The following is a 107,242-nucleotide window of genomic DNA, read 5'->3' as shown; positions in this document are numbered from 1 at the left end:
CGTTCGCGCACCCCCATCATCATTCGCGGCCCCCACCGCGAGTGGACGGTGCCCGGTTCTTCCCGCCGTCCCGGGTCATCATTGTCCACAGGTTTTCCACAACCTGTGTATCAACGAGTCATGTCCCGTGGACGGATCGTCCTGATTCCCCCTCGTCCCGTGCTGACCGTGCGGTGATCAGCGCGTACGCAGAGGTCATGCAGGTCGGGCGCGTGTCTGCCCCCCTCGCAGAACGCCCGTCGAATCCCGGAAAGTCCAGTTGTGTCCCGTCGCCGGAGTCGCGGTGTCTACCGGCAACCGGGCACGTTAACAGCGTTGTCCACAACCACTCAACCTTTGTCCACAACGAGCCTGTGGATTTCGGCCTCTACCAGGCATTTCTTTGTTCACACCCCGGCTCGTCGCGTGATCGTTGACGGTCCGTGAGGCGGCGCGTACCCTGTTTCGGTTGGAGGACCGCTGCCTGGTAAACTCCAAAACACTGATCGACATCCCGTGGGCGCCTCCTCCGCGTCCCGCCAGTCACGAAGACGGAGCCCCGACGTGAGCAAGCGCACCTTCCAGCCGAACAACCGCCGGCGCGCGAAGACCCACGGTTTCCGGCTGCGCATGCGCACCCGTGCCGGCCGCGCGATCCTGTCTGCGCGCCGCGCCAAGGGGCGCGACCGCCTCTCGGCCTAGTTGTCAGTTCGAAGCCGTTTCTTCGACCGGGCCTTCCGGGAGGCAGCGTGCTGGCGGCCGCTCAGCGACTGCGGCGGCGGGAAGACTTCGCCGCCACCATTCGCAACGGCCGTCGCGCCGGCCGGGGGGCCGTGGTCGTGCATTTCCTGAACCCCGGGCCGTCGCGGCCCGGGGTTTCCGGCGTTTCGGATCCTTCTGACTTGTCGCCTTCGGCCGGGTTCGTGGTCTCCAAAGCGGTGGGCAACGCCGTCGTGCGCAACACGGTGAAGCGGCGGCTGCGGCACCTCGTGCGCCCGCGCCTCGCCGACCTGCCCGCCGGCTCCGTGATCGTGGTGCGCGCGCTGCCCGAGGCGGCGACCCGGCCCTACGACCTTCTGCAACAGGACCTGGACTCGGCGCTGGAGGCCGCGCGCCGACCGAAGAACCGAGGTGTCCGTCGATGAACGCCGGAGCCCGGATCGTGGCAGCTCCCATCGTCGCGTACCGTCGTTGGATAAGCCCGGCGTTGCCGGCGCGTTGTCGGTTCTACCCGTCGTGCAGCGCTTATGCCCTGGAGGCGGTCGGCACGCACGGCGCGGTGAAGGGAATCGGCCTCGCGATCTGGCGGCTGCTGCGCTGCCACCCATTCCACCCCGGTGGGTTCGACCCGGTGCCACCGCGCCGGGGACACTCGCCCGAGCCCGAGTCGACGTGACTGGAGCGGTGTCGTGATTAGCAAGCTGATGGCCGGGATCTACTGGCTGATCTCGAAGGTGATGCTGTTCTGGCACACCGTCTGGGATTCGATCCTGCCGGACCACCGGGTGCTGAGCACCAACTGGCAATGGGTCCTGGCGATCGTCTTCCTGGTGATCACCGTCCGGGTCGTGCTGTTCCCCATCTTCGTCAAGCAGATCAAGTCGCAGCGCGCGATGCAGGCGATCCAGCCGAAGATGAAGGAGCTGCAGGAGAAGCACAAGGGCGACCGGGAGACCCTCCAGAAGGAGGTCATGAAGCTCTACCAGGAAGAGAAGGTCAACCCGCTCATGGGCTGCCTTCCGATGTTCCTGCAGATCCCGGTCTTCATCGGCCTCCTGCACGTGCTGCGTCACCTCCGGCCGGGCATGTCCGACCACAGCATGGAGCTCTACGGCTGGACCAAGTCGGAGTTCCTCAGCGCCGTCGACGCCCGCCTCTTCGACGCCCCGATCGTCGCCAAGTTCAGCAGCAGCACCGCCGAGCTGCTGAAGATCGACGCGAGCTCGACCACGGTGAAGATCGTCGCCGCCATCCTGGTCGCGCTGATGATCACCACCACCTACCTGACGCAGCGTCAGATGATCAAGAAGACGGGCTGGAACACCGACCCGCAGCAGCGCATGATCCAGAAGTTCATGCTCTACGGCATCCCGTTCTTCACCCTGACGTCCGGCTGGTACTTCCCCATCGGCGTCATCATCTACTGGGTCACGAACAACGCCATCACGCTGGCCCAGCAGTACTGGGTGCTGCACAAGTACCCGCCGCCGGCGAGCGCGTCGACCAACAACGTGCCCTTCAAGAACGGCGCCAAGAAGGCCGCCGACACCAAGCAGCCGAGCGGGCTCGGCGCGCTGTTCGCCAAGGCCCGCGAGGACGCCGCGGCGCAGCAGCGGGCCAACGGCAAGGGCGCCGCGAAGGCGACCGGCGCCAAGGCCAACGGCACGGCCCCCGAGGCCACCGGGCCGTCCCGGGCTCCGAAGCCCGGCGCCAAGCCGATCAACCCGAAGAAGGGTGGCGCCGCGAAGCGGCAGTCGGGTTGATGCGACCCCGCTGGGCCACCCCTCAACGGGCCCAGCGCGGGGCGCTCCCTGCAAGCAACCCACCCCTCACCGACGACCTGTGACGGCGCCTCGGCGCCCCAAACAAGCGGAGATGAGTTTCGTGACCGACACCACCAGTGATCTCGGCGCCGAGGACTTGGACGAGCAGACGGCTGCCGCGTCCACCGAGTCCGAGCCCGAAGGCGACGAGGAGTCCTCGGCCTCGGCCAACGGCTCCGGCCGCTCGAGCGCGGACCTGTTCCGCGAGAGCGAGATCGCGGCCGATTACGTCGAGGGCCTGCTCGACATCCTCGACTACGACGGCGACATCGACGAGCTCGTCGTGAGCGGCCGGCCGGTCGTCGAGGTCGTCGAGGGCGGGGACGGCTCGGGCAAGCGGCTGCAGGCCCTCGTGGGCCAGCGGGGCGCGACCCTTGAGGCGCTGCAGGAGCTGAGCCGGCTGGCCGTGTTCCGGCAGACGGGTTCGCCGAGCCGGCTGCTGCTCGACGTGGGCGGCTACCGGGCGCTGCGGCGCAAGGAGCTCGGGGCGATCGCGAAGAACGCGGCCGAGAAGGTGAAGGAGTACGGCGAGGCCGTGCGGCTGGAGCCGATGAGCGCGTTCGAGCGCAAGTGCGTGCACGACGTGATCAACGCCCTGCCCGGGGTGGAGAGCGAGTCGGAGGGCGTGGAGCCGTCCCGCCGGATCGTGGTTCGCCCGACCGCTTGATTCTTGCTCTTCCTGGACCGCCCCGGCACGCGCCCGGGGCGGTTCTTTTTTGCCCTCAGGTTCTCGGGTTGATCTGCCCTTTGCGGCCTCGTGCTTGAGCCTCCTTCGTTCCGGCGCTCCCACTTGGCCGGTCCTGTTCCGGCGCGGGCATACTGGTTGGTGACGCGACTGGCGGCATCGAGGATGGGCAACCATCGGGAAGCCTCGTCGTGGGAGTCGACCGCCTGGGCTCTCACGCGTGACGAGGAGCCGTATGCCTAACTCACCCGCTTCCGCTTCCCATCTCTCCGATTCCACTTTCGCGGCGGCCCCTGGTTCTGCGGCCGGTTCTCCTGCGGCATCTGGCTCCGCTCGCCTCCTGCCGGGCGCGCCGGTGGCGGAGCGCATCCTGGCGGACGTGGCCACGCGTGTGGCGGCCCTCCGCGATCGAGGCATCACCCCGTCGTTGGCCACGATCCTGGTGGGCGACGACGACGCCAGTGCCGGCTACATCCGGATCAAGCAACGCCAGGCCGCCGAGCTCGGCTTCGACTCCCCGCACCGCCACCTCCCGGCGGACGCGACCCAGGCCGACCTCCACGCCGCGATCGACGACTTCAACGCCGCCCCGGACGTGCATGCCCTCCTGATCCAGTACCCGACGCCGAAGCACCTCGACTACGACGCCGCCCTCATGCGAGTCGACCCGGACAAGGACGTCGACGGGATGCACCCGCTGAACCTGGGTCGCCTGGCGGCCGGCATTCCCGGACCGCTCCCCTGCACCCCGGCGGGCATCGAGGCGCTGCTGGCCCACTACGAGATCCCCGTCAGCGGCCGCGAGGTAGTGATCCTCGGCCGCGGCGCGACGCTCGGCCGCCCCTTGGCGATGCTGCTGGCCCAGAAGCGACCCACGGCGAATGCGGCCGTGACCGTTGTGCACACCGGGGTGCCGGACTGGACCCGGTACACGCAGCGCGCCGACATCCTGGTCGCCGCCGCCGGCGTGCCGGGCATCATTCAGCCGGAGCACGTGAAGCCGGGCGCGGTCGTGGTCGGCGGCGGCGTGCGGTACGCCGGCCGCCGCCTCCTCCCGGACGTGGACGAGTCCTGCGAAACGGTCGCGGGCGCGATCACGCCGCGGGTGGGCGGCGTCGGCCCGACTACGGTGGCCATGCTTTTCCGCAACGCCATCGAGGCCGCGGAGCGCCGTTTCACGTGAAACGTGGTTCGGGCTCGTGGTGGTTCGGGCTCGTGGTGGTTCGGGCTCGTGGTGGTTCGGGCTCGTGGTGGTTCGGGCTCGTGGTGGTTCGGGCTCGTGGTGGTTCGGGCTCGTGGTGGTTCGGGCTCGTGGTGGTTCGGGCTCGTGGTGGTTCGGGCTCGTGGTGGTTCGGGCTCGTGGTGGTTCGGGCTCGTGGTGGTTCGGGCTCGTGGTGGTTCGGGCTCGTGGTGGTTCGGGCTCGTGGTGGTTCGGGCTCGTGGTGGTTCGGGCTCGTGGTGGTTCGGGCTCGTGGTGGTTCGGGCTCGTGGTGGTTCGGGCTCGTGGTGGTTCGGGCTCGTGGTGGTTCGGGCTCGTGGTGGTTCGGGCTCGTGGTGGTTCGGGCTCGTGGTGGTTCGGGCTCGTGGTGGTTCGGGCTCGTGGTGGTTCGGGCTCGTGGTGGTTCGGGCTCGTGGTGGTTCGGGCTCGTGGTGGTTCGGGCTCGTGGTGGTTCGGGCTCGTCGCGCTTTTTTCGGCCGCGTGCCGCGTGCCGCGTGCCGCGTGCCGCGTGCCGCGTGCCGCGTGCCGCGTGCCGCGTGCCGCGTGCCGCGTGCCGCGTGCCGCGTGCCGCGTGCCGCGTGCCGCGTGCCGCGTGCCGCGTGCCGCGTGCCGCGTGCCGCGTGCCGCGTGCCGCGTGCCGCGTGCCGCGTGCCGCGTGCCGCGTGCCGCGTGCCGCGTGCCGCGTGCCGCGTGCCGCGTGCCGCGTGCCGCGTGCCGCGTGCCGCGTGCCGCGTGCCGCGTGCCGCGTGCCGCGTGCCGCGTGCCGCGTGCCGCGTGCCGCGTGCCGCGTGCCGCGTGCCGCGTGCCGCGTGCCGCGTGCCGCGTGCCGCGTGCCGCGTGCCGCGTGCCGCGTGCCGCGTGCCGCGTGCCGCGTGCCGCGTGGTGTTGTCGAGGAGGTTCGGGGCCTGGCCGTCGAGGGCGACCGAGAACTCGGCCCGTGTGGGTGCCTCCTGGGGCTGGGTTCATCCAGTGGCTTTGCTCGGCGGGGCGGGGGACGCGCGGCCGAGGTTGGCTGGCCCGTCGATGAGGACCCGGCGTCTGCTTGTGAGCCGTGGCCGTTGCGCCGTCCGCCGCTTGCCCGCCGGGTCCGGTCGAGCTTGCCCACCGGCGTCCGGTGCGGAACGCCGCCGCGGCGAACCAGAGCCCCAGCCCCGGCGTCGGTGTGGTGGGCGACGACGATGCGCACCGCACGGGGTCGTTCTGCGGACGAGGGATGGAGCAGTCTCCCGTCTGCCATGCGGCTCTAGCATCAGTCGAGGCGAGCTGGCCGTCGGCCCGACCGGATCACACCGAGGTATCGACGCGTCGTCGTTCCTCACGGATGGCGCCAGGCAGGCTCACCCGGCCGACCGGCCTGGACCGCGAAGTGGTGACTCCCGGGGTCGGCCGGCTCTCCGTCGTCCGAACGCGACGGGGTGAGGGCGCCCGCCCCACGGACGGACTCGGCCCCAGCCGACTGCCGCTCCGTGCCTCGTCGATTGCTCAGTGGCCCGTACTACCTTCTCGAGCCCGATGCGTTCGCCCTTCAGCGCTGTCCAGGCCGTGCTTCTCGGGTCGCGTAGAACTTGCCCTCGGTGGTCGCCTGAACCAAGCCCACCGGTCTGCTGCGAGTCGCGCCTCCCGGTCCGTCCGGGCCGTCGGCCGCGTCGAGGGCTCGCGGTCCGAAATACCGCCGCTCGCCTTCCCCGCGTTCGAGCGCACCACTGACCACGTCCGACTCCGCGCCTACCCCAGCCCCGCCGTGCATCAGCCCCCTCTCCCGCACCACGGCCCCAATCGGCCCGCGCCACCCACCACCCGATGCGCACCGATCGCGCCGTCCACGTTTCACGTGAAACACGCCCAGCGGGGCTCCCCGCGTCCGGGGGTGGCGAGCGGTACGTGGTTTGCTTGACCCCATGGACGGTGCAGTGCCCAGCGAGATTCTCCCCGTGGCCGAGAAGGTCTTCGGCGATCGGCTCCCCGCCGCGATCCGCTTTGCGGAGTTGCTCGTAACGGATGGAGTTCTCCGCGGGCTCATCGGGCCGCGCGAAGCGCCACGCATCTGGGAGCGGCACCTTCTGAACTGTGCTGTGGTCGCGGACCTCATTCCGTCGGGTGCCTCCGTGGTCGACGTCGGGTCTGGAGCCGGTCTCCCCGGTATGGTGCTGGCAGTGGCTCGTCCCGACCTGTCCGTCACCCTGGTCGAGCCGCTCGCACGACGTACCGCATTCCTTTCCGAAGCGGTGACGGCCCTCGGCCTCGAGCGGACCACCGTGGTCCGTGCCCGGGCCGAGGAGTGCGTCGGCAAGCTTGCGCTCGCCGACGTCGTCACCGCCCGAGCCGTCGCTCCGCTCGACCGGCTCGCCGGCTGGTGTCTCCCCCTCACCGCCATCGGCGGCCACCTGCTCGCGATGAAGGGCGCCTCCGCGGCGGCCGAGGTCGCCGAGCACGCGGAGGCCCTGACGAAGCTCGGTGCCGGTACGGCCGCGGTGCGCACGTGCGGGGACGCCATCCTCGCCGAGCCCACCACCGTGGTCGACGTCGTGCGGGAGCGAGAAGGCGTGCGCGTCCGCAAGGCCGGGGCCGCGCGCGAGCGGGAAGCCGCGCGTACCCGAGACGCGGGAGACGCGCGGCAGCGGGAAGGCGCGCGTCCCCGGAAGTCCGGAGGGCGCCGCGGCCGATAGCCGGGGGCGTGTTCGCGACCCCCGGGCAACGGGGGAACGGGGACCACGCATGGCGGACGGCAGGGCGGTGGGCATCGGATGGCCGATGTCGCCGATACAGCGACTCGGCGGCCTGCTCCGGCGAGTTGACGGATTTCTGGTCTTTTGGCGGCCGAGTTGGGGTGAGAAGGCCAACGACGCGCCGGTGAGTCATAGCTCCGCCCGGCGAAGCGCCGTAGGCTGGCCCCGCGCCACTCTTCTGTCCGACGGAACGGCACCCGATGGGGCCGGCCTGGACGGAACGGGTCCGGACGGCGAGCGCCCCTCAGGGGCGGACGGCTCCGGAGCCGGTACCGCCGGGACGACCCCCAGGGCGGCGGACTCCGGCCCCCGGGCGGCCCCCGGCGAACCCTCCATCGATGCGACCGACGGACTCGACACCGTCGACCACGCGGCGGGAGTTCCCGAGGACCACGGGCCGGCGGACGAGGTGGCCGAGGGTGCACACCTTTCCGAGCGGGACGGGACTGACATGGTGCGCGATAGCGATGATGGTCCGGGCTACGGCGATGCAGACGGTCATGTTTCACGTGAAACGGGGATAGAGGGCTGGGGCGTACGCCCGACCGGCCGACCGGTGCCACAGCCCCGAGCAGAGTACGGCGACTCCTCCCGGCCGGTCGAGCCGGTGCGATTCGAGGCCCCCGGTTCGCCCTCCGCTACGCCGGCGCCGGTCTCGCCGACCGTTCCTCATGCGGTACCGCCGCGAAATCCCGTGTCCGCTCCGCCGCACGGCTCGCCGACTCGCTCGGACGCGGAGTCGACACGCGGGGGCACGGTGGATTTTCAGGTGGCGGCCCCGAACGACCGCGGCGCAACCGGTACCCTTTACGGCCGGGGAGTATCGCCAACAGTCGACGCTTCTCAGGCCGAGGTGCGGCCCGAACGACGGAACCCACCATCCCCCCGGCCTCACCCGTCCGTCGTCACCGCGGATACCGAGGGCGCCATGACTGACGCGTATGTTTCACGTGAAACCGAAGACCCCCCGCTCGCACAGGAGGCAAAGCGCGCCGTGGAGATTCTCAACCCGAGCGGGGAGATCACCATGCCCCGCCCACCACGGCGCCGCACGATGTGTGTGGCCAACCAGAAGGGCGGCGTCGGGAAGACCACCACCGCGGTGAACATCGCCGTAGCCCTCGCGCTCCACGGCAACCGCGTGCTGGTGATCGACCTCGACCCCCAGGGCAACGCCTCGACCGGACTCAACGTGCCCCACCACTCGGGCGTGCCGGACGTGTACGACTGCCTCATCGACGGCGCTCCGCTGGACGCGGTGACCCAGCAGGTCGAGGGGATCCCGAACCTATGGGCGGTACCGGCGACGATCGACCTCGCCGGAGCGGAGATCGAGCTCGTCTCGGTCGTCGCCCGCGAGTCGCGACTCAAGCGCGCGATCGAGGCCGGCGGCGACAACTACGACTACATCTTCATCGACTGCCCGCCCTCGCTCGGCCTCCTCACGGTCAACGCGCTCGTCGCGGCCGAGGAGGTCCTGATCCCGATCCAGTGCGAGTACTACGCGCTGGAGGGTGTGCAGGCGCTCACGAACAACATCGAGCTCGTCCGGTCGCACCTCAACCCGCACCTCGACATCACGACGGTGCTCCTGACGATGTACGACCGGCGCACGCGCCTGGCCGACCTCGTGGAGCAGGACGTGCGGAACCACTTCGGCGAGAAGTGCCTGAACGCGGTGATCCCCCGCAACGTGCGGGTATCGGAGGCGCCGAGCTACAGCCAGTCGGTCATGACGTACGACCCCGGCTCGCGGGGTGCGGTCAGCTATTTCGAAGCGGCGCAGGAAATCGCGCTGCGCGGCGCGCAAGGCGCGCAGGTGGGAGGGGTCGCATGAAGTCCAACCGACGTGGGGGTCTCGGGCGGGGGCTCGGCGCTCTCATCCCAACCGCCGCCGCGCCGGCCGAGGGCGCGACCGGCACGGCGACTGCGCTCGCCACTCCCCCGAACGTCACGAACGGCACCCCGGCGGAGACCCCGGCCCCGGCCCCGGCTCAGGCCTCGGCGGCCGACGCGCTCGCCCCGGTGCCGGGCGCGCGGTTCGCCGAGATCCCGGTCGGCGCCATCACGCCAAACCCGAAGCAGCCGCGGCAGGTGTTCGACGACGAGGCGATCGAGGAGCTGAAGACCTCGATCCAGGAGGTCGGCTTCCTCCAGCCCATCGTCGTGCGCGAGCTGCGCGAGGCGGAGGGTGAGAAGCAGTATGAGCTCGTCATGGGTGAGCGCCGCTGGCGCGCCGCCCAGGCGCTGGGCAAGGAGGCCATCCCGGCGATCGTCCGCGAGACGCGCGACGACGCGATGCTGCGGGACGCGCTCCTGGAGAACATCCACCGGGCGAACCTGAACCCGCTCGAAGAGGCGGCGGCGTACCAGCAGCTGCTCGAGGAGTTCGGCGCGACGCACGAGGAGCTCGCCAAGCGGATCGGCCGGAGCCGCCCGCAGATCTCGAACACGATCCGGCTCCTGAACCTGCCGGCCCCGGTCCAGCGCCGCGTCGCGGCGGGTGTCCTCTCGGCCGGGCACGCGCGGGCGCTGCTCGGTCTCGAGGACTCGGACGAGCAGGAGTCGCTGGCGACGCGGATCGTCGCGGAGGGTCTGTCGGTGCGCGCCACCGAGGAGCTCGTCCAGCTGGCGGTGTCGGAGAACGCGCCGAAGAAGTCGGCCCCGGCCCAGCGCCGCGCCAAGCCGCACGCGCCCGCACTGTCCGATCTGGCCGACCGTCTCTCGGACCGCTTCGACACGCGGGTGAAGGTCGACATCGGCCGCCGCAAGGGACGCATCACGATCGAGTTCGCGACGGTCGACGACCTGGAGCGGATCGTGGGCATCATCGGCGTGCCGGAGGAGCAGTCGGCGACCCAGCCCGAACAGTAGTAGCGAGCGGTAGCGCCTTCGGACAAACAGCAGCGCCTCCGCATAGAGCAGCAGCGCATCCGCACAGAGCGAGGGCCGATCCCGAACTAACCGGGGTCGGCCCTCGTGCCGTTTCAGAAATCCATGGCTCGGGTCCGCGCCACTATCTGACCGTTGCTCCCGCCAGACAAATGGGCGGGCCCGAGGGCCTTCGGCCGGAGGGGCCCGCCCAGCCAGGTCCGCGGTGGCAAAAACAGGTCGCCGACCCCGAGATGGGCCGAAAAGCGCCATTCCGAACCCCGGGAGCCGAAAAAGTCGGTGGGAGGAAATCTTGAGAGAACGGCTCTGAGCGAATCTTGTCCACAGGGGTTATCCACAGGCTCACCCGTTTCACGTGAAACCGAGCGCGAAATCGGGCGCGGCCCTGTGGATGAACATTGCCACACGTAGGACGACCTCGATTGCGTCATCCACAGCGCAATCCACCGAACCTGTGGATAACTCGCTCGCTGTCCACAGGGTGCGGACAGCGGCCTTCCGTTCGGCTAGGGTCGGCTTCGTGCCCGAGTCGCCACAGCAACCGCCACAGCTCCCCGCGTTCACCTACTGGCCCACCTTCCCGTTCGAGGGCGACATCCGCGTCAAACGCCTCCTCGACCCGGTGCCGATCGAGCCCCCGCGCCACGGCGACAACCCGGCCGAGTGCCGGGCGTGCTCGGCGCCGGACGAGGCGTACATCTGGGTGAGCGACCGCTGGCGAGTCCGCGCGCTCGATCGCCCGACGGGCCTGCCGGCCGTGCTGATCCTCGAGTCCCGGTCGCACCTCGACCTGGGCGACCTGCCGAACATGCTCGCGGCCGAGCTCGGCGTGATGACCGTCCGCCTGGAGCGCGCGATCCGCTCGCTGGACGGCGTGGCCCGGGTTCACGTGAACCGCTGGGGCGACGGCGCGGCGCACCTGCATGTGTGGTTCCTCGCCCGCCCCTACGGACGGCTCCAGCTCCAGGGCACCTTCCTCGCGCTGTGGGACGACATCCTGCCCCCGATCCCCGAGGACCGCTGGCGCGAGAACCTGGCGATGGTCGCCGCCTGGCTGGCCGAGTTCGGCGGCCGCCCGCTGGCCGAGCCGCCGCGCATCAACTGGACCGCCCCCACGAGCCTGGCCGAGCGCGAGGCCCAGTCGCAGCCCGACGACGCCCTGGAGCCGGCGGCCGCCGCGGCCGAGAACGACGACGTGACGGTCCCGGAGCCGGCCGCGGGCAACGACGACACACCGGACGACCCGGCGTCGCAACAGCCTTCGGCCCCGGCCCGCTGACCCGACCACGGGAGCGAAGGGGGCAGCGGTGCCCGCGTCGGACAGCTCTCAAGACGCAGGCGGGCGGGCACCGGGCCTGCTCGTGCTGACCGTCCTGTCCGGAGACCGCCGCGATCAGGCCCGGCGCGGGGCATTCACTCGCCATCGGGCCGACCCCGCCGCCCACCTTTGGTAGCCGTCCGGCCACGACGATCCACCCGAACGGGCGCCGGGGGTGAGCAGGGATAAGGAACTTGTCCGCGGATGGGTCCCACGGCGTGTCGCGAATGCGTACCATCAGGACGAGCTAATCCCGGGTGCGGTGGAGATGGGCCAATGTCGCGACGTCTCGTCAGTTTGACGCTGGACACCCTCGAGGACCTTCCTCGATCGTGCCGTGACTGCGTGTTCTGGGAGCTCGACCCCGTCGCCGCCGATCGGGCGTGTGCCAACGGCGACCCGGGCCTCGAGAAGGAGGCCTGGGTCTCGCAGACGCTGCTCGAGTGGGGCTCGTGCGGCAAGCTCGTGTACGTCGACGGCATGCCGGCCGGATTCGTGATGTTCGCGCCGCCCGCGTACGTGCCGCGGAGCATGGCCTTCCCGACCTCCCCGGTCTCGCCCGACGCCGTGCTGCTCATGACCGCGCACGTCGTGCAGCCGTTCGCCGACGGCGGGCTCGGCCGCATGCTCGTCCAGGGCGTCGCGCGCGACCTCACCAAGCGCGGCGTGAAGGCGATCGAGGCGTTCGGCGACGCGAAGTTCGGCGAGGTCGACGAGGCGGGGCGCAACGAGCGCGGCTGCGTGGCGCCGGCGGACTTCTTTCTGTCGATCGGCTTCAAGACCGTACGACCGCATCCGCGCTATCCCCGTCTGCGTCTCGAACTCCGGACCGCCCTGTCGTGGAAGTCGGACGTCGAGTACGCCCTGGAGAAGCTGCTCGGCTCGATGAGCCCGGAGTCGCTGCTCCGCCCGGTGCTCCCGGTTCGCCCGGCGACTCGAGAGATGACCTCCGGCTGAGCCGACCGAGCCCGAAAAGGCTCCCAAATTCGGGCAAATTCTCACGCCACACCCGAGCGTGGGGGCCTCGGTTCGGTCCAGGCATCCGGCGGCCCGGCGAGCAGGTCCGGGGCTGAGACTCCGGTTGGGCGCGGCCAGGGGGCATTCGCGAAGACGGTCCGCTGTGTTGTGCGTTCGAGCCGAGCCCTTACCCGCAGTGCCGATCGCGGCACCGACCGGAGCGCAGCCGGCAACGGCACGAGAACTGTGCTCAGCCAAGCGCCGACGGCCCGGAAGCCGCACGGCCCCGGGCCAGGTGGCGGGTGAGCGCTACGCGGTCGGGGCGGTCGAGCCGGTCAAGGCCCGAAGCAGACTCACGTCGATCGAGCCGGTCGGGACGTCCGCCTCGACGGGGAGGTACATCCGCTGGACCGCGGCCATGATGGCCTCCACGACCCGGTCGCGGAACGCGGGGTCGATCAGCTGCCGCCGGTCGCCCGGCGACGTCAGGTAGCCCACGTCGACCCGGACGGCGGGCATCTTGGTGAGCCGGAGCAGCTCCCAGGTCTTCGCGTGGGTGTGGCAGTCACGCAGCCCGGTGCGGACCACGATCTCGCGCTGCACGAGGCCGGCCAGCCGCTCCCCCACGACGGAGGTGGGGCCGGAGACGGAGCCGTAGTGGTAGGTGGCGACGCCGTCCGCGAGGGGCGTGGCGTGGCCGTCGAGGTGGATCGAGATGAGGAGGTCGGCGCCGAGCTCGTTCGCGAGCTGCACCCGGTCACGGTCGCCCAGAGCGTTCGCGGGCTGCGGACCCCTGGTGAGGTTCACCCGCATACCCGCGGCCGCCAGACGGCCCTCCAGACGGGCCGCAAGGTCGTACACGAGGTCCGCCTCCACCCACCGCAGCGGCCCGTCCGGCACCACGTGCCCGGTGTCGGGTCCGCCGTGGCCGGGGTCGATCACGATGCGCTTGCCCAGCAGCGTCGGGCCCGAGGCGCGGAAGGCCTCGGCCTCGCGCAGGAGCTGGGGCCGGCCGCCGATGACCTTGCGGCCGAGCCGGCGCAGGGCACCGATCGTGGCCGGGCCGCACTCGCCGTCGGGGCGCAGGCCGACCTCGCGCTGGAACTGGGCCACGGCGTGCGCGGTGCGGCTGCCGTAGATGCTGTCGGCGCGGCCGGGGTTGTACCCCATCTCGAGCAGCCGCTCCTGGAGCTGCCGGACGTCGTCGCCGACGTAGGGGTCGCCGACGGTGTGGAACAGGGCGCGCTGGCCGAGCCGCCAGCGGGCCGCGTCCAGGGCGCGCCAGGTCTCGTCGCCCACCTCGCCGTCGACGGTGAGGCCCCGGCTCTGCTGGAAGGCGCGCACGGCCCGCTCGACGTCGGCGTCGTATTCGGGATCACCCCACGACGGATCCGACGGCAGGAGATCCTCCAGCAGCTCCAGCACGACCAGAATGCCGCGGATCTCGGCAACCGCCGCGCCCCGCGCCCCGCGCCGGATAGCCCGCATATGGTCCTCCTGAAGTGCCTGTGCCCCGCGTCGGAATCGTACGTGCCCGCCTGAGCGCGCCGTTATGGGGCGATTCACCCATGCTGAGCCGCGTCCGCGAGGCAGCGTACTCCCACCACCCCGGTAGCGCGCCCCACCGGGCACCGCACCATAGAGAAAAAGCGCCGCGCCGGGCGCAGCGTTACACCGGATCCGAAATGCCCCGCCTCCGCGTCGGCGGAGACGGGGCATCGGAGAGACTCGCGCGGAGCGCGAGCTGGGATCAGGCCGGGTCGAGCGCCGACTCGATCAGCCGGACCAGCGCGCTCTTCGGGTTGGCGCCCACGACCGAGCGGAACGGCTCGCCGTCCTTGAACACGGTCAGGGTGGGCACCGAGAGGACCTGGTAGGCCCGCGCGGTCTCCGGGTTGCTGTCGATGTCGACCTTCACGATCTTGACCTTGTCGGCGAGCTCACCGGCGGCGATCTCGTTCAGCATGGTCTCGATCTTGCGGCACGGCTGGCACCATTCCGCCCAGAAGTCCACCAGAACCGGAATATCCGATTTGAGGACGTCGACCTCGAAGGTCTTGTCGCTGACGGGCTGGATGGCTCCCATGCGCTCTCCTTCTCTCCAAGCTCTCTTGCTCGCTCTACAGGGCCGCGATGTACCGCTCGGCGTCAAGGGCCGCGGCGCAGCCGGTGCCCGAGGCGGTGATGGCCTGCCGGTAGGTGTGGTCGACGACGTCGCCGGCGGCGAACACGCCCTCGATGTTGGTGCGGGTGCTCGGCGCGGCCACCTTCACGTAGCCCTCGTCGTCGAGCTCGACCTGGCCGCGGAACAGCTCGCTGCGCGGGTCGTGACCGATCGCGACGAACACGCCGGCCACCGGCAGGTCCTGCTCTTCGCCGCTCACGGTGTTCTTGACGCGCACCGCGCCGACGCGGCCGCCGCCGTCGACGACCTCCGTCACGACGCTGTTCCAGAGGACCTCGATCTTCTCGTTGGCCAGGGCGCGTTCGGCCATGATCTTGCTGGCGCGGAACGAGTCGCGGCGGTGGATGATCGTGACCTTGGCGGCGAAGCGGGTGAGGAAGGTCGCCTCCTCCATCGCCGAGTCGCCGCCGCCCACGACGACGATGTTCTCGTTGCGGAAGAAGAAGCCGTCACACGTGGCACAGGACGACACGCCCCGGCCGAGCAGCTCCTGCTCGCCCGGCACGCCGAGCGGGCGCCAGGCGGAGCCGGTGGCCAGGATGACGGCCTTGCCCTGGTATTCCGTCTCGCCGACCCACACGCTCTTCACCGGGCCGTCGAGCGCGACCCGGGTCGCGTCGTCGGTGATGAACTCGGCCCCGAAGCGTTCGGCCTGCTTGCGCATGTTGTCCATGAGCTCGGGCCCGTTGATGCCGTCCGGGAAGCCGGGGAAGTTCTCCACCTCGGTGGTGGTCACCAGCGCGCCACCGGAAGTAACACCCTCGATCACCAGGGGCTTGAGGTTGGCCCGGGCCGCGTAGACGGCAGCCGTGTACCCGGCGGGACCGGACCCCACGATGATCAGGTTGCGGACCTCGTCCACGGTCGACTCCTCGAATTCAGCCTGTGCCAGCAAAACGCCATCCTACGAACCGGCCATTCCCGGTGAACGGTGACTCGTGTGCCACATCACCACTACGGGGCGGTGGTTCGGTACCGTTCGTCGGCGATCGCCCCGCCGAGGCCGCAGTCCGGTCCGACGACGATCACGAGACGCCTGCCCACCGCGGTCCGCGAACCGTCGACGACCACGACCAGCGCCGCCTGCCCCTCGAACGCGGCGTAGTCGACCAGCGCCACCTGACCACCGTATTCCCTCGTAATCGCCGTGATGCACGCGGCCCGCGCGGCCGGCTCGGCGAGGCGCGCGAGGGGGCTCGGCACGGCCGCCGGGGCCTTGGCGCTGTTGTCGAACGCGCTCGCGCCGCCGTCGCCCTGCACGTTGTTGTGGGACTGCGCCTTCGGCACCGTCTCGGCGACGCCGCCGACCGTGCCCCGGGCGTAGTCGCGGCCGCTGGAGATGATCGGCGAGTCCCCCGAGAACGGCAGGAACCCCGACGATCCGGGCCCGGCGTCGCCCTGGGCGCCGGTGGCGGAGCCGCGCTCGGGCCCGCCCGCGGCCACGTTGGGCACGGCGGACGCGGGCCGGTCGGACTTGGTGGCCCCGGACTCGCGCAGCACCTGCACGCCCACGCCGCCGCACACGAGCACCGCGGCGGCCGCGGCCAACCCGGCGGTCCAGCGCGTCCGGCGCCGTTTGCGCGCTTCGCGCGCACGGTTCAGGTCGACCACGGGGGCGTCCGCGGGGGGCGCGGTGACGGCCGAGGCCAGGGCCGCGTCCAGGCGTTGTTGCACATCCAGCGGTACCGGGAGTGCCTCCGCCCCCAGCGCGTGCAGCTCGTCACGCATGGCCGCGTCGGCCGACACGAGCATCGCGTAGGCCTCGGCCCAGCTCTCCTCGGTGCTGACCAGGTGGCGCACGTCGTCCGCGGCCGGGGTGCCGTCCAGCGCCCCGCCGACGAAATCGGCGAGCCGGTCGAGGTCGGCTTCGGTGAAGGCCGTCACGCGCCACCCTCCTTTCCGGACGCGGATGGGACGTCTGACGCGAGCCCGGTGGGGCGGTTGTCGGTCGTCGGCCCGGCTCGGTCGTCGGCCCGGGCGTCGTGCGGGACGCCGGACCGGCCGCCGGGCAGGGCGTCGGTCGGTGCGGCGGCTCGGGCGTTCGCGGGCGCGCCGGCCCGGGCCGCATCAGATGGGACGCGGCCACCGTCGACGGGGTTCCGCAGGTGGCCGAGGAGCAGCGCGAGCCGGGCCCGGCCGCGCGCGCACCTGCTCTTGATGGTGCCCTCCGCGACGCCGAGCATCACGGCGGCCTCGGCGACGGCGTAGCCCTGCACGTCCACGAGCACGAGCGCGGCCCGCTGCTCCATGGGCAGTTGCTGCAGCGCCTGGCGCACGTCCAGGGCCGTGTCGCGGTCGGTCGCCGGGGCCGGTGTGATGTCCGTCTCGGGCAGCGGGACCGTGGGGCGGGCCTGACGACGGCGCACCCGGTCGAGGCACGCGTTCACCACGATCCGGTGCAGCCAGGTGGTGACGGCCGAGTCGCCGCGGAAGTTGCCGGCCGCGCGGAACGCCGAGAGCAGGGCGTCCTGGAGCGCGTCGGCGGCCTCCTCGCGGTCGCCCAGCGTGCGCAGCGCGACCGCCCAGAGGCGGTCGCGGTGGCGCTGGACGAGCTCGCTGAAGGCGTGAGGGTCGCCGCCGGAGTGGGCACGCAGCAGCCACGCGTCGTCGCGCATGTCCCGCGCGCCCGGCTCCGCAGCGTCCACGGCTCGCACCCTATCGATCGCGGCCGGTCCGTGGGGTCACTGCACCCGGACGGTTATCTCTCCGATAGCCACGCGGTATCCGCTGTTGCTCTCCTTGGGCAGCTTGGTGATCCACACGAGCAGGTAGCGCGTCTTCTGCTCCGGCCCGTTGAAGATCGTCGTGCTGCCCATGTTCTGCCGCGGCGTGCCGGCCACGGTGCCGTACTGCTGCACCGTCGCCTGGTCCTGGGACTGACCGCTGCCGAGGTCCTGGCTGCCGGCCCGCAGCTCGCCGTCCGCGCCCGGGGTCTGGAAGTCGACCTGCACGGAGACGACCTGCTTCTCCTCGCCGAGGTCGAGCCACACGCCCATGCCGGCCTTCTTGCCGCCGAAGTCGGCCTTCGGGTAGCGCTCGGTCTTCCACACCGTGTTGGCGTCGCCGTCGACGGTCTTGTCGGCGTCCTTGACCTCGGAGCGGGTGCCCTGCGGGTCGATGATGCGGACCTTGGAGGGATCGATCTTGAGCACGACCGGCTGCCCGGCCGGCTTGGCCTGCTGCGACGCGGTCGTGCCGACCGGCCCGTTCCCCGGCGATTGCGTCTCCGGCGTGGCCGGGTCGCCCAGCACGCGGGCCGCGGCCAGCGTGCCGGCCAGGGCGAGCACGAGCAGGCCGACGACGCCCACGGCGAGCTTGCGTCCGGCGGGCTTCGGCGGGGCGGTGGACTGCGCGGCGGAGTCGAACGCGGCGAAGTCGACGCGCCCGCCCTCCTCGGCCGCCTCCTCCTCGTCGAGGCTGCCGAACGAGGCGAGCTCGCCGGCGAGCGACTCGGCCGAGGGCAGCGGGAGGTCGGGGTTGAGCAGGTCGGCGACGAGCGAGTCGAGGGCGGCGGGCACGCCGGCGCGCACCTGGCGCGGGGTCTGCAGCGCGCCGTTCCCGTCGCGGACGCCGTCGGGCACCGAGTAGGTGCCGGCCTCGGCGTGCGGCCAGTAGCCGGTCAGCGCGCAGTACAGCACGGCGCCGATCGCGCGGATGTCCGTCTCCGGCGTGGCGCCGTCGTCGGCCCGCGCGTCCGTGAGCACCACGCGGCCGTCGTGCGCGACGAGCACCGTGCCGGGGTGCACGTTTCCGTGCGCCATGCCGGTGCCGTGCATCGCCGCGACGGCGTCGGTGACGGCCCACGCGATCGCGATCGAGCGCCCAGCGTCGAGCGGGCCCTGCGCCACGATGTCGCGCAGCGCGATGCCGTCGACCCACTCGCGCACCACGTAGGCGCGCTCGCCCTCGTCGATCGCGTCGTAGACGCCGACGAGGTGGGGGTGCACGATGCGGCTCATGGCGACCGCCGCGGCCAGCATCTCCTTCGCGCTCTCCCCACCGGGGTAGCGCGTGACCACCGCTACCGGGCGACGCAGGATGACGTCGATGCCGCGATAGAGCTGGCGACCCAGCGAGTCGTTGCCGATGTGCTCTTCGAGCTGGTAGCGCTCGGCAAGGATTTCACCGACGGATGGGGTGCCGAAGGTCAGAACCTGGGGAGCGCCCCCAGCCTCCAGCCCTTCGTCGAGCTCAGCCACCCGTCCTCCCTTCCGATCCGTGTGCCAACCTGTGGCGTCTGTCGTAACGCGAGTCGCAGTCACTAAGCCTAAGCGCTTCGGCAGGGCGCCGGGGTTGACCTTACCTGTCGGCTCTTAGGTCTCCGACACGTCATCATCTCCGGACCACCCCGCGTGAGGCCAATTGATCACCCATGTCAGGACACGGCGGTCATTTCCCCTTCATGCACTTTTCACCGAATAGTCGCTGACCGCCACGCTGCCCGGCGCCGCCGCGGAGCGTCATATCGGACATTGGGCCGCAAATCTGACGAACCGCAGGACGGAGTGTGTGTCACGCGCCCGGAGGCCCGGGAGTCACAGCGCCCACATCGGTCTCACGAGCGCAGCCCCGTTCGGGTTCACCCTCGCCACCCACTGAGACGACGATCTCTGTCGAATCGCCACAAGCCACCCGTAAACGTCAATCTCGGCAAATATCGCTCACGGCTGCTCTGCGCTGTCGTGAACACCATCAGCGGCCGAGGCGGCGCCGGATCATCGAGGCGAACTGGTTGACCTCGGGCACCTTCAGGAACATGGCGCCGGCGGCGTAGACGGCGAGCAGGACTGCGCTGCCGAGGATCAGCTGCACCACGCCCTGGACCTTGCCGGGGTCGATCATCAGGCCGACCAGCCACGTCACGCCCAGGGCCAGCAGGCCACCGGCCGCGGCGGCGACGCCGAGCCGGATCAGCGTGTCCAGCAGCTTGCGCAGGCCGAGCCGGCCGAGGCGCTTGCGGAGCAGGACGTAGCCGACGACGAGGGCCACGACGTAGGACAGCGCCGTGCCGACCATGAGCGAGGTCGTGACGACCGCGACCGGCAGGACGAAGTAGAAGCCGACGTCGAGGATCAGGCGCACCGCGACGCCGCCGATGTTGACCAGCGCCGGGGTCTTCGTGTCGCGCATCGCGTAGAAGACGCTCGTCTGCATCTGGCTCAGCGCGAACGGCACCAGGCCGAGGCCGGCCGCGGCGACCACCGACCCGGTGGCCAGCGACTGGTCGTAGCTGTAGCTGCCCCAGTTGAACAGCGTGACCGCGAGCGGGCGGCCGAGCACGAGGTACACGGCCCCGGCCGGGATCAGGATCACCGACGCCAGGCGGCTGGCCTGGGCGAGCTGCTCGGTGACGTCGGAGAAGCGCCCGTCCGCGGCGGCGGCGGAGATGCGCGGCATGATCGCCGTGATGACCGAGACCGCGACGATGCCGTGAGCCATCATGAAGATCAGGAAGGCGTTGTTGAACACGGCCGGGCCCTCGCCGCCGCGGAGCTGGTTGTTCTTGGCCAGCGCCATGACGACGGTGATGCCCAGCTGGTACACCCCGACGTAGAGCAGCATCCAGGCGCCCAGCTTCGCCAGCTCGCGCAGGTGCAGCTTGCGGAAGTCGAAGCGCCACTTCCAGCGGAACCCGGTCTTGCGCATGGCGGGCCACAGGCCGGCCGCCTGCACGACGATGCCGAGCGTGGTGCCCAGGCCGAGGACCAGCACCTGGGGCAGCGTGATCGTCTCCGGCGTCGGCAGCCCGCCGCCGCGCACCATCATGAACACGCCGGCGGTGACGATGATGACGACGTTGTTGAGGATCGGCGTCCACATCGGCGCCGCGAAGTGCCCGCGCACGTTGAGGATCGCGGCCGAGATGCCCGCGAGGCCGTAGAAGAAGATCTCGGGCAGCAGCAGGTACGCCAGCAGCGTGATCAGGTCGCGGTCGCTGCTCGTGACCTTGTCGTTGCCGAGGGTGTAAATGGCGGTGATGAGCGGCGCGGCGACGACCACGATCAGCGTGGCGATGCCGAGCGCGACGACGGCCAGGGTGAGCAGGCGCTGGGCGTGCGCCTCGCCGCGGTCGGGGTCCTCCTTGCGGGCCCGCACCAGCGTGGGGATGAGCACGCTGGCCAGGACGCCGCCGAGCAGCAGCTCGTACACCTGGTTGGGCAGGTTGTTCGCCAGCGTGTAGTCGTCGCCGACCACCGCACCGCCGATGGCCGCCGCGATGGCCGCGGCCCGGATGAACCCCGTGGCCCGGCTGACCAGGCTCAGGATGGCCATCGTGCTGCTGTTGCGCACGACGGTGCCGGTGCTGTCGTCGTCGGCCGCGGACGGCGGCGCGGTCTCCTCCACGACCGGCGCGTCGGCCACCACCTGCGGCCGCGGGACGACGAGCGGCATCGCGACGGTGGGCGCGTTGGCGGGGTCGAGGGGCATGTCCGCGGGGCGGCGGCCGACCTCGAGCCGGACGGTCTGCCCGGGGTCGAGAGGTCCGGCCGGGGGCCGGAGCAGCTGCGTGGGCCCGGACAGGAACTCGCCCCCGCGATCCTCCGGCGCGCCCGTCGCCGCGAGCGACCCAGGCTCACGCGGCGGCGTGTGCCCCGGCCGCGGCGCGGCGTGCGCGTGCGGCGGCGCGGCGTGCGCGTGCGGCCGCGGCGGCGCGGCGTGCGGCGGCGCGGCGTGCGGCGGTGCGGGCGGCACGATCTGTGTCGGCTCGGCGGGCGAGGACTCGGCCCACGGGGAAGGCCGCTCGGAAGACCCGTGCGCGGGCGGCACGATCTGCGTCGGCTCGGCGGGCGAGGCTGCGGCCCACGAAGGCGTCGCAGGCGCCGGATGCGCGCTCTCGGCGGGTCCCGCGGGTGCGGCGGGCGTCCAAGCCGGCGACTCCGTGGCCCAGGCGGGCAGTCCCGAGGACCCCTGCGCGGGCGGCGCGGATGAAGGCGGCGCGAACGATGGTGGCGCGGATGAAGGCGGCGCGAACGATGGTGGCGCGGATGAAGGCGTGGGCGGCACGATCTGCGTGGCAGCGGCGGGGCCCGGGTCGGCCCACGACGGCGGCTCGGCGGCGGGACCGGCCCACGAAGGCGTCGCGGCCGTCGACGGCCCCGAAGCCGGCGGCGCGGAAGAAGGCGTGGGCGGCACGATCTGCGTAGCAGCGGCGGGGCCTAGGCCGGCCCACGACGGCGGCTCAGCGGGCGGCACGACCTGCGTCGGCTCGTCGTGCGCCCGGTGCGCGCCCCGACGACGCCGCGGCGGCTCGCCAAGAGGGTCCGGCCAGCCGTCCTCGTCCACGAGCTGCGCGTCCGAGTCCGGTCGCATCGACGCGGTCGGGTCATCGCTCCAGCGCCCGCGCTGTGCCGGGTCCTGCCCCGGATCCATTCGCCACATCCCAACTCGCCCGTACGTTCACGCTCGCAGCACCGACCATAGTGGCACCCCCCGACACTTCCGAGGGGTCGCCGATTTTCAGGCGACCCGGCGCACATCCGGCGGCTACCCTCGGTGCCTGCTTTCCCCGTCGCGATAGGCTGGCCGACCGATGCCCGAGACCACACGCGCCCTCAACGAAGCCCAGCGCCGCGCCGTGCACGAGCTGCTGCGCGTTTCCCCCGTCGCCGACGAGCTCGGCCGACGCTTCGGCCGGGCCGGCAAGGAGTTGCACCTGGTCGGCGGCTCGGTGCGTGACGCGCTGCTCGGGCGCCTCGGCGACGACCTCGACTTCACCACCGACGCGCGGCCCGAGGAGACGCTGCGCATCATCGGCGGCTGGGCCGAGTCGGTGTGGACCACCGGCCAGGAGTTCGGCACGATCGGCCTGGCCCGGCGAGGGTTGCGCATCGAGGTCACCACGTTCCGCGCGGACGCGTATGACCGCGTGAGCCGCAACCCGATCGTCCAGTACGGCGACAACCTGGCCGACGACCTGCGCCGGCGCGACTTCACCGTCAACGCGATGGCGGTCTCGGTGCCGGGCCACGAGTTCACCGACCCGTACGGTGGCCTGAACGACCTGGCCGAGGGGGTTCTGCGCACCCCGGGCCGGCCGGAGGACTCCTTCGCCGACGACCCGCTGCGGATGCTGCGCGCGGCCCGGTTCGTGAGCAAGCTCGGCTTCGCCGTCGCGCCCGAGGTGCTGGCCGCGATCACCGAGATGGCGCCCGACCTGGCCCGAATCACGGCCGAGCGGGTGCGGGACGAGTTCGTGAAGCTCATGTGCGGCCAGGACCCGGTCGCCGGCCTGCGGCTGCTGGTCGAGACCGGCCTCGCCGAGCAGTTCCTGCCGGAGCTGTCCGGCCTCAAGCTGGAGATCGACGAGCACGCCCAGCACAAGGACGTGTACGAGCACACGCTGATCGTCGTACGCAACGCGATCGGCCACGAGCGCAACGGCGCCGACTTCACCCTGCGCATGGCGGCGCTCATGCACGACATCGGCAAGCCGGCGACGAAGGCGGTCGGTTCGGACGGCGGCGTGAGCTTCCACCACCACGAGATCGTCGGCGCGCGGCTGACCAAGCAGCGGATGAAGGCGCTGAAGTTCCCGAAGGACGTGATCTCCGACGTCGCCGAGCTGGTCGCGCTGCACCTGCGCTTCTACGGCTACGGCCGCGGCGAGTGGACCGACTCGGCCGTGCGCCGCTACGTCACCGACGCCGGCCCGCTGCTCGACCGGCTGCACGCGCTCACGCGCTCGGACGTGACCACCCGCAACCGGCGCAAGGCGGCCCAGCTCGCGTCCGACTACGACGCGCTGGAGAAGCGGATCGCGCGCATCGCCGCCGAGGAGGACCTGGCCCGGGTCCGGCCCGACCTCGACGGCAACGCGATCATGGAGCTGCTCGGGGTGCCGCCCGGCCCGATCGTGGGCCGCGCCTGGCGCTACCTCAAGGAGCTGCGGCTCGAGCGTGGCCCCCTCGAGCACGAGGAGGCCATCATCGAGCTGCGCAAGTGGGCCGAGGCCGAGGGCGTCACGCCACCCGGATCTCGGTGATCTGCACGGCGAGCTTGGGCGGGCCGTCCGGTCCGCCCGTCGTGGTGCCGGCGGCGGCGATCCGGTCGAGCAGGTCCATCCCGCTGGTCACGGTGCCGAAGACGGTGTAGTCGGGCGGGATGTCGCTGTCCTTGTAGACTACGAAGAACTGCGACCCGTTGGTTCCCGGGCCCGCGTTGGCCATCGCGAGCGTGCCCCGCGGATACGGCGGCACGGTCGTGGGCAGGTTCTCCTCGCCGAACTGGTAGCCGGGCGTCCCGGTTCCGGTGCCGCTCGGATCGCCGCACTGCAGGACGTACAACCCGTCCGTGGTGAGCCGGTGACACGGCGTGTCGCTGTAGAAGTCGTCGCGGGAGAGGTGCACGAAGGAGTTGACGGTGCAGGGCGCGCGGTCGGCGTACAGCTGAATGCCGATGGGTCCCAGGTTCGTCTGGATCGTCGCGGCCACCCGCCCGGTCAGCGTGGACTTGGGTGCGGGGGTGGCGATCAGGCGCGAGTCGCCCTCGCCGCGGTCGGCCGACGCGTAGGCGCACGGAACCCCGGCCGGGGCTTGGGTGCGGGCGCCGGTCGGCCCGACGGTGGCCCCGTCCGGCGGCGGGTTGCTCTGCGCGCCGGTGGTGATCGGGCCGCCGACCTGGGGCGCCGGTCCGCGGCCGGAGGCGACGGCCGAGACCGGGCCGCCGATGGACTCGGCCGACTCGCGGCCGGGCGCCAGCACGAGGTACGCCACGACCGCCACGACCGCGAGCGCCAGCACGGCCCCGCCGGCCAGCGGGACGAGCCGGCGCGCCGGGGACGCGGGCGGCGGTGGCTCGGCGGGCGGGGCGACCGGCAGCGCCCTGGCCTCGGCACCGGCTCCACCATTGGTCGGCGGCGGGAACTGGGGATCTTCTTTCGACCGCGGCGACGAGTCCCGCAGCGATTCGGGCCGGACCGCTCCGGGCACACCGGGAACGGGTGCGGACGGCGGCAGCGGCTCGGCGAGCTCGGGCGGCCGGGGGTCGCCAGGCTCCGGTGGTGTTGACATTTCGTAATCTTACGACTACTTAAAGCGACAATCCCGGAGCCTGTTGCTTGAGATCGTCAGGTTGTCGGAACCCCGACCACCGTAGCGTCGTGCATGTGGCGATTCGGCCGCTTCTGCGTGTAGACCGGGTCCGCTACCGTCGCTAGCACGCAACCCCCCCTGAACCTGGAGGCAGACATGCAGCCGTGTCCAACGTGCGGCGGCATGGGCATTGATGCGAACGGCTACTGCACGCAGTGCCGCACCTATCGAGGCGTCCCGCAGGCGCCCCAGCAGCCGACGAGCGGCACGCCGTACAGTGGCGGACCGTACGGCGGACAGCAGCCCTATGCCGGATACCCCACCAGCTCCGGACCGCAATATTCGGCTCCACCCTCATACAACGACCCGATCTCCGCTCCGCCCACCGCCTACGGCGCGACCTACGGCGGCGGCTCGTCGCCGTCGGGCGGCGGCCGGAACAAGTTCCTCATGCCCGTCCTGGCGTTGTCGGGCGTGCTGGTGATCCTGGTCGTGGCGATCGTGGTGGTCGCGGCGCTCAAGGGCGGCGACGACAACAAGACCAACCCGCAGGCGAACAGCACGACCGGCGGGCCGGCCGCGACCGGGACCGGCAAGGCGACCGAGAAGGCCGCGATCGACGAGTGCCTGGTCGGCACCTGGACCACCAAGACCTTCACGCAGCAGGTCCCGATGGACGGCGTCGGCAACGTGCCGATCAACCTGACCAAGAACGGCTCGACGCTGAAGTTCACCGCGGACGGGAAGCTGACCGAGACGTACAAGGACACGACCCTCACGGGCAACCCGACCATCTCGGGCTCGGCGACCCCGATCACGCTGACGGTCAACGCGACGGTCACCTCGAACGTGTCGACCACGAGCGGGACCATCGCCTACCAGAACGTGCAGGCGACGGGCACCATCAACACGAAGGCGCCGTCGATCAACTACGACGAGACCGAGCCGTTCCAGACGGACGACAACCCGGCGAAGTACACGTGCAAGGGCAACGACCTGACGCTGAGCGGCTCGACGTTCACCAGCACCGCGACCAAGACGTCGTAGCGCTACTGACGCGCACGGCGTAGTGCCCCGCCGGGGCCGGCGATGTCGTCGCCGACCCGGCGGGCCCAGCGGCCGCCCAGAGCCGCGTACCCGGCCGCGGCCAGCATGTATCCGGCGGCCACGACACACAGCACCGGCACCGAGCGCCCGGTCTCGGGCAGCGTGAGCGCGCCCAGGTACATCCCGGCGACGAGCGTCAGGTTGAAGGTCGTGTCGTTGATGCTGAAAACGCGGCCACGGTACTCGTCCGCGCACTCGTGCTGCAGCGAGGTATCGGTCACGATCTTGATGCCCTGTGCGGCCAGGTTCGTCACGAACACGGCCCCGAGCAGCAGCACCGGGTCGAACGGCAGCCCGAAGCCCAGGATCGCGGCGCCGGTGCCGGCCAGCACGATCACCACCCAGCGCCAGCCGCCGATCCGGCGCGCGACCGGGGGCGTCGCGAACGAGGCGATGATCATGCCGACCCCGCCGGCCAGGAACGCGTTGGCGATGGTGCCGAACGAGCCGGTGACGTCGCCGCCGTGGTTGAACCCGGTGCGGAACAGCAGCAGGGACGCGAGCAGGACGACGCCGTACAGCAACCGGAACGTCGCCTGCGCGAGCACCAGATAGGCCGCGCCGCGCTTGGCCGCCAGGTGCCGGATCCCGGCGACCGTGCCGCGGCTGGTCTGCACGAGCGCGGTCAGGATCGAGCCGCCCCTCCGGTTCGCCGCGTCCGGCCCGAGATCGTCGGGGCCGAAGCTCGCCCGGCCGATGAGCGCGGAGACGAGATAGAAGGCCGCGGCCAGGGCGGCGACGAGCGCGTACCCGTGAAACGACGTGGCCAGCACGGTCTTGATGAGCGCGGCGCCCGCCCCGATGCCCAGCGAGTAGCACAGCGACCCCACCGTGCCGGCGAACGAGTTCGCGGTGACCAGCGTCGTGTCCGACACCACGTGCGGGGTGGCCGCGGAGAGCCCGGCGAGGAAGAACCGGTTCAGCCCGATGACCACGAGGGCGAGCAGGAACGGCACCGGCGACTTCTCGCCGGTCCAGACGAACGCCGCGATCGGCAGCACCAGCAGCGCGCGCACGAGGTTGGCGACGACCACGATGGACAGGCGCCGCCAGCGGTCCAGGAACACGCCGACGTACGGACCGACCAGCGAATACGGCAGCAGGAGGATCGCGAAGCCGGCCGCGATCGCCATGCCGCCGGCCCGCTGCTGCGGATTGAACAGCACGCTGCCGGCCAGCGCGCCCTGGAACAGCCCGTCACCGACCTGGGCGACCGCCCGGACCGCGACCAGCCGCCGGAAGCCCCGCTGACGGAGCACGGCGCGCACGAAGTGTCTGGACTGGCGGGGGGCGATGGTGCTGGCGGACACGGCCCAAAGCCTACGGCGAACCACGCCCGTGTGACCCCGCACGAACAGAGTGGGGGCCCTCACCGAATGATGAGGACCCCACTCCGAAAGGTCACGAGGCTACGACTTGGGCGCCTCGACGGCGGGCCGGCCGTTCACCGGCTCGACGACGTCGTCGCCCGCGAGACCGCCGAGCTTGCTCAGCAGCTTCTGCAGGTCGATGCCGGTGAGGTCGGTGCCGAGCTGGAGGCCCTGGGCGACGTTGTTCGCCACCGACTTGGTCAGCGACGAGGCGCCGTCGGTCGAGATCACCGTCATCCGGTCGATGTTGCCCATCGGGTCGCTGGCCGCCTTGACCACATCCGGCATCACGCGCACCAGCAGGTCGAGGATCGCGGCCTCGCCGTAGGTGGCGAACGCGTCGGCCTTGAGCTTCATGGCCTCGGCCTCGGCCTGGCCGCGGGCCAGGATGGCGGACGCCTCGGCCGCGCCCTCGCGCTCGAGCGCCTCGGCGATGGCGACACGGCGCCGCTGCTCCGCCTCGCCTTCCTTGGCGCCCTCGATCGCGTTGGCCTCGGCCAGCGCGGCACGGCGGGACCGCTCGCCCTCACCGGTGAGGCGGGCCTGCTCGGCGTTGGCCTGGGCGGCCGCGATGGTCGCCTGCCGCTGCGCCTCGGCCTTGAGGATCGCGGCGTTCTTGGCCGCCTCGGCCTCCTGCTCCACCCGGTAGCGCTCGGCGTCGGCGGGCTTGCGCACCTCGGTGTCGAGCTGGCGCTGCTTGAGCTCGGCGTTGCGCTCGGCCACCTTCTGCTGCTCGGCGAGGATGATCTGCTCCCGCTCGGCCTGGGCGAGCGGGCCGGCCGCGGCCGACTTCGCCTTGGCCGCGTCGATCTCGGCCTGGATGCCGGCCTGCTTGAGCGCGAGGTTCCGGTTGGCCTCGGCGATGGCCTCCTCCGAGCGCAGCCGCTCGGACTCGGCGGCCTGGCGGGCCTGCGCCTCGGCGATGGCCGCGTCGCGCAGCACCCGGGCGGCCTCGGGCCGGCCCAGGTCGGCGAGGTAGGAGCCCTCGGCGAAGATGTCCTGCAGCTGGAAGGTGTCCAGCACCAGGCCCTGGTTGGTGAGCGAGTGCTCGGCCTCCTCGGCGACCGCGCCGGCGAACGCCGTGCGGTCCCGGATGATCTCCTCGATGGTCAGCCGGCCGACGATCGAGCGGAGCGCACCGGCCAGGACCTCGCTGGTGAACAGGTCGATGCCCTGCTGCTGGTTGAGGAATCGCTGCGCGGCGGCGCGGATGGCGTCCTCGGTGCCGCCGACCTTGACGATCGCCACGCCCTGCAGGTTGGCGCGGATGCCCTGCTTGCTCACCGCGCCGGTGATCTCGACGTGGATGCGGCGGCTGGACAGGTCGAGCACCTGCAGCTTCTGCACGATCGGCACCACGAAGACCGAGGCGCCCATGACGACCTTCTGCCCCGACAGGTCGGTCGAGCGCGAGCCGTCGAGGCCCTGCACCGACTTGCCCTTGCGGCCCGTGATGATGAACGCCTCGTTGGAGCCGGCCACCTTGATGCGCGAGACGATGAAGAGCACGATCAGCAAGATCAACAATACGCCGCCGCCGATGGCGACGAGCAGGACTGTGTCCATCCGCTCCTTCTTCCAGGGGGTATCTAGAGGGGGGTTTCTTCCACAATCACGCTGGTGGGGCTGGTCGCCTCCACCACGAAGACGCGGGCGCCGAGCGCGATGGGCCGGTCGGCGCGGGCGCTGACCTTCAACGGCTGGCCACCGAGGGAGATGCGGACCTCACCGAAGCCGTTGCCGGTGATGGGGGTCACGACCACGCCGGTGGTCCCGATCATGTCGCGCTGGGTCGGGGTGGCGTCGGTGCGCATGTTGAGCGCGAGCCGGGACAGGCGCGTCGCGAGCCAGGCGGTCGGCACGGCGGCGACGACACCGCCGACGACCGGCATCAGCAGGCCGTTGCCCCCGGTGAGCGCCCCGACGGCGGCGCCGGCGAAGCCGAAGGCGCCGATGAACCCGGCGACGGCGGGGACCGAGAACGGCCCGTCCACGTCGGGATGGCCGAAGTGGAAGAGGTCGCCGATGACGACGGAGAGGGCGAGCACGATCACGCCTACGGCGCCGATCACCAGGAACGTCGTCTCCACCGTGCGCCTCCCCTCGCAAGCCACCTGGAGGGTATCGCCACCGCGCCACTTCGAACGTCCGGCGAAAGGGGGCAGAATTGGCGACGTGCGGTGGGTTGAGGTTCAGGCGCCGATCGATGCGCTCGGCGTGGCGGTCGACGAGGCGGGCATCTGCCGGGTGCGCTTCGGCGGCCTGCCGTCGAATGCGACGGCGGCGGAGCCGGACGAGGTGCTCACGCGGGCGCGCGACGAACTCACGCGCTATTTCGCGGGCGAGGACATCACATTCACGGTGCCGTTGTCGGTGCGCGGGGGCTCGGACTTCGAGCGCGCCGTCTGGCGGCAGCTCTACGCGATCCCGTACGCGCAGATGCGCACCTACGGCCAGATCGCGGCCGCGGTGGGCGAGCCGGACGCGGCCCGCGCCGTCGGCACCGCGTGCAATCGGAATCCGATTCCGGTCATCATTCCCTGCCACCGTGTCGTGGGCGCCGACGGCAAGCTGGTCGGCTTCGGCGGCGGGCTGTGGCGCAAGAAGATCATGCTGGAACTCGAAGCGAAGGTGCGCATCGAGCGCGAGTTCGGCCTCTTATGACAATCCCGTGACAAAAAAGGGCCGGCCCGAGTGGGCCGGCCCTTCCCGAAGCGAAATCAGCGCTCGATCTCGCCCTTGATGAACTTCTCGACCGATTCGTGCGCGTCGTGGTCGTTGTACTGCACCGGCGGCGACTTCATGAAATAGCTCGAAGCCGACAGGATCGGGCCGCCGATGCCGCGGTCCTTGGCGATCTTCGCGGCCCGCAGCGCGTCGATGATGACGCCGGCCGAGTTCGGCGAGTCCCACACCTCGAGCTTGAGCTCGGCGTTGAGCGGGGTGTCGCCGAAGGACTTGCCCTCGAGGCGGATGTACGCCCACTTGCGGTCGTCGAGCCACGGCACGTGGTCCGACGGGCCGATGTGCACGTCGGACTTGACCATCTCGTGCGGGATCTGGGACGTCACCGACTGGGTCTTCGAGATCTTCTTCGAGACCAGGCGGGTGCGCTCCAGCATGTTCATGAAGTCCATGTTGCCGCCGAAGTTGAGCTGGTACGTCCGCAGCAGCTCGACCCCGCGGTCCTCGAACAGCTTGGCCAGCGCGCGGTGCACGATCGTGGCCCCGACCTGGCTCTTGATGTCGTCGCCGACGATCGGCAGCCCGGCGTCGGTGAACTTCTGGGCCCACTCCGGGTTGGAGGCGATGAACACCGGCAGGGCGTTGACGAACGCGCAGCCCGCGTCGATCGCGGCCTGGGCGTAGAACTTCGCCGCCTGCTCGGAGCCGACCGGCAGGTAGCACACGACGACGTCGGCCTGCGCGTCGCGGAGCACCTGAGCGACGTCGACCGGCTGCTCGTCGGACTCGTCGATCATCTCGCGGTAGTACTGCCCGAGGCCGTCGTGGGTCGGGCCGCGCTGGACGGTCACGCCGGTCGGCGGCACGTCGCAGAACTGGATCGTGTTGTTCTCGCTCGCGCCGATGGCCGCGGCGAGGTCCTGGCCGACCTTCTTCGCGTCGACGTCGAACGCCGCCACGAACTCGACGTCGCCGACGTGGTAGTCGCCGAACTTGACGTGCATCAGACCCGGTACCCGGTCATTCGGGTCGGCGTTGCGGTAGTACTCCACGCCCTGGATCAGGGACGAGGCGCAGTTGCCGACACCGACGATGGCAACGCGGACGGAGCTCATCGCGGATGCCTCCTTCTTGTTGTTCACGATGACCGCTCCGGATCTTGGGCCGAAGGCGGCTGAGGGGTGGTGCCATTGCGTTCGTTCGCAATGAGCTCTTCGAGCCAGCGGACCTCGCGCTCACACGCGTCCAGGCCGTGCCGCTGCAGCTCGAGCGTGTAGGCGTCGAGCCGCTCGGCGGCCCGGCTGAGCACGTCGCGCATGCCCTCGCGGCGCTCTTCCACGCGCCGGCGGCGGCCCTCGAGGATCCGCAGCCGGGTGGCGGGGTCGGTGCGCGCGAAGAATGCGAAGTGCACCCCGAAACCGGCCTCGCTGTCGTAGGTCTCGGGTCCAGCGGCACCGAGCAGCTCCTGGAAGCGCTCCTTGCCCTCCGCGGTGATCGTGTAGACCACGCGGCCCCGCTTGCTGGTGAGCAGGGGTACGTCGTTGGCGCCGGCCGGGGCGTCGACGGCTGGAGCACCCTCGGTGATCCAGCCGTCCGCCTGCAGCCGGCGCAGGGTCGGATACAGCGAGCCGTAGCTGATCGCGAAGCGGAACGCCCCCAGCTTGGTCGTCAACTGCTTGCGCAGCTCGTACCCGTGCATCGGGGACTCGTGCAGAAGGCCCAGGATCGCCAACTCGAGCACTCCCGGCCTCCTTCCAGTAACCAGCCCGATGTATCGGACCGATACATCGAACGTTAGGTCGGGATCCCGCGCGATGCAACAAAAGCGACCAAGTGCGCTGGAGCACACCGCAGGTCGTCTATCGGACGGTCACCGATCGTGACGGGAGTCGCCGTGCGGCGCGCGACCGCGTACCCTCGGCCCCATGCGTACCCAGCGTCAGGTTGTCGACTTCTCCCTGAGAAGACGCGCCCTGCTGCGTGAGGTGCAATCCGGACGCGTCGGCACGTATGAGGTGTGCGACGCGTCGCCATACCTGAAGAGCGCTGCGAAATTCCACGGCGAGCCGACGGAGGAGCTTTGCCCCGTCTGCCGCCGCGAGAACCTCACCCTGGTGCACTACATCTACGGGGATGAGTTGCGGCAGTCCTCTGGGCAGGCGCGCCGGCTCGCCGAGTTGCCGATCCTCGCGATGACGCTGAGTGAGTTTCATGTCTACGTCGTGGAGGTCTGCCGCGCCTGCGGCTGGAACCACCTCGTCGAGCAGTACCTGCTGGGCCGTGATGGACTCGCGACCGAGGGTGATGAGCCATCCTCGCGGATACGAGGAGGCGCGGCGGAGTGAACCTGTTGCGCGTGACAAAGCGTTGTCACGAGGACGGGCCGATGCTCGCTGACTTTCCTGGTGTGACCCCCGAAGTGCGGCAACGGGGCAGTGCCGCGACGGCCGCGCCCGCAGTGGCGCAGCTCACAGACACGACGGCGACGCATCACGCGCCGACGAGGCAACCGGCAAGGTGGGACGAATGAACTACGGTGACCCGAGCAACCCCCAATCGGGCCGCGCGCAGGTTCCCGGGATCCAGCCGGAACCCCCCTCTCCCAACCCCTCCGCTCCGCCGCCCGGCCGGGCGCAGGTCGGGCGCGCGAGCGTCGGCGGTGGCGGTGCCACCGGATCGGCGAGCGTCGGCTCGGCCCGTGTCGGCGGTTCGGCGAGCGTGGGCTCGGCGCGGGTCTCGCCGCCCGAGGGGCCGACGGGCCGCGCATCCGTGACGGGCTCGGCGAGCGTCGGCTCCGCGCGGGTCGGCGGTTCGGCGAGCGTCGGGTCGGCGCGGGTCTCGCCGCCCGAGGGGCCGACCGGCCGGGCCTCTGTGGGCTCGGCGTCGGTGCCGGGCGCCGCGGGCCGCGCGAGCGTGGGCCGCGCCGTCGTCGGCTCCGCCGCGGTCGGCGCACCGTTCGGCGACGTCATGGAGGGCCCTGGAGGCCCCGGGGGGCCCGGCGGTCCGGGTGACGTTCCCCCGGGCTCGGGTGGCAGCGGCGGCAAGGACGGCCGCAGCGTCACCGCCAAGGCCAAGAAGCGCCGCCGGCGCAACATCCTCATCGCCTCGATCGCCGCGTTCATCATGATCGCCGGCATCGGCATCGTCGCCGGGACGTACTACTTCGACAAGGTCGCGCTGCCGGACGACATCTCGCTGGACCAGTCGACGACGATCTACTACTCCGACGGCCAGACCCAGATGGCTCGCATCGGTGAGAACCGCACGGTCCTGGCGTTCAAGGACATCCCGACCGACATGCAGCACGCGGTCGTGGCGGCCGAGGACAACAGCTTCTACACGAACGACGGCGTCGACTACAAGGGCGTCGTCCGGGCGGCCTGGAACAACATCTCCGGCGGTGACCGGCAGGGCGCCTCGACGATCAGCCAGCAGTACGCCCGCCGCTGGGCCGAACTCGAGGGCGTCACCTACGCGCGAAAGCTCCGCGAGGCGGTCATCGCGCTGAAGCTCAACCAGCAGTACAGCAAAGACGAGATCATGACGATGTACCTCAACGTCGTCTACTTCGGCCGCGGCGCCTACGGCGTCGAGGCCGCCGCCCAGGCCTACTTCGGCAAGCCCGCGAAGGACCTGAAGACGAACGAGGCCATGCTCCTGGCCGGGCTGATCAAGAACCCGGAGGGCAACAGCGGCAAGGGCTCGCCGTTCGACCCCAACATCGACAAGACGCAGGCCCAGGAGCGGTTCGGCTACATCAAGGGCCAGATGATCAAGTTGAACTTCGTCCCGCAGGCCGAGGCCGACACGCGGATGAAGTTCCCGGACAACGTCATCACCCCGGCCGACGCCCGGAAGCGCTCGGTGGCCGCGCAGAACCTCGACAAGCCCGAGGGCCTGATCGTCCACCACGTGCTCGGCGAGGTCGCGGCGCTGACCGACCCGCGCACCGGCCAGCTGCTCTACGAGGACACCGACGCCGAAGGCAAGAAGAACTTCGACCGGATCCGCAACGGCGGCCTGAAGATCGTGACCACGATCGACAAGGACATCCAGCCGATCGCGGTGCGCGAGGCCAGCCGCAACAAAGACTCGAACATGAACAAGCAGCCCGACAACCTCCAGGCCGCGCTCGTCGCGGTCGAGCCGGGGACCGGGGCGGTGAAGGGCTACTACGGCGGCGACAGCGGCAACGGGGGCGACTTCGCCGGCTACTACAACGACCCGGTGCTCGGCAACGGCGAGGACAGCTGCTGCGGCGGCCACCCGCCGGGCTCGACGTTCAAGGTCTACACGCTGGCGACGGGCCTGATGGCCGGCTACCGCATCGACTCGATGTGGGACGGCAACTCCCCCGGTGACTTCCCGGCGTCCGGCCGGTCGATCAAGGGCGGCAACCCGGTCAAGAACGCCGGCGAGAACCCGGTCTCCCATCCGAAGTGCGAGTCGGGCTCGAGCAGCTGGTGCACCCTCGAAGAGGTCACCGTGATGTCGCTCAACGTGCCCTTCTTCGCGCTCGCCGAGAAGGTCGGCGCGGACAAGGTCATCGACACCGCCCGCGCGGCCGGCATCACCGACATGTGGGCCACCGTCAACGGCAAGTCGACGAAGATCGACATGACCACCAAGACCGGCAAGGAACTGGTCCCGGGCACCTTCAACACCGAGGTCGCGTTCGGGCAGTACCCGGTCACGGTCCTCGAGCACGCCGGCGGCATCGCGACCATCGCGGCCCGCGGCTACGCGGCCAAGACGCACTTCCTCAAGGAGGTGTGGACCGACGGGAAGAAGACCTACAGCGAGGTCATCAACCCCAAGCGGATCCCGGGCTTCACCGACGGCATGTCCGACGACATCAACACGGTGCTGCAGGGCGTGCCGGAGCACTACAAACTCAAGATGAAGGACGGGCGCCAGATCGCCGGCAAGACGGGCACCTGGCAGTACGGCCAGAACCAGAGCGGCAACGCGCACGCCTGGATGGTCGGTTACGCCGCCTACGACCCGGTGAAGAAGAACCCCGATCTCGCGGTCGCGGTCTGGGTCGGCAACAAGAAGGACGAGCAGCCGATCAAGGACTCGAAGGGCACGTCGATCATCGGTGGTTCGCTGCCGGGTCCGATCTGGCGCGACTTCCTCAACGACGCGCTGACCGCGATCAAGGCACCCAAGGTCAACTTCCGGCCGCCGGCCAACACCGGCCGCCTCGACGTCGGCACGGGCATCTCGCCGCAGCCGAGCGCGCCGGTGGTCGACCCGAACAACCCGGGCGGCGGCAACCCTGGCCAGGGCAACACCGATAACCCGGGCGGCGGCGGCCCCGGCCAGGGCAACAGCCAGGGCCCGGGCGGCGGCAACGGCGGCGGTGGCAACGGCGGCGGCACGGTGCCGACCACCACGGCCACCCGAAGACGCTGACATCAGCAGGGTCTGATGTGTGCGGCCACGGCCACGGCGGTATGTTCGCCGAGACCGTGGCCGCATTCTGTTGGGGGTTGGCGTTGGACTCGGGCAGGCGCAGGGTCGTCCGATGGGTGCTGCTCGGGCTCTTCGTGGCGCTGGTCGTCTACGGGCACATCTGGTACCGCAACCGCCACGACTGGTTCGACCTCGGCATCTACCGCCAGGCCGTGAACTGGTGGCTCGACGGTCACAACCTCTACGACTACGTCAAGCCCGACGACACCCAGGGCCAGCTCGGCTTCACCTATCCGCCGTTCGGCGCGCTCGTCCTGGTGCCGTTCGCGGTGCTGCCGTGGACCGGGGCCGTGATCCTCTACAGCGTCATCACGGTCGCGGCGACCCTCGTGACGACCTGGTGGCTGCTGACCCCCGAGGCCCGGCGCAAGGGCTGGGAGCTGCCGTTCGCGCTCGTCCTCGCGCTCGCCGTGATCAGCGCGCTCGAGCCGATCCGTGAGAATTACACGTTCGGCCAGATCAACATGGTGCTCGTGCTGCTGGTCCTGGCCGACCTGCTCGTGCTGCTGCCGCGCGGGAGCCGGTGGGCGGGCGTGCTCATCGGCCTGGCCGCCGCGATCAAGCTGACCCCCGCCATCTTCATCGTGTACCTGCTGCTCAGCCGGCGATACCGGGCCGCGATCACGGCGGCCGTGAGCGCCGCGGCCGCGAGCCTGCTGGCGTTCGCCGTCATGCCCCGGGGCTCGATCGACTTCTGGACGGACGCGTTGTGGAAGGGCGAGGGGCTCGGCAACGCGGCGTACACCTTCAACCAGTCCTTCTTCGGCATGCTCGCCCGGCTCTACGCCCCCGGGGACCCGAACCGCCTGGTCTGGGCGGTCCTCGTGCTGGCGGCGCTCGGGTTCGGGCTGTGGCGGGCGCGCCGGGCCGCGCTGGCCGGTGACGAGGTGGTCGGCCTGACCCTCACCGGGATCGTGGGCTGCCTGGTCAGCCCGATCACCTGGGTGCACCACATCTACTGGTTCGTCCCGGCGCTGATCGTGCTCGCCGCGACCCGCCGGCGCGCCTGGTTCGCCGTGGTCATCGCGCTGACCGTCGGGCTCGGCCTGGTCTCCTGGTTCGAGCAGGGGCTGCCGGTGGACCCCTGGAGCCACGGTGTTCAGGGATTCATCATCAAGAATTGGTACCTGCTGCTGATGGTCGCGTTGCTCTTCGCTCTGCCGATCCGGAGGGATTCCCGCGTCGAGCCGGGGCTTGCATCGACTTCCGAGCCCGCGACGGTACGGTGACAAACATGCCGATGAGTACGGGTCAGCCAAACGTGCGCCCCGAACGTCTAGTCGACGAGCCCGCCAGCTCCGACCGCTTCGTCGGTGGCCTTTCCGAGGCGATCGGCGGCCCGATGGGCAACCACGCCGTGCGGACCTGGAACCGGCTGTCCGCCGGCGGCCGCTTCTGGACCCCCGCCCGCGTGGTCCTGCTGCTCATCTGCGCCATGCTGAGCTTCCACTGGATGCAGAAGTCCCCGTGCCGCGACGCGGCGTGGACGGACATGAAGCAGTACAAGTACTTCTGCTACACCGACGTCCTCGCGCTCTACTACGCCGAGGGCCTCAACGAGGGGCAGGTCCCCTACGCCGACCACCAGGTCGAGTACCCGGTGCTGACCGGCGCCTTCATGGGCGTCCTCGGCCTGCCGGTGCACGACCTGCACGAGCGCGGCATCGTGCAGAACGACGGCCAGACGTTCTACGACGTCAACGCGGTCGTGCTCGGCGCCTTCGGGATCGCGGCGGTCGCGGCCACCCTGGCCGTGCGGCGCCGCCGGCCGTGGGACGCGGCGCTGCTGGCCGCGGCACCCGCGATGTTCGTGTCCGCGACCGTCAACTGGGACCTGTTCACCGTCGGGCTCACCGCCATAGCCCTCGCCTACTGGGCCAAACGAAAACCGGTCCTCGCCGGCGTGTTCCTCGGCCTGGCGACCGCGGCGAAGCTCTATCCCGTCCTCATCCTCGGCGCGCTGCTGGTGCTGAGCATACGAACGGGCAAGTGGAAGGGCTTCTTCATAGCCGTCGGCTCGGGCGTGGTCACCTGGCTCGTGGTGAACCTGCCGGTGGCGATCTTCTTCTACGACGCCTGGGCCAAGTTCTGGCAGTTCAACCAGTTGCGCGGGATCGACTGGGGCACGCTGTGGTACATCGGCGCGCACTTCCCGCGGGGTAACGGGCAGTACGGATTCCCGTTCTTCCAGAACCTCGACCTGGACCCCGAGCACGCGACGCTCAACATCCTGTACCTCGGCCTGTTCCTGATCGCCTGCGCCGGCATCCTCATCCTCGGGCTCACGTCGGCGAAGGAGCCCCGCCTGGCCCAGCTCGCGTTCCTGATCGTGGCCGCGTTCCTGATCACGGGGAAGGTCTGGTCGCAGCAGTACGTCCTGTGGCTGATCCCGCTCGCCGTGCTCGCCCGGCCTCGGTGGGGAGCGTTCCTCGCCTGGCAGGTGGCGGAGGTGCTCTACTTCGTCTCCTTCTACGGGGAGCTCATGGGGGCCTCGGGGCGCCAGGTGTTCCCGGAGGGCGTGTTCGTGCTCGCCTCGATCCTGCGGCTGGTGACGCTCGCGATCGTGTGCGGTTACGTCATCCGCGACATCCGCAAGCCGGAGGAGGACGTGGTTCGCCAGACGTACGAGGGCCAGGACCCCGACGGCGGCACCTACAACGAGGACCCGCTGGACGAGGAGCTGCCGCGGGCGTCGGGCGGGCCGGCGCTCGTGACGTCCGGGTAGCCCTGGTTCCGACCTGGTTTCCGTTTCACGTGAATCCATGATCGGCCCGGCTCGATGCCTAACCGGCGTCGAGCCGGGCCGATCTCGTGTTTCGGCCGGACTTGCGTGCGAGTGCTTGGTCGATAAGTCGGGCGCTTCGCGCCGCGACTTATCGGACATTTCATGATATTGCGGGGTTGGGCGCTGATTCTGGTTCGGGGGCCAGGTGCTCGAGCGGGTGCAGGCGCGCGGCCACGAGCAGGGCGACCACGACGATCGCGCCGGCGACGGTGAACACCACCTCGATGCCGGTCACGAAGCCGCCGAGGGCGGCCGGCTGGTGCGTGATGGCGGTTGTGGACATGCGGGTGCCGGTCTGGCTCTCGTACACCCGGCTGAGTACGGAACCGAGCGCCGCCGCGCCGACCGCGGTGCCCAGCGACTGGAAGAACCGGATGCCCGTCGTGGCCACGCCGAGCTGGTGCGCGGGTGCGGCATCCTGCACGACCGTGATCAGGCGCCCGATGAGCTGGCCGAAGCCGACGCCGAGCAGCACCAGCGCGCCGCGGATCGCCCACAGGGACGCGTTTTCGTGGACGCACAGCAGGATCGCGCCCAAGGCCGCGGCCGCGGCGCTCGTGCCCACGAGCATCGAGGCGCGGGTGGTGAGTCGCAGCCGCGCGCTCGCCATGCCCGAGGCGGTCAGGCCCACGGCCATGAACGCGAGGTACAGGCCGGACTCGGAGGCGCTGACGCCGCGGGCCACTTGGAGGTACAGCATCAGGTGGATCATCGCCCCGATCATCGCGGCACCGATCAGCAGCTGGATCGCGTAGCTGCCGCGGACAGTGCGGTCGCGCAGCAGGGAGAGCGGGAGCACGGGGTGGGCCGCGACCGACTCGCGCCAGACGAAGAGCACCAGGCTCACGACCCCGGCCGCGATGAGCGCGAGGATTGTCGGGGACGTCCACCGGTACTGCTGACCGCCCCACTCGCAGACCAGCAGCAGGGCGGCCGCGAACGCCCCCGCCAGCGCGGCGCCGGGCAGGTCGAGGTCAGTGTGGCGGGTCCGGGTCTCGCGGGGGATGCGGATCGCGAACAGTCCGCCGGCGATCACGATCAGGCCGAGCGGGACGTTGACGTAGAAGATCCCGCGCCAGTTGCCGTGGTCGGCGAAGAGGCCGCCGATGAACGGGCCGATCGCCATGCCCACCCCGGCGAACAGGCCGCCCATGCCGCCGCCCTTGCCGCGGTCGGTGCCGGGCTCGTCCGCGAGGTTGGCCAGCACGACCATGGTGACGCTCATCAGGCCGCCGGCGCCGATGCCCTGGACCGCCCGGAACGCGATGAGCTGGGTCATGTCCTGGGCCGCGCCGCACAGGACCGAGCCGAGCAGGAAGACGGCGACGGCCGAGAGCCACACGGGCTTGGCGCCGAAGGCGTCGGTGAGGCGGCCGTACAGGGGCGGGACGACGGTCGAGGCCAGCGCGAAAGCCGCGACCAGCCAGGCGACGTGCTCGACGCCGTGCGCCGGGTCGAGGTCGCGCACGATCGGCACGACGGCCGCGGAAACGATGTTCTGGTCGAGCACGGCCAGCACGATCGTGAACATGCACAGCAGCGCCCCGACGAGCCGTTGGGTCTTCGTCATGCCTATTAGACTAAGCACACAATTAGACTCGGTACAAGTTTGATCCTGGTACAGTCGTGCCCATGGAGAATTCGCGGCTGCGGGATGCCGTGGCGCTTCGGGGCGCGCTCGGGCGCCCGGGCGCGCCGGATGCCTCGACGCTGCGCGAGAGAAAGCCGGATGCCTCGACGCTGCGTGAGCGGAAGAAGGCGCAGACGCGGTCGGCGCTGTGGAACGCGGCCATCGAGCTGTTCGTGGCGCACGGCTTCGACAACGTGTCGGTGGCCCAGATCGCGGCGGCGGCGGGGGTCTCGAAGATGACCTTCTTCAACTACTACCCGAGCAAGGAAGACCTGGTGGTGGGGCCGATGTCGGAGCACATCGACGAGCCGGCCCTCGTGGTGCGCGGCCGGGCCGACGGGGAGTCGGCGGTCGACGCGCTGCACCGGCACTTTCTCGAGGGGCTCGCCCGCCATGAACTGACCACGGGGCTGTGCGACAAGCCGAACGTCCTCGCGGTGCTGCGCCTGATCTTCACGACGCCGAGCCTCACGCAGCGCACCATGGCGATCCTGAGCGAGTCGTCGGACGTGCTGGCGCTCGAGCTGGGGCCGGACTTCTCCCACCGCGCGGCGGCGGCCATGATTACGGGCGTGCGCAACGCGCTGGTCATGGAGAACACGAATCGACTGCTGGCCGGGGAGAGCGCCGACACGGTGTACCCGTCCGCCGTCGCCAACGCGAACGAGGCCTTCACCCTGCTGCGCTCGGGTCTCTGAGTCCGGCCGGGCGCGGACGTCTGCCCGCGGCCCGCCGGCGCCGCGGCTATCCGTCGATCTTGTAGAGGATCACGTCGCCCTGTTCGGTGCGCGTGATGCCGAGCCCGTCGATGGGCGCGTCGATGGCCTTCGCGTATTCGGTGCCCTGGGCGCGGTCGCGCAGGACCACGACGGTGTGCACCTTGAGCTCGCGCAGCTGCGCGACCGTGGCCTCGTCCGGGAACTGCTGCATGTTGAGGCGCAGGATCTGCTGGTCGTCCGGCGTGAACCCGCTGCCGCCGTTGACCATCTTCGGCAGGCCGTCGGTGCTCCACAGCATGGTGTTCATGTCCTGCAGCTCACCCGTCGGCAAGACCATGAGCGGCGCCTCGAGCGTGCTCATGGCGACCGGGGCGGGCGGCACCTCCGGGTTGGGCTGCCACTTGTGGACGCCCTCGGCCAGGACGAGCACGAGCGGGATCAGCGTGATCAGGCGCCACATGCCCGCCCGGTTGCCGACGTCGGACTGGGTCTGGTCGGCGAAGAGCTCGACCGCGCGGTCCGCGAACGCGCTCACCGCCCCTGCGGCGAGCAGCGCCAGGAACAGCGTCACCCAGACCATCAGCCGGCCCGACGTGCGGATGCCCTCGAAACCGGGCAGCGCGTGGTAGAGCGCCATGTAGCCGAAGTCGCCGTGCCCCGGGCCGTTGCTGCCCATCGCCAGCATGGCCGTGAGCACCACGCCCACGCCGAGCAGGACGCGGTGCTGCAGCTTCCATACCGACACGAACAGCCCGGCGAACGCGAGCCCGTAGAGGAAGAAGCCCGGCAGCAGCGCCATCTCCGGCGCCCAGCCCAGCGTCGAGCGGGCGTTCGCGTAGGCGTCGCCCCACAGCGCCGACTCCGGCGGCGAGATGAAGAAGCCCTTCAGCGGCGGCGAGAACAGGCTGATGATCTCCGCGCTGCGCTTGGCCTCCTTGTGCTGCTTCAGCACCTGCAGATACGGGTACGCCATCATGGCGCTCACCCCGGCGAAGGCGAGCCCGCCGCCGAGGTTGGCCGCCAGCAGCTTCCACCCGAACGGCCGGCGCTCCTTCCAGCGGAACACCTGCCGGTAGCCCCACGTGATCGCGCTGGCCAGCACCGCGAACAGCAGCGCGTAGGCGAACGGGATGCCGATGCCGAAGCCGAGGCTGATCTGCCACGCGGCGACGAGCCAGCCGCCCACGACCCAGCCCCAGCGGCGCTTCTCCGGCTCGTACCCGTTCTTCAGCGAGAACCCGTGCCCGCGCGCCAGCATCGCCAGCGACAGCGCGATCCCGCCGATGGACAGCACGTGCAGGTGCCCGGCCTGCCCGAGGCGCCAAGGCGCGTAGGCGAACGCCGCACCCGCGACCGCGGCCCCCGTGCGCCCGGCCCCGAGCTGGCGGACCAGCGCATAGGCGCCGAAGAAGGCGAACGCGAAGATGAAGATGAAGACGAAGTTGTACCGTACGACAGCGGCCTCTGGCCCCGTCCCGATCATGCCCGCCGGGGCGTACCCGAGCAGGGTGTCGGAGAACGCGTAGCTGTACTGATCCGGGTAGAACGCGTTGGCGTGCCACAGCTGCAGCGGGTCGGTCGTGAGGATGTGCCCGGCCCACGCCATCTGCCAGGCCTGCAGCGTCGGGTCCCAGATGTCCTGCGGGATCGTCGTGGCCGGATGCTTGATCGCGGGCCAGGTCATGGCGATCGCCAGCATGATGGACCCGATCGCGGCGAGGGTCCACTCGTGCGCGAAGAACCGCGCGAGCGCCGACCCACCTCGGCGGCCGATCCGCCCTACGCGCCCGGGGACGAACTCGGGCTCCGGCGCGAACGCGCTGAACGGGTCCCCGTCGTCCTCGCCCTTCTCCCCGTCTTTCGCGCTCGCGCCGCCGTCCTTGCTCTTCGCGCCGCTTTTCGCGCTCGCGCCGCCGTCCTTGGCGTCCTCGACACTCTTGCCGTCGCCGGTGTTCGCGTCCTCGCCGTCGCCGGCGCCTGAGTCGCCGTCCGCGCCGCTCCCGCTTTCGCCGTCCGCGGTGCTCTTGCCATCCGCGGCGCTGGCGCTCTTGCTGTCGCTGGCGCTCTTGCTGTCCGCGGCGCCGGTGCTCTTGCCCTCCACGACGCTGATGCTCTTGGCGGCTGCGGTGTTCTTGCCGGTGGCGCCGTCCGTGTTGCTCTTGGCGTCGAGGGTCTTCTCGCCGGCGTCGGACGGCTTTCCAGCCTCGGCGTCGGTGGCCGCGGCGTCGGAGTCGTCGCCCGCGCCCGCCCAGGCGACCATGGCGTCGGCTTCGATGACCGAGGTGCGGGACTTCCTCGCCCTGCGGGCCTTGGACTTGGCCTTGGTCGCCCCATCGGATGAATCGGGTGCGTCCGTGGCCGTCTTCGCGGCCTCTGCCGCAGCGGTGCCCGCCGCGGCGGTCTTCTCGGCGGACGTCTCGGCGGAGGCGGTCTTCGCTGTGCCGGCTGCGGCGGTGCTCGCTGCCGTCAGCCCGGCGGAGGTCGTCTTCGCGGTGCCGGCTGCGGCCGTCGCGGCGGTGCTCGCTGCCCTCGGCTCGGCGGAGACCGTGCTCGCTCCTGCGGCCTCGGCGGAGGCGGTGCTCGCTCCTGCGGCCTTGGCGGAGCCGGCTGCGGCCGTCGCGGCGGTGCTCGCCGCCCTCGGCTCGGCGGAGGCGGTGTCCGAATCGGCGCTATCCGAAGCGGTCTCGGGCGCGCCCAGGGTGACCGAAACTTTCCCATCGGCGGGGGCCGGTGGGATGGACTCGGGCGATTCGGGAGGCACCGGCCCGGCCGAATCCGAGGAATCGTCCGCCGACGGCTCTTCAGACACCGTCGGCTCCGACGAAACGTTGCTCACGCCAGCCGCTCCCGCAGGTAGGTGATGTCGGCGCCCTGGCCCTCGGCGCCGCCCGGAGTCTCGACGAGAGCCGGGGCGCCGGCCGCGCGGATGACCGCGACGATCAGCTCCGGATCGATCTCGCCGGAGGTCATGTTGTCGTGCCTGTCTCGGCCCGAGTCGAAGCCGTCGCGCGAATTGTTCGCGTGGATCAGATCGATGCGTCCGGTGATGGCCTTCACCCGGTCGACGATGTCGAGCAGGTCCTCGCCACCGGCGTGGGCGTGGCAGGTGTCGAGGCAGAACCCGACCTCATAGTCGCCGATGGCGTCCCACAGCCGGGCCAGGTTGTCGAACCGGCGTGCGCAGGCGTTGTCGCCGCCGGCCGTGTTCTCGATCAGCACCGGGGTGGCGAAGCCGCCCTGCTCGGCGGCGTAGGCGAAGGTCTTGCGCCAGTTGTCGAACCCCGCGTCGAGCCCGTCGGCCTTTTCCACGTGACCGCCGTGGACGATGAGGCCCTTGGCACCGACCTTCGCCGCCCCGGCCGCATGGCTGAACAGCAGCTTGCGGCTCGGAATGCGGATGCGGTTGTTGGAGGAGGCCACATTGATCCGGTACGGCGCGTGGACATAGACGTCGATCTCCGAGGCGTTGATGGCCTCAGCATCCTCGCGGTCCTTGGGATCCGTCCAGGCCTGCGGGTCGGTCAGGAAGAACTGGATGAGGTCGGCGCCGCGGGCGGCGGCCTCAGCCAGCGGCTCAGCGGGGTCGACGTGAGCACCGATTCGCATGCCGCAGAGCCTACGACGTGGGTGTGACACTTCGCGCGACCCGCCTCTGCCCCGTCGGCCGAAGCGTCCGGAATGCCGGTCTTGCGTCACCGTCCCGCCGATCGCCTCGTTACGCACGTAGCCGCTCGTGATCGCGCCGGCGCTCGTATGGCTCGATGGAACGGCTCCCCCAATCGAATCCCCCAACCCTGGATGGCTACTGGATGGCTACCTTGTCTGGACACCGAACGGCAGTCCGCCTGGCGGCTACCGCCGCGGCGATCGCCGCCGCGGCCCTGACCGTGGGCGCCAGCCCGGTGAGTGCCGCCCCCGCCGACCCGACCGTCGAGTTCTCCGGCGGCAGCGTGCTGAGCCTGCTGGTCTGCAAGTCGCAGCCGAACACCGCCGACCTGTCGGTGCCGGCCGACACGCGGGTCAACTTCGTCAACCGTCTCGGTCAGAACGCGTCGCTGAAGGTGGACGGGCAGTCCGTGGCGACGGTACAGCCGAATCAGCAGGTCCCCGTGCTCTTCAAGAAGGGGCCTGTGGAGGTCGCGATGACCTTCGACTGCGGAGTCGGCGTCGTGCAGCAGTTCAAGCCCGTTGCGGTCGGCGTGACCGCGCCCCCGCCCGCTCCCGCCGCGACCGGACAGGCCGCGCAGGGGCCGGCCAAGGCGGCACCGGGCGCGACGAAGAGCTCGCCGGCTCACGGACCTGCGGGCGCGGCGGCCGGTGCGGCCAACGGCGTGATCAACAACCGCACGGGTGGTGCGACCCGCTCGACCAAGACGCCGGCGGCGCAGGACGGGTCGGCGACTGCGGCGGATGAGCTCGGTACCGAACCCGCGGACCCGTCGCTGCTGGACCCCAGCGCGGCGGCGGCCCCGGCGATCGCCGCGGACCCGAGCGCGCCGGTCGACGATCGTGTCACCGTTGAGGAGCCCGTGGCCGCGAGCGGCCCGGCGAGCAACGGCCCGGCCGGCCTGCTGGCACTGGTCGCCACGGTCTGCGTGGTCGGTGTTGGAATAGCCGCAATTCGGGCTATTATTGCGCAGCGGGCATCACGCGCTAGCTTCGCATAAGGTACGATTTTCCATAGCTCCGCGGGGCGCCGTCATCCAACGCACCGGTGTGGTCGTTCCTCCCCAGGTCCCACCCAACGAAGCGGATGACGCGCCCCGCGGTCTTTTTCTGTCTTGACACGGCAACGTGTACTCTGGTTCGGTCTCCCGCCTCATGGACGGGTAGACGACGCACGACCTCCTGCCGCGGATGGACCGCGGCCGCTTAGCCCGTGGGAGGTGAGAACGTCTTGCGTCATTACGAGATCATGGTGATCCTCGACGGCAGTCTCGAGGAGCGCACCGTAGCCCCGTCGCTCGACACGTATCTCAACGTGATCCGGACGTCGGGTGGCTCGGTCGAGAAGCTCGACGTGTGGGGCCGCCGGCGCCTCTCGTACGAGATCAACAAGAAGACCGAGGGTATCTACGCCGTCATTGACCTCCAGGCGTCGCCGGAGTCGGTGGCCGAGCTGGACCGTCAGCTGCGACTCAACGAGTCCGTGCTGCGCACCAAGGTCATCCGGCCCGAGGTCCGCTAAGCGGATTCGGGCGAGATCGATCTGCTTCGCCCGGCCGCAGGTCAAAGGGCGTGACGGGAAACTGTCGTACCCCTGTGACAAGGTGGCCATACACCAGCGCGCGAGGAGTTGACTCATATGGCAGCGGGAGACACCACGATCACGGTCATCGGTAACCTGACCGATGATCCTGAGTTGCGTTTCACTCCGTCGGGAGCGGCGGTCGCCAAGTTCCGGGTGGCCTCGACCCCCCGGACGATGGACCGCCAGACCAACGAGTGGAAGGACGGCGATCCGCTGTTCCTGTCCTGCACGGTGTGGCGGCAGGCGGCGGAGAACGTCGCCGAGTCGTTGACCCGCGGGTCGCGGGTGATCGTCTCCGGCCGGCTCAAGCAGCGGTCGTACGAGACGCGCGAGGGCGAGAAGCGCACCGTCATCGAGCTGGAGGTCGACGAGATCGGCCCCTCGCTGCGCTACGCGACTGCCAAGGTGCAGAAGATGTCGCGCAGTTCCGGTGGTGGCGGCGGTGGATTCGGCTCCGGCGGCAACAGCGGCGGCGGTGGCGGAGGCGGCGGGTACAACGATGACCCGTGGGCCAACGCGACCCCGGCTGGTGGCGGCGGAGGCGGCGGCAGGTCGAACTCTTCCTTCGACGACGAGCCCCCGTTCTAATGGCATCAGGAGCAAGAGCAATGGCGAAGGCTGCGGCCCTGCGCAAACCGAAGAAGAAGGTGAACCCTCTCGACAAGGAGGGCATCGCCTACATCGACTACAAGGACACCGCGCTGCTGCGGAAGTTCATCTCCGACCGCGGCAAGATCCGCGCTCGGCGGGTGACCGGTGTGACCGCCCAGCAGCAGCGTCAGATCGCGCGTGCCGTCAAGAACGCGCGCGAGATGGCGCTGCTCCCCTACACCGCGACCACGCGCTAAGGGGGCCGGGACATGAAGATCATCCTTACCCAGGAGGTCTCGGGCCTCGGGACCCCCGGCGACATCGTCGAGGTCAAGGACGGTTACGGGCGCAACTACCTGCTGCCGCAGGGATTTGCGATTCCGTGGTCCAAGGGCGCCGAGAAGCAGATCGTGACGATCAAGCGGGCCCGCTCGGCCCGGGAGATCCGCGACCTCGGGCACGCCAACGAGGTCAAGGCCCAGCTCGAGGGCCTCAAGGTGCAGCTGGCCGTTCGCGCTGGGCGCGAGGGTCGGCTGTATGGCTCGGTCACGCCGGCTGAGGTCGTCGAGGCCGTGCAGAAGGCGGGCGGGCCGGAGCTCGACCGCCGGCGGCTCGAGCTGCCGGGCCACGTGAAGTCGGTCGGCGACTACAAGGTGCAGATCAAGCTGCACCCCGAGGTCGCGGCCTCGTTCACGCTGAAGGTCACGGCGGCCAAGTAGGGCGCTTTGCAAGTCGTTGGGCCTCGGGGCGATCGTGCTCCGGGGCCCTTCGGGTTTTGTGGGGGCGGTCGGCTTTCCGCGGCCGGCGAGGTGGGCGGCGTTCCCGGCTGGTCGGCGCATGAGGTTCGGCGTTTAGTCGTAGAGCTTGATCGCGTCGTTGATCGTGCTCGCGAGGTCGTCGGCCTGGGCCGAATCGCCGGCGTTCGCGGCGATCGTGTGCAGGTCGGCGAGGCGGACCTCCTCGGCGTACCGGCTGGCTCGCAGCACCTCGGCCAGGTAGGCCGCGGCGTAGTCGACTCGCAGCGGGCGGGGGGACTCGGCGAAGTCGGCGCTCAAGTCTGTGACCTTGACCGGCCGGGCCAGCTCGCTCGGCTGGCGGGTCGCCGGGTCCTGCCAGCGCACCCGCACGTCGGCCAGGTGGCCCTCGGCGCCGGGGCGCAGGTGCAGCGCGTACAGGGCCGTCACCGCGTGGCCGGGACCGACCTCGCCGCCGTCCACCCGGTCGTTGCGGAAGTCGGACGCGGCGAGGGCTCGGTTGTCGTAGCCGATCAGACGGTACGAGAGGACCGTCTTCGGATCGAACTCGACCTGGGCCTTCGCGTCCAGGGCGCGCACGGCGACGGTCGCGGGGAGCTGCTGCACGAAGACTCGGTCGGCCTCCGTCTGGCTGCTGACATACACCACGTAGCCGTCGCCCTTGTCCGCCAGCTGCTCCATCAAGCGGTCGCCGTAGTCGCTGCCCACGCCGACGCCCATGAGCGTGATCTGCTTGGCCGCCGCCTCCTGGATCTCGCGCACGAGCGGGGTGGCGTCGGTCTTGCCCACGTTCGGCAGGCCGTCGGACAGCAGGATGACGCGGTTCGTGGCGTTGCTGCGGAAGCCCTTGCGCGCGGTGTCGTAGCCGAGGCGCAGGCCGGCCTCGAGGTTCGTGCTGCCCGAGACCTTCAGGCGGTCGATGGCCGCTTCCACGCCGTCGCGGTCGCGGACCTGGGTCATCGGGCGCAGGACCTCGGCCTCGTCGGAGTACGCGACGAGGGCCACCGAGTCCGTCGGCCGCAGCTGGTCCACGAGCGTGTGCAGGCCGCGCTGGACCAGGTCGAGCTTGCCCGGCTCCGACATCGAGCCGGAGACGTCCACGACGAAGGTCAGGGCCGCGTCCGGGCGGCCGGCGTCCGAACCGGCGCGGGTCTGCAGGCCCACGCGCAGCAGGCGGGTGGACTCGTCGGCGCCGCGGTGGGTGGACGGCATCCGCGTGCCGTCGGTGTTGATCGAGAAGCCGTTGCCCTCGGGCTCGCGGTACTGCTGGTCGAAGGAGTTCACGAACTCCTCCGGGCGGATCGTGCTCGTCGCGGGGCGGCGGCCGGATTCGAGGGTGCGCTTCGCGAAGCCGTACGAGGCCGTGTCGACGTCCACCGCAAACGTCGACACGGGCCGGTCGGCCGCGGAGACCTCGCCGGCGCCCGCGCGCCCGGCGTCGCCGTCGGACTCCGGCGTCGCGCCGCCGACCATGCCCCCCGGCGTGCCGTAGTTCTGGCCCGGGGCCGCCTTGCCCCCGCTGTCGCTGTCGAGCCCGTCCGTGCCGCCGCAAGCCGCCAGCAGGGTGGCGGCCAGTGCCACCACCGCGGCGAGCCGCAGGCGTCGTGCTGCGTGTCGACCGGCCATCGAAGCCTCCTCATGAGGTGTTTGGCCGGTCAGACGGCGGCGCTCAGGGAACGGCTCCCGGCGTGATCCGACGGTGACCCAACGGTGATCGACGAGTTGTCAAAAGGAGAAGTGCTGCGTCGCCAGTACGGCGAATCCGACCGTCGCCACCCCCGCGCCCAGCACCGCACTGGCGAAGCCGATCGCGAAGGGCCGCCAGCCCGTCGTCACCTTCCCCAGGAACATGGCGACCACGATGCTGATCGCCAGCGAGACGGCGAGCTGCGGCACCAGGCGGCCGATGTTCGCCAGGGCCTCGTCGTGCTGCGACGGGCAGGGCAGGCCGAACGCGTTGGTGCAGCCCGGGCGCGGGTCGTCGGGCAGGGTCAGCGACCACGCGGTGTAGGCGGCGAAGGGGATGAGATACCAGCAGGCCGTCGAGATGAACGAGCCGATGTAGACGCTGTGTTGGTCCGGCTCCTCCTCGTCGTCCTCTTCCTCCTCGTCGTCGTCCTCGCGGTCCACGGGCGGGGGCGGCGGCAGGGGCAGGCGGCGGCGGGGACGTCGGGTGGCCCACTCGTCGTGATCGAGCACGCGGCCCTGGCCCGGACGCCGGTTCGGGTCGGAGCGGGCGGGGAACGGCTCGATGCCGTAGTCGTCCCCCTCCGACACACGCTGCTGCGGGATCCAGCGCTCCTGGCGCGGATCCCAGCGGCCCGTCTCCGGTGCCTGCCGCTCTCGGCCTCGCGGCCGATCCCAATCCGGGTACCCCACGCCGGAGAGCGTCACCCTTTCGTGACCTTTTCGCAATCGGTCGTCCAGATGAGGATTCGCGGCGCTCTTTTTCCCGCACACAGGCTGTGGAGAACGTATGCACAGGTCAGGGGGCAGTTGAACGGGTCGTTCACGCAGTTTTCCACAGGGCTGTGCACAACCTATCCCAAGGTCTGCGGCCTCGGTCCACAGGTTGTCCAGAGGCTTGTCCACCGGCTAACTTTCACCCAACGCCAGTCGCCCCATACCGTTGCGCGGGCGCGTCGCGCGCCGGCGAGTTTTTGTCATACCCCCGAGGTCTAATGACCAGGCGGGTGTGGCGTTGGGGGGCGGAAATGTCGATCACCGAGGACAGGCGCAGCAGCGAGCACAGCTGGGACGAGGAGCCGCCCCCGGAGCCGGGCGAACGCTTCGAGCGTGGTGACCGCGGCGAGCGCGGTGAGCGTAAGGCGTCCGGTCCGCCCTCGGGCGGCGCCAGCACCTTCGAGCGCACCCCGCCGCAGGACGTCGCCGCGGAGCAGAGCGTGCTGGGCGGCATGCTGCTGAGCAAGGACGCGGTCGCCGACGTCGTCGAGATCCTCAAGACGCAGGACTTCTACAAGCCGGCCCACAGCACCATCTACGACGCGATCCTGGACCTCTACGGTCGCGGCGAGCCCGCCGACGCCGTCACCGTGGCCGCGGCGCTGGCCGACAGCGGCAACATCGCCAAGATCGGCGGCGCGCCCTACCTGCACACGCTGATGACCGCGGTGCCGACCGCCGCGAACGCCAGCTACTACGCCCGCATCGTGGCCGAGCGCGCCGTCCTGCGCCGCGTGATCGAGGCGGGGACGCGGATCGTGCAGCTCGGCTACGGCTCCGACGGCCCGGGCGGGCGCGACGTCGACGACGTGGTGGACCTCGCGCAGCAGGCCATCTACGACGTCACCGAGAAGCGCGTCAGCGAGGACTTCGCGGTGCTCGCGGAGATGCTGCAGCCGACCCTCGACGAGATCGAGGCGGTCGGCGCGCAGGGCGGCATGATGACCGGCGTCCCGACCGGCTTCCAGGACCTGGACCGCCTCCTCAACGGCCTGCACGCGGGCCAGTTGATCATCGTGGCCGGCCGACCCGGTCTCGGGAAGTCGACTGCCGCGATGGACTTCAGTCGCGCGGCCTCGGTGAAGCACAACATGGCCTCGGCCATCTTCAGCCTGGAGATGTCCAAGGTCGAGATCGTCATGCGGCTGCTCTCCGCCGAGGCTCGGGTGCCGCTGCACGTGCTGCGGTCCGGGCAGCTGTCCGATGACGACTGGACCAAGCTCGCGCGGCGCATGGGCGAGATCAGCGAGGCGCCGCTGTTCGTGGACGACACGCCCAGCATGAACCTGATGGAGATCCGGGCCAAGGCGCGGCGGCTCAAGCAGCGGCACGATCTCAAGCTCATCGTGGTCGACTATCTGCAGCTCATGACGAGCCCCAAGCGCACCGAGAGCCGGCAGCAGGAGGTCGCGGACCTGTCCCGTGGGCTCAAGCTGCTGGCCAAGGAGGTCGAGTGCCCGGTGGTCGCGGTCAGTCAGCTCAACCGTGGTCCCGAGCAGCGCACCGACAAGCGGCCGCAGCTGTCCGACCTGCGTGAGTCCGGGTCGATCGAGCAGGACGCGGACGTCGTCATCCTGCTGCACCGCGATGACTACTACGACAAGGAGTCGCCGCGCGCGGGCGAGGCGGACTTCATCGTGGCCAAGCACCGAAACGGGCCGACGGACAGCATCACGGTCGCGGCGCAGCTGCACCTGTCGCGGTTCGTGGACATGGCGATCTAAGGGCCGGCGGGCTCCGGAACGCAGATCCAGGCTCTGGGCACCAGGAAGCCGTCTTCGATCTCGACGATGTCGTCCGGGTCGTCGGAGTACCGCCCGCTGTCGCCGAAGCCGGACCCGTTGGGCCAGCGCAGGACCGTCAGCGGGTCGGCGGGGAGGTCGATGCCGAGCGGGTCGCGGATCTCGTCCAGTTCGTCGTCGGTGGCCGGGGCAGCAGGTCCGCGGCGGTCGCCGGCGCATGCCGGTGCAACCACGCCTCGAGGGCGGCGAGCGTCGGCAGGGGGCGTTTGAGCATGTGAGCCCCGCCGGGACGGTCAGGCCAGGAGGGCCGTCACGTCGGCGTCGGTGAGCTGATGGAAGTCCCTGTAGAAGCGGCTCACGGCGCCGAAGTCGGACTCCGCGAGCGGGCAGACGACCTCGTCCGCCGAGCGCCGCAGCCGCGCCACCGCCTCCGCCGCGCCCACCGGGACGGCCAGGATCACCGCGGTCGCCGCGAGCGACCTCGCCACCGCCTCCGCGGCGCCCGCGGTCGCGCCCGTGGCCAGGCCGTCGTCGATCACGAGGGCCGTGCGGCCGTCGAGGTTCAGTGGCGGGCGGCCGCGGCGGAAGTGGCGCTCGCGGCGGCGGAGCTCGGCGGACTCGCGGCGCAGGACGGCGGCGATCTCGTCGTCGCCGAGGTGGCGGGCGATGTCGTCGTTGATCACGCGCACGCCGCCGGGGCCCACGGCGCCGAAGGCCACCTCCCGGGCCCACGGCACGCCCAGCTTGCGGACCACGAGGACGTCCAGGGGGATGCGCAGGCGGCGGGCGACCTCCGCGGCCACCGGTACGCCGCCGCGGACCAGGCCGAGGGCGATGGCGTCCTCGCGGCCGGCGTGGGCGGCCAGGAGCCCGGCCAGGACGGCGCCGGCCTCCTCGCGGTTGCGGTACCCCATCCTTCTGTCTACGCCGGGACCGGCTCACGCGTCTTGTGCTGGGACCACCAGAAGGCGAGGAAGGCCACCGGGTACAGGAGGTAGCCGAAGCGGGTCGCCGGCGTGAGCATGATCGCGGCGGTCAGGCCGGCGGCGATGTACGCCGCGGCCCGGCCCGAGGACCTCGGCGGGTTGCGCACGAGCAGCAGGGCGATGACCGCGCCGGCCAGCAGGAGCAGGGCCAGGGCGACCGTGCGGCCCGCCGGGAGGGCCGAGGCGATGAGGTACCCGGGCAGCGGGGACTGGGCGGGGCTGGTCACCAGGCCGTGGCCGCCGGGGAAGCGAACGGCGTTCTCGAGGTACGCGTCGGCGTCGACCAGGAGGGCCGGGAGCAGGGCCAGGAGCGGGATGCCGAGGGCGGCCGCGGCGAACCAGGCCGGGCGGCGGCGGGTCGACAGGGCCAGGACCAGCAGGACCAGGGCCACCGGCAGGGCGAAGAGCTTCAGGGCGCCGGCCAGGCCGACCGCCACGCCGGCGGCCAGGAAGCGGTCGTTCGCCGACAGGGCCAGGGCCAGCAGGCACAGGGCCAGCACCGGGAGGTCGTCGCCGCCGGTCGCCAGGGTCAGGGCGCACAGGGGCAGGACGGCCACCGCCTGGGCCAGCGGGAGGGCGCGGGTCGAGAAGGCCAGCAGGCGCAGGGTCCAGAGCAGGCAGAACACCGTGGCCACGGCGAACCACACCCGGGCGTCGGTCCACCAGGCCTCGCCGAAGGCGGCTCGGGGCAGGCCGAAGACGGCCATGCCGGGCTGGTAGGGGGCGTACCCCATCAGGCGGTCGGGCTCGGGCAGGGCGGCGATCGCGTCGTGGGAGAGGTACGGGGTGCCGGTGTGGACCAGGCGCTCGCCCATCCGCTCGACCACCAGGACCTCCTCCTGGGCCCGGTCGGTGCGGCCGGCCGCTCGCTGGATCGACTCGATCAGCAGCGGCAGCAGGGCGGTCGCGGCGAACAGCAGCGGGATCACCCGCCAGCGGGCGATCAGCAGGACCAGCACGGCGCCGGCCGCGTAGCCGATCCAGGCGACCTGGCCCCAGGCCCGGTGCGGCAGCAGGGTGGACGTCAGGGCGGTCACCGCGGCGAAGACGGCGCACAGGGCGTAGAAGGCGGCGTCCAGGAGACGGGGGCGCAGGTCGGTAGCGATGCGGCCAATTGTGCCGAAGGTCAGGTTGACCGCTCGCGGCCGGGCGGGGGTTCGGCGCCGAGGCTCATGCGGCGGGCCCGGCGGCTTCTCGACATGCGGATCACCGCGCCGGTGTCGTGCAGGGGGTCGGCCAGGTGGCCCTCGCCCCGGTGCAGGTGGGCCAGCAGACGGTCCGAGGGCATGGCCCGCGCGAACAGGTGGCCCTGGCCCGCCGGGCAGCCCAGCTCCCACAGTTGCTGGCGCTGGTCCTCGCGCTCCACGCCCTCGGCCACCACCAGGAGGTCGAGGCTGCGGCCCAGGTCGATGGTCGAGCGGACCACGGCGCCGGGGGCCGAGGCGTTCATCGCCGACACGAAGCTGCGGTCGATCTTGAGTTCGTCGACCGGGACGCGGGCCAGGGTGGCCAGCGAGGAGAAGCCGGTGCCGAAGTCGTCCAGGGCGAGGCGGATGCCCTGGTCGCGCAGGGCGGCCAGGACCTCGTCGACGACTTCGAGCTTGCTCAGCGTCACCGACTCGGTGAGCTCGATGACCAGGGCGGAGGCCGGTACCCCGCGCGCACTCAGGCGTCTGGCCACCGCGTCCGGGAAGGACGGGTCGAGCAGGCTGCGCGGGGAGACGTTGACCGCGACGGGGATCTGGTAGCCGGCGTCCGCCCAGTCCGTGACGGCGATCAGGGCCTGGTCCAGCACGGCGTCGGCGAACGCGGCGAGCTGGCCGGAGCGCTCGATGGCCCCCAGGAACCGGTCGGGCGAGAGCGGGCCCTGGTCGGGGTGCTGCCAGCGGGTCAGGGCCTCGGCGGCGATGACCCGGCCGCTGGCGAGGTCCACGATGGGCTGGAAGTGGACGGTGAACTGGTGCTCGGCGATGGCGCGGGCCAGGTCGCCGCCGAGGGTGAGGCTGTTGACGTCGGCGGTGTCGCGCGCCTGGGCGTAGACGACGACGCGTTGGCCGTCCTGCTTGGCCTGGTACAGCGCGATGTCGGCGCGCCGCAGGAGCTCGCCGACGCTTCCACCGGTGCCGGTGGTCACGCCGCAGCTGGCCTCGACGCTGATGCGCATGTCGTCGAGCTCGATGGCCGGGGCGAGCGCGTCGAGCATGGCGTGGGCGCGCAGCTCGGCGATCGCGGGCGCGCTGAGGCCGGCGAGGAGGACCGCGAACTCGTCGCCGCCGAAGCGGGCGACCAGGTCGCCGGGGCGGGCCGCGGCGGTGAGGCGTTCGGCGACGGCGAGCAGCACCCGGTCGCCCTCGGCGTGCCCGAGGGTGTCGTTGACCTCTTTGAAGTGGTTGAGGTCGATCAGCAGTACGCCCACCACCCCGGCCTGCCCGGCGAGGATGTCGTTGCCGTACTGCTGCAGCCGCCGCCGGTTCGCCAGCCGGGTGAGCGGGTCCTGCGCCGCGGCCCGGGCGTGGCTGTCGGCGAGGCGCTGGGTCTCGGCGAAGGTCGCGGCGTTGCGGATCGCCGTGCACAGGGCGGCGGTGAAGGTGCGCAGGGTGTACTGCTCGCGCTCGGTGAACCGCACCGGCCCGGAGCCCCGGAACCGCAGGCGCAGCTGGCCGAGGTCACCATCGCCGCGGTAGCTCTCGAGCGCGACGGGGATCAGGTAGCCCTCGGCGGCCGGCGCCTCGCCGGGCGGGCCGTCGTAGAGGATCTCCGAGCCGTTGCTGCGCACCAGGCGGGACCCGCCGCGGGGCGGATGGATCTCGACCTCGGCCTGGTCGGTCGAGAAGATGTCGGTGGCCCGGCGGACGGCGGCGTAGAGCACCGCGGTCTCGTCGACGGAGTTGAACTCGTCGGTGGCCTCGGCGAGGCGCTGCCACGCCTCGTTGCCCTGGCGGGTGCGCAGCTGGTTGGCGGCCGCGAGGTGGATCGCGGAGACCAGTGGCGGGAGGACCATCAGGAGCCACTCGCTGATCCGGTAGGCCAGGACGGTGGCGAGCGCGACGCCGAAGAGCCCGAGGCGCGTGATGATCGTGAAGTTGACCTGCGCCAGGATCAGCTGCCGGAACGGTTTGCCCGTGATGATCGAGAACAGCGCGTGCGACACGATCTCGTCGACGAGCATATAGGCGACGAATGCGGCGAAAAGTCCGGGTATGACGCCGATTACGGAAAAAGTGGTATCGAGCAGTATTGGTGAGGTTCCGACGGCGCCGGCGGCGGCAACCGCGGCCGTCGCGCCAATGGTGTCTTTTCCGACATTGAACCCGATCTTCATCGGATCGGTCGCGCGGCGGCTCAGCTGAGACAGGAACGCGCCGCAGGCGGTGCCCAGGATCATGGCCGGCGCCGGGAGGAAGACCGCGGCGAGGGTGATCACGGCGGTGGTCGGCACGATGCCGTCGGAGACCGAGCGGATGCGCACGTCGATCACGGCGAAACCGTTGCCGACCAGCACGATCGCGAGGACAGCCAGGCCTGCGACGGCGGTCGGATGCTCGGCGAATGACGACAGTGCCGTGAGGACGGCGGCGGACCCGCCGACGACGACGGGACCAACGAGGCGCCATAGGCGCCGGTTGGTCGCGTCGTCGGTTCGCGGTGTTTTCTGCATCGGCCCGCTTCATCGTGGCCGATGTGGCCGCGGGCTTGTCAACCCGTCGAACGGGTCACTGCCAGGTGTGGTCCTTCTCCATGTTTTCGCCCCCAAAGGTCGCTGCTGAATTCGACCCCCCGTCAGCTCCGAATATCGAAAATCATCGAAGTCCGAAGCACTGAACGCAGCCTAGGGTGCAAAACGCAAGATGCCCAAAGCGATTTGTCCGTCGAATCATAGTTTGCGAACTATAACGGCCTTTGTCACGATTTGGCGACGTGAGCGTGACGCTCCGTATAGCGAAATCGACGCAGCTAAGCCTTAGCCTGCATGATCAACCGGCCGCGCGCCTCCGGTGACTAAGCTCTTTGGGTGCCAAATGAGCTGACGCACGTGGACTCGTCCGGGGCGGCGCGGATGGTCGACGTGGCCGCGAAGGACATCACCGCGCGCCGGGCCGTCGCGGCGGGATTCGTCCGCACCACAAGCGAAGTCGTCGCGCTGTTGCGTGATGGGGCGCTGCCGAAGGGTGACGCTCTGGCGGTCGCGCGCATCGCCGGGATCATGGGCGCGAAGCGGACGCCCGATCTTGTGCCGTTATGTCATCCCATCGCCCTGCATGGCGTGACGGTCGAGTTGACGCTGCGTGACGAGACCATCGAGATCGAGGTCGTGGCGAAGACGGCCGACCGGACCGGCGTCGAGATGGAGGCGCTGACCGCCGTGGCGACCGCGGGGCTGGCGCTCATCGACATGATCAAGGCGGTGGACCCGGCGGCCTCCATCGAGAACGTGCGGGTGCTGCGCAAGGAGGGCGGGAAGAGCGGGGTGTGGCAGCGATGAGGGCGGTCGTGGTGGTGGCGTCCAACCGGGCGGCGGCGGGCGTCTACGCCGACACCAGCGGGCCGTTGCTGGTCGAGGGGTTGCGGGCGCTGGGGTTCGAGGTGGACGAGCCCGTCGTGGTGCCCGACGGGGAGCCGGTCGAGGCGGCGCTGCGGGCGGCGCTGCCGGCCGCGGACGTCGTCCTGACCAGCGGGGGCACCGGAATCACGCCCACCGATCGCACGCCCGAGATGACGCGCCGCGTGCTCGACTACGAGGTGCCGGGCATCGCGGAGGCGATCCGGGCGGCCGGCGCGGCGAAGGTGCCGACCGCGATCCTGTCGCGCGGGCTCGCCGGAGTCGCGGGGCGGACGCTCGTCGTCAACCTCCCCGGGTCCCGGGGTGGCGCGAAGGATGGATTGGCCGTGCTCGGACCGGTTCTCAAGCACGCGGTGGAGCAGCTTCGCGGCGGAGATCACTGAGGGATAAAAGCGAGGCCGAGCCCACGCGGACCCGGCAATGACGGCGCGCAGCGCCGAATGGTGTCTGACGGGAGCAACGGTCCGCAGGTGACGCGGACCGGAGCATTAGGCTTCGAACGTGACGTTACCGATCGCCTGGACGACCGCCCGCGAGATCGTGCACGCCGCGGGCTCGGCGGTCGCGCCGGAGCCCGTCGAGGTGCCCCTCGCCGACGCCGACGGCCTCACCCTCGCCGCGGACCTGGTCACCCTGACCGACCTGCCCGCCTTCGCCACCTCCAGCGTCGACGGCTGGGCCGCCCGCGGTCCCGCGCCCTGGCGGATCGTCGGGCGGGTGCTCGCCGGGGACACCGCCGCGCCGCTCACCGCCGACGGCACCTGCGTCGAGATCGCCACCGGCGGCATGGTGCCCGACGGCACCACCGCCGTCGTGCGCATCGAGGAGTCCGAGACCGTCGACGGCCTGGTCAGCGGCGCCGTCCGCCGGCAGCCCGACTGGCGCCGCCAGGGCGAGGAGGCGGCCGCCGGCGAGGTGCTGCTGCCCGCGGGCACCCCGGTCACGCCCGGGGTCATCGGGCTGGCGGCGTCGTGCGGCTACGACACGCTGACCTGCCGCCCCGCCCCCCGCACGGCGCTGCTGGTCTTCGGCGACGAGCTGCTCACCTCCGGCGTCCCCGCCGACGGCCGGGTCCGTGATGCGCTCGGGCCGGCCCTGCCCTCCTGGCTGCGGCGCGCCGGCACCCAGGTCGTGCACGCGCGTGGGCCGGTCGCCGACACGCTCGAGGAGCACGTGGCCGCGCTGCGCAAGGCCGTCGACGCCGGCGCGCAGGTCATCTGCACCACCGGCGGCACCATGCACGGGCCGGTCGACCACCTGCACCCCGCCCTCGCCGAGCTCGGCGCCCGTTACGTCGTCAACACCGTGGCCGTGCGCCCCGGCTTCCCGATGCTCGTCGCGCAGCTACCCGGCGGGCAGTTCGTCGCGGGCCTGCCGGGCAACCCGCAGTCCACGTTCGTCGCGCTCGTTTCGCTGGTACTGCCCCTGCTCGCCGGCCTCACCGGCCGCACCGTGCCCGAGCCGGCCACCGTGACCCTCGGCGCCGACGTCCCCGGCCGCGGCGACTTCACCCACCTCGCGCTGGTCACGCTGGCCGGCGGCCGCGCCCACCCGGTCGCGCACGCCGGCTCGTCGATGCTGCGCGGGCTGGCCAACTCCGTCGGGTTCGCGGTCATCCCGCCCGGCACCGAGGGCCACGCGGGCGCGCCCGCCCAGCTCGTGCCCCTGCTGGACGGGGACCGCGCGTGATCCGCACCCAGGTCACCACCGAGCCCCTCGACGTCCAGGCACACGAGCGGGCCGTCGCCGACCGGGCCGCCGGGGCCGTCGTGTCGTTCGCCGGCGTCGTGCGCGACCACGACGGCGGGCGGGGCGTGGTCGAGCTCGAGTACGAGGGCCACCCCAGCGCCGGTGACGTGCTCGCCGAGGTGGCCGCCGAGATCGCCGCCGACCCCGCGGTGCGCGCGCTCGCCGTCTCGCACCGGGTCGGTCGGTTGGAGATCGGCGACGTGGCGCTGGCCGCGGCCGTGGCGACCGCGCACCGGGCGGAGGCGTTCGTGCTCTGCGCCCGGCTCGTGGACGAGGTGAAGGCGCGGCTGCCGATCTGGAAACGTCAGGTGTTCACCGACGGCGAAGAGGAATGGGTGAACTGTCCTTGAGGTGGCGCCGGGCCCGCTTGAGCGTCTTGCCCACATGACCCGCACGCCAGCGCAGGTCGGGCCGGCCCTCGCGGTCGAGCGCGGCCAGCAGCAGGCCGCCCATCAGGCCCAGGTTCTTCATGAATTGGATGCGCTGCTGGGCCCGGTCCTGCGGGTTCTCGATCTCCCAGAACGCGTGGCCGGCCAGGGTCGTGGGCACCAGTGAGCCGGCCAGCAGCAGCGCCGCCGGCCGGGTCGCGTGCCCGGTCGCGAGCAGCACGCCACCTGCCACCTGGGCCGCGCCGTTGATCCGCACGAGGGTCTCGGCGTCGGTCGGCAGGCTCGGGTGCAGCGCCTTGATCGTCGGCTCGAGCCGGTCGGTGACGGGCTTGGCCCGGCCCGCCAGTCGCGCCGGGCTCGTGAACGCGGCCCAGCCCTGGACCACGAAGATCGCCGCGAGCATCGAACGGGCTGCGGTACGTACGGGTCTCATGACGGAAACATACCCAGCGGGGAAATGTCGTACCCCCTCACTACGGTAAGCAGCATGGCGGAAACAACGACGGTCACCACGGTCTGGACGACCGACCAGGTGATGGCGCTGGCCCCCGACTCGTCCGCGCAGCGGGCGGCGCGCGGGCTCGCGGGCGACCGCGTCTGGCTGGAGACCGGCCTCAGCGCCGCCGACGACGTCGACCCGACCCTGTGGGGGCTGTGCCAGGGCAGCGGGAGCACGCCGTATCAGACCGCGGTCGACCTCACCGAGCCCGCGTTCAAGTGCACCTGCCCGAGCCGCAAGTTCCCGTGCAAGCACGCGCTCGCCCTGCTGCTGCGGTGGTCCTCCGGCTCGGTGCCGGAGGCGGTCGCACCCTCGTGGGCGAGTGCCTGGCAGGCGGCCCGGGCGGCCCGCGCCGGCCGCGCCACCGCCGGACCGGCCGAGGAGCCGAAACCCGGCAGCCGCGCCGGTGGCCGGGCGGCGGTCAGCGAGAAGGCGCAGGCGCGCCGGGCCGACCGGATCGCCGCCGGGCTCGACGAGCTCGACCGCTGGCTCGCCGACCAGGTCCGCGCCGGGCTCGCCGGCACCGGCAAGGGCGGCGCGGCCTGGGACACGATGACCGCCCGGCTCGTCGACGCCCAGGCGGCCAGCGCCGCGGGCATCCTGCGCCGGACCGGCGCCGTGCTGGGCTCCCCCGAGCGCCTGCTGGGCGAGCTGGCGCGGCTGCACCTGCTCGTGGGGGGTTACCGGCGGCAGGATGAGCTGCCCGAGGAGCTCGCGGCGAGCGTGCGGATGCGGGTCGGGGTGCCGATCGCGACCGAGACGGTGCTCGCCGGGGCGCCCGTGCGCGACCGCTGGCAGGTGCACGGGGTGCGCGACGAGATCGAGGACCAGCTGACCGTGCGCCGGGCCTGGCTGCGCGGGGCCGGGTCCGGGCAGCCGCTGATCGTGCTGTCGTTCGCCGTGGCGGGCCAGTCGCTCCCCGTCGACCTGCTGCCCGGCACGGAGTTCGACGCCGACGTGTGCCTGTATCCAGGCGGCCAGCCGGCCCGGGCGCTCATCGCCAAGCGGCACGCGCCGCCGGAGCGGATGCACTTCGTCGCCGGCGGCGCCGGGATCGAGGACAACCTGCGGGCGCACGCGCTCGCCCTGGCCGGGGACCCCTGGCTCGACTACTGGCCGATGGCGCTCGACGGGGTGTGCCCGGTGCGCGACGGCTCCGGGTGGGCGCTGGTCGACGCCGACGGGTTCGGGCTGCCGCTCGACCCGGCGGCCGGAGAACCCTGGCGGCTGGTGGCGGTGACCGCGGGGCGCCCCGCGACCGTCACCGGCGAGTGGTCGGCGGGCGGGCTGCGCCCCCTCGGGGTGTGGGCCGACGAGCGGCTGGTGCGGCTGTGAACGGGCCGGACTGGGGCGACGTGCTGGCGACCGCGCTCGTCGGGACGCAGCGGCGGACGTTGCCGGCCGGGGTCGGGCGGCCCGGCGAGGACCCGGCGGAGGCGCTGCTCGACGCGGCCGGGACGCTGACGCTGTTCCGGCGGGCCGGGTTCCGGGCGCGGGCCGGGCTCACGGTGCCGGAGCCGGCCCCCGACGACTCCGGGATCCCGCTCGTGTCCTGGGCGGCGGCCGCGCGGGCGGCGGACCTGCTCGCCGTGGACGCGGCCGGCTACGGCACCAGCAACGCGGTGCCGGTCCGCGACGCCGACGGCCGGCTGGAGCTGCTCGCCGAGTGGCTCGGGGCCGTGCACGACCGGCGCGTGCCGGGCGAGCTGCTGCCCGCGCTGCTGGAGATCGCGCGGCGGCACCGGGCGCTGCGGCCGCTCGTCGCCGCGGCCGGCGGGTCCCGGGCGGCGTGGCTGGCCCGGCAACGGCCCGAGTGGGCGTTTCTCGGCGCCTCGGCGGCCGATGCCCACGATGCCTCCGGTGCCCCCGCCGACGACGCCCAGGGCTGGGAGCTCGGCTCGATCGGCCGGCGCGTCGGCATCCTCACCGCGGTGCGCCGGGGCGGGCCCGAGGGCGAGCAGCGCGGCCGCGACATGCTCGCCGACGTCTGGCCGACCGAGACGCCCGAGGACCGGGCCGCGCTGCTCGGCACGTTCGCGACCGGGCTCTCCCCCGCCGACGAGCCGGTGCTGGAGGGCGCCCTCGACGACCGGCGCAAGGAGGTGCGGATCGTCGGGCTCGACCTGCTGGCGATGCTGCCCGACAGCGCCTATGCGCGGCGGATGATCGAGCGGACCGCGGCGTGCGTGCGGATCGTCGGCGGGGGGATCCAGGTGGTGCCGCCGAGCGCCTGCGACAAGGCGATGCGCCGCGACGGGATCGTGCCGCGCCCGCCCGCCGGGATCGGTGAGCGGGCCTGGTGGCTGGAGGAGCTGCTGACCCGCACGCCGCTGCGGGTGTGGGGCGAGCCGGAGGAGTTCCTGGCGCTGCCGGTGACCGACGAGTGGGCCGCCGTCCTGCGCCGCGGGCTGGCCCGGGCCGCGGCCGGGCAGCGGGACCCCCGCTGGGCCACGGCGCTGACCGGGCGGCTCACCGAGGAGGTCGCGGCGGGCGGTCGCCCCGACGACCGGCTGCTGCTCGAGGCGCTCTACGACGCGCTGCCCTCCGACGCGCTCTCCTCCCTCGCGGTCGGGGTGCTGCGCCGGGGGCTCGCCGGGGCCGCCGCGGTCGGCGTCGAGCACGTGCTCGAGCTGTGCCCGCGGCCGTGGCCGGAGCCGCTGGCCGAGGCGGTGTTCGGCGCGCTGGACGACCTCGGCGGCCGGCGCTCGGCGGGCTGGCGCCTGGCCGGGCTGTGCGAGCTGGCCGCGCTGCGGCTGCCGGCCGACACCGCGGCCCGCGCGACCCGCATGGCCGCCGCCCTGCCCTCGGACGACCCGATGTCCTCGATCGTCGGCCGCTTCGCCGACACCCTGCGCTTCCGCCACGACATGCTGGCCGAGCTGGCATGACCCCCGACGTCCGAGCCGATCTCCCAGGAGTCAGCGTGACCAGCACAGTCGATGTCACCGCCGCCCACGTCGCCGGCGCGCCCGTCGCCGAGACGGTGCAGCGGCGGCACGCCGAGGACGAGTTCGCGGCCGAGCTCGTCGCGCTCGCGGCCGGCGACGAGCGGCCGCGCCCGCCGGGATGGCGGCTCTCGCCCTCGGCCGTCGTCACCTACCTGCTCGGCGGCGAGGCGGGCGACGGCACCGCGATCACCCCGAAATACGTCGGGCCGCGGCGGCTCATGGAGGTCGCCGTCGCCACCCTCGCCACCGACCGGGCGTTGCTGCTGCTCGGGGTGCCCGGCACCGCGAAGACCTGGGTCTCCGAGCACCTGGCCGCGGCGATCAGCGGCGACTCGACGCTGCTCGTGCAGGGCACGGCCGGCACGCCCGAAGAGGCGATCCGCTACGGCTGGAACTACGCCCGCCTGCTCGCCGAGGGGCCGAGCCGGGCCGCGCTGGTGCCGAGCCCGGTGCTGCGCGCGATGGCCGACGGGCGGATCGCGCGCATCGAGGAGCTCACCCGGGTGCCCTCCGACGTGCAGGACACGCTGATCACGATCCTGTCGGAGAAGACCCTGCCGGTGCCCGAGCTCGGGCAGGAGGTCCAGGCGCGCAAGGGCTTCAACGTCATCGCCACCGCCAACGACCGCGACCGTGGCGTCAACGAGCTCTCCTCCGCGCTGCGGCGCCGGTTCAACACCGTGGTGCTGCCGGTGCCGGCGGGCGTCGAGGAGGAGGTCGACATCGTCGCGCGGCGCGTCGCGGCGCTCGGCAAGGCGCTGGAGCTGCCCGAGCTGCCGCCGGCCGCCGACGAGATCCGGCGCGTGGTCACCGTCTTCCGGGAGCTGCGCAACGGGGTCACCGAGGACGGGCGGACCAAGCTCAAGTCGCCCAGCGGCACGCTGTCCACGGCCGAGGCGATCTCGGTGGTCACCAACGGCATGGCGCTCGCCGCGCACTTCGGCGACGGGGTGCTGCGGGCCGGGGACGTGGCCGCGGGCATCCTCGGCGCCGTGGTCAAGGACCCGGTGTCGGACCAGGTGGTGTGGCAGGAATACCTCGAGACGGTGGTGCGCGAGCGCGAGGGCTGGCGGGACTTCTACCGAGCGGCCCGCCGTGGCGAGTGAGCCTCTGCTGCTCGGGATTCGTCACCACGGGCCGGGGTCGGCCCGGGCGGTGCGCCGGGCGCTGGCCGAGTTCCAGCCCGAGGTGGTGCTGATCGAGGGGCCGCCGGAGGCCGACGCGCTCGTGCCCTTCGCCGGGGACGAGGACATGCGGGCGCCGGTGGCGCTGCTGGCCTACCCCGCGGACAACCCCGACCCGAAGCTGCGCGCCTCGTTCTGGCCGCTGGCCGAGTTCTCGCCGGAGTGGCAGGCGATCCGGTGGGCCGTGGCGCGCGAGGTGCCGGTGCGGTTCGCCGACATGCCGGCGGCCGTGCGCCTGGCCTCCCCGCCGGCGGCTGCGCAGTCCGACGACGACGCGGTGCGGCTCGACCCGATCGGCGCGCTGGCGGAGGCGGCCGGCTACGACGATCCCGAGCGCTGGTGGGAGGACGTGGTCGAGCACCGGGTCGACCAGTCCCCGTTCGCGGCCATCGCCGAGGCGATGACCGTCGTGCGGGCGCACGCGCCGGTCCCGGGCGAGGCCGAGCGGGTCGAGGAGGAGCGGCGCGAGGCCTACATGCGCATCGGGCTGCGCTCGGCGCTCAAGGAGTTCGAGCGCGTGGCCGTCGTGTGCGGGGCCTGGCACGTGCCCGCGCTGACCGGGCCGCTGCCCAGCGCCGCGGCCGACAACGCCGTCGTGCGCGGCCTGCCGAAGGTCAAGGTCGCGATGACCTGGGTGCCGTGGACGCATGCGCGGCTGGCGTCCTGGCAGGGCTACGGCGCCGGCGTGCGCTCCCCCGGCTGGTATCACCACCTGTTCACCTCCGTCGACGCGCACGTGATCGAGCGCTGGCTGGTGCGGGCGGCCGGGGTCCTGCGCAAGGACGGCGTGCCGGTGTCCAGCGCCCACGTCATCGAGGCGACCCGGCTGGCCGAGGCGCTCGCGACCATGCGCGGGCGGCCGCTGGCCGGGCTCGCCGAGGTCACCGACGCGGCCCACGCGGTGCTCTGCGACGGCGACGACCTGCGGCTCGCGCTCATCAACCGGCGGCTCGTGGTCGGCGACCGGCTCGGCCGGGTGCCGGACCAGACGCCCGGGGTGCCGATCGCCCGGGACGTCGCCGGCAGCCAGCGGCGGCTGCGGCTGCCGCCCCGGGTCGAGCGCCGGGAGCTCAAGCTCGACCTGCGCCAGCCCTTCGACCTGGAGCGCAGCCGGCTGCTGCACCGGCTCCGGCTGCTCGGCGTCGAGTGGGGCAAGGTGCTGGCGGCGGCCAAGGGCAAGGGCACGTTCCGCGAGGAGTGGGAGATCGCCTGGCAGCCCGAGTTCGCGGTCGACCTGGTTGAGGCGGGCGCCTACGGCACGACCGTGCTCGAGGCGGCCACCGCCCGGGTCACCGAGCAGGCCCTGAACGCCGCGACCCTGGCCGACGTGACCGCGCTGGTCGAGCGGTGCCTGCTCGCCGACCTGCCCGACGCGCTGCCCGGCGTGCTCGACGCGCTCGACGAGCGGATGGCCCTCGACGCCGACGTCGCCCACCTGATGGACGCGCTGCCGGCGTTGGCGCGCACGTTGCGATACGGCGACGTGCGCGGCACCGACCTTTCGGCGCTCCGCGACGTCACGCTCGGGATGATCACCCGGATCTGCGTCGGGCTGCCGGCGGCGGTCGGCGGGCTCGACGACACCGCCGCGGCGGTCATGCGCGACCGGATCGACGGGGTGCAGGGCGCGCTCGCGCTGGTCGACGACCCCGAGGCGCACGCGCGCTGGCATGCGGTGCTGTCCGGGCTGGCCACCCGCGACGACCTGCACGGCCTGCTCACCGGGCGGATGAACCGGCTGCTGCTGGACGCGGGCGCCGTCGACTCCGACGAGATCGGGGCGCGGATGGCGCTCGTGCTGACCGTCGGCGTGCCGGTGGCCCGCACGGCGGCCTGGATCGAGGGCTTCCTCGCCGGCGACGGGCTCCTGCTGGTGCACGACGAGCGGCTGCTGGCCCTGGTCGACGCGTGGCTGACGGACATCCCGGCCGAGGCGTTCCTCGAGGTGCTGCCGCTGCTGCGGCGGACGTTCAGCGGCTATCCGGCGCCCCAGCGGCGCATGATCGGCGAGCGTGCGGCCGGCATCGGCACCGGGCGCCCGGGCGCGGGCGCGGACGACGAGATCGACGCGGCCCGCGGCGCGCTGCTGCTGCCGGTCGCGGCGCGGCTGCTCGGGAGGGAGTTGCATGTCTGAGGACGAGGGCGACGAGCGGCTGCGGCGCTGGCGGCTCGCGCTGGGCGGGGCCCCCGAAGCCGAGGGCACCGGCTACGGGCTCACCGGGACGGACGCGGCGGTCGACGCGGCGCTCGGCGCGCTCTACGACCAGGGTGAGGACGGGACGTCCGGGCCGCGCGGGGCGGGGCTCGGGGCGTCGGCGCCGCGGGTGGCCCGGTGGCTGGGCGACATCCGGCAATACTTCCCGTCGACCGTCGTGCAGGTGATGCAGGCCGACGCGATCGAGCGGCTCAACCTGACCCGGCTGCTGCTGGAGCCCGAGATGCTCGACGCCGTCGAGCCCGACGTGCACCTCGTCGGCACGCTGCTCTCGCTCAACCGGGTCATGCCCGACAAGAGCAAGCGGGCCGCCCGCAAGGTGGTGGCCAAGGTCGTCGCCGAGCTCGAGCGGCGCATCGCGCAGCCGACACGCACCGCGCTGAGCGGGGCGCTGAACCGGGCCGCGCGGATCAATCGGCCGCGGCACCACGACATCGACTGGCACCGCACGATCCGCGCGAACCTCAAGCACTACCAGGCCCGGCAGCGCACCGTCGTGCCGGAGCGGTTGATCGGCTACGGCCGGCGGGCCCAGGCGGTGCAGCGCGACATCGTGCTCTGCGTCGACCAGTCGGGGTCGATGGCGGCGTCCGTGGTGTATTCGGGCGTCTTCGCGGCGGTGCTGGCCTCGATGCGCTCGATCAAGACGTCGCTGGTCGTGTTCGACACGGCGGTGGTGGACCTGACCGATCGCCTCAGCGACCCCGTCGACGTGCTGTTCGGCACCCAGCTCGGCGGCGGCACCGACATCAACCGGGCCATCGCCTACGGCCAGCAGCTCATCACCCGGCCCCGGGACACGATCTTCGTGCTGATCAGCGATCTCTACGAGGGCGGTGTGCGCGAGGAGATGCTGCGGCGGGTCGCGGCGATGACGGCGGCCGGCGTGCAGGTGATCACGCTGCTGGCGCTGTCCGACGAGGGCGCGCCGGACTACGACCGCGAGAACGCCGCGGCGCTGGCCGCGCTCGGGGTGCCCGCGTTCGCGTGCACGCCGGACGTGTTCCCGGAGCTCATGGCGGCCGCGATCGAGCGCCGCGACCTGCGGGGCGTCGTGGAACGGGCGGAGGCCCGTCACTCGGCCGGCTGAGTCCGCAGATAGCGGGCGAAGTGGGGGACGGTGAAGGCGACCGTTCCCCGCTCGCCCGAGTAGATCAGGCCCTTCTTGATCAGGGCGTCCCGGGCGGGCGACAGGCTCGCGGGCTTGCGGCCGAGGGTGCGGGCGATCTCGGCGGTCGGCACGGCCTCGGAGACGTCGACGGCCGGCAGCAGGGTGGCCATCGTGCGCATGTACTCGCGCTCGGCCGGGGTCGCCCGCTCGTAGCGGGAGCCGAAGAATCCGACCGCCAGCTCCGCCTCCGCCTCCGGCGCCGCCACGCGCACGTCGGCCGCGGTGATCGGCGAGCGCGGCGCGTGGTCCCAGGTCGCCTTGCCGTAGGCCTGGACGAAGTACGGATAGCCGCCGGAGGCCTCGTAGAGCGCGTCGAGGGCCTTCGCCTCGTATTCGACCTCCTCCCGCTCGGCCGGCGCGGTGAGCGCGAGGTCGGCCGCGATCCGATCGAGGCGGTCGATGCGCTGGTAGCGGAAGAGCCGCTCGGAGTAGGACTTCGACGCCGACAGCAGCGCCGGCACGTGCGGCAGCCCGGCCCCGACCACGATCAGCGGCGCCCCGGTCTGGGACAGCTCGTGGCAGGCGGCGCAGAGCGCGGAGATGTCGTCGGCCGCGAGGTCCTGCAGCTCGTCGATGAACAGCGCCACCCCGGTGCCGACGTCACTGGCCACGCTCGCCGCGTCGGTGAACAGCTCGACGAGGTCGATCTCGATGTCGCCGGAGTCGGCGCGCCCGACCGCGGCCGGCACGTCGATGCCGGGCTGCCAGCGGTCGCGCAGCTTGGACGGCGGCTTGCGCGGGTCCTCGCGCAGCGCGAAGGCCTTGAGCACGCCGAGGAACTCGTCGATCCGGTCGGGCGCGCGGTGCTGCGGGGCCAGCTCCCGCACGGCCATGTGCAGGGCGGCCGAGACCGGGCGGCGCAGCGACTGGTCCGGCCGCGCCTCGATCTTGCCGGTGCCCCACAGGTGCGAGATGGCCTCGGAGCGCAGGGTGTTGAGCAGCACCGTCTTGCCGACGCCCCGCAGCCCCGTGAGCATGAGCGACCGCTCGGGGCGCCCGCGCGCCACGCGCTCCAGCACGATGTCGAAGGCGTGCAGCTCACGGTCGCGGCCGGCGAGCTCGGGCGGGCGCTGACCGGCGCCGGGAGCGTATGGATTGCGAACCGGGTCCACGAATCGCACAGTATCGGGCTTTCTAGCGCGCAGGCTAGAACCGCGTAGAGGAACCTCTACGGCGTGTCGTCGTGGAGCATCTACGGCTTTCTAGCGCGCACGCAAGACAGCCTTATAAGGCACCATCGAAGGATACCGAACACGCGTTCGATGGCTGGCTCGAACTAATGTACTACACCCCCGCGGGAGCGCGTGGCAAGGGGGTCACATATGGGGGCGAAGCTTGTCTGGTCATGCATGGGGCCCCCGGTGACCACGGTCACCGGGGGCCCTCGAAACGCGATCAGCCGCGGATGTGGTCGAAACCTCAGGTCCGCAGTTTGAGGCAGAGCACGAAGTCGTTGGCGTCCACGGGGCTGTCGAAGAAGTAGTCGTGCGTGTACCCCTCCGTGCCCTTGCACTTCGTAGTGTCCTTCGTCTGCGGGATTCGCTTCAGCACCTCATACGCGCCGGGCGCGCACTGCACCTTCTGCATCTGCGGGTGCTGGTTGTCGGTGCCGACGTTCTTGAGGCACTCGCCGACCTGGACCGAGGCCGCGTCGCCGGCCTGCACGCCGGCCTTGCTCGGCGAGGAGCCCGCGCTCGGGGCGGCCGACTGCCCGGCGCCGTTGCCCGCGGGGGTCGACGCGTCGGGCTTGGACGAGCCTGAGGCGGCCGGGGCGTTGGTGTCGGCCTTCTTGTCCTTCAGCACGTAGTAGTACACGCCGACGCCGCCGCCACCGCAGAGCAGCAGCACGAGGAAGGCGACCAGCGCGATCGTGCCGCCGGAGCGCTTCTTCTTCTCCGGCTCCGGGGGCGGGCCCCACTGCGGCGGCCCGTCGTTGTAGCCGCCGGGCTCGTCGCCGTAGGGCTGGTAGCCGCCGCCCGGCTGCTGGTAGGTGCGGTCGTCGTATCCACCGCGCCGGTCGTCGTAGCCCTGGCCCGGATAGGCGCCCTGGTTGCCGTAGCCCCCGCCGCCCTGGCCGTAGCCGCCGCCTTGACCGTAACCGCCGCCCTGGCCGTAACCGCGGTCGCCGTAGCCTCCGCCGCCCTGGCCGTAGCCCTGGTCGCCGTAGCCCTGGTCGCCATAGGGGTCGCGCTGACCGCCCTGACCCTGCCCCCATGGATCCTGAGGCTGACCCTGGTACGGTCCGCCCGGCGGTCCGTAACCCGACATGATGTCCTCCTGGTCGTCCTGCGGCCGGTGGTCGGCTTGCTGAGCCTATCGGCGTCAATGCAGCTACGGTAGCGCCCTCACTCACCCCCTTGGCCTCACGGATTCGCGCCAAAAGTGGTTCAGATCAGGCGCAACTGTCGATCTTTGGGCTTGCGGGGAGCCGCGGGGCCACGCCGTTCGAGCAGGCCCGGGTCGATGACCGACAGGAATGGCGACGGGGACATGTCGCGCTCGGATCCAAAGCGGAAACGGGTGCGGCTGTGGGACACGAAGAGCCGATCCTGGGCGCGGGTGAGCCCGACGAAGAACAGCCGGCGCTCCTCCGCGACGTCGTCGTGGGTCTGCTGAGCGCCGGCGTAGGGCCGCAGGGGCAGCAGGCCGTCCTCGACGCCGACCAGGAACACGACCGGGAACTCGAGGCCCTTCGAGGCGTGCAGGGTCAGCAGGTTCACCCGGTCGGCGCGCGGGTCCCAGCCGTCCACCTCGGCCCCGGTGGCCAGCGCGCCGAGGAACTCCTCGAGGTCGTCGCGGGCCCGCAGCGCGAGCGGGGTCATCAGGTCGACCGCGTTCCACACGTCGGCCTCGCTCAGCGTCATCAGGTCGCTGTCCAGCGTGCCGCAGCGGCCGGCGACGACCTGGCCGGCGAGGCGGACCCGGGCCGCGATCGAGCCGCCGAGGCCTTCGGCGAAGCGCAGCTCGCGGGCGATGGCGGCGACGCCGGGGCGGTCCAGGAGCCGGTCGTGCGAGCGCTTCTGCACGGGGACACCGGCCCGGCTGAGCGCGTCCACGATCGGGGCGGCCTGGGAGTCGGTGCGGTACAGCACGGCGATGTCCGAGAACGACATCGCGCCCACGGTGACCCGGGAGTCGACGCGGTTGTCGTGCGAGCGGTGCGACAGGCCGCCGACCAGCTCGTCGACGGTACGCACGACGAAGTCCGCCTCGTCGGCGACCGAGGTGGCCGGGTACAGCCCGACGACCGGCGCCTCGAGGTCCAGGCGGGCCGGGTCGAGCCGGCGGCCCGGCACCAGCGTGGTCGGGGCGATCGCCTGCACCGCGGCGGCCAGGATCGGCGCCGAGGAGCGGTAGTTGCGGGTCAGCCGGACCACCCGGGCGTCGACCTCGGACGTGGAGAAGTCGCCGGTGAAGCGCAGGAAGAAGGAGACCTCGGCGCCGCGGAACGAGTAGATCGCCTGGTCCGGGTCGCCGATCGCGCACAGGTTGCCGCCGGGCGGGCAGAGCAGCCGCAGCAGCTCGTACTGCACCGGATCGACGTCCTGGTACTCGTCCACGAAGATCCACCGCCAGCGCGCCCGATACCGCTCGGCCAGCGCCGGCGTCTCCCGCAGCAGCTGCACGGTGAGCGTGAGCAGCTCGTCCAGCGACACCAGGTTCTTCGCCCGCAGCGCCTTGGCCAGCGTCTCCCGCGTGGCGGGCTCCATCGCGTTGAGCGCCTTGCGCGCCTCCCGCTCGCCCAGCGGCTCGAGCGCGGCCAGCAGGTCGGCCTCCTCGGCGATGCGGAACTGCGGCGTGAGCCCGGCCGCGGCCGCGTTCTCGCGCAGCACCGACAGGCCCAGCGAGTGGAACGTGGAGACCGTCACCGCCTCGGTGACCGGCCCGAGCAGCCCCTCCAGGCGCTCGCGCAGCTCCTCGGCGGCTCGGCGGGTGAACGTGATCGCCAGGCACTCCTCCGGATACACGCCCAGCTCGGCGCAGAGGTACGCGACCCGGTGGGTCAGCGTGCGGGTCTTGCCCGTGCCGGGGCCGGCCACGATGAGCAGCGGGCCGCCGGGCGCCGAGGCCGCGACCCGCTGCAGCGCGTCGAGCCGGTCGAGCAGCCCGGTCCCGACCTCCTCCATCCCGGCGAGCATCGGCTCGAGGGGCTCGTGCGGCGAGGGCGGCGCGGAGATCGGCGGGGGCGGCGGCGGGGCCTCGGCGGGGGCGGCCCGGCGCCTCTTCGGCTGGGCCTTTGCGGCCGGCTCCGCCTTGCGCTGCTTGGGCACGACCGGCATCGGCACGTCGAACAGCACATCCTCGTGCGCGTTCCCGCGCAGCTCGGAGGGGTCGAAGAGCTTGATGACGCCGTACTCCCCGTCGAACCCCGGCGTCCGCCGCACCTGCCCGCGCCGCAGCCGCGCGATGCCCTCGCCGAGCAGCTCGCCGCCGGCCCGCGCGATGTCCTCGACCGGCACCGAGCGCAGGATCGACAGCTCCGGCCCGAGCTCGGCGACCAGCGCGTTGAGCTTCTCGTCGACGGTCTTCGACTTCGGCCCGACCCCGTTGATCTCGCCGAGGATCTCGTGCAGCTGGATGAGGTGGGTGACCCCCGGCGCGCCCGGCGGCGTGTAGCCCTCGGGCCGGTCCGCGAGCTCCTCGACCCGGTGCAGCACGCCGACGGTGAGCGGCTTGCCGCACTCCGGGCAGCGGCCCTGGGCCTCGCGGGTGCGGGCGGGCGGCCAGTTCACGTCGCAGGCGCGGTGGCCGTCGGCGTGATACTTGCCCTCCTCCGGGAAGAACTCGAGCGTGCCGACCAGCCCCTGACCGGTCCGCAGCATGTCGCGCACGCCGAGGTAGGACAGGTCGCCGTCGAGCACCGTGGCCTCGCGGGCGAGCGCCGGCGCCGAGTGCGCGTCGGAGTTCGACACCAGCCGGTACCTGTCCAGCGACGACACCCGCCAATTCATCTCGGGGTCGGAGGACAGCCCGGTCTCGACCGCGAAGATGTGCTCGGCGAGGTCGGCGTAGCAGTCGGCGATCGCGTCGAAGCCGGACTTGGAGCCGAGCGCGGAGAACCAGGGCGTCCAGATGTGGGCCGGCACCAGGAAGCCGTCCGGGCTCGCCTCGAGGGTGATCTCCAGCAGGTCGCGGGAGTCCAGGCCGAGGATCGGGCGGCCGTCCGAGCCCAGGTTGCCGATGCGCCCGAGCGCGGTGTTGAACCGCTCGACCGCGTCGAAGTCGGGCTGGTAGATCAGGTGGTGGACCTTGCGCGTACGGTCGCCGCGCTTGTAGATCGTGGAGATCTCGACCGACAGCATGAACCGCACGGCGGAGTCGGCCACGCCGAGGCGGCCCGGCAGCCGGCGCAGGATGTCGGCCTCGCGGTCCGGGTGCAACCGGTAGAGGCCCGGCTCGGCGGGGACCAGCGCCTCGCGCAGGTGGTCGAACCAGGCCGGGTGGGTGAAGTCGCCGGTGCCGAGCAGCGTGATGCCCTTGCGCCGCGCCCACCAGGTGAGCGTCTCGATGCTGAGGTCGCGACTGCACGCCCGGGAGTACCGCGAGTGGATGTGCAGGTCCGCGACGAACGAGTCGGAGGCGACGTTCGAAGGCACGCTGCATCCTGTCACAGGCGCCCCACGCGTTTCCGGCTACGCGCCGTGCAGCTCGATGATCGAGATATCCGGCGGCGCGCCGAAGCGGACCGGCGGGCCCCAGAAGCCGGCCCCGCGGGTGACGTAGACCTGGGTGCCGTCGACCGTGCCGAGGCCGGCCACGACCGGCTGCTGGAGGCCCACGAGCAGGTTGAACGGCACCATCTGGCCGCCGTGGGTGTGCCCGGACAGCTGCAGGTCGACGCCGTGGCGGGCCGCGTCGTGGGCCTGGATCGGCTGGTGGGCGAGCAGCACCACGGGCCGGCTCGTGTCCCGCCCGTCGAGCGCCTTGCCGAAGTCGGGGCCGTCGCCGACGTCCTCGCCGCTGAGGTCGTTCACCCCGGCGAGGTCGAGCCCGAGCACGTCGACGCGCTCGTTGCGCAGGACGCGGACGCCGAGCGAGTTCACCTCGTCGACCCACTCCTGGTAGCCGGAGAAGTACTCGTGGTTGCCGGTCACGAAGAAGCTGCCGTGCTTGCCGCGCAGGTCCTGCAGCGGCTCGGCGGCCTCGCCGAGCTCGGCGACGCTGCCGTCCACGAGGTCTCCGACGACGGCGACGAGGTCCGCGTCCACCGAGTTGATCATCCGCACGATGCGCTCGGTGTGCGGGCGGCCCAGCAGCGGGCCGAGATGGATGTCGGACACCACCGCGATGCGGAAGCCGTTCATGCTCGCGGGCAGCTTGGCCAGCCGGATCGGGACGCGCTTGAGATTCGGGGCGCTCATGGCCTGGTACACCCCGATGCCCACGGCGCTCGCGGACAGCACGCCCGCGGTGGCGGCGAGCGACCGGCCCAGCAGCAGGCGCCGGCTCGCGTCGAACCCCGGCTCCTGCGCAACCGGCTTCGGCGGCGCCTCGGCGGCGAAGGACGGATCCTCGTCCGAAACGTCCGTCGGTGCCGCCTGGGGGGTCGACGGCGGTGCGGAGCGGCGCTGCCACAGAAGGATCACCGAGCGCGGGATCTCCAGGATCAGCAGCGTGACCAGCAGGTAGAACATCACCGCGAGCCAGAGGAACCCGGGCCAGGCCACGATCGCCTGGCGCGAGTGCGGCAGGGTGCGCGACAGCGCCAGGGTCGCCGGGATCACCAGGGCCAGCAGCACCACGACGACCGAGCCGACGACGCGGGCCCGGCGCGTGCGGGTGGTGTCCCTGACGAGGCGTTTCCAGAGGTACCAGTGGATGCCCCCGACAACGAGGAGCACCACCACGAGCAGGACGGCGATCACCGGCTCACCCGCCCGCGAACGGGGGCAGCACGTCGACCGTCGCGGCCGCGGGCAGCGCCGCGTCCCGGTCCCGCCAGGCGGTGCCGTCGACCAGGAAGGAGCAGGCGGTGACCACGCCGGCCAGGCGCGGACGGCCGGCGGTCACGGCCGCGACGAGATCGGTCAGCGTCGTGGCCTCGACCTTCTCCTCGGGCACGCCGGCGGCCGCGCGGGCCCCCGCGAAGTAGCGGACGAGCAGCAACTGGGTCATCCTCCGATGGCAGACATGGGCCGCGCGGGCTGCAGGAACCTGGGGTCGTTGATGCCGTGGCCGGCCGGCTTGGCCCACATCGCCTTGCGCCAGAGCTCGGCGAGCTCGTCGTCGCCGGCCCCGGCCCGCAGCGCGCCGCGCAGGTCGGTCTCGTCCTGGCTGAACAGGCAGGAGCGGATCGCGCCGTCGGCCGTGAGGCGGGTCCGGTCGCAGGCGCCGCAGAACGGGCTCGACACGCTGGCGATCACGCCGACCCGGGCCGGTCCCCCGCCGACCGCGGTGTGCCCGGCCACGACCCAGGTCTCCGCGGGCGCCCCGCCGCGCGTGTCCGGATCGGGCGTGAGCGTGAACGCCGCGCGCAGCCGCGCGAGGATCTCGGCGCCGGTGACCATCTCCTCGCGGCGCCAGGTGTGCCCGGCGTCCAGCGGCATCTGCTCGATGAACCGCAGCTCGTAGCCGTGCTCGAGGGCGAAGCGCAGCAGGGGCACGGCCTCGTCGTCGTTGAGCCCGCGCAGCAGCACCGCGTTCATCTTCACCGGCAGCAGCCCGGCCGCGGCGGCCGCGGCGAGCCCGGCGACCACGTCGGCGTGGCGGTCGCGGCGGGTGATCGCCTTGAACCGCGCCGGGTCGGTGGTGTCGAGCGAGACGTTGACCCGGTCCAGCCCGGCCGCGGCCAGGGGCCCGGCGAGGCGGGCGAGGCCGATGCCGTTCGTGGTCAGCATCGTGCGCGGGCGGCTGGGCAGCGCGGCGACCGCGCGGACGATCTCGGCCAGCCCGCGGCGCAGGAGCGGCTCGCCGCCGGTGAAGCGCACCTCGGTCACGCCGAGGCGGCGCACGGCCACGTCGATGAGCCGGACGACCTCGGCGTCGGTGAGCAGCGACGGGTTCGGCAGCCAGTCGAGGCCCTCGGCGGGCATGCAGTACGTGCAGCGCAGGTTGCACCGGTCGGTCAGCGATACCCGCAAATCGGTCGCGACGCGCCCGAACCGGTCGGCCAGGCCGGCCCCGGGTGGCCCGTGCTCCGATTCGGTCATGCGTCGAACGGTACCCGGTTCAGAGCGCCCGAAGCAGCGCCCGAACCGACTCCCCGTACGCCGCCCCGAAGAGCGCGGTGTGCACGAGCATCAGATACAGACGATGCAGCGGTACTCGCTCCTGCCACCCGTCCGCCAGCGGATACGCCTCCCGGTAGGCCGCGACGAGCCGATCGTGGTGCGGCACCCCGCCCCACATCCCCAGCAGCGCCAGGTCGGTCTCGCGGTGCCCGCCGTGCGCGGCCGGGTCGACCAGCCAGCCCCGGCCGGTGTGGTCCCACAGCACGTTGCCCGGCCACAGGTCGCCGTGGATGCGCGACGGGGGCTCGTCGCCGCCGTAGTCCGCGATGTTCGCCAGCACCCGCTCGGCCGCGGCGACGTCGGCGCCGGTGAGCGCGCCGGTGGACGCCTCCAGGAAGGGGCGCAGGCGGTGCTCGGCGAACCACGGCCCCCACGGGCCGGGCGAGGGCTCGTTGGGCAACGGGAGCGTGCCGATGTAGCCGGGCCAGGGCGCCCCGAACGCGTCGGCGCCCGCCCGGTGCAGCCCGGCCAGCCCGCGCCCGAGCTCCTCGGCGCCCCGCCGCGTGGCCTCGCCGTGGTCGATCCACTCCAGGGCCAGCAGGTCCGGCAGCTCGGCGATGATCTCGGGCACCGGGGCGGCGCCCGCCTCCCGCAGCCAGCGCAGGCCCGCGGCCTCGGCGGCGAAGAAGCCCGGCGGCGGGTCGGCGAGCGACTTGGCGAAGAGCGAACCGCCGTCGTCCAGGGTCAGCCGCTGGGCGACGCAGATGGAGCCGCCCGGCACCGGCGTCTCGCGGATGCGCTGGTGCTTGATGAAGACGGGCAGCTGGGCCGGGTGCTCCCGCAGGTACTGCAGGTCCATTACTCGGACCTTTCCAGACGATGGGTCGCGGCAAGGGCCGGTGGCACCACGGCTCCACCGATCAGGCTCAGCAGGCTCAGCACCCGGTCGGCGGTGCCCATGTGCCCGGCGTGCAGGGCGTGGTAGCCGAAGTGCAGGGTGCCGAAGACCGCCGTGGCGATGCCGGCGATCCAGCTGACCGCGGGCTGGTCGGCGATCGCGGCGCCGAGGAACAGCGTGGCGAGGGTGAGCATGGTGGCGCCCAGGTCGACGGTCAGGTGCTGGTTGAACGGCGGGTAGGACGCCGTCCAGTGCAGCCCGAAGCCCGGGAACGTGGCGAAGAAGTGGCGCGGGGCCGCGACCGCCCAGGCGCCCCAGACGAGATTGAGCAGGCCGAGGGCGGTGAAGCCGAGCCGGCGGACCGGTCGGAGGAGGCTACGCGGCGGCGGCAAGGGCGTCACGCGCGTCATCGTACGAGCGCAGCACCTCCTCCACCGGAGCCACGATGTGGGTGCGGGCGACGCCGGCGATGGCGTTGCGCATCCGGCGCTCGGCCCGGGCCCGGGCGCGGCGGGCGGCGATGGCGGTGAAGGGGCGTACGACGACCGCCAGCAGCAGACCGAAGAGCAGCCCGCCGCCGAGCAGCACGGTGGCCACCGGCACTGCGGCGCCGACCGTGGGCCCGCTCACGTTGGGCAGGCCGAGCAGGGCGAACACGGCCCGCACGGCGAGCCAGACCAGCCCCGTGAAGGCGACGGCGGCGCCGAGCCACTGCAGCGCGCCGACCAGCCGCCACCAGGCCGGCCGGCGGGCCAGGCCGAGGTCGGCGGAGGCCACGGCGACGTCGAGCGCGTCGGGCACGTCGTCGACCCGCGAGCGCGACGCGGCGGTGATCGCGGTCGGCCACGGCTCCGGCAGCCCCTCGGCCGCGCTCGCGGCGACCTCGCGGGCGGCCAGCGTGACCGCGGCCTTCTGCGCGGCGGTGGAGTCGGGCAGCGAGGTGGCCTCGGGTCGCTCGACGGCCCCGGGCTCCAGGTGCAGCCGCTTGAGAGGGTCGGGGCGCATCCGGCGGGCCCAGCGCAGCAGCGGCCAGCCCAGGGAGGCGGCGGCCCGGTGCTTGTAGGTGCGCTCGGTCGCCGCGGCCACGATCGGGGCGCCGGCGGCGTCGGCGAGCGCGGCGGCGAGGCGGTCGACGGTCTGCGGCGGTACACCCGAGGAGACCTTGGCCCCGGAGACGACCAGTGGCTGCAGGGCGGCGACCGCGTCGGTGACGTCGCCGTTGAGGCGCAGCAGCGCGGCCTGGCGGGCGGCGACCGTGCGCTCCAGCGCGACGCGCAGCGGATCCAGGCCGGGCTGGCCCTTGGCCGAGGTCGCGAAGACGGGCACGCCGCCGAGGCCGTCGTTGTCCAGCAGCCGGCGAAGGTCGGCGATCAGACGCTCGGAGTCGGGCCGGGTGAGCCGGTCGGCCTGGTTCAGCACGACCACGGTCACGTCGCGGTGGCGCTGGAACTGGGCGAGATACTGCTGGTGGACGACGCGGTCGGCGTACTTCTGCGGGTCGAGCACCCAGACCACCAGGTCGACCAGGCGCAGGAGGCGGTCGACCTCGAGCCGGTGGCGCTCCTGCACCGAGTCGAAGTCGGGCAGGTCGAGCAGGACGAGCCCGCGCAGGGCCGCCTGGTCGTCGCCGTCCAGCGCGCTCTCGCGGGTGAACCGCCGGTTCGGAGGCACGCCGAGCCAGTCGAGCAGCGGGCCGGCGCCGGCCTGGCCCCACACGCAGGCGTGGGCGACGCCGGTGGTCGGGCGGCGTACCCCGACCCGCGACAACTGGAACCCGGAGACCGCGTTGAACAGGCTCGACTTGCCGCTCCCGGTCGCACCGGCCAGCGCGACGACGGTGTGGGCGCGGGAGAGCCGCAGCCGCTCGCCGGAGCGGTCGATCACGGTGCGGGCCGCGACGAGCTGGTCCTCCGGCACGTGGCCCTCGGCCGCGCCGATGAACCGGTGCAGCGCCTCGACCCGCGTGACGAGCCGGTCCGCGTTCACCGGCTGCCGCGGCACCATCTGCTTCACCCGCTCGACCAGGCTCATTATCTGTCGACCTCCGGCCGGGCGTCGTGGATGGCCGCGGTGGAGCCGGGCCGGACGAGGTCGTTCGGGTTCATGTCCGGTCCACCTCCGGCCGGGCGTTGTGGATGGCCGTGCTCAGCGCGCGCAGCCGGGGTGAGAGCTCCTCGTCGATGCCGGCGCCGGTCAGCGCGCTGGTGAAGCGGTCGGCCTCGGCGGCGAAGAGGGCCGCGACCCGCTCGGCGAGGCTCTGCCGGGCGCGTTCGGCCAGCGAGCGTACGGCCTGGTCGCCGAAGATCGCCTCGAGCACCTTCTGGGCCGCGATCGTGGTGCCGCCGGCGACCGCGATCTCGGCCCCGGTCGGGATGAACGCCGTCGCGGCGAAGACGCTGACCATCACCAGCAGGCCGGTCGCGTTGACGGCGTAGGCGCTGGCCTTGGCGACCACCCGCTTGTCGCCGGCCTCGGTGCGGACCAGCTCCAGCACCGAGCGCTGCCAGTCGCGCACGAGCCGGTCGATGCGCTCGTCGAGGTCCTCGGAGGGGCGCACGAGACCCGGTGCGGCGTCGAGCAGCGCGGCCCCGGCCGGGTGCGCCTTCCACGCGGCCCCGGCCCCCTCGGCGGCATCGGTGGCGGCCGCCTTGAGCAGCACCGCGAGCCCCGAGCTGAGGGCCTGCTGGAACCGCTCCCCCGGCGCCGGTCGCCCGGTGATCGCGGCCACCGCGCGGTCGCGCAGCTTGCCGACCCGGGCCTGCAGCGCGCGCATGATGTCGCCGGTGCCGACGAGCTCCTGCCAGCGGGCCAGCACCTCGCCGCGCAGCAGCGCGCCGTCGTGGATGCCGTGCTCGACCGACTCCGTGGCGGCCCGGTAGGCGACATGCACCGCCTCGCTCAGCGTCCTGGCCGTCGCGACCTGGTCCTCGGCCGCGGCCGCGAGGATCACCACGTCGACGGTGAGCGCGTCGATGGCCCCGCCGACGGTCTGGCGCACCACGGCCGCGCGGGCCTCGGCGTCGCGGGCGAGCCGGCTCAGCCAGTCGTGCAGCGGGCCGATCTGCGCCTCGCCGAGCAGGCCCTGGCTGTCGAGGCGGGTCTCGGGCAGGACGAAGAGCGGCACCCCGCCCAGGTCCTGCTCGCGCAGCATCTCGGTCAGGTGCGGGGCGATCTCGTCCGCGGCTGCGCCGCCGGGCACCCGGTCGAGCACCAGCGCGACGGCGGTGCCCCGGTTGCGCGCGGTGCGCAGCAGGGTCCAGGGCACGGCATCGGCGTAGCGGGCCGCGGTGGTGACGAAGAGCCAGAGGTCGGCCGCGGCGAGCAGCTGCCCGGCGAGCTGCCGGTTGGCGTCGACGACCGAGTCGATGTCGGGCGCGTCGAGCAGGGCGAGCCCGGGGGTCAGCGCCTGGGCCGAGACGACCTGCAGCGAGCGGTGGTCGGCGTTCGGGCCGCTGGTGCGGGTCAGCGTGGGCAGCAGGTTGGCGCGGGAGAACCACGACATGTCGGCCGGGTGGCAGACCAGGACCGGGGCGCGGGTGGTCGGGCGCAGCACCCCGGCCGGGCTGACCGGGGTCCGCACCAGGCTGTTGACCAGCGTGGACTTGCCGGCGCCGGTGGAGCCGCCGACGACCACGAGCAGCGGGGCGTCGAGGCGCTCGAGGCGGGGCAGCAGGTAGTCGTCGAGCTGGGCGACCATGCTCCTGGCCACGGTGCCGGCCCGCTCGGCGCTGGGCAGCGGCAGTGTGAACCGGGTCACCCGGACCGTGTCGCGCAGCTCGGTCAGCCGCTCGCGCAGCACGTCACCGGGGGTGTCGCCGCCGTCACGCGGACGCGGTGGGCGACCGGACGATGGGTCATCCGACGAAAGGGCCGGGCCCGTCGACCGGGCGGACACCGACTCGCCCTGTGTGGTCACGGGTAAATCGTCCATGATGTGGCTCGTCAGCGCCATGCAATGGCCGTGAGCATCGATGCCACCCAGCGCGACGACACACGGGAATCACCCGGGCCCCGCCGGAGTTGCGTCAAGCGGACTCAAGGTTCCACTTGACGATCGAGCGACTCGTGGCACTATTGAGTGACAGTCACTCAACTTCGCAGCCGGTGGTCGCCGCCGACTGCCCCATGGAGGTCAAGCAGCTATGGCACGTGCGGTCGGCATCGACCTCGGAACCACCAACTCGGTGGTCAGTGTCCTGGAGGGCGGCGAGCCCAGCGTCATCGCCAACGCCGAAGGTGCGCGCACGACGCCGTCGATCGTCGCCTTCGCCCGCAACGGTGAGGTGCTCGTCGGTGAGGTCGCCAAGCGGCAGGCCGTCACCAACCCGGACCGGACCATCCGCTCCGTCAAGCGTGAGATGGGCACCAACTGGGCCATCGACATCGACGGCAAGAAGTACACCCCGCAGGAGATCTCCGCGCGGGTCCTGATGAAGCTCAAGCGCGACGCCGAGGCCTACCTGGGCGAGCAGATCACCGACGCGGTCATCACCGTGCCGGCATACTTCAACGACGCGCAGCGCACCGCGACCAAGGAGGCCGGCGAGATCGCCGGGTTCAACGTGCTGCGGATCGTCAACGAGCCCACCGCCGCGGCCCTCGCCTACGGCCTGGACAAGGGCTCGAAGGAGCAGACCGTCCTGGTCTTCGACCTCGGCGGCGGCACCTTCGACGTCTCCGTCCTGGAGCTCGCCGAGGGCGTCGTGGAGGTCAAGTCGACCTCCGGCGACAACCACCTCGGTGGCGACGACTGGGACGAGCGCGTGATCGACCACCTGGTCAAGACCTTCCGCGGCCAGCACGGCATCGACCTGTCGGCCGACAAGATGGCCATGCAGCGGCTGCGCGAGGCGGCCGAGAAGGCCAAGATCGAGCTCTCCGCGGCCACCACGACGTCGATCAACCTGCCCTACATCACCGCAGGCCCCGACGGCCCGCTGCACCTGGACACCCAGCTGTCGCGCTCGGAGTTCCAGCGGATGACGCAGGACCTGCTCGACCGGACCAAGGTGCCGTTCGAGTCGGCGATCAAGGACGCCGGGATCAACGTCTCCACGCTCGACCACGTCATCCTCGTCGGCGGCTCGACCCGTATGCCGGCCGTGACCGACCTGGTCAAGCAGCTCACCGGCAAGGAGCCCAACAAGGGCGTCAACCCGGACGAGGTCGTCGCCGTCGGCGCCGCCCTGCAGGCCGGCGTGCTCAAGGGCGAGGTCAAGGACGTCCTGCTGCTCGATGTCACCCCGCTGTCGCTGGGCATCGAGACCAAGGGCGGCATCATGCACAAGCTGGTCGAGCGCAACACGACCATCCCGACCAAGCGCTCCGAGGTCTACACGACCGCGGACGACAACCAGCCCTCCGTGCTCATCCAGGTCTTCCAGGGCGAGCGGGAGATGGCGGCGTACAACAAGCGCCTCGGCACCTTCGAGCTGACCGGCATCCCGCCGGCGCCGCGTGGCGTGCCGCAGATCGAGGTCACCTTCGACATTGACGCCAACGGCATCGTGCACGTGTCCGCGAAGGACCTGGGCACGGGCAAGGAGCAGTCGATGACGATCACCGGCGGCTCGGCGCTGCCGAAGGACGACATCGAGCGGATGATGCGCGACGCGCAGGACCACGCCGACGAGGACAAGCGCCGCCGCGAGGAGGCCGAGACCCGCAACCTGGCCGAGGCTCTGCAGTGGCAGACCGAGAAGTTCCTGGCCGAGAGCGGCGACAAGATCCCCGCGGAGTCCCGCGAGCAGATGAACGAGGCGCTGGGCGACCTGCGCAGCGCGCTCGGCGGCAACGACACCGAGCGGATCAAGGCGGCGCACGAGAAGCTCGCCCAGGTCTCGCAGCAGGCCGGCAGCGCGCTGTACGAGCAGCAGCGCCAGCAGGCCGCCGGTGACGCCTCCGGCGCGGGTGACGCGCCCGGCGGGGCCGGTGCCACGGGTGCCGCGGGCGGCAACGGGCCCGATGACGTCGTGGACGCCGAGATCATCGACGAGGACAACAAGAAGTGACGGATGCCAAGAAGCCGGCCGCGCCGGAGGCGCCAGAGGCCGACGCCGTGACGGTCGACGAGACCGTCACGGCGGGAGCCGCGGAGGAGCCGGAGGAGAAGAAGCCGGTGGAGGGCGAGATCGTGGACGAGGAGTTCACGGTGCACGCCCCCGCCGAGGGGCCGAACCAGGCGGCGGCGCAGGGCACCACCGACGACGCGCACCAGCACGGGCTGGGCGCGGAGCTGGCGGCGCTTCGCACCGATCTCGACGAGCGCACGCGTGACCTGCAGCGGGTCACCGCGGAATACGCCAACTACCGCAAGCGGGTCGACCGCGACCGGGCGCTGGTGGTCGAGCAGGCGAGCGCCAACGTGCTCGGCGCGCTGCTGCCGGTGCTCGACGACCTCGACCGGGCGCGCGATCACGGCGACCTGGTCGGGCCGTTCGGGGCAGTGGCGGAGCAGCTCACCGCCGCGCTGACCAAGTTCGGGCTGACCGTCTTCGGGGCCAAGGGCGACCCGTTCGACCCCACCCGCCACGAGGCGGTGGCCCATCTGACCTCGGCCGAGGTGGCCGAGCCGACCTGCATCGACGTGATGCGGCGCGGCTACCTCCTCGGCGAGCGGCTGCTGCGACCGGCACTGGTCGCGGTCGCCGACCCGGAGTAGACGAACGCCTGGAGGAGGTGGCGCAATGAGTTCGAAGGACTGGTTGGAAAAGGATTTCTACGCGGTTCTGGGCGTCACCAAATCCGCTCCCACCGACGAGATCAAGAAGGCGTACCGGAAGCTCGCGCGGGAGTTGCACCCCGACCGGAATCCGAACAACGCGGCGGCCGAGGAGCGGTTCAAGGCGGTGTCGGAGGCCTATGACGTGCTCTCCGACCCGGCGCGGCGCAAAGAGTACGACGAGATGCGGTCGCTGTTCGGCGCCGGGCAGTTCCGCCGCAACGCCCGGGCCGGTGGCCCGGCGGGCGCGGGCGGGCCCGGGTTCGACTTCTCCGACCTGTTCGGCAACGCGGGGTCGGCCGCCGGTGGCGGCGCCGGCCCCGCGGGGGCGGGCGGGGACCGGCGCTTCGGCGGCGCGGGCTTCTCGGACCTGTTCAGCTCGATCTTCTCCGGTGGCGGCGCCGCTCCCGCGACCGGACGGCGCAGCCGGGGCCGGGACGTCGAGACTGAGGTCGTGCTCAACTTCGTCGACGCGGTGCAGGGCGCGACGCTGCCGATCACCCTGCGCACGCCCGGCACCTGCGAGACCTGCCACGGCAACGGCGCGGCCCCCGGCTCGTCCCCCCGGACGTGCCCGAAGTGCCGCGGCCTCGGCGTCGTGAGCAGCAACCAGGGCTCGTTCAGCTTCACCGAGCCCTGCCGCGAATGCCAGGGCGTGGGCACCATCGTCGACGAGAAGTGCCCCGAGTGCCACGGGACCGGCGGGGTCACCAAGACCCGCACGATCAACGTGCGCATCCCGGCGGGCGTCTCCGACGGCCAGCGCATCCGGCTGGCCGGCCGGGGCGAGCCGGGGGCGCGGGGCGGGTCGCCCGGCGACCTGTTCGTGCTCATCAAGGTCCGTCCCGACCCGGTCTTCGGCCGCAGCGGTGACGACCTGACGCTGACGGTGCCGGTGACGTTCGCGGAGGCGGCTCTCGGGGCCGATCTGCGCGTGCCGACGCTCGACGCGGCCGTCACGCTGCGAGTGCCCCCGGGCACGCCGAGCGGGCGGACGCTGCGGGTGCGCGGCAAGGGCGTTGCCCGGCGCGACGGCAACGTCGGTGACCTGCTGGTCACCATCGATGTCCACGTGCCGGCCGAGCTGTCTGAGAAGGCGCGGCAGGCTCTGTCCGACTATGCGGCCGCGGCGCCGCCGGCTCCTCGTGAGCGGCTCGACGCGATCGCACGGGAGCGCAGTAGTTATGAGCGATGACGAAGACATCCACAGCGAGGTCTTCTTCAGCTTCGAGGCGGTCTCCGACGCCAAGGTCCTGATCATCTCGATCGCGGCGCGGCAGGCCGGGATGCACCCGCAGACCCTGCGGCAGTACGACCGCATGGGCCTGGTGCAGCCGGGCCGGACGGCCGGCGGCGGACGCCGCTACAGCGAGCGCGACGTCGCGCTGCTCCGCGAGGTGCAGCGGCTCAGCCAGGAGGAGGGCGTCAACCTCGCCGGCATCAAGCGGATCATCGAGCTTGAGGGCATGGTCGGCGACCTGCGGCAGCGGGTGGCCGAGCTCGAGGCCGAGCTCGTGCGCACGCGCACGCGGCTGGCCCAGATCGAGGCGGCGGGCTTCCCGCGGCGCGATCTCGTGCCGTCCAACCAGCACCCGACCGCGCTCGTGGTGTGGCGCCCGGCCAAGAGTTCCTGACGGACGTTTGGCCCGCGCGCGGCAGGGGCACCACTGGATCAGGGAATGGTGCGGTCGTTCCGGAGGCTGACCGGAGCGGCAAGCGCAAGGGGTGTGGTCACCTCGAGGGGCGTCTCGCGATTTGCGAGGCGCCCCTCGTATTTTGGTCCACGAAAGGGTGACAAATCCGGATATATGCGGGTTCACCGTCGGTAAGCGATCGCTTCCCCCCTTCCCATGCGACCTGGTGGCGGGCTAAGTTGTCGCCAAACCAAGGACCCCCTGACGGTTGTTGTAACCCGCTGGCCACGGGAGCTGACGGTGAGCGTGACAGAGGCGGGATTCCGGGGCTTCGAGAACCCGGTCGACCCAACCCCGGCGGAGCTGCGCGCCTGGGCCTACCACCCCGACGCGTCGCTGCTGTCGACGATGCCGCCCGACTGGGACCTGCTGGTCGCCGGCGACCGGCTGATCGGCACCCTCTTCGAGCTGGCCATGGACCCGGGCTGCCCGGCGCGCCGCTTCGCCCTGCACTGCCTCTACATCTACGCCGCCGACGGCATCCGCACGCACTTCCGCGCCCACCCGAAGCGGCGGCTGAAGAAGTTCGTCGAGCAGGCCGAGAGCAACGGCGACGAGCTGCTCGGCACGTGGGCGCACAACGCGCGCATGCTCCTGGCCCGCCCCGACCTCTTCGAGTACCACGACTGGTGCGAGGGCGGCCTGGTGCGCCAGCCCCGGCGCCTCAGCTGAGCCTAGAGACTTTCAATCCCGCTGAGGTCTACAGTGTCGTCGTGAGCCAGGACCGGCCGGACATGCGCATCTCCGACGCCGAGCGGGAGCTCGTGGTCGCTCAGCTCAACACCGCCGTGTCCGAGGGCCGGCTGACGCTCGCCGAGTTCGAGGAGCGCGTCGACGGCGTGCTGCGGTCCCGCACGGTCGGCGAGATCGAGCCGTATGTCGGGGACCTGCCGCAGAAGGGCCCGATCGCCGCCCCGGAGCAGCAGGAGATCCGCAACCGGTCCTCCAACCTCAAGCGGGTCGGGCGCTGGACGGTGCCGCGGAAGCTGCTCATCAGCACGCGGGCCGGATCGGTCAAGCTCGACTTCACCGAGGCCCAGTTCAGCTCCCAGCTGGTCGAGGTGCGGCTCGAGGCCCGGTCCAGCTCGATCGAGCTGGTGCTGCCGCGCGGGGCGACCGCCGACATCGACAGCATCGCGCCGCACTCGAGCTCGCTCAAGCAGAAGGTGCCCGCCGCCTACGACCCGGCGGGCTCCGGGATCGTCTTCCGCATCGGCGGCGAGGTGCGCAGCAGCAGCGTGCGGGTGCGCTACCAGCGCAGGTTCTGGCGCTGGCGCTGGTGAGACGCCGCCCCGTCCTGGTCCTCGCGCTCGCCGCCGCCCTGGTCACGACGTTGAGCGCGGGCTCGTGCGCGCCGAACAGCACCCCGCAGGCGGAGCAGACCCCGGACGGGGACGTCTCCTACGAGGACGTGCCCACCGCCTACCCGAGCACCGATCCCAAGGACCGGCAGACCGTCGTGCCGGTGCCGAAGGGCACCTCGCCCCGCGGCGTCGAGTTCGCCGACGCCGGCACCGGCTATGCGCTGTTCACCTCGTGCGTGGCCGGGACCACGTGCAAGGCCGGGCTCGCGCTCACCCTCGACGGCGGCGCCAGCTGGGTGGCGCGCGACCTGCCGTTCAACGACGCCCTCGACATCGACATGCGCCTCGGCCGCGGCAACGTGCTGATCCTCAAGGCGGCCCCGGACGGGTACTTCATCTCCCGCGACACCGGCCGCACCTTCGAGCGCCGCCCGCTCACCCCGCCGCCGGTCGAGCTCAACCTCGCCGACCAGCAGTACTCGGTCGGCTGCCAGGACCCCGCCGCGAACGGCTGCGCCGACGCCCAGCCGTGGGTGGTGGGCGACGACGGCAGCCGGGCCCCGCTGCCGGCCCGCCCGTCCGGCCAGCACGAATGGACCGGCCTCGCCGCGGCCGCCGACGGCACGCTCTGGCTGACCGCCCGCTCGCCCGGCGGCGCGGCCGGCTCCTCGCCCGCCGGGGGCACCACGGTCAGCGTCTGGAGCAGCTCCGACCACGGGCACACCTGGAAGGCGCAGGGCAGCACGCTCGCGCCGCAGGCCGATGCCGTCGTCCGGCCGTACGTCTCGCCCGACGGGCGGGACGTGTGGCTGGTCGGCCCCCAGTTCGCGGCCCGCATGGTGGCGGGCTCGGCCTCGAACTCGTCCACGGCCGCGGCCTGGAGCGAGTCGACCGCGATGCGCGAGGTCACCCAGGTCTTCAGCGCCGAGGTGCTGCCCGGCCATCGGCTGCTCGTCGCCAGCGGGCAGGGCGTGTGGCTCGTCGACGAGCGGCAGCGGGTGCGCGACACGGAAGCCCGGCTGATCTTCCGGCTGCGGCGCATCGATGCCACGACGATTCTGGGGTACCCCGCCCAGCAGTCCGGCGACGTCTGGCTCTGCACCGTCGGCGACCAGGGATGTGACTGGGTGCACGTGGGGGTCTCGGCGCGATAGTCCCGTGACGCTCGGCAAATCAGAGTTGAGTGGAATAGACTCAACCTCCTGAGTGTCGTACCTCCTGTAGGACGCACTGGACCGAGGAGTCTGCGAGCAAACGATGAACGCCGAACGCCTGACCACCAAGAGTCGCGAGGTCATCAAGGCCGCCGTGGACGCGGCGAGCCAGCGCGGACACGCGACCGTTGAACCCTGGCACCTGCTCCTGGCGCTGCTGGACACGGGCGGATCGACCGCCGCCGGCCTGCTGCGCGCCGTCGGGGCCAACCCGGCCGACGTGCGCCGTGCCGCCTTGCACGCCGTCGAAAGGCTGCCCAGCGCCCGCGGCTCGAGCGTCGTGGAGCCCAACGTCGCCCGCGAGTTCGCCAACGCGATCGCGGCGGCCGAGCAGATCGCGCGCCCGCTCGGCGACGAGTACACCTCGACCGAGCACCTGCTGGCGGGCCTCGCCCGCGTCGGTGGACAGGTCGCGACGCTGCTCAAGGACGCCGGGGCGACCGAGCAGACCCTGGTCGCGGCGTTCCCGCAGATCCGCGGGGGCGATCGCAAGGTGACCTCGGCCGATCCGGAGCAGACCTTCCAGGCGTTGGAGAAATACGGCGTCGACCTCACCCAGTCCGCCCGGGACGGCAAGATCGACCCGGTGATCGGCCGTGACGCCGAGATCCGCCGGGTGATCCAGGTGCTGTCCCGGCGCACCAAGAACAACCCCGTGCTCATCGGCGAGCCCGGCGTCGGCAAGACCGCGATCGTCGAGGGCCTCGCCCAGCGCATCGTGGCCGGCGACGTGCCCGAGTCGCTGCGGGACAAGCGCCTGGTCAGCCTCGACCTGGGCGCGATGGTGGCCGGCGCGCAGTATCGCGGGCAGTTCGAGGAGCGGCTCAAGTCCGTGCTCGAGGAGATCAAGGGCTCCAACGGGCAGGTCATCACGTTCCTCGACGAGCTGCACACGGTCGTCGGCGCCGGCAAGGGCGAGGGCTCGATGGACGCCGGCAACATGCTCAAGCCGATGCTGGCCCGCGGCGAGCTGCGGATGGTCGGCGCGACGACGCTGGACGAGTACCGCGAGCACATCGAGAAGGACCCGGCCCTCGAGCGGCGCTTCCAGCCCGTCGTGGTCGGCGAGCCCACGATCGAGGACACCATCGGCATCCTGCGCGGGCTCAAGGAGCGCTACGAGGTCCACCACGGCGTGCGGATCACCGACGCGGCGCTGGTCGCCGCGGCCGCGCTGTCGGATCGGTACATCACCGACCGCTTCCTGCCGGACAAGGCCATCGACCTCGTCGACGAGGCGGCCTCCCGGCTGCGCATGGAGATCGACTCGCGCCCGACCGAGGTGGACGAGGTCGAGCGCAGCGTGCGCCGCCTCGAGATCGAGGAGATGGCGCTGGCCAAGGAGCCCGACCAGGCCTCGGCCGAGCGGCTCCAGCGGCTGCGGGCCGAGCTCGCCGACCGTCGCGAGTCGCTCAGCGCGCTCACCGACCGCTGGCAGAACGAGAAGGCGCACATCCAGAAGATCTCCAACACCAAGGAGCAGCTGGAGCAGCTGCGGCTCGAGGCCGAGCGGGCCGAGCGCGACAACGACCTGGAGAAGGTCTCCGAGCTGCGCTACGCCGTGATCCCGGGCCTGCTGCGAGATCTGCAGCAGGCCGAGAGCGAGCTCGTCGCCCTGCAGTCCGCGGGCGCGATGCTCAAGGAGGAGGTCTCCGCGGACGACATCGCCGCCGTGGTCGCCTCCTGGACGGGCATCCCGGCCGGCCGGCTCATGGAGGGCGAGACCGCCAAGCTGCTGCGCATGGAGGACTCGCTGCGCAGCCGGGTCATCGGGCAGGACGCGGCGATCCAGGCCGTCTCCGACGCGGTGCGCCGCGCCCGGGCCGGCGTCGCCGATCCCGATCGCCCCACCGGCGGCTTCCTGTTCCTGGGCCCGACCGGCGTCGGCAAGACCGAGCTGGCCAAGGCGCTCGCGGAGTTCCTCTTCGACGACGAGCGCGCGATGGTGCGCATCGACATGAGCGAGTACAGCGAGAAGCACAACGTCGCCCGGCTCGTCGGCGCCCCGCCCGGCTACGTCGGCTACGAGGAGGGCGGCCAGCTCACCGAGGCGGTGCGCCGGCGGCCGTACACCGTCGTGCTCCTCGACGAGGTGGAGAAGGCCCACCCCGACGTGTTCGACGTGCTGCTGGCCGTGCTCGACGACGGCCGGCTCACCGACGGGCAGGGCCGCACGGTCGACTTCCGCAACACGATCCTGATCCTGACCTCGAACCTCGGCTCGGAGGTGCTCGCCGACGACCCGACGCTCCTGCCCGAGCAGCGCCGCGACGCGGTCATCGCCGCCGTGCGGGGCCACTTCAAGCCGGAGTTCGTGAACCGGCTGGACGACATGGTGGTGTTCAACGCATTGTCGCCGACCGATCTGCGGGCCATCGTGGAGATCCAGCTCAATGCGCTCGGCCGCCGGCTGGCCGACCGTAGGCTCACGCTCGACGTCTCCGACGCGGCACGTGACTGGCTGGCCAGTCTTGGGTATGACTCGGTGTACGGGGCCCGCCCCCTGCGCCGCCAGATCCAGACGTCGATCGGTGACCAGCTCGCCAAGGCCCTCCTGGGCGGCGAGATCCGGGACGGGGACCGGGTGCTGGTCGACCTGTCCGACGACAAGAAGACGCTCACGGTGCGGGCCGGCTAGCCGGGACCAGGGGAGGGTGTGCGGCTGATGCTGTGGAAGAAGCAGGCGTACGACGAGGAGCTGCGACTGCTCGCCGACGCCGACACGCTCGCGTTCGGCGGCGTCGGCATCGCCGGCACCCTCCTGCCCGCCACCAAGGCCTACTTCGCGGTCGAGGAGGGCCTGCGCCAGCACGGCGGCGAGCTGCGCCCGCGGCTCGAGGCCCTGCTCGACAAGGCCACCCCGGCGGGGCGCGTCTACGCCGCCGAGCTCCTGACGCACGCCGACGCGGCGGCCGGGCGCTCGGCCTGGCAGAAGCTGTCCGGCCAGCGCGGCGAGGTCAAGACGTTCACCGGCTGCATCATGGGCAGCACGACGCTCGCGCGGTATGCCGAGGAGCGGCTGCGAGATTAGCGGCGCATCGATACGGTGATTCCCAGGAACGTTCCTGGGAGGGGAGCCAACTCGATGTCTTTCGCAGTGCCGGCCGGGCCGCGCGCCCGGCCGTCAACCGTCAGCCTGGCGTCGACCCTGCTGTTCGCCGCGGCGGGGCTCGAAGTGATCCAGGTCGTACTCTCGCTCCTCTACGCCGGCAAGATCGCCGAGGGCACGAAGAAGGTCTACGAGGACGCCGGGCTGAACACCAGCGCGACCACGACCACCGGCATCGGCTCATCGATCGGCGTCATCTTCGGCTTCATCATCATCGTGATCCTGGTGCTGCTGGGCTACTACGTGAGCCGCGGCAACCAGGTCGCCCGGGTGCTGACCTGGGTCGTCGGCGGCATCGCACTGTGCTGCGGCGTGCTCAACGTCGGATCGGTCCTGCTCGCGAAGACGTTCTGGGACGCGGCCCGCAAGAACAGCCCGGAGCTGCCCACCTGGGACAGGTACCAGGAGCTCGTCTACTCGGCGGTGCCCGGCTGGTATCAGCCGGTCACCACGGTGCTCAGCATCCTGATCATCATCGCGGTCGCGGTGCCGATCGTCCTGCTGGCCCTGCCCGCCTCGCACCCGTACTTCCGCAAGGAGCAGCCCCAGTGGGAGCCCCCGGTGCCGGGTAACGGCGGTCCTGGTGGCTTCCCGCCGCCCCCGCCCGGCCCCGGCGGTCCGGGTGGCTACCCGCCGCCGCCTCCGCCCGGCTACGGGCCGCCGAACGGCTGATCGCGGGACAGGTGATCGCGACAGGTGATCTATGACAAGGGGACCGGGTTCGCCCGGTCCCCTTGTTCGTTACCCTGCCGCGATGCCCACCGCTCTCGTCACCGGGGCCTCGGCCGGCCTCGGGGCCGCCTTCGCTCGCGAGCTCGCCGCCCGGGGGCACGCGCTCGTGCTCGTCGCCCGTCGCGGCGAGCGGCTCGAGGCCCTTGCCGCGGAACTGCCCGGGCCGGTCGAGGTGCTGGTCGCCGACCTGGCCACCACCGAGGGCGCCGACGCGGTCGCGGCCCGGCTGAGCGACCCGGGGCGCCCGGTCGACCTGCTCGTGAACAACGCCGGGCGGTCGCTCAACCGCTCCTTCCTGCGCTCCACGCCCGAGCTGGAGGAGGAGCTGCTGCGGCTCAACGTCCACGCGGTCATGCGCCTCACGCTGGCCGCTCTGCCCGGGATGGTCGAGCGGGGCCGGGGCGGCATCGTCAACGTCTCGTCGGCGTCGGGGTTCGCGGCACTGATGCCGGGCTCGACGTATCCGGCGAGCAAGGCCTGGGTCACCAGCTTCAGCGAGTCGCAGGCGCTGCTCGTGCGTGGGACCGGGGTTCGGGTCATGGCGCTGTGCCCCGGCTACGTCCGCACCGAGTTCCACGAGGCCGCCGGCATCGACATGTCCCGGGCGCCGTCGTGGATCTGGCTGGACGCCGAGCGGGTCGTGCGGGCGGCGCTCGCGGACCTGCGGCGGGGCCGGGCGGTCAGCGTGCCCGGCCGCAGGTACAAGGTCGCGGTGGCGTTCATGCGCTACGCACCTCGTGGGTTCCTTCGGCGCGCGGCGGTGCTCGGGAGGGGACGCATCGGGCATGAGGAGCAATAACGCCCATCGAGGCACCGTTGAGCGTCGATGTGTGTATCCCTGCAAGCATTGAGTTTGCTGTGTATCGAACATGATTGTGGTCACGTACGAACGGCTGATGGGCCGATTGGCAGCGCTCCCATGGGCGTCCGGGTGGCCCGGGGCGGTACGTTCGGCTGTTTCCGCAGGTCAGAGGCTTCCATCGAGCATTGCAACGATCTAATTCGAGTCAGATTCGGGTTCGTCGCGAGGGCATCGGTGCATCGTTATCCCCTGTCACCGGCACCTCTCGCGTCACTCGTGGTGATCGCTGCGATCACCTTCGTATTCACCCTTGTCCCCTTGACGGCCATTAATTTCGCCGAGAGTGCGGGTCATCGATTCACTGCGCAGCTTTAGCGCGTACGCTTCGGACATGACCGACCGTGACGACCTGCTGAAACTCGTGCGCGACCTAGCCGTGGTCGAAGGACGGGTCACGCTGTCGTCCGGACAAGTTGCCGACTGGTACGTGGACCTTCGTCGTTTGACGCTGCACCATGCTGGTGCACCGTTGGTCGGCCGGGTGCTCCTCGATCTCGTCGACGACTGGGAGTTCGATGCCGTGGGAGGGCTGACCCTCGGCGCGGACCCGGTGGCCACCGCGATGCTGCATGCGGCGGCTGCCCGCGGAGGACGTCCGCTTGATGCGTTCGTCGTCCGTAAGAGTGACAAGGCTCATGGTCTGCAGCGCCGGGTCGAGGGGCCCGACGTCGCCGGCCGGCGCGTCCTCGCGGTCGAGGACACCTCCACTACAGGTGGAAGTGTGCTCACTGCGGTCGACGCGTTGCGAGAGGCGGGCGCCGATGTTGTCGGTTGCGCCGTTATCGTCGACAGAGGCGCGGAAAAGGCGGTTCGCGCCGCGGGGCTGAGCTATCGCTCAGCGTTTTCGTTGGCCGACCTCGGCCGACAGGGCTGAAAAATTGTCGATTCGGACCTGCGCATATGCAGGCGGGTCGATGGTGTTGGTGGAAGGATGGAATACGTGGGAACTGCGCTGGCTGAGATGACCCTGCCCCAGATCTCGCCGCTTGCCGGCGAGCCAATTGACCGCGCCGATGCCGAGCGTCTGGCCGGCGTCCTGAAGGCGCTTGCCGACCCGGCCCGACTCCGGCTGCTGAGCCTGATCCAGTCGGCTCCCGACGGCGAGGCGTGTGTGTGTGACCTGACGGCTCCGCTCGGGCTCTCGCAGCCGACCGTGAGCCACCACCTGCGAATCCTGACCGAGGCTGGTCTGCTGGAGCGCGAGAAGCGGGGTGTGTGGGCGTTCTACCGCCTCGTGCCCTCCGCCATCGGCACCATCGCCGACCTTCTGACGCCGCCGCGCAAGCGCGCGACCAAGAAGGCGCCTCGCTAGCAGTGTCGGGTAGCGCCTCCGGGCACTACCCGGCCGGCGACCTTCGCGACCAGCTCGCCCATCTCGGGCGCGCGGTCGTGCGGGCCGGACTCGTCGTGGGCTCGGGTGGCAATCTCTCCGCCCGGGCACCAGGCGCGGACGAATGCTGGGCAACCGCGGCCGGAACCTGGCTGGACCGGCTCGACCGCGGTTCATTCGTTCGGATCCGAATCAGCGACGGCGCGACCCTTGACAACTCTGGGGTCGCGCCGTCTTCGGAGCTGGGGCTCCATGTGGCCACCTATCGCGTCCGCCCGGACGTCAACGCGGTCGTGCACCTGCACCCGCAGAGCGTCCTGCTGCTCGACGCGATCGCCGAGCCGATCCGGCTGGTCACCACCGACCATGCCTTCTACCTGCGGCGGGTGGCCACCACGCCGTTCGTGCCGCCGGGCCGGCCCGAGGTGGGCAAGCTGGCCGCGGAGGCGTGCGCGGACGGGACGAACTGCGTGGTGCTGTCGCGCCACGGGTGCTCGGTCATCGCGGACTCCGTCGAGCTGGCGCACAAGCGCGCGCTGTACCTCGAGGAGGCGGCGCGGCTGACATACAGCGCTCTGACCCTGCGCGTGGCGCCGACCTCGCTGGCGACCGACTGGCTGGACGATCCGACGGCCACCGCCTGACCCGGACGCCTTCACGTGACCGCGTGCGCCGCGAGAGCTCGAGGCGGCGCAGGGAAGGCGAAGAGCAGCGGCAGGCCCGAGAGCACATGAATCAGGGCCCGGAGAAGCTCGGTAACGTCTTGCTCCAGGCCCTGATCCGAACGTCGTGACTAGAACTGGTCGTGCACGCGGTGGTTGCCCGGGCGGTCCGCCGGAGGCACCGCCGGGAACACCTCCGTCGGGGCGTTCGCCGGGTCGGCGGCGAGGTGCGCCGTCGTCGTCGCCTTGCCCCGCTTGCGCTCGCGCCAGCCGCGGAAGATCTCGATGAAGATCGGCAGGGCCGAGATCAGCACGATCAGGACCACGGCCGGCAGGAGGTACTTGTCGATCTGGCCGTCCGGGATCACGTCGCGGATCTGCTTCGCCAGCGCCCAGCCCGCCAGGATGATCCCGTCGGTCCACAGGATGCCGCCGACCACGTTCCAGATGAAGAACTGGCGCGCCGGCATGCCCACGACGCCCGCGACCGGGTTCAGGAAGGTGCGCACGATCGGGATGAAGCGGGCGAGCACGACCGCCTTCGCGGGGCCGAACTTCGCGAAGTAGTGCTCGGCCTTCTCGACGTACTCCCGCTTGAAGATTCGCGAGTTGGGCCGGTCGAACATCTTCCGGCCGTAGCGGGCGCCGAGGTAGTGGCCGAGCTGGGCGCCGGCGATCGCGCAGATCGGGGCGCCGATGAGCAGCTGGGTGAGGCTCATGTGGGTGCCGACCAGCTCGCTGGCGACCGGCGATGCGGCGACGCCGGCCAGGAACAGCAGCGAGTCGCCGGGGAAGAAGAAGCCGACCAGCAGTCCGGTCTCGACGAACATGATGAGCCAGACGCCGATCACGCCGAACGTGCTCAGCAGCCCCTTCGCGTCGAGAGGGTTGAGGGAGAGCAGGTCGCCCAGGGCGCGCGTCTTTTCTTCCACGGGTCACCAGGGTACGTGAGCCTCCTTGCGAAGCTAAGCTCGGAGTATGGCGGTGGTCACGACCGCGCACTGGCACCGGCTCGATGACGGTCGGGTGCAGTGCGACGTCTGTCCCCGCAACTGCCGGTTGCACGAGGGTCAGCGCGGCTTCTGCTTCGTCCGGCAGCGCGAGGGCGACGAAATCGTGCTCACGACCTACGGCAAGTCCTCGGGTTTCTGCGTGGACCCGATCGAGAAGAAGCCGCTGAACCACTTCCTGCCGGGCACGCCGGTGCTGTCCTTCGGCACGGCGGGCTGCAACCTCGGCTGCCGGTTCTGCCAGAACTGGGACATCTCCAAGAGCCGTGAGGTGGACACGCTCGGCTCGGCCGCCGGCCCGGAGCGGCTCGCCGCCGAGGCCGAGCGCCTGGGCTGCCGCTCGATCGCGTTCACCTACAACGACCCGGTGATCTTCATGGAGTACGCCATGGATGTCGCCGACGCGTGCCGCGAGCGCGGGATCAAGGCGGTCGCGGTCTCGGCCGGATACATGAACCCGGCCCCGCGGGAGGAGTTCTACCGGCACATCGACGCGGCGAACATCGACCTCAAGGCGTTCAGCGAACAGTTCTACTCCAAGATCACGTTCGCGCGGCTCGACAAGGTGCTGGAGACGCTGGAGTACCTGCGCACGACCGACGTCTGGTTCGAGGTGACCACGCTGCTCATCCCCGGCCGCAACGACGGCGACGAAGAGCTGCGCAAGCAGTGCGACTGGCTGCTGGAGCACCTGGGGCCGGACGTGCCGCTGCACTTCTCCGCGTTCCACCCCGACTTCAAGATGCGTGACGTGCCGCCGACCCCGCCCGAGACCCTGCGCCGGGCGCGGCGGATCGCGCTGGAGACGGGGCTGCGGTTCGTCTACACCGGCAACGTCCACGATCCCGAGGGCCAGACGACCCGGTGCCCGGGCTGCGGGGCGGCCGCGGTCGTGCGCGACTGGTACGACCTGGTCGCGTACGCGCTCACCGACGACGGGCGCTGCACCGCGTGCGGGTTCGCGGTGCCGGGCGTGTTCGAGGGGCCGGCCGGGAGCTGGGGGCGCCGCCGGTTGCCGGTGGCCATCGGATGAGGCCGCCCGCCGTGGCCGGCAGCTTCTACCCGGCCGACCCGAGGGAGCTGCAGGCCGCGGTGGAGGAGCTTTTGGCAGCTGTACCGCCTGAGCCGGACGAATCCCCCGCGTACATCGTCCCGCACGCCGGGTACCGGTGGTCGGGTCCCACGGCGGCCCACGTGTACCGCCGGCTGCAGGGGCGCACGGCCGAGCGCGTCGTGCTCCTCGGCCCCGCGCACCGGGTGCCGCTGCGAGGGGCCGCGGTGCCGACGCTGGCCGAGTGGTCGACGCCGCTGGGCACTGTGACGCTCGACACGCACGGCGCCGCCAGGCTCGTGGCGGCCGGGCTGGCGCGAGCGGACGACGCGCCGCACGCGCCCGAGCACTCCCTGGAGGTACAGCTCCCGTTTCTGCAGTTGCTCGGGTTGTCCAAGGTGCTGCCGGTGTGCGTGGGGCCCGGCGAGGCCGACGCGGTCGCCGAGCTGCTGGCCGCCGTCCACGGGCCCGGGACGATCGTGCTGTGCAGCACCGATCTCTCGCACTTCCTGCCGCAGGAGCAGGCCCGGGCGGCCGACGCGCGGACCATCGACGCCGTTGCGCGGCTCGAACCCGGCGACATCGGCGAGCGGGACGCCTGCGGGCGGCACGCGCTGCGCGGCCTGCTGGCGTGGGCCCGGGGCCGCGGATCGACGGTTCGCGAGCTGCACCGGGCCACGTCGGGCGACGAGGGCGGCCCCCCGGACCGGGTGGTCGGCTACCTCGCCGCCTCGCTGGACTGATGACGCGGAGTAGCCATGGTCGGCACACCGACGTCATAACGGTCGATTCCGTTGCCTCCGAACCGGCCAAAAGACCCTGACCGATCGGCCGACCTCTGAAGGGGTGCCCCGCGACCGTCTTCCGAATGGAGGCGCCGGTGTTCGGCGCCGGAACTGGAGAACGGGGCATGTCTGCCACGACGACGGCCGGCCCGGCGGCCGGCACCGGCTGGGTGCCGATGACGGCCGAGCAGCGGGAGCAGTTCGACACGGACGGTTACCTCGTGCTGAAGGGCGTGCTGAGCCCGGACGAGGTGCGTCACTACGCGTCGGTGCTCGACGTCGCGCACGCCACGCACCCGCGCGCGGCGGACGGCTCGCTGCACCTGCTCAGCGCCGTCACGAGCTGCCCGGAGCTGGCCGGCCTGATCGACCACCCGGCGACGTTCCCGCTGGTCTGGTCGATCCTGGGCTGGAACGTGCACATCTACCACTCGCACCTGGACGTGCATCCGACCGTCCCGGCGGCGAAGCCGGACTGGTGGCACTGGCACCAGGACGGCGGCCGGCAGAACCGTGAGCTCGAGACCGACCCGCGGCCGCGGCTGTCGGTGAAGCTCGCGTACTGGCTCTCGGACGTCTCCGAGGAGGGCCGCGGCAACCTGACGCTCATCCCCGGCAGCCACACCGCCAACTGGCTGCCCGGGCCGCCGAAGCGCGACGTGCCGTGGCCGGCCCCGCAGGGCGCGATCCAGGTCAAGGTCGACGCGGGCGACGTGGTCTTCTTCGACCGCCGGATCTGGCACGCCCGCTCGGACAACCACTCCGAGATCACCCGGCGCTGCGTCTTCCTCGGCTACACGTACCGCTGGATCGCCATCCGCGACGAGATCGCCGACCTGCCCGGCAAGCCGTGGTGGAACGAGCTGAACCCGGTGCAGCAGCAGCTGCTCGGCGGGGTGGGGGTCGGCGACGGCGACCACCACTGGGGCCACTACCCCGAGTCGACGCCGCTCTACACCGCCCTGCGCGACCGGGGGCTGCTCGACCCGGGCTACCCCCCGCTGATCCCCTAGCGCAATGTTCGCCCGTCCTCGATGCGTCTTAGGGTCGGGGACGGGCGAAGGGGTCGGGTTGACGTTCGAGGAGTTCGTCGAGGCGCGGCTGCAGGCGCTGCTGCGCTACGCCGTCATGCTGACCGGCGACCCGCACACGGCGCAGGACCTCGTGCAGGAGACGATGATCCGCGCGCAGCTCAAGTGGCGGCGGATCGCGGCGGCCGACATGCCCGAGCGCTACGTGAAGCGCATGATCACCAACGCGTACGTCGACCTGCACCGCGGCTCCTGGCTGCGCCGGGTCGCGCTGCGCGGCGTCGAGGTCGACACCGGCGTGCCGGCGCCCGACCACGCCGACGGGCACGCCGAGCGCGACCAGATGTGGCTGTGGCTCGGGCGGCTGCCCCGCCAGCAGCGCGCCGCGCTCGTCCTGCGTTACTACGAGGGGCTCACCGACGGCGAGATCGCCGAGGTGATGCGCTGCCCGGTCGGCACCGTGCGCTCGTGGATCTCCCGGGCGCTCGCGACCCTGCGCACCAGCGTCGCGCCCACGCTCACCGTGGACGGGGGTGCGAAGCCGTGATGGACGACCTGCTGCGCGAGACCTTCGCCCGCCACGAGGAGCTGGTCCCGGCCGCGTCGCCCGACCTGGGCGAGTCGATCGTGACGGGCGCCCGGCGGCTGCGCGCGCTGCGGCGCTGGGTCTTCTCCGGCCTGACCTTCCTGTGCTCCGCCCTCGCGCTGCTGCTGGTGCCGATCGTGGCCCGGCCCCACGCGGCGCCGCCCGCCGCGCCCGAGCCCAGCCGGCCGGTGAACCTGCTGATCGTCGGCATCGACCGGGGCACCGGCACACCGGTGCGGGTCAAGGCCAACGCCATCGTGCTGCTGCACGTGAACCCGGCCGCCCGCACCGCCTACGAGGTCGTGATCCCCCGCGATCTCCTGCTCGACCTGCCCGGCATCGGCCCGCAGCGCGCCGACGGGGCCTATCTGGTCGGCGGGTACGAGCTCGCGGCCGAGGCGGTCGCCGGCATGACCGGGCTGACCCTCGACGGCGGCGCGGTCGTCGACATCGCCGGACTCGAGTCGGTCACCCGGGCCGCGGGCGGCGTCGACCTCTGTGCGCCCGTATGCCGGCACTACGATCCGGGCGAGGCGGGCGACGCCCTGCGCCGATCGCTGGGGTCGGGCGATGACCGGGTGCTGCAGCAGTACCTGACCGCGCTCGCGAAGGCCGCCGCCGACCCGGCCCGGGTGCCCGGCCTGCTCGCCGCGGCCGGAGGCACGCTCGAGCTGCACCTCGGCACCGCGTCGCTGCCGGTGCTGGCCGCACGGATGGCGGGCGTGGACCCCTCGGCGGTCTCGGCGATCCGGCTGCCGGTGAGCGCGTCCAACGGCGGCCCGGAGCCCCTGCCGGGGGGCGACGGCCTCTACGACGCCATGCGCGACGGGCGGGTCGGCGCCTGGTTGACGGCGCACCCCCAGTTCACCCTGGGGTAGTCGCCCTGCGGGCCCCCGGCTAGTACTCGTCGCTGAGGTCGACCTCGCGGTCCTGCTCGATGGCGTCGTACTCGTTCGCCTCCCACGGCCGCGCGTGCGGCGTGTGCGGCCGGTCCAGCGGATTGGCGGGCTGGGCCTGCTCGGCCGCATCCTCCGGCGACGACTCCGGGTCGCGCACGTCCGGGTCGAGACGGTCCTCGATGGTCAGCAGTTCCTCGTCTGGCTGGGTCATCGCCGGGGCTCCCTGTCGCTCGCTGCGGTAGCTCGCTTCCGTCCTTGGGCGTTCTCCACCGTACGACTGTTGCGCCCCCTTTGCCCCGTGCCCCCCGGAATTCCCGGTCAGGTCACCCGGCTACGAGCGATGCTCAGGACTGCGAGATACTCCGTGGCAGGACAGAGCGGTCCGCGAGGAGCTCGCGTCTATCGGCTCCAAACCGCACGATCCAAACAGTCAAGGAGCGCCGTCATGCCCATCGCCTCGTCCGATGTCTACGCCGAGATGCTCGACCGCGCCAAGGCCGGCGCGTTCGCCTACCCGGCGATCAACGTCTCCTCGTCGCAGACGCTCAACGCGGCGATCCGCGGTTTCGCCGAGGCCGAGAGTGACGGCATCATCCAGGTCTCGACCGGTGGCGCGGAGTACATCTCCGGCCCCACCGTGAAGGACATGATCACGGGTTCGGTCGCGCTGGCCGCGTTCGCGCACGAGGTCGCGAAGAAGTACTCGGTGAACATCGCGCTGCACACCGACCACTGCCCGAAGGACAAGCTCGACAAGTTCGTCCGCCCGCTGCTGGCCATCTCGACCGAGCGCGTCGCCAAGGGCGAGGAGCCGCTGTTCCAGTCGCACATGTGGGACGGCTCCGCGGTGCCGCTGGGCGAGAACCTCGACATCGCCGAGGAGCTGCTGGCCAAGACGGCCGCGGCGAAGGTCGTCCTCGAGATCGAGGTCGGCGTGGTCGGCGGCGAGGAGGACGGCGTCGTCGGTGCGATCGACGAGAAGCTGTACACGACCGTCGCGGACGGCCTGGCCATGGTCGAGAGGCTCGGCCTGGGCGAGAAGGGCCGGTACATGGCCGCCCTGACCTTCGGCAACGTGCACGGCGTCTACAAGCCGGGCAACGTCAAGCTGCGCCCCGAGATCCTCAAGACGATCCAGGACGCGGTCGCCGAGAAGTACGGCAAGGAAAAGCCGCTTTCGCTGGTCTTCCACGGCGGCTCGGGCTCGCTGCTCTCGGAGATCCGCGAGGCCCTCGACTACGGCGTGGTCAAGATGAACATCGACACCGACACGCAGTACGCGTTCACCCGCCCGGTCGCCGCGCACATGTTCACCAACTACGACGGTGTGCTGAAGGTCGACGGCGAGGTCGGCAACAAGAAGGCGTACGACCCGCGCGCCTGGGGCAAGGCCGGCGAGGCCGGGCTGGCCGCCCGCGTCGTCGAGGCCTGCGAGCACCTGCGCTCGACGGGCACCACGCTCTCCAAGTAAGCGCCGCGCTCGGCAGACGCGACAACGGCCCGGCTGGATCACTCCAGCCGGGCCGTTCGCGTTGGGTCATCGACTACTCGTTGAGGAAGTTGAAGTAGCCGCCCGGCGTGATGGGGCCCTTGACCGGGTTGGCGTTGTCGGTCAGGTCCGCGATGGTGACCGGGCAGCTGCCGGCGTAGACGTTGGTGCCGAGCCCGTCGGGGTCGTTGGTCACGTCGGGGGTGGTGACGGTGAGCTGCGTGCCGGCCGTGTTGACGGCGGTGACCGCCGCCGGCTTGTTGCAGAAGAAGACGCCCCAGGTCGCCGAGCCGCCCTGGTAGTCGCTGAGGGTCTTGGACACCAGCGCGCTCGTGGTCAGCACGGTGCTGGTCGCGCCCTTCGCGCGGCCCGAGGAGACGCTGAGCGAGATGACGGTCGGCACCGCGATGATGCTCGCGCCGGTGTCGGAGACCGCGAACGTCTTGCTCACGCCGCCCTGGCTGATGGCGAGGCTCGCGTCGGTCGTCGACAGGCCGGCCGGCGACTTGAACGTCAGGTAGTTGCCGGCCGCCGGCGCGGACGAAGTGTTGGCGGGGATCAGCGTGCCCGAGGAGTCGTAGACCTTGATCTCGGTCGCCGGCTTGCCCCCGAAGGTCACGGCGAGCGCCGCCGACGTGCGCGGGTCGAACGCGAAGGTCGAGTCGGCCTTCACGCGCACGGTCTGCCCACCGGCGGTCACGAACCGGCGGGTCTGCGCGGTGGGGTCGAGCAGGGCGCTGTTGTCGTTGATGACCGGCTTGTCGGACAGCGCCGCGATGGCCGGCGGCGTGATGAAGAACAGCCCGTTGGCCTTGCTCAGCGTGTTGCCGCCGGCGAACAGGATGTCGATGCCGTCGCCGCCGGTGGCCGTGGTCGCGGGGCAGCCGCCGGACGGCGTCTTGACCGCGATGGTGGTCGGGCTGGTGACGATGTAGGTCGGGATGTTCTGGCAGCTCGCGTCGGTGCCGAGGTTCACGCCGGTGATCAGCGCCTCGGACAGGGTCTGGCCGGTGACCGTGAGCAGGAGCACCTGCTTGGCGGTGCCCGCGGCCAGCTTGCCGGTCGACGGCGTGGTGATCGCGATGGTGCCGGTCAGCGTGGCGCCGTACGCCACGTGCGGCAGGCCACCGACGATCACGGCGCTTGCGGCGGCGGCGGTGAAGCCGAGGGAGACGGCGCGCTTTCGCCAGAATCGTTGCTGCGACATGGGGTCGGGGTCCTCTCTGAAACCACTATCTGACCCAAAGTAACAGTCACATCACTTTGCGTAATGGCGAAACGCGCTCACTTAGGCGGTCAGAATTTCCGCCGCCTCCGCCACGTCGTCGGTGATGTGCAGCAGGTGCCGCAGGTCGCCGACCGGAGAGGTGGCGAGCAGCGGCTCGAGCAGGCCGCGGACCGGCAGCCGCTCGGTCCAGTGCGCCACGTCGAGGAAGACGAAGGGGCCGCTGGCGCCGTCGCTGGCGTAGAAGGTCTTGGTCGCGGCCTGGAAGACCTCCTGGACGGTGCCCGCCATGCCCGGCGCGAAGACGATGCCGCCGCGGGACAGGCGCAGGATGGTGTCCTCGCGGATGGCGTTGGAGAAGTACTTCGCGATCTTCGCGGCGAACAGGTTGGCCGGCTCGTGGCCGTAGAGCCAGGTCGGGATGGCCAGACCGCCGCGGCGGGCCCAGGTGACGGGGTCGACGGCGGCCTGGTCGGCCGGCTCGGACGAGTCGGGCGTCGGCGGGACCGGGTGGCCGTAGCGCTCGCGGACGCGCAGGGCGACGGCGGTGTACGGCTGATGGTCATGGAAATCGGGCGAGCCCGCGAGCTCGTCGATCGCCGCGGTCACGGTCTCGAGCGGGTGCTCGGCCAGGAACGCGCCGAGGTTGGCCGCCTCCATGACGCCGGGGCCGCCGCCGGTCACCACCAGGCGGTCGGCGCGCGCGAGGCGCCACGCGAGCTCGGCGGCGTGGCGATACTCCACCGCGCCCCGAAGCGCCGCGTGCCCGCCCATGATGCCGATCGCCGCGGCCGGGCCCCGCGCGGCGATCCAGCCGGCGGTCACGTTGGCCAGCGCGTTGTCGACACCCGAGTCGTGCATCCGCTGGGCGACCGCCTCGCGGATCTCCGGCGTCGCCCCGCCCGTGGCGCGGAAGTGCCGGTACACCACCGTGTCGAACATCCCGTCGAAGCCGTCGGAGGCGAAGCCGGCCGCGAGGTCCTCGGGCACGTAGAGCTGGGAGGGGTGGGTCGGATACGGGATGCCGGCGAACTCGGGCACCACGACGGCCCGGCGCAGCAGCAGGTCCACGACGGTGTCGAGCGCGGCGAAGTGGCAGCCGATGAACAGCGAGTCGGCGACGTCGATGCGCGCCAGGTCGACGGCGGAGAGGTCGAGACCCTGGACGATCTTGCCGGCGATGGTGCCCTGGCGCAGGTGGAACCGCAGCTCCTCGATCGACTCGATCTCGTCCGGGGAGTGATCGTGCAGCGCGACGACGTCGGGCGGTGGCGGGGTTGGCACGCCCATATCCTGCCAAACCCCCGCAAAGAGCGATGGCCCGATCCGGGAAGGAACGGGCCATCGCGAACCGGGTCCTGGGGAGGCTCCGGACTTTCAGTTGTAGCCCGTCCTCCGGCGCCGCCACACCCTCCGTGCGCGTCGCGCGGGCTCAACCGTTCAGCCAGGCCCTCTCTGGTGTAATTGCGGCATGCAGAACCTCCTGCCCGAGCCCGCGCCCACCCTGCTGCCCGCCGAGCCGCACGCCGCCGCCCAGCTGGCCGAGTCCGACTCCGAGAAGACCGCCAAGGCGGTCGCCGCGCAGCACCCGGCCTACAGCGCCGCCTGGGCGCGCCTGGCCGAGCTGGCCCTCGCGGCCGGCGAGCCGGTGACGGCCTACGCGTACGCGCGCACCGGCTACCACCGCGGCCTCGACCAGCTGCGCCGCAGCGGGTGGCGCGGGGCCGGGCCGGTGCCGTGGGCGCACGAGCCGAACCAGGGCTTTCTGCGGGCGCTGCACGCGCTCGGGCAGGCGGCCGGGGCGATCGGCGAGACGGACGAGGCCGAGCGCTGCGCGACCTTCCTGCGCGACAGCGACCCGGCCGCCGTGACCGCCCTCTCCTAGGCGGCCATCCAGCCGGGCCGCTTTCGGCTAGGCGGCCACCTTCAGCTGGTCAGAGCCCTTCGGACACGGCCGCGGCGACCTTGAGCCAGGCGTCGCGGCTCGCGGTCGACAGGCCCGGGTAGCGGATCGGCTCGCCCGAGTCGATGAACTTCTCGTAGGGCACGATCAGCACGGTGCGCGTGCGGGCCGCGAAGTGCTGCGTGATCGCGGGCACGTGGACGTGCCGGCGGCTCGGCGGCATCGACACGACCGTCACCGCCTGGCGCACGAGCCGCTGCCGCCCGTGCTGCTCGAGGTGGTCGAGCATGCGCGAGGCGGTCTCGGCCGAGTCGTTGCGGGCCGACATCGTGACGACGAGCTGGTCGGTCGCGTCGATCGCGGCCTGCCAGTTCTCGGCGCGCACGTTGTTGCCGGTGTCCACGACGATCAGCTTGTAGAACCGGCTGACGACGTCGCGGATCTCCCCGAACGCGGTGGCGGTGAGCATCTCGCCCGCCGTCGCCGACTCGTCGGACGCGAGCACGTCGAACATGCCCTCGCCCTGGGCCCGCACGTATTGCGACAGGTCCCCGACGCGGCCCTGCGACCCGTGGAAGTTCTTCAGGTCATGCATGAGGTCGCGGACCGTGCGGTGGTGGAAGTCCTGCTGGGCACGCATGCCCAGGGTGCCCTGGGTCTCGTTGTTGTCCCAGGCCAGCACGTAGCCGCCGCGCTTCTGCCCGAACGTCATCGCGAGCAGCAGCACGGCCACGGTCTTGCCGGCGCCGCCCTTGGGGTTGACGACGGTCACCTGGCGCAGGCCGCCGAAGTTGCGGCGGACCATCTCGACTTCCTGGCGGTACTCGAGCTCGCGCCGGCCGGGGGCCACGGAGACGAGGCCCATGGTGCCCTTGGCGAGCACGCCGCGCACGCCGCGGGACGCCACCGGGTCGGCGGGCTTGGCCTGGCGGCGGCGGGCGAACTCCTCGGCGGTCGGGGTCTTGCCGTCGTGCCAGTTCTCCTGGGGCAGGGGCGGGAGCGGGGGCACGTGCGGGTTCGGGGCGTGACCGATCGGCGCCCCGTAAGGAGGCGGCGGCATCTGCCCAGGCGGCATCGGGCCCGGCGGCATCTGCCCAGGTGGCATCTGGCCCGGCGGCATGGCCGGCGGCGGGCCCTGGTACGGCGGCGGAGGCATGGGGGGTGCGGCCGGCGGCGGGCCATGCATCGGCCAGGGCCCCGGAGGTGGCGGCGGAGGTCCGGGCGGTCCGGGGGGTCCGGGGGGCGGCCCGGGCATCGGCGGGGCGCCGTAGATGTTGGGCGGCGGCCCCGGAGGCGGGCCGGGAGGAGCCGTGAAGGGGCCGGGCGCCGCAGGAGCAGGCGGCGGCGGAACGTCCGCAACGGGGGGAGCCGGAGGCGCCGGGGGAGCCGGAGGCGTGGAAGGAGCCGGAGGCGTGGAAGGCGCGGGCGGAGCCGGAGGCGCGGAAGGAGCCGGAGGAGCCGGAGGCGCGGAAGGTGCGGGCGGAGCCGGAGGAGCCGAGACCGGCGGGGCCGGAGGAGCCGAGACCGGCGGGGCCGGAGGAGCCGAGACCGGGCCCGGGGCGCCCGCGATGTGCGACGGAGGGCCCGAGACGGGCGGGCGCGGGGCCTGGAAGGGGCCGCCCACCGCAATGCCGCCCGACACCGGGATGCCGTTGCCGCCACTCACCGGAATGCCGCCGCCGCCCGGGAGCGGGATGCCGCCCCCGCCCGGCGTGGACACGGGCTCGCCGCTCGCGGGGGTGTGGGTCACCGGGTGGCCGTGCCGCAGCCCGCCCTCGTCCTCGTCCGCCGGCTTCGGACCACTCGGCGGTGGCGGCGGCCACGCCAGCGGGTCCACCGCGCCGGGCGGCTGCGACCAGGGCGAACCGCCGTGGTCGGACCCGGCGGTGCCCCCGCCCGAGGCCGGGCGTTCACCCCGCCGTCCGTCGATGTTCTCGTCCGGCGGCCAGACCATGTCGTTCACGCTCGAATCCCTCCCCGCAGTGCACTACCACCGTATGCGACGAGGTCGAACTGCGACACATGTGAGAGATCGAGCGGGCCGAGATGGCCTTATGGGACGTATACCGCCCAGGCGCCGCGCTCCATCCACCACGATCGCTTCCGGGTGAGGGTGCCCTCCACGCCGTCGTCGACGAACGGCAGGTCCGCGCGGGGGTGGATGGCCACCGCGCGGCCGTGGGCGCGACGGACCTGGATCTCCATGCGGGCCCGGCGGAACAGCCGGCGCGAGGCCACCGGGACCGCGACGGCCACGTCGAGCACGCCGTCGTCCATGGCGGGCGCGGTGACCAGCGGCAGGCCGTCGACGGTGGCGTACCGCGCCGCGTTCGCGACCACCGACACGAGCACGGGCTCGGTCCCGTCGGCGAGGACGGCGTCGTCGACCTCGACGCGGGCCAGGTAGGTGCCCGCCGTCCCGCTCGCGGTGACCCCGCCGAGCAGGGCGCCGTCGAGGGTGACCGAGCCGCCGTCGTTGCGCAGCAGGTCGAGCCGGCGCACGTTGCCGCCCAGCACCGCGGCGGCCACGTCGGCCGGCGAGCGGGGCAGGCCCAGCCGCGTGGCCAGGTCGGTCGCGTCCGGGCCGAGGGGCAGCACGCCGATCGGCGGCAGGTCGGGGAGGGTCCGGTCACTCGGCAGGTCGTCGGGGCGCTTGCTGGGCGCCGGGGCGTACATCCGCACCAGCCGGCGCACGACGGCCCGCAGCTGGCCGTCGGCGGCCGTGGCGACGATCACGCGCGCCTCGGGCAGGGCCGCGAGCGCCGCGTCGATTTCCTTGTCGTCGTGGGCCACGACCGTCCGGACCTCGGCGCTTGCCGTGCGCAGCGCGTCGCGGCAGGCAAGAATGGGAGTACGGGTGCCGCACGCGCCGCCTTCGCAGCCGCACTGCGAGTCTTCGCCGAGCGCTAGCAGCACGATGTCGACCACCGTTGTCAGCCTGCCTTTCCGAAGGTTGTTAGCCTGGCACCCCGGGCGAACGCGGGTCGCCCGACCTTGGAGGGCGAGCAGACATGCCAGCGATCGTGCTCATCGGCGCACAGTGGGGCGACGAGGGCAAGGGCAAGGTTACCGACATGATTGGCGGCGGCGTCGACTACGTCGTGCGCTACTCCGGCGGCAATAACGCGGGTCACACGGTCGTGACGCCGGACGGGCAGAAGTTCGCCCTGCATCTCATGCCGTCCGGCGCGCTGTGGCCCAACGCGGCCATCGTGATCGGCAACGGGGTCGTGGTCGACCCCAAGGTGCTGCTCACCGAGATCGACGGCCTGGCCGAGCGCGGGGTCGACGTGTCCCGCCTGATGATCTCGGGTGACGCACACCTCATCATGCCGCACCACCGGGCCCTGGACCGGGTGGTGGAGCGCTACCTGGGCTCGTCCCGGATCGGCACCACCGGCCGCGGCATCGGCCCGGCCTACGGCGACAAGGTCGCGCGCATGGGCATCCGCGTGCAGGACCTGCTCGACCCCGGCATCCTGCGCAAGAAGCTCGAGATCGTGCTGCGCGAGCGCAACCAGGTGCTGTTCAAGGTCTACAACCGCAAAGAGATCGACGTCGACGCGGTGGTGGAGGAGTACCTCACCTACGCCGAGCGCATGCGGCCCTACATCACCGACACCCGGCAGGTGCTCTGGAAGGGCCTGGAGCAGGGCCGCACGGTGCTGCTCGAGGGCGCCCAGGCCACCATGCTCGACATGGACCACGGCACCTACCCGTTCGTGACGTCGTCCAACCCGACCGCGGGCGGGG

General features: G+C 71.9%; 94 protein-coding genes, 2 pseudogenes and 1 riboswitch (1 of these 97 only partly in view). Of the genes and pseudogenes, 57 read left to right on the top strand and 39 right to left on the bottom strand.

Translation table 11 applies throughout. The features are described from left to right. Positions 1-543: 543 nt before the first annotated feature. From rpmH to ACQP2P_RS45935, 11 genes and pseudogenes are all read left to right on the top strand, one after another. Complete coding sequence (gene rpmH / locus ACQP2P_RS45985) at positions 544-681, top strand: 50S ribosomal protein L34 (RefSeq protein WP_033360019.1); 138 nt, start codon at positions 544-546, stop codon at positions 679-681. 47 nt (positions 682-728) lie between these two features. Further along, positions 729-1,124 carry a ribonuclease P protein component gene (rnpA, locus tag ACQP2P_RS45980; protein ID WP_433081880.1) on the top strand — a complete coding sequence of 132 codons (396 nt, stop codon included), beginning with the start codon at positions 729-731 and terminating at the stop codon, positions 1,122-1,124. Beyond that, a pseudogene (gene yidD, locus ACQP2P_RS45975) lies at positions 1,121-1,392 on the top strand (membrane protein insertion efficiency factor YidD). Before rnpA ends, yidD begins: the two are co-directional and overlap by 4 nt. A gap of 11 nt (positions 1,393-1,403) precedes the next feature. Continuing rightward, positions 1,404-2,462: a membrane protein insertase YidC gene (gene yidC / locus ACQP2P_RS45970; RefSeq protein ID WP_433619565.1), complete on the top strand. Its 1,059-nt coding sequence runs from the start codon at positions 1,404-1,406 to the stop codon at positions 2,460-2,462. 112 nt (positions 2,463-2,574) lie between these two features. Next, entirely contained in the window at positions 2,575-3,189 is a 615-nt protein-coding gene (locus tag ACQP2P_RS45965; protein WP_433081878.1) for a protein jag, read from the top strand. A gap of 154 nt (positions 3,190-3,343) precedes the next feature. Further along, positions 3,344-3,426, top strand: a riboswitch (ZMP/ZTP riboswitch). Between the two features lie 160 nt (positions 3,427-3,586). Next, the gene (locus ACQP2P_RS45960; RefSeq protein WP_433612003.1) at positions 3,587-4,390 is read left to right on the top strand and encodes a bifunctional 5,10-methylenetetrahydrofolate dehydrogenase/5,10-methenyltetrahydrofolate cyclohydrolase; all 804 of its coding nucleotides are present in this window, start codon (positions 3,587-3,589) and stop codon (positions 4,388-4,390) included. 1,934 nt (positions 4,391-6,324) lie between these two features. Beyond that, a complete protein-coding gene (gene rsmG / locus ACQP2P_RS45955; RefSeq protein ID WP_433612001.1) occupies positions 6,325-7,092 on the top strand; it encodes a 16S rRNA (guanine(527)-N(7))-methyltransferase RsmG in 768 nt (255 codons plus the stop codon). A gap of 511 nt (positions 7,093-7,603) precedes the next feature. Then, positions 7,604-8,989 (top strand): AAA family ATPase, encoded by a 1,386-nt coding sequence (locus ACQP2P_RS45950; RefSeq protein ID WP_433611999.1) that lies wholly within the window; start codon positions 7,604-7,606, stop codon positions 8,987-8,989. After that, positions 8,986-10,026 (top strand): ParB/RepB/Spo0J family partition protein, encoded by a 1,041-nt coding sequence (locus tag ACQP2P_RS45945; RefSeq protein WP_433611997.1) that lies wholly within the window; start codon positions 8,986-8,988, stop codon positions 10,024-10,026. Before ACQP2P_RS45950 ends, ACQP2P_RS45945 begins: the two co-directional genes overlap by 4 nt. A gap of 538 nt (positions 10,027-10,564) precedes the next feature. Further along, positions 10,565-11,323 (top strand): hypothetical protein, encoded by a 759-nt coding sequence (locus ACQP2P_RS45940; RefSeq protein WP_433611995.1) that lies wholly within the window; start codon positions 10,565-10,567, stop codon positions 11,321-11,323. Between the two features lie 315 nt (positions 11,324-11,638). Next, positions 11,639-12,319: a GNAT family N-acetyltransferase gene (locus ACQP2P_RS45935; RefSeq protein ID WP_433611993.1), complete on the top strand. Its 681-nt coding sequence runs from the start codon at positions 11,639-11,641 to the stop codon at positions 12,317-12,319. Between the two features lie 309 nt (positions 12,320-12,628). Here the strand turns inward: ACQP2P_RS45935 and ACQP2P_RS45930 are convergent, their stop codons facing one another. From ACQP2P_RS45930 to murJ, 7 genes and pseudogenes are all read right to left on the bottom strand, one after another. Further along, complete coding sequence (locus ACQP2P_RS45930; protein ID WP_433611991.1) at positions 12,629-13,807, bottom strand: N-acetylmuramoyl-L-alanine amidase; 1,179 nt, start codon at positions 13,805-13,807, stop codon at positions 12,629-12,631. Positions 13,808-14,069: 262 nt separating this feature from the next. Continuing rightward, positions 14,070-14,405 carry a thioredoxin gene (gene trxA, locus ACQP2P_RS45925; RefSeq protein WP_350622573.1) on the bottom strand — a complete coding sequence of 112 codons (336 nt, stop codon included), beginning with the start codon at positions 14,403-14,405 and terminating at the stop codon, positions 14,070-14,072. 34 nt (positions 14,406-14,439) lie between these two features. Further along, positions 14,440-15,366: a thioredoxin-disulfide reductase gene (trxB, locus tag ACQP2P_RS45920; protein WP_433619563.1), complete on the bottom strand. Its 927-nt coding sequence runs from the start codon at positions 15,364-15,366 to the stop codon at positions 14,440-14,442. Between the two features lie 92 nt (positions 15,367-15,458). Further along, complete coding sequence (locus tag ACQP2P_RS45915) at positions 15,459-16,388, bottom strand: hypothetical protein (protein WP_433611989.1); 930 nt, start codon at positions 16,386-16,388, stop codon at positions 15,459-15,461. A 161-nt stretch (positions 16,389-16,549) separates the two neighbouring features. Beyond that, positions 16,550-17,119: pseudogene (gene sigM / locus ACQP2P_RS45910) on the bottom strand (RNA polymerase sigma factor SigM); the annotation flags it as partial. A gap of 66 nt (positions 17,120-17,185) precedes the next feature. Continuing rightward, positions 17,186-18,703: a protein kinase family protein gene (locus ACQP2P_RS45905; protein WP_433611987.1), complete on the bottom strand. Its 1,518-nt coding sequence runs from the start codon at positions 18,701-18,703 to the stop codon at positions 17,186-17,188. A gap of 493 nt (positions 18,704-19,196) precedes the next feature. Then, on the bottom strand, positions 19,197-21,197 hold the full coding sequence (murJ, locus tag ACQP2P_RS45900; protein WP_433611985.1) for a murein biosynthesis integral membrane protein MurJ: 2,001 nt from the start codon (positions 21,195-21,197) through the stop codon (positions 19,197-19,199). An 838-nt stretch (positions 21,198-22,035) separates the two neighbouring features. Here murJ and ACQP2P_RS45895 point away from each other — a divergent pair. Further along, positions 22,036-23,487 (top strand): CCA tRNA nucleotidyltransferase, encoded by a 1,452-nt coding sequence (locus tag ACQP2P_RS45895; protein WP_433611983.1) that lies wholly within the window; start codon positions 22,036-22,038, stop codon positions 23,485-23,487. Here the strand turns inward: ACQP2P_RS45895 and ACQP2P_RS45890 are convergent. Continuing rightward, a complete protein-coding gene (locus ACQP2P_RS45890) occupies positions 23,465-24,514 on the bottom strand; it encodes a peptidylprolyl isomerase (RefSeq protein ID WP_433611981.1) in 1,050 nt (349 codons plus the stop codon). The two genes, ACQP2P_RS45895 and ACQP2P_RS45890, sit on opposite strands and share 23 nt — an antisense overlap. 204 nt (positions 24,515-24,718) lie before the next feature. Between ACQP2P_RS45890 and ACQP2P_RS45885 the strand changes: the two genes are divergently transcribed. Next, positions 24,719-25,582: a hypothetical protein gene (locus ACQP2P_RS45885; protein ID WP_433611979.1), complete on the top strand. Its 864-nt coding sequence runs from the start codon at positions 24,719-24,721 to the stop codon at positions 25,580-25,582. A gap of 2 nt (positions 25,583-25,584) precedes the next feature. On the opposite strand, the gene ACQP2P_RS45880 is transcribed toward ACQP2P_RS45885, so the two are convergent. The 3 genes from ACQP2P_RS45880 to ACQP2P_RS45870 all read right to left on the bottom strand — a co-directional run bounded on the left by ACQP2P_RS45880 (position 25,585) and on the right by ACQP2P_RS45870 (position 29,102). Continuing rightward, entirely contained in the window at positions 25,585-26,952 is a 1,368-nt protein-coding gene (locus ACQP2P_RS45880; protein ID WP_433611977.1) for an MFS transporter, read from the bottom strand. Between the two features lie 99 nt (positions 26,953-27,051). Further along, complete coding sequence (locus ACQP2P_RS45875) at positions 27,052-28,578, bottom strand: flotillin family protein (RefSeq protein WP_433611975.1); 1,527 nt, start codon at positions 28,576-28,578, stop codon at positions 27,052-27,054. A 23-nt stretch (positions 28,579-28,601) separates the two neighbouring features. Continuing rightward, the gene (locus ACQP2P_RS45870) at positions 28,602-29,102 is read right to left on the bottom strand and encodes an NfeD family protein (protein WP_433081850.1); all 501 of its coding nucleotides are present in this window, start codon (positions 29,100-29,102) and stop codon (positions 28,602-28,604) included. 85 nt (positions 29,103-29,187) lie between these two features. Here ACQP2P_RS45870 and ACQP2P_RS45865 point away from each other — a divergent pair, with 85 nt between their 5' ends. Then, complete coding sequence (locus ACQP2P_RS45865; RefSeq protein ID WP_433611972.1) at positions 29,188-29,676, top strand: methylated-DNA--[protein]-cysteine S-methyltransferase; 489 nt, start codon at positions 29,188-29,190, stop codon at positions 29,674-29,676. A gap of 56 nt (positions 29,677-29,732) precedes the next feature. Here ACQP2P_RS45865 and ACQP2P_RS45860 read toward each other — a convergent pair whose 3' ends face one another. Beyond that, entirely contained in the window at positions 29,733-30,812 is a 1,080-nt protein-coding gene (locus ACQP2P_RS45860) for an inositol-3-phosphate synthase (RefSeq protein WP_433611970.1), read from the bottom strand. Positions 30,813-30,835: 23 nt separating this feature from the next. Next, positions 30,836-31,438, bottom strand: a complete 603-nt coding sequence (locus ACQP2P_RS45855; protein ID WP_433611968.1) for a PadR family transcriptional regulator — start codon at positions 31,436-31,438, stop codon at positions 30,836-30,838. A 184-nt stretch (positions 31,439-31,622) separates the two neighbouring features. Here ACQP2P_RS45855 and ACQP2P_RS45850 point away from each other — a divergent pair, with 184 nt between their 5' ends. The 4 genes from ACQP2P_RS45850 (at position 31,623) to ACQP2P_RS45835 (ending at position 37,900) form a co-directional block, all read left to right on the top strand. Continuing rightward, complete coding sequence (locus ACQP2P_RS45850; protein ID WP_433611966.1) at positions 31,623-32,042, top strand: DUF5318 domain-containing protein; 420 nt, start codon at positions 31,623-31,625, stop codon at positions 32,040-32,042. A 181-nt stretch (positions 32,043-32,223) separates the two neighbouring features. Further along, a complete protein-coding gene (locus ACQP2P_RS45845) occupies positions 32,224-35,115 on the top strand; it encodes a transglycosylase domain-containing protein (RefSeq protein ID WP_433611964.1) in 2,892 nt (963 codons plus the stop codon). Between the two features lie 116 nt (positions 35,116-35,231). Beyond that, entirely contained in the window at positions 35,232-36,404 is a 1,173-nt protein-coding gene (locus ACQP2P_RS45840) for a glycosyltransferase 87 family protein (protein WP_433611962.1), read from the top strand. A gap of 5 nt (positions 36,405-36,409) precedes the next feature. Next, positions 36,410-37,900: a glycosyltransferase family 87 protein gene (locus tag ACQP2P_RS45835; RefSeq protein WP_433611960.1), complete on the top strand. Its 1,491-nt coding sequence runs from the start codon at positions 36,410-36,412 to the stop codon at positions 37,898-37,900. 160 nt (positions 37,901-38,060) lie between these two features. Here the strand turns inward: ACQP2P_RS45835 and ACQP2P_RS45830 are convergent, their stop codons facing one another. Next, positions 38,061-39,530: an MFS transporter gene (locus ACQP2P_RS45830; protein WP_433611958.1), complete on the bottom strand. Its 1,470-nt coding sequence runs from the start codon at positions 39,528-39,530 to the stop codon at positions 38,061-38,063. Between the two features lie 62 nt (positions 39,531-39,592). Between ACQP2P_RS45830 and ACQP2P_RS45825 the strand changes: the two genes are divergently transcribed. After that, complete coding sequence (locus tag ACQP2P_RS45825; protein WP_433611956.1) at positions 39,593-40,288, top strand: TetR family transcriptional regulator; 696 nt, start codon at positions 39,593-39,595, stop codon at positions 40,286-40,288. Positions 40,289-40,334: 46 nt separating this feature from the next. On the opposite strand, the gene ACQP2P_RS45820 is transcribed toward ACQP2P_RS45825, so the two are convergent. Next, positions 40,335-42,569, bottom strand: coding sequence for a hypothetical protein (locus ACQP2P_RS45820; protein WP_433611954.1), 2,235 nt, complete (start codon positions 42,567-42,569; stop codon positions 40,335-40,337). 13 nt (positions 42,570-42,582) lie between these two features. On the opposite strand from ACQP2P_RS45820, the gene ACQP2P_RS45815 reads away from it, so the two are divergent. Beyond that, positions 42,583-43,170, top strand: a complete 588-nt coding sequence (locus ACQP2P_RS45815) for a hypothetical protein (protein WP_433611952.1) — start codon at positions 42,583-42,585, stop codon at positions 43,168-43,170. Here ACQP2P_RS45815 and ACQP2P_RS45810 read toward each other — a convergent pair. After that, positions 43,142-43,915, bottom strand: a complete 774-nt coding sequence (locus ACQP2P_RS45810; protein WP_433619561.1) for a deoxyribonuclease IV — start codon at positions 43,913-43,915, stop codon at positions 43,142-43,144. The two genes, ACQP2P_RS45815 and ACQP2P_RS45810, sit on opposite strands and share 29 nt — an antisense overlap. Before the next feature lie 212 nt (positions 43,916-44,127). Between ACQP2P_RS45810 and ACQP2P_RS45805 the strand changes: the two genes are divergently transcribed. The 5 genes from ACQP2P_RS45805 to rplI all read left to right on the top strand — a co-directional run bounded on the left by ACQP2P_RS45805 (position 44,128) and on the right by rplI (position 46,870). Next, positions 44,128-44,976 carry a hypothetical protein gene (locus ACQP2P_RS45805; RefSeq protein WP_433611950.1) on the top strand — a complete coding sequence of 283 codons (849 nt, stop codon included), beginning with the start codon at positions 44,128-44,130 and terminating at the stop codon, positions 44,974-44,976. Between the two features lie 230 nt (positions 44,977-45,206). After that, the gene (rpsF, locus tag ACQP2P_RS45800) at positions 45,207-45,497 is read left to right on the top strand and encodes a 30S ribosomal protein S6 (RefSeq protein ID WP_033359943.1); all 291 of its coding nucleotides are present in this window, start codon (positions 45,207-45,209) and stop codon (positions 45,495-45,497) included. Positions 45,498-45,614: 117 nt separating this feature from the next. Next, entirely contained in the window at positions 45,615-46,148 is a 534-nt protein-coding gene (locus ACQP2P_RS45795) for a single-stranded DNA-binding protein (protein WP_433081827.1), read from the top strand. Between the two features lie 20 nt (positions 46,149-46,168). Further along, the gene (rpsR, locus tag ACQP2P_RS45790; RefSeq protein WP_223100246.1) at positions 46,169-46,408 is read left to right on the top strand and encodes a 30S ribosomal protein S18; all 240 of its coding nucleotides are present in this window, start codon (positions 46,169-46,171) and stop codon (positions 46,406-46,408) included. 12 nt (positions 46,409-46,420) lie between these two features. After that, positions 46,421-46,870 carry a 50S ribosomal protein L9 gene (gene rplI / locus ACQP2P_RS45785; protein ID WP_433081825.1) on the top strand — a complete coding sequence of 150 codons (450 nt, stop codon included), beginning with the start codon at positions 46,421-46,423 and terminating at the stop codon, positions 46,868-46,870. 132 nt (positions 46,871-47,002) lie between these two features. Here the strand turns inward: rplI and ACQP2P_RS45780 are convergent, their stop codons facing one another. Then, a complete protein-coding gene (locus tag ACQP2P_RS45780; protein ID WP_433611946.1) occupies positions 47,003-48,532 on the bottom strand; it encodes a YfbK domain-containing protein in 1,530 nt (509 codons plus the stop codon). Positions 48,533-48,631: 99 nt separating this feature from the next. After that, positions 48,632-49,183 carry a hypothetical protein gene (locus tag ACQP2P_RS45775; protein ID WP_433611944.1) on the bottom strand — a complete coding sequence of 184 codons (552 nt, stop codon included), beginning with the start codon at positions 49,181-49,183 and terminating at the stop codon, positions 48,632-48,634. 437 nt (positions 49,184-49,620) lie between these two features. Here ACQP2P_RS45775 and dnaB point away from each other — a divergent pair, with 437 nt between their 5' ends. Then, entirely contained in the window at positions 49,621-51,093 is a 1,473-nt protein-coding gene (gene dnaB / locus ACQP2P_RS45770; RefSeq protein ID WP_433611942.1) for a replicative DNA helicase, read from the top strand. On the opposite strand, the gene ACQP2P_RS45765 is transcribed toward dnaB, so the two are convergent. The 4 genes from ACQP2P_RS45765 to ACQP2P_RS45750 are packed head-to-tail and all read right to left on the bottom strand — an operon-like array spanning position 51,090 to position 55,755. Next, on the bottom strand, positions 51,090-51,344 hold the full coding sequence (locus tag ACQP2P_RS45765; RefSeq protein ID WP_433611940.1) for a hypothetical protein: 255 nt from the start codon (positions 51,342-51,344) through the stop codon (positions 51,090-51,092). The genes dnaB and ACQP2P_RS45765 overlap by 4 nt on opposite strands. A gap of 60 nt (positions 51,345-51,404) precedes the next feature. After that, positions 51,405-52,025: a phosphoribosyltransferase gene (locus tag ACQP2P_RS45760; protein WP_433611938.1), complete on the bottom strand. Its 621-nt coding sequence runs from the start codon at positions 52,023-52,025 to the stop codon at positions 51,405-51,407. 8 nt (positions 52,026-52,033) lie between these two features. Next, entirely contained in the window at positions 52,034-53,227 is a 1,194-nt protein-coding gene (locus ACQP2P_RS45755) for a glycosyltransferase 87 family protein (RefSeq protein ID WP_433619560.1), read from the bottom strand. After that, positions 53,224-55,755 carry a putative bifunctional diguanylate cyclase/phosphodiesterase gene (locus tag ACQP2P_RS45750; protein ID WP_433611936.1) on the bottom strand — a complete coding sequence of 844 codons (2,532 nt, stop codon included), beginning with the start codon at positions 55,753-55,755 and terminating at the stop codon, positions 53,224-53,226. The genes ACQP2P_RS45755 and ACQP2P_RS45750 overlap by 4 nt, the downstream gene beginning before the upstream one ends. A gap of 399 nt (positions 55,756-56,154) precedes the next feature. Between ACQP2P_RS45750 and moaC the strand changes: the two genes are divergently transcribed. The 4 genes from moaC (at position 56,155) to ACQP2P_RS45730 (ending at position 58,757) form a co-directional block, all read left to right on the top strand. Beyond that, on the top strand, positions 56,155-56,580 hold the full coding sequence (gene moaC / locus ACQP2P_RS45745; RefSeq protein WP_433611934.1) for a cyclic pyranopterin monophosphate synthase MoaC: 426 nt from the start codon (positions 56,155-56,157) through the stop codon (positions 56,578-56,580). Next, positions 56,577-57,041 carry a MogA/MoaB family molybdenum cofactor biosynthesis protein gene (locus tag ACQP2P_RS45740; RefSeq protein WP_433611932.1) on the top strand — a complete coding sequence of 155 codons (465 nt, stop codon included), beginning with the start codon at positions 56,577-56,579 and terminating at the stop codon, positions 57,039-57,041. The genes moaC and ACQP2P_RS45740 overlap by 4 nt, the downstream gene beginning before the upstream one ends. Before the next feature lie 118 nt (positions 57,042-57,159). Continuing rightward, positions 57,160-58,347 (top strand): molybdopterin molybdotransferase MoeA, encoded by a 1,188-nt coding sequence (locus tag ACQP2P_RS45735; protein ID WP_433611930.1) that lies wholly within the window; start codon positions 57,160-57,162, stop codon positions 58,345-58,347. Next, on the top strand, positions 58,344-58,757 hold the full coding sequence (locus ACQP2P_RS45730) for a molybdenum cofactor biosynthesis protein MoaE (protein ID WP_433611928.1): 414 nt from the start codon (positions 58,344-58,346) through the stop codon (positions 58,755-58,757). The genes ACQP2P_RS45735 and ACQP2P_RS45730 overlap by 4 nt, the downstream gene beginning before the upstream one ends. On the opposite strand, the gene ACQP2P_RS45725 is transcribed toward ACQP2P_RS45730, so the two are convergent. Continuing rightward, positions 58,720-59,229 (bottom strand): DoxX family protein, encoded by a 510-nt coding sequence (locus ACQP2P_RS45725; protein WP_433611926.1) that lies wholly within the window; start codon positions 59,227-59,229, stop codon positions 58,720-58,722. The two genes, ACQP2P_RS45730 and ACQP2P_RS45725, sit on opposite strands and share 38 nt — an antisense overlap. A 54-nt stretch (positions 59,230-59,283) precedes the next feature. On the opposite strand from ACQP2P_RS45725, the gene ACQP2P_RS45720 reads away from it, so the two are divergent. The 5 genes from ACQP2P_RS45720 to ACQP2P_RS45700 are packed head-to-tail and all read left to right on the top strand — an operon-like array spanning position 59,284 to position 66,732. Beyond that, positions 59,284-60,630: an SWIM zinc finger family protein gene (locus ACQP2P_RS45720; RefSeq protein WP_433611924.1), complete on the top strand. Its 1,347-nt coding sequence runs from the start codon at positions 59,284-59,286 to the stop codon at positions 60,628-60,630. Next, positions 60,627-62,183, top strand: coding sequence for a DUF5691 domain-containing protein (locus ACQP2P_RS45715; RefSeq protein ID WP_433611922.1), 1,557 nt, complete (start codon positions 60,627-60,629; stop codon positions 62,181-62,183). Before ACQP2P_RS45720 ends, ACQP2P_RS45715 begins: the two co-directional genes overlap by 4 nt. Before the next feature lie 35 nt (positions 62,184-62,218). Continuing rightward, positions 62,219-63,349 (top strand): ATP-binding protein, encoded by a 1,131-nt coding sequence (locus ACQP2P_RS45710; RefSeq protein ID WP_433611920.1) that lies wholly within the window; start codon positions 62,219-62,221, stop codon positions 63,347-63,349. Next, on the top strand, positions 63,339-65,561 hold the full coding sequence (locus tag ACQP2P_RS45705) for a DUF5682 family protein (RefSeq protein ID WP_433611918.1): 2,223 nt from the start codon (positions 63,339-63,341) through the stop codon (positions 65,559-65,561). Before ACQP2P_RS45710 ends, ACQP2P_RS45705 begins: the two co-directional genes overlap by 11 nt. Then, positions 65,554-66,732, top strand: a complete 1,179-nt coding sequence (locus ACQP2P_RS45700; protein ID WP_433611916.1) for a VWA domain-containing protein — start codon at positions 65,554-65,556, stop codon at positions 66,730-66,732. Before ACQP2P_RS45705 ends, ACQP2P_RS45700 begins: the two co-directional genes overlap by 8 nt. On the opposite strand, the gene ACQP2P_RS45695 is transcribed toward ACQP2P_RS45700, so the two are convergent. From ACQP2P_RS45695 to ACQP2P_RS45650, 10 genes are all read right to left on the bottom strand, one after another. After that, positions 66,717-67,925 (bottom strand): ATP-binding protein, encoded by a 1,209-nt coding sequence (locus tag ACQP2P_RS45695; RefSeq protein ID WP_350613984.1) that lies wholly within the window; start codon positions 67,923-67,925, stop codon positions 66,717-66,719. The genes ACQP2P_RS45700 and ACQP2P_RS45695 overlap by 16 nt on opposite strands. A 307-nt stretch (positions 67,926-68,232) precedes the next feature. Continuing rightward, positions 68,233-69,081 (bottom strand): LppU/SCO3897 family protein, encoded by an 849-nt coding sequence (locus tag ACQP2P_RS45690; RefSeq protein ID WP_433611914.1) that lies wholly within the window; start codon positions 69,079-69,081, stop codon positions 68,233-68,235. 119 nt (positions 69,082-69,200) lie between these two features. Next, entirely contained in the window at positions 69,201-72,425 is a 3,225-nt protein-coding gene (locus tag ACQP2P_RS45685; protein WP_433611912.1) for a UvrD-helicase domain-containing protein, read from the bottom strand. A gap of 21 nt (positions 72,426-72,446) precedes the next feature. Then, a complete protein-coding gene (locus ACQP2P_RS45680; RefSeq protein ID WP_433611910.1) occupies positions 72,447-73,679 on the bottom strand; it encodes a metallophosphoesterase in 1,233 nt (410 codons plus the stop codon). Between the two features lie 4 nt (positions 73,680-73,683). Continuing rightward, positions 73,684-73,929, bottom strand: a complete 246-nt coding sequence (locus ACQP2P_RS45675) for a MoaD/ThiS family protein (protein ID WP_433611908.1) — start codon at positions 73,927-73,929, stop codon at positions 73,684-73,686. Then, a complete protein-coding gene (gene moaA, locus ACQP2P_RS45670; protein ID WP_433611906.1) occupies positions 73,926-74,963 on the bottom strand; it encodes a GTP 3',8-cyclase MoaA in 1,038 nt (345 codons plus the stop codon). The genes ACQP2P_RS45675 and moaA overlap by 4 nt, the downstream gene beginning before the upstream one ends. Before the next feature lie 19 nt (positions 74,964-74,982). Continuing rightward, positions 74,983-75,843, bottom strand: a complete 861-nt coding sequence (locus ACQP2P_RS45665) for a fructosamine kinase family protein (protein WP_433611904.1) — start codon at positions 75,841-75,843, stop codon at positions 74,983-74,985. Further along, the gene (locus tag ACQP2P_RS45660) at positions 75,843-76,283 is read right to left on the bottom strand and encodes a hypothetical protein (RefSeq protein ID WP_433611903.1); all 441 of its coding nucleotides are present in this window, start codon (positions 76,281-76,283) and stop codon (positions 75,843-75,845) included. Before ACQP2P_RS45660 ends, ACQP2P_RS45665 begins: the two co-directional genes overlap by 1 nt. Then, positions 76,258-77,913, bottom strand: coding sequence for a GTPase (locus tag ACQP2P_RS45655; RefSeq protein WP_433611901.1), 1,656 nt, complete (start codon positions 77,911-77,913; stop codon positions 76,258-76,260). The genes ACQP2P_RS45660 and ACQP2P_RS45655 overlap by 26 nt, the downstream gene beginning before the upstream one ends. Positions 77,914-77,983: 70 nt before the next feature. Beyond that, complete coding sequence (locus ACQP2P_RS45650; protein ID WP_433611899.1) at positions 77,984-79,798, bottom strand: ABC transporter; 1,815 nt, start codon at positions 79,796-79,798, stop codon at positions 77,984-77,986. A gap of 226 nt (positions 79,799-80,024) precedes the next feature. On the opposite strand from ACQP2P_RS45650, the gene dnaK reads away from it, so the two are divergent. The 14 genes from dnaK (at position 80,025) to ACQP2P_RS45580 (ending at position 93,492) form a co-directional block, all read left to right on the top strand. Continuing rightward, positions 80,025-81,893 (top strand): molecular chaperone DnaK, encoded by a 1,869-nt coding sequence (gene dnaK, locus ACQP2P_RS45645; RefSeq protein WP_433611897.1) that lies wholly within the window; start codon positions 80,025-80,027, stop codon positions 81,891-81,893. Beyond that, on the top strand, positions 81,890-82,543 hold the full coding sequence (grpE, locus tag ACQP2P_RS45640) for a nucleotide exchange factor GrpE (RefSeq protein WP_433611895.1): 654 nt from the start codon (positions 81,890-81,892) through the stop codon (positions 82,541-82,543). The genes dnaK and grpE overlap by 4 nt, the downstream gene beginning before the upstream one ends. Before the next feature lie 25 nt (positions 82,544-82,568). Next, positions 82,569-83,798, top strand: a complete 1,230-nt coding sequence (gene dnaJ, locus ACQP2P_RS45635; protein WP_433611893.1) for a molecular chaperone DnaJ — start codon at positions 82,569-82,571, stop codon at positions 83,796-83,798. Further along, positions 83,788-84,237 carry a heat shock protein transcriptional repressor HspR gene (locus tag ACQP2P_RS45630; RefSeq protein ID WP_433611891.1) on the top strand — a complete coding sequence of 150 codons (450 nt, stop codon included), beginning with the start codon at positions 83,788-83,790 and terminating at the stop codon, positions 84,235-84,237. Before dnaJ ends, ACQP2P_RS45630 begins: the two co-directional genes overlap by 11 nt. 300 nt (positions 84,238-84,537) lie before the next feature. Further along, positions 84,538-84,969, top strand: coding sequence for a hypothetical protein (locus ACQP2P_RS45625; protein ID WP_433081770.1), 432 nt, complete (start codon positions 84,538-84,540; stop codon positions 84,967-84,969). Positions 84,970-85,010: 41 nt separating this feature from the next. Beyond that, positions 85,011-85,580, top strand: coding sequence for a DUF1707 SHOCT-like domain-containing protein (locus ACQP2P_RS45620; RefSeq protein WP_433611888.1), 570 nt, complete (start codon positions 85,011-85,013; stop codon positions 85,578-85,580). Further along, entirely contained in the window at positions 85,577-86,755 is a 1,179-nt protein-coding gene (locus ACQP2P_RS45615) for a hypothetical protein (RefSeq protein WP_433611887.1), read from the top strand. Before ACQP2P_RS45620 ends, ACQP2P_RS45615 begins: the two co-directional genes overlap by 4 nt. Positions 86,756-86,858: 103 nt before the next feature. Then, positions 86,859-89,453, top strand: a complete 2,595-nt coding sequence (clpB, locus tag ACQP2P_RS45610) for an ATP-dependent chaperone ClpB (protein WP_433611885.1) — start codon at positions 86,859-86,861, stop codon at positions 89,451-89,453. Between the two features lie 27 nt (positions 89,454-89,480). After that, entirely contained in the window at positions 89,481-89,846 is a 366-nt protein-coding gene (locus ACQP2P_RS45605; protein WP_433611883.1) for a hypothetical protein, read from the top strand. Between the two features lie 54 nt (positions 89,847-89,900). Continuing rightward, positions 89,901-90,596 carry a hypothetical protein gene (locus ACQP2P_RS45600; protein ID WP_433611881.1) on the top strand — a complete coding sequence of 232 codons (696 nt, stop codon included), beginning with the start codon at positions 89,901-89,903 and terminating at the stop codon, positions 90,594-90,596. 82 nt (positions 90,597-90,678) lie between these two features. Beyond that, positions 90,679-91,455, top strand: a complete 777-nt coding sequence (locus tag ACQP2P_RS45595) for an SDR family NAD(P)-dependent oxidoreductase (protein WP_433611879.1) — start codon at positions 90,679-90,681, stop codon at positions 91,453-91,455. A 394-nt stretch (positions 91,456-91,849) separates the two neighbouring features. Then, complete coding sequence (gene pyrE, locus ACQP2P_RS45590) at positions 91,850-92,392, top strand: orotate phosphoribosyltransferase (protein WP_433081756.1); 543 nt, start codon at positions 91,850-91,852, stop codon at positions 92,390-92,392. 57 nt (positions 92,393-92,449) lie between these two features. After that, entirely contained in the window at positions 92,450-92,830 is a 381-nt protein-coding gene (locus tag ACQP2P_RS45585) for an ArsR/SmtB family transcription factor (RefSeq protein WP_033359976.1), read from the top strand. Beyond that, positions 92,734-93,492: a class II aldolase/adducin family protein gene (locus ACQP2P_RS45580; protein ID WP_433611876.1), complete on the top strand. Its 759-nt coding sequence runs from the start codon at positions 92,734-92,736 to the stop codon at positions 93,490-93,492. Before ACQP2P_RS45585 ends, ACQP2P_RS45580 begins: the two co-directional genes overlap by 97 nt. A 149-nt stretch (positions 93,493-93,641) precedes the next feature. Here ACQP2P_RS45580 and ACQP2P_RS45575 read toward each other — a convergent pair whose 3' ends face one another. Further along, positions 93,642-94,442, bottom strand: coding sequence for a DedA family protein (locus ACQP2P_RS45575; protein ID WP_433611874.1), 801 nt, complete (start codon positions 94,440-94,442; stop codon positions 93,642-93,644). Positions 94,443-94,488: 46 nt separating this feature from the next. Between ACQP2P_RS45575 and amrS the strand changes: the two genes are divergently transcribed. The 5 genes from amrS (at position 94,489) to ACQP2P_RS45550 (ending at position 98,851) form a co-directional block, all read left to right on the top strand. After that, positions 94,489-95,553: an AmmeMemoRadiSam system radical SAM enzyme gene (amrS, locus tag ACQP2P_RS45570; protein ID WP_433611872.1), complete on the top strand. Its 1,065-nt coding sequence runs from the start codon at positions 94,489-94,491 to the stop codon at positions 95,551-95,553. Beyond that, on the top strand, positions 95,550-96,314 hold the full coding sequence (gene amrB / locus ACQP2P_RS45565) for an AmmeMemoRadiSam system protein B (RefSeq protein ID WP_433611870.1): 765 nt from the start codon (positions 95,550-95,552) through the stop codon (positions 96,312-96,314). Before amrS ends, amrB begins: the two co-directional genes overlap by 4 nt. Positions 96,315-96,481: 167 nt before the next feature. Further along, positions 96,482-97,369, top strand: a complete 888-nt coding sequence (locus tag ACQP2P_RS45560) for a phytanoyl-CoA dioxygenase family protein (protein WP_433611868.1) — start codon at positions 96,482-96,484, stop codon at positions 97,367-97,369. Between the two features lie 58 nt (positions 97,370-97,427). Continuing rightward, positions 97,428-97,934: a SigE family RNA polymerase sigma factor gene (locus ACQP2P_RS45555; protein ID WP_433611866.1), complete on the top strand. Its 507-nt coding sequence runs from the start codon at positions 97,428-97,430 to the stop codon at positions 97,932-97,934. Beyond that, positions 97,934-98,851, top strand: coding sequence for an LCP family protein (locus ACQP2P_RS45550; protein ID WP_433619558.1), 918 nt, complete (start codon positions 97,934-97,936; stop codon positions 98,849-98,851). The genes ACQP2P_RS45555 and ACQP2P_RS45550 overlap by 1 nt, the downstream gene beginning before the upstream one ends. Positions 98,852-98,870: 19 nt before the next feature. On the opposite strand, the gene ACQP2P_RS45545 is transcribed toward ACQP2P_RS45550, so the two are convergent. Then, positions 98,871-99,083 (bottom strand): hypothetical protein, encoded by a 213-nt coding sequence (locus tag ACQP2P_RS45545; RefSeq protein ID WP_433081742.1) that lies wholly within the window; start codon positions 99,081-99,083, stop codon positions 98,871-98,873. Between the two features lie 234 nt (positions 99,084-99,317). Here ACQP2P_RS45545 and fbaA point away from each other — a divergent pair, with 234 nt between their 5' ends. Further along, the gene (gene fbaA / locus ACQP2P_RS45540) at positions 99,318-100,343 is read left to right on the top strand and encodes a class II fructose-bisphosphate aldolase (protein ID WP_433611863.1); all 1,026 of its coding nucleotides are present in this window, start codon (positions 99,318-99,320) and stop codon (positions 100,341-100,343) included. Between the two features lie 73 nt (positions 100,344-100,416). Here fbaA and ACQP2P_RS45535 read toward each other — a convergent pair whose 3' ends face one another. Together ACQP2P_RS45535 and ACQP2P_RS45530 are read right to left on the bottom strand one after the other, a co-directional pair. Beyond that, positions 100,417-101,568 carry a hypothetical protein gene (locus tag ACQP2P_RS45535; protein ID WP_433611861.1) on the bottom strand — a complete coding sequence of 384 codons (1,152 nt, stop codon included), beginning with the start codon at positions 101,566-101,568 and terminating at the stop codon, positions 100,417-100,419. Positions 101,569-101,649: 81 nt separating this feature from the next. Beyond that, positions 101,650-102,876, bottom strand: coding sequence for an LOG family protein (locus tag ACQP2P_RS45530; RefSeq protein ID WP_433611859.1), 1,227 nt, complete (start codon positions 102,874-102,876; stop codon positions 101,650-101,652). A gap of 181 nt (positions 102,877-103,057) precedes the next feature. Between ACQP2P_RS45530 and ACQP2P_RS45525 the strand changes: the two genes are divergently transcribed. After that, complete coding sequence (locus ACQP2P_RS45525; RefSeq protein WP_433611857.1) at positions 103,058-103,471, top strand: DUF3151 domain-containing protein; 414 nt, start codon at positions 103,058-103,060, stop codon at positions 103,469-103,471. A 49-nt stretch (positions 103,472-103,520) separates the two neighbouring features. On the opposite strand, the gene ACQP2P_RS45520 is transcribed toward ACQP2P_RS45525, so the two are convergent. Both ACQP2P_RS45520 and ACQP2P_RS45515 read right to left on the bottom strand, forming a co-directional pair. Next, positions 103,521-105,131 carry a MinD/ParA family ATP-binding protein gene (locus ACQP2P_RS45520; protein ID WP_433619556.1) on the bottom strand — a complete coding sequence of 537 codons (1,611 nt, stop codon included), beginning with the start codon at positions 105,129-105,131 and terminating at the stop codon, positions 103,521-103,523. A gap of 410 nt (positions 105,132-105,541) precedes the next feature. Further along, complete coding sequence (locus ACQP2P_RS45515) at positions 105,542-106,417, bottom strand: diacylglycerol/lipid kinase family protein (protein WP_433611855.1); 876 nt, start codon at positions 106,415-106,417, stop codon at positions 105,542-105,544. Positions 106,418-106,500: 83 nt separating this feature from the next. Between ACQP2P_RS45515 and ACQP2P_RS45510 the strand changes: the two genes are divergently transcribed. Continuing rightward, positions 106,501-107,242, top strand: partial view of an adenylosuccinate synthase gene (locus tag ACQP2P_RS45510; RefSeq protein WP_433611853.1) — the 5' portion only. Its footprint extends 545 nt past the window's final position; 742 of the gene's 1,287 nt are visible here — the first part of the coding sequence; the start codon lies at positions 106,501-106,503; the stop codon falls past the right edge of the window.

It is taken from the genome of Dactylosporangium sp. CA-139114 (assembly GCF_050955725.1).
In the GTDB taxonomy this organism is placed as follows: domain Bacteria; phylum Actinomycetota; class Actinomycetes; order Mycobacteriales; family Micromonosporaceae; genus Dactylosporangium.
Note: the sequence above shows the minus strand (reverse complement) of the source record. Positions and strands in the feature narration are given on the sequence as shown.

Excerpts from the sequence above, each read along its gene's own strand:
- yidC (WP_433619565.1), top strand. The coding sequence starts at position 1,404 with ATGGCCGGGATCTACTGGCTGATCTCGAAGGTGATGCTGTTCTGGCAC.
- ACQP2P_RS45965 (WP_433081878.1), top strand. The coding sequence starts at position 2,575 with ATGAGTTTCGTGACCGACACCACCAGTGATCTCGGCGCCGAGGACTTG.
- rsmG (WP_433612001.1), top strand. The coding sequence starts at position 6,325 with ATGGACGGTGCAGTGCCCAGCGAGATTCTCCCCGTGGCCGAGAAGGTC.
- ACQP2P_RS45950 (WP_433611999.1), top strand. The coding sequence starts at position 7,604 with ATGGTGCGCGATAGCGATGATGGTCCGGGCTACGGCGATGCAGACGGT.
- ACQP2P_RS45945 (WP_433611997.1), top strand. The coding sequence starts at position 8,986 with ATGAAGTCCAACCGACGTGGGGGTCTCGGGCGGGGGCTCGGCGCTCTC.
- ACQP2P_RS45935 (WP_433611993.1), top strand. The coding sequence starts at position 11,639 with ATGTCGCGACGTCTCGTCAGTTTGACGCTGGACACCCTCGAGGACCTT.
- ACQP2P_RS45930 (WP_433611991.1), bottom strand. The coding sequence starts at position 13,807 with ATGCGGGCTATCCGGCGCGGGGCGCGGGGCGCGGCGGTTGCCGAGATC.
- trxA (WP_350622573.1), bottom strand. The coding sequence starts at position 14,405 with ATGGGAGCCATCCAGCCCGTCAGCGACAAGACCTTCGAGGTCGACGTC.
- ACQP2P_RS45895 (WP_433611983.1), top strand. The coding sequence starts at position 22,036 with ATGCCCGAGACCACACGCGCCCTCAACGAAGCCCAGCGCCGCGCCGTG.
- ACQP2P_RS45890 (WP_433611981.1), bottom strand. The coding sequence starts at position 24,514 with ATGTCAACACCACCGGAGCCTGGCGACCCCCGGCCGCCCGAGCTCGCC.
- ACQP2P_RS45885 (WP_433611979.1), top strand. The coding sequence starts at position 24,719 with ATGGGCATTGATGCGAACGGCTACTGCACGCAGTGCCGCACCTATCGA.
- ACQP2P_RS45875 (WP_433611975.1), bottom strand. The coding sequence starts at position 28,578 with ATGGACACAGTCCTGCTCGTCGCCATCGGCGGCGGCGTATTGTTGATC.
- ACQP2P_RS45860 (WP_433611970.1), bottom strand. The coding sequence starts at position 30,812 with ATGAGCTCCGTCCGCGTTGCCATCGTCGGTGTCGGCAACTGCGCCTCG.
- ACQP2P_RS45850 (WP_433611966.1), top strand. The coding sequence starts at position 31,623 with ATGCGTACCCAGCGTCAGGTTGTCGACTTCTCCCTGAGAAGACGCGCC.
- ACQP2P_RS45845 (WP_433611964.1), top strand. The coding sequence starts at position 32,224 with ATGAACTACGGTGACCCGAGCAACCCCCAATCGGGCCGCGCGCAGGTT.
- ACQP2P_RS45835 (WP_433611960.1), top strand. The coding sequence starts at position 36,410 with ATGCCGATGAGTACGGGTCAGCCAAACGTGCGCCCCGAACGTCTAGTC.
- ACQP2P_RS45830 (WP_433611958.1), bottom strand. The coding sequence starts at position 39,530 with ATGACGAAGACCCAACGGCTCGTCGGGGCGCTGCTGTGCATGTTCACG.
- ACQP2P_RS45825 (WP_433611956.1), top strand. The coding sequence starts at position 39,593 with ATGGAGAATTCGCGGCTGCGGGATGCCGTGGCGCTTCGGGGCGCGCTC.
- ACQP2P_RS45820 (WP_433611954.1), bottom strand. The coding sequence starts at position 42,569 with ATGGTCGCCTGGGCGGGCGCGGGCGACGACTCCGACGCCGCGGCCACC.
- ACQP2P_RS45815 (WP_433611952.1), top strand. The coding sequence starts at position 42,583 with ATGACCGAGGTGCGGGACTTCCTCGCCCTGCGGGCCTTGGACTTGGCC.
- ACQP2P_RS45810 (WP_433619561.1), bottom strand. The coding sequence starts at position 43,915 with ATGCGAATCGGTGCTCACGTCGACCCCGCTGAGCCGCTGGCTGAGGCC.
- ACQP2P_RS45795 (WP_433081827.1), top strand. The coding sequence starts at position 45,615 with ATGGCAGCGGGAGACACCACGATCACGGTCATCGGTAACCTGACCGAT.
- rpsR (WP_223100246.1), top strand. The coding sequence starts at position 46,169 with ATGGCGAAGGCTGCGGCCCTGCGCAAACCGAAGAAGAAGGTGAACCCT.
- rplI (WP_433081825.1), top strand. The coding sequence starts at position 46,421 with ATGAAGATCATCCTTACCCAGGAGGTCTCGGGCCTCGGGACCCCCGGC.
- ACQP2P_RS45780 (WP_433611946.1), bottom strand. The coding sequence starts at position 48,532 with ATGGCCGGTCGACACGCAGCACGACGCCTGCGGCTCGCCGCGGTGGTG.
- dnaB (WP_433611942.1), top strand. The coding sequence starts at position 49,621 with ATGTCGATCACCGAGGACAGGCGCAGCAGCGAGCACAGCTGGGACGAG.
- ACQP2P_RS45760 (WP_433611938.1), bottom strand. The coding sequence starts at position 52,025 with ATGGGGTACCGCAACCGCGAGGAGGCCGGCGCCGTCCTGGCCGGGCTC.
- ACQP2P_RS45750 (WP_433611936.1), bottom strand. The coding sequence starts at position 55,755 with ATGCAGAAAACACCGCGAACCGACGACGCGACCAACCGGCGCCTATGG.
- moaC (WP_433611934.1), top strand. The coding sequence starts at position 56,155 with ATGGTCGACGTGGCCGCGAAGGACATCACCGCGCGCCGGGCCGTCGCG.
- ACQP2P_RS45740 (WP_433611932.1), top strand. The coding sequence starts at position 56,577 with ATGAGGGCGGTCGTGGTGGTGGCGTCCAACCGGGCGGCGGCGGGCGTC.
- ACQP2P_RS45725 (WP_433611926.1), bottom strand. The coding sequence starts at position 59,229 with ATGAGACCCGTACGTACCGCAGCCCGTTCGATGCTCGCGGCGATCTTC.
- ACQP2P_RS45720 (WP_433611924.1), top strand. The coding sequence starts at position 59,284 with ATGGCGGAAACAACGACGGTCACCACGGTCTGGACGACCGACCAGGTG.
- ACQP2P_RS45700 (WP_433611916.1), top strand. The coding sequence starts at position 65,554 with ATGTCTGAGGACGAGGGCGACGAGCGGCTGCGGCGCTGGCGGCTCGCG.
- ACQP2P_RS45690 (WP_433611914.1), bottom strand. The coding sequence starts at position 69,081 with ATGTCGGGTTACGGACCGCCGGGCGGACCGTACCAGGGTCAGCCTCAG.
- ACQP2P_RS45675 (WP_433611908.1), bottom strand. The coding sequence starts at position 73,929 with ATGACCCAGTTGCTGCTCGTCCGCTACTTCGCGGGGGCCCGCGCGGCC.
- moaA (WP_433611906.1), bottom strand. The coding sequence starts at position 74,963 with ATGACCGAATCGGAGCACGGGCCACCCGGGGCCGGCCTGGCCGACCGG.
- ACQP2P_RS45665 (WP_433611904.1), bottom strand. The coding sequence starts at position 75,843 with ATGGACCTGCAGTACCTGCGGGAGCACCCGGCCCAGCTGCCCGTCTTC.
- ACQP2P_RS45655 (WP_433611901.1), bottom strand. The coding sequence starts at position 77,913 with ATGAGCCTGGTCGAGCGGGTGAAGCAGATGGTGCCGCGGCAGCCGGTG.
- dnaK (WP_433611897.1), top strand. The coding sequence starts at position 80,025 with ATGGCACGTGCGGTCGGCATCGACCTCGGAACCACCAACTCGGTGGTC.
- dnaJ (WP_433611893.1), top strand. The coding sequence starts at position 82,569 with ATGAGTTCGAAGGACTGGTTGGAAAAGGATTTCTACGCGGTTCTGGGC.
- ACQP2P_RS45630 (WP_433611891.1), top strand. The coding sequence starts at position 83,788 with ATGAGCGATGACGAAGACATCCACAGCGAGGTCTTCTTCAGCTTCGAG.
- clpB (WP_433611885.1), top strand. The coding sequence starts at position 86,859 with ATGAACGCCGAACGCCTGACCACCAAGAGTCGCGAGGTCATCAAGGCC.
- ACQP2P_RS45605 (WP_433611883.1), top strand. The coding sequence starts at position 89,481 with ATGCTGTGGAAGAAGCAGGCGTACGACGAGGAGCTGCGACTGCTCGCC.
- ACQP2P_RS45600 (WP_433611881.1), top strand. The coding sequence starts at position 89,901 with ATGTCTTTCGCAGTGCCGGCCGGGCCGCGCGCCCGGCCGTCAACCGTC.
- ACQP2P_RS45595 (WP_433611879.1), top strand. The coding sequence starts at position 90,679 with ATGCCCACCGCTCTCGTCACCGGGGCCTCGGCCGGCCTCGGGGCCGCC.
- pyrE (WP_433081756.1), top strand. The coding sequence starts at position 91,850 with ATGACCGACCGTGACGACCTGCTGAAACTCGTGCGCGACCTAGCCGTG.
- ACQP2P_RS45585 (WP_033359976.1), top strand. The coding sequence starts at position 92,450 with ATGGAATACGTGGGAACTGCGCTGGCTGAGATGACCCTGCCCCAGATC.
- amrS (WP_433611872.1), top strand. The coding sequence starts at position 94,489 with ATGGCGGTGGTCACGACCGCGCACTGGCACCGGCTCGATGACGGTCGG.
- amrB (WP_433611870.1), top strand. The coding sequence starts at position 95,550 with ATGAGGCCGCCCGCCGTGGCCGGCAGCTTCTACCCGGCCGACCCGAGG.
- ACQP2P_RS45560 (WP_433611868.1), top strand. The coding sequence starts at position 96,482 with ATGTCTGCCACGACGACGGCCGGCCCGGCGGCCGGCACCGGCTGGGTG.
- ACQP2P_RS45550 (WP_433619558.1), top strand. The coding sequence starts at position 97,934 with ATGGACGACCTGCTGCGCGAGACCTTCGCCCGCCACGAGGAGCTGGTC.
- ACQP2P_RS45545 (WP_433081742.1), bottom strand. The coding sequence starts at position 99,083 with ATGACCCAGCCAGACGAGGAACTGCTGACCATCGAGGACCGTCTCGAC.
- fbaA (WP_433611863.1), top strand. The coding sequence starts at position 99,318 with ATGCCCATCGCCTCGTCCGATGTCTACGCCGAGATGCTCGACCGCGCC.
- ACQP2P_RS45535 (WP_433611861.1), bottom strand. The coding sequence starts at position 101,568 with ATGTCGCAGCAACGATTCTGGCGAAAGCGCGCCGTCTCCCTCGGCTTC.
- ACQP2P_RS45530 (WP_433611859.1), bottom strand. The coding sequence starts at position 102,876 with ATGGGCGTGCCAACCCCGCCACCGCCCGACGTCGTCGCGCTGCACGAT.
- ACQP2P_RS45525 (WP_433611857.1), top strand. The coding sequence starts at position 103,058 with ATGCAGAACCTCCTGCCCGAGCCCGCGCCCACCCTGCTGCCCGCCGAG.